Annotated in this window: 106 protein-coding genes and 3 tRNA genes (2 of these 109 running past the window's edge); 73 read left to right on the plus strand and 36 right to left on the minus strand. The window is 72.8% G+C overall.

Going from position 1 to position 112961, the window contains the following annotated elements; translation table 11 throughout:
• The 7 genes from gyrB to QPK52_RS12860 form a co-directional block, all read left to right on the plus strand.
• On the plus strand, positions 1-837 hold the end of the coding sequence (gene gyrB / locus QPK52_RS12830; protein WP_093657117.1) for a DNA topoisomerase (ATP-hydrolyzing) subunit B. It extends 1260 nt beyond the left edge of the window; 837 of the gene's 2097 nt are visible here — the last part of the coding sequence; its start codon lies beyond the left edge, outside the window; its stop codon occupies positions 835-837.
• Between the two features lie 38 nt (positions 838-875).
• The gene (gyrA, locus tag QPK52_RS12835; protein WP_410537602.1) at positions 876-3530 is read left to right on the plus strand and encodes a DNA gyrase subunit A; all 2655 of its coding nucleotides are present in this window, start codon (positions 876-878) and stop codon (positions 3528-3530) included.
• Positions 3531-3537: 7 nt separating this feature from the next.
• Entirely contained in the window at positions 3538-4215 is a 678-nt protein-coding gene (locus tag QPK52_RS12840; RefSeq protein WP_410537603.1) for a DUF3566 domain-containing protein, read from the plus strand.
• 93 nt (positions 4216-4308) lie between these two features.
• A tRNA-Ile gene (locus tag QPK52_RS12845) sits at positions 4309-4382 on the plus strand.
• 239 nt (positions 4383-4621) lie between these two features.
• Entirely contained in the window at positions 4622-4756 is a 135-nt protein-coding gene (locus QPK52_RS12850) for a DLW-39 family protein (protein ID WP_217655894.1), read from the plus strand.
• Between the two features lie 183 nt (positions 4757-4939).
• The gene (locus QPK52_RS12855; RefSeq protein WP_410537604.1) at positions 4940-6943 is read left to right on the plus strand and encodes a vWA domain-containing protein; all 2004 of its coding nucleotides are present in this window, start codon (positions 4940-4942) and stop codon (positions 6941-6943) included.
• Between the two features lie 20 nt (positions 6944-6963).
• On the plus strand, positions 6964-8256 hold the full coding sequence (locus QPK52_RS12860; protein WP_410537605.1) for a hypothetical protein: 1293 nt from the start codon (positions 6964-6966) through the stop codon (positions 8254-8256).
• A gap of 42 nt (positions 8257-8298) precedes the next feature.
• Here QPK52_RS12860 and QPK52_RS12865 read toward each other — a convergent pair whose 3' ends face one another.
• On the minus strand, positions 8299-9723 hold the full coding sequence (locus QPK52_RS12865) for a serine/threonine-protein kinase (protein WP_410537606.1): 1425 nt from the start codon (positions 9721-9723) through the stop codon (positions 8299-8301).
• 56 nt (positions 9724-9779) lie between these two features.
• Positions 9780-10331: a helix-turn-helix domain-containing protein gene (locus QPK52_RS12870; protein ID WP_410537607.1), complete on the minus strand. Its 552-nt coding sequence runs from the start codon at positions 10329-10331 to the stop codon at positions 9780-9782.
• A gap of 128 nt (positions 10332-10459) precedes the next feature.
• Between QPK52_RS12870 and QPK52_RS12875 the strand changes: the two genes are divergently transcribed.
• Positions 10460-10532, plus strand: a tRNA-Ala gene (locus QPK52_RS12875).
• Positions 10533-10660: 128 nt separating this feature from the next.
• Here the strand turns inward: QPK52_RS12875 and QPK52_RS12880 are convergent.
• On the minus strand, positions 10661-11308 hold the full coding sequence (locus QPK52_RS12880; RefSeq protein ID WP_410540316.1) for a DUF5324 family protein: 648 nt from the start codon (positions 11306-11308) through the stop codon (positions 10661-10663).
• A gap of 369 nt (positions 11309-11677) precedes the next feature.
• Here QPK52_RS12880 and QPK52_RS12885 point away from each other — a divergent pair, with 369 nt between their 5' ends.
• Together QPK52_RS12885 and QPK52_RS12890 are read left to right on the plus strand one after the other, a co-directional pair.
• A complete protein-coding gene (locus QPK52_RS12885) occupies positions 11678-12205 on the plus strand; it encodes a peptidylprolyl isomerase (protein WP_410537608.1) in 528 nt (175 codons plus the stop codon).
• 248 nt (positions 12206-12453) lie between these two features.
• Positions 12454-13344, plus strand: a complete 891-nt coding sequence (locus tag QPK52_RS12890) for a rhomboid family intramembrane serine protease (RefSeq protein WP_410537609.1) — start codon at positions 12454-12456, stop codon at positions 13342-13344.
• 340 nt (positions 13345-13684) lie between these two features.
• On the opposite strand, the gene crgA is transcribed toward QPK52_RS12890, so the two are convergent.
• On the minus strand, positions 13685-13942 hold the full coding sequence (gene crgA / locus QPK52_RS12895; protein ID WP_093657101.1) for a cell division protein CrgA: 258 nt from the start codon (positions 13940-13942) through the stop codon (positions 13685-13687).
• 164 nt (positions 13943-14106) lie between these two features.
• Here crgA and QPK52_RS12900 point away from each other — a divergent pair, with 164 nt between their 5' ends.
• The 5 genes from QPK52_RS12900 to QPK52_RS12920 all read left to right on the plus strand — a co-directional run bounded on the left by QPK52_RS12900 (position 14107) and on the right by QPK52_RS12920 (position 17826).
• Positions 14107-14859 (plus strand): DUF881 domain-containing protein, encoded by a 753-nt coding sequence (locus tag QPK52_RS12900; protein ID WP_410537610.1) that lies wholly within the window; start codon positions 14107-14109, stop codon positions 14857-14859.
• A gap of 101 nt (positions 14860-14960) precedes the next feature.
• Positions 14961-15146 carry a hypothetical protein gene (locus tag QPK52_RS12905; protein ID WP_410537611.1) on the plus strand — a complete coding sequence of 62 codons (186 nt, stop codon included), beginning with the start codon at positions 14961-14963 and terminating at the stop codon, positions 15144-15146.
• On the plus strand, positions 15143-15772 hold the full coding sequence (locus QPK52_RS12910) for an aminodeoxychorismate/anthranilate synthase component II (protein WP_410537612.1): 630 nt from the start codon (positions 15143-15145) through the stop codon (positions 15770-15772). The genes QPK52_RS12905 and QPK52_RS12910 overlap by 4 nt, the downstream gene beginning before the upstream one ends.
• Positions 15773-15924: 152 nt before the next feature.
• The gene (locus QPK52_RS12915; protein WP_410540317.1) at positions 15925-17043 is read left to right on the plus strand and encodes a class E sortase; all 1119 of its coding nucleotides are present in this window, start codon (positions 15925-15927) and stop codon (positions 17041-17043) included.
• Between the two features lie 42 nt (positions 17044-17085).
• Complete coding sequence (locus tag QPK52_RS12920) at positions 17086-17826, plus strand: class E sortase (protein ID WP_410537613.1); 741 nt, start codon at positions 17086-17088, stop codon at positions 17824-17826.
• 230 nt (positions 17827-18056) lie between these two features.
• On the opposite strand, the gene pknB is transcribed toward QPK52_RS12920, so the two are convergent.
• The 6 genes from pknB to QPK52_RS12950 all read right to left on the minus strand — a co-directional run bounded on the left by pknB (position 18057) and on the right by QPK52_RS12950 (position 26035).
• Positions 18057-20069, minus strand: coding sequence for a Stk1 family PASTA domain-containing Ser/Thr kinase (pknB, locus tag QPK52_RS12925; protein ID WP_410537614.1), 2013 nt, complete (start codon positions 20067-20069; stop codon positions 18057-18059).
• Between the two features lie 138 nt (positions 20070-20207).
• Complete coding sequence (locus QPK52_RS12930; RefSeq protein ID WP_410537615.1) at positions 20208-21665, minus strand: peptidoglycan D,D-transpeptidase FtsI family protein; 1458 nt, start codon at positions 21663-21665, stop codon at positions 20208-20210.
• Positions 21662-23074, minus strand: a complete 1413-nt coding sequence (locus QPK52_RS12935) for an FtsW/RodA/SpoVE family cell cycle protein (RefSeq protein WP_410537616.1) — start codon at positions 23072-23074, stop codon at positions 21662-21664. The genes QPK52_RS12930 and QPK52_RS12935 overlap by 4 nt, the downstream gene beginning before the upstream one ends.
• A gap of 13 nt (positions 23075-23087) precedes the next feature.
• Positions 23088-24638 carry a Stp1/IreP family PP2C-type Ser/Thr phosphatase gene (locus QPK52_RS12940; RefSeq protein ID WP_410537618.1) on the minus strand — a complete coding sequence of 517 codons (1551 nt, stop codon included), beginning with the start codon at positions 24636-24638 and terminating at the stop codon, positions 23088-23090.
• Positions 24639-24708: 70 nt separating this feature from the next.
• Complete coding sequence (locus QPK52_RS12945) at positions 24709-25209, minus strand: FHA domain-containing protein (RefSeq protein WP_093657085.1); 501 nt, start codon at positions 25207-25209, stop codon at positions 24709-24711.
• 10 nt (positions 25210-25219) lie between these two features.
• Positions 25220-26035 (minus strand): FhaA domain-containing protein, encoded by an 816-nt coding sequence (locus QPK52_RS12950; protein WP_410537619.1) that lies wholly within the window; start codon positions 26033-26035, stop codon positions 25220-25222.
• Between the two features lie 322 nt (positions 26036-26357).
• Between QPK52_RS12950 and QPK52_RS12955 the strand changes: the two genes are divergently transcribed.
• The 4 genes from QPK52_RS12955 (at position 26358) to QPK52_RS12970 (ending at position 29673) form a co-directional block, all read left to right on the plus strand.
• A tRNA-Leu gene (locus QPK52_RS12955) sits at positions 26358-26441 on the plus strand.
• Between the two features lie 230 nt (positions 26442-26671).
• Positions 26672-28072 carry a DUF2252 domain-containing protein gene (locus QPK52_RS12960; RefSeq protein WP_410537620.1) on the plus strand — a complete coding sequence of 467 codons (1401 nt, stop codon included), beginning with the start codon at positions 26672-26674 and terminating at the stop codon, positions 28070-28072.
• 255 nt (positions 28073-28327) lie between these two features.
• Positions 28328-29239 (plus strand): hypothetical protein, encoded by a 912-nt coding sequence (locus tag QPK52_RS12965; RefSeq protein ID WP_410537621.1) that lies wholly within the window; start codon positions 28328-28330, stop codon positions 29237-29239.
• A 92-nt stretch (positions 29240-29331) separates the two neighbouring features.
• Positions 29332-29673, plus strand: coding sequence for a rhodanese-like domain-containing protein (locus tag QPK52_RS12970; protein WP_410537622.1), 342 nt, complete (start codon positions 29332-29334; stop codon positions 29671-29673).
• A gap of 203 nt (positions 29674-29876) precedes the next feature.
• Here QPK52_RS12970 and QPK52_RS12975 read toward each other — a convergent pair whose 3' ends face one another.
• From QPK52_RS12975 to paaA, 5 genes are read right to left on the minus strand one after another with little or no spacing between them, the layout of a single operon-like run.
• Entirely contained in the window at positions 29877-30944 is a 1068-nt protein-coding gene (locus QPK52_RS12975) for a 2Fe-2S iron-sulfur cluster-binding protein (protein WP_410537623.1), read from the minus strand.
• On the minus strand, positions 30941-31450 hold the full coding sequence (gene paaD / locus QPK52_RS12980; protein ID WP_410540318.1) for a 1,2-phenylacetyl-CoA epoxidase subunit PaaD: 510 nt from the start codon (positions 31448-31450) through the stop codon (positions 30941-30943). The genes QPK52_RS12975 and paaD overlap by 4 nt, the downstream gene beginning before the upstream one ends.
• Before the next feature lie 38 nt (positions 31451-31488).
• On the minus strand, positions 31489-32211 hold the full coding sequence (paaC, locus tag QPK52_RS12985) for a 1,2-phenylacetyl-CoA epoxidase subunit PaaC (RefSeq protein WP_410537624.1): 723 nt from the start codon (positions 32209-32211) through the stop codon (positions 31489-31491).
• Positions 32208-32495, minus strand: coding sequence for a 1,2-phenylacetyl-CoA epoxidase subunit PaaB (paaB, locus tag QPK52_RS12990; protein ID WP_410537625.1), 288 nt, complete (start codon positions 32493-32495; stop codon positions 32208-32210). Before paaB ends, paaC begins: the two co-directional genes overlap by 4 nt.
• Positions 32492-33502, minus strand: a complete 1011-nt coding sequence (paaA, locus tag QPK52_RS12995) for a 1,2-phenylacetyl-CoA epoxidase subunit PaaA (RefSeq protein WP_410537626.1) — start codon at positions 33500-33502, stop codon at positions 32492-32494. Before paaA ends, paaB begins: the two co-directional genes overlap by 4 nt.
• A gap of 291 nt (positions 33503-33793) precedes the next feature.
• Between paaA and QPK52_RS13000 the strand changes: the two genes are divergently transcribed.
• The 3 genes from QPK52_RS13000 to QPK52_RS13010 are packed head-to-tail and all read left to right on the plus strand — an operon-like array spanning position 33794 to position 36455.
• The gene (locus tag QPK52_RS13000) at positions 33794-34417 is read left to right on the plus strand and encodes a DUF5819 family protein (RefSeq protein WP_410537627.1); all 624 of its coding nucleotides are present in this window, start codon (positions 33794-33796) and stop codon (positions 34415-34417) included.
• Entirely contained in the window at positions 34414-35787 is a 1374-nt protein-coding gene (locus tag QPK52_RS13005; protein WP_410537628.1) for an HTTM domain-containing protein, read from the plus strand. The genes QPK52_RS13000 and QPK52_RS13005 overlap by 4 nt, the downstream gene beginning before the upstream one ends.
• Positions 35784-36455, plus strand: coding sequence for a TrmH family RNA methyltransferase (locus QPK52_RS13010; protein WP_410537629.1), 672 nt, complete (start codon positions 35784-35786; stop codon positions 36453-36455). The genes QPK52_RS13005 and QPK52_RS13010 overlap by 4 nt, the downstream gene beginning before the upstream one ends.
• Positions 36456-36530: 75 nt before the next feature.
• Here QPK52_RS13010 and paaN read toward each other — a convergent pair whose 3' ends face one another.
• On the minus strand, positions 36531-38243 hold the full coding sequence (paaN, locus tag QPK52_RS13015) for a phenylacetic acid degradation protein PaaN (RefSeq protein ID WP_410537630.1): 1713 nt from the start codon (positions 38241-38243) through the stop codon (positions 36531-36533).
• A gap of 181 nt (positions 38244-38424) precedes the next feature.
• Here paaN and QPK52_RS13020 point away from each other — a divergent pair, with 181 nt between their 5' ends.
• Entirely contained in the window at positions 38425-39057 is a 633-nt protein-coding gene (locus QPK52_RS13020; protein WP_410537632.1) for a TetR/AcrR family transcriptional regulator, read from the plus strand.
• A 117-nt stretch (positions 39058-39174) separates the two neighbouring features.
• On the opposite strand, the gene QPK52_RS13025 is transcribed toward QPK52_RS13020, so the two are convergent.
• On the minus strand, positions 39175-39675 hold the full coding sequence (locus QPK52_RS13025; protein WP_177213924.1) for an Lrp/AsnC family transcriptional regulator: 501 nt from the start codon (positions 39673-39675) through the stop codon (positions 39175-39177).
• Between the two features lie 179 nt (positions 39676-39854).
• Between QPK52_RS13025 and pdhA (QPK52_RS13030) the strand changes: the two genes are divergently transcribed.
• From pdhA (QPK52_RS13030) to QPK52_RS13070, 9 genes are all read left to right on the plus strand, one after another.
• Positions 39855-41024, plus strand: coding sequence for a pyruvate dehydrogenase (acetyl-transferring) E1 component subunit alpha (pdhA, locus tag QPK52_RS13030; protein WP_410537633.1), 1170 nt, complete (start codon positions 39855-39857; stop codon positions 41022-41024).
• Positions 41021-42136 carry an alpha-ketoacid dehydrogenase subunit beta gene (locus tag QPK52_RS13035; RefSeq protein ID WP_410537634.1) on the plus strand — a complete coding sequence of 372 codons (1116 nt, stop codon included), beginning with the start codon at positions 41021-41023 and terminating at the stop codon, positions 42134-42136. Before pdhA (QPK52_RS13030) ends, QPK52_RS13035 begins: the two co-directional genes overlap by 4 nt.
• Positions 42136-43584, plus strand: coding sequence for a dihydrolipoamide acetyltransferase family protein (locus QPK52_RS13040; protein WP_410537635.1), 1449 nt, complete (start codon positions 42136-42138; stop codon positions 43582-43584). Before QPK52_RS13035 ends, QPK52_RS13040 begins: the two co-directional genes overlap by 1 nt.
• A 78-nt stretch (positions 43585-43662) precedes the next feature.
• On the plus strand, positions 43663-44598 hold the full coding sequence (locus QPK52_RS13045; protein ID WP_410537637.1) for an NTP transferase domain-containing protein: 936 nt from the start codon (positions 43663-43665) through the stop codon (positions 44596-44598).
• Positions 44595-46046, plus strand: coding sequence for a molybdopterin molybdotransferase MoeA (locus QPK52_RS13050; protein ID WP_410537638.1), 1452 nt, complete (start codon positions 44595-44597; stop codon positions 46044-46046). Before QPK52_RS13045 ends, QPK52_RS13050 begins: the two co-directional genes overlap by 4 nt.
• A 4-nt stretch (positions 46047-46050) precedes the next feature.
• Positions 46051-47112: a potassium channel family protein gene (locus tag QPK52_RS13055; protein WP_410537639.1), complete on the plus strand. Its 1062-nt coding sequence runs from the start codon at positions 46051-46053 to the stop codon at positions 47110-47112.
• Positions 47113-47121: 9 nt separating this feature from the next.
• Positions 47122-48111 (plus strand): NAD(P)H-quinone oxidoreductase, encoded by a 990-nt coding sequence (locus tag QPK52_RS13060; protein ID WP_410537640.1) that lies wholly within the window; start codon positions 47122-47124, stop codon positions 48109-48111.
• Positions 48112-48182: 71 nt separating this feature from the next.
• The gene (locus tag QPK52_RS13065) at positions 48183-48854 is read left to right on the plus strand and encodes a hypothetical protein (RefSeq protein WP_410537641.1); all 672 of its coding nucleotides are present in this window, start codon (positions 48183-48185) and stop codon (positions 48852-48854) included.
• A 127-nt stretch (positions 48855-48981) separates the two neighbouring features.
• A complete protein-coding gene (locus tag QPK52_RS13070) occupies positions 48982-49551 on the plus strand; it encodes a bacterial proteasome activator family protein (protein WP_410537642.1) in 570 nt (189 codons plus the stop codon).
• A 75-nt stretch (positions 49552-49626) separates the two neighbouring features.
• Here the strand turns inward: QPK52_RS13070 and QPK52_RS13075 are convergent, their stop codons facing one another.
• Positions 49627-51348: a protein kinase domain-containing protein gene (locus QPK52_RS13075; RefSeq protein WP_410537643.1), complete on the minus strand. Its 1722-nt coding sequence runs from the start codon at positions 51346-51348 to the stop codon at positions 49627-49629.
• Positions 51349-51785: 437 nt separating this feature from the next.
• Here QPK52_RS13075 and QPK52_RS13080 point away from each other — a divergent pair, with 437 nt between their 5' ends.
• The 7 genes from QPK52_RS13080 to QPK52_RS13110 all read left to right on the plus strand — a co-directional run bounded on the left by QPK52_RS13080 (position 51786) and on the right by QPK52_RS13110 (position 61033).
• Positions 51786-53531 (plus strand): protein kinase domain-containing protein, encoded by a 1746-nt coding sequence (locus QPK52_RS13080; protein WP_410537644.1) that lies wholly within the window; start codon positions 51786-51788, stop codon positions 53529-53531.
• Between the two features lie 161 nt (positions 53532-53692).
• Complete coding sequence (locus QPK52_RS13085) at positions 53693-54721, plus strand: phosphotransferase enzyme family protein (RefSeq protein ID WP_410537645.1); 1029 nt, start codon at positions 53693-53695, stop codon at positions 54719-54721.
• Positions 54722-55162: 441 nt separating this feature from the next.
• Positions 55163-56332, plus strand: a complete 1170-nt coding sequence (gene pdhA / locus QPK52_RS13090; RefSeq protein WP_093657037.1) for a pyruvate dehydrogenase (acetyl-transferring) E1 component subunit alpha — start codon at positions 55163-55165, stop codon at positions 56330-56332.
• Between the two features lies 1 nt (position 56333).
• A complete protein-coding gene (locus QPK52_RS13095) occupies positions 56334-57314 on the plus strand; it encodes an alpha-ketoacid dehydrogenase subunit beta (protein ID WP_410537647.1) in 981 nt (326 codons plus the stop codon).
• Positions 57315-57341: 27 nt separating this feature from the next.
• Positions 57342-58847 (plus strand): dihydrolipoamide acetyltransferase family protein, encoded by a 1506-nt coding sequence (locus tag QPK52_RS13100; protein ID WP_410537648.1) that lies wholly within the window; start codon positions 57342-57344, stop codon positions 58845-58847.
• A gap of 204 nt (positions 58848-59051) precedes the next feature.
• Positions 59052-59702, plus strand: a complete 651-nt coding sequence (locus QPK52_RS13105; RefSeq protein WP_410537649.1) for a GntR family transcriptional regulator — start codon at positions 59052-59054, stop codon at positions 59700-59702.
• Entirely contained in the window at positions 59699-61033 is a 1335-nt protein-coding gene (locus QPK52_RS13110) for an MFS transporter (protein ID WP_410537650.1), read from the plus strand. Before QPK52_RS13105 ends, QPK52_RS13110 begins: the two co-directional genes overlap by 4 nt.
• 89 nt (positions 61034-61122) lie before the next feature.
• Here the strand turns inward: QPK52_RS13110 and QPK52_RS13115 are convergent, their stop codons facing one another.
• Positions 61123-61947, minus strand: a complete 825-nt coding sequence (locus QPK52_RS13115) for a maleylpyruvate isomerase family mycothiol-dependent enzyme (protein ID WP_410537652.1) — start codon at positions 61945-61947, stop codon at positions 61123-61125.
• Positions 61948-62124: 177 nt separating this feature from the next.
• Between QPK52_RS13115 and QPK52_RS13120 the strand changes: the two genes are divergently transcribed.
• The 4 genes from QPK52_RS13120 (at position 62125) to QPK52_RS13135 (ending at position 67790) form a co-directional block, all read left to right on the plus strand.
• On the plus strand, positions 62125-62913 hold the full coding sequence (locus QPK52_RS13120) for a carbon-nitrogen family hydrolase (RefSeq protein ID WP_410540319.1): 789 nt from the start codon (positions 62125-62127) through the stop codon (positions 62911-62913).
• 121 nt (positions 62914-63034) lie between these two features.
• Complete coding sequence (locus tag QPK52_RS13125) at positions 63035-63325, plus strand: YiaA/YiaB family inner membrane protein (protein ID WP_410537653.1); 291 nt, start codon at positions 63035-63037, stop codon at positions 63323-63325.
• A 134-nt stretch (positions 63326-63459) separates the two neighbouring features.
• Positions 63460-64515: an endonuclease/exonuclease/phosphatase family protein gene (locus QPK52_RS13130; protein ID WP_410537654.1), complete on the plus strand. Its 1056-nt coding sequence runs from the start codon at positions 63460-63462 to the stop codon at positions 64513-64515.
• A 122-nt stretch (positions 64516-64637) separates the two neighbouring features.
• Positions 64638-67790 carry a BTAD domain-containing putative transcriptional regulator gene (locus tag QPK52_RS13135; RefSeq protein WP_410537655.1) on the plus strand — a complete coding sequence of 1051 codons (3153 nt, stop codon included), beginning with the start codon at positions 64638-64640 and terminating at the stop codon, positions 67788-67790.
• A gap of 49 nt (positions 67791-67839) precedes the next feature.
• Here the strand turns inward: QPK52_RS13135 and QPK52_RS13140 are convergent, their stop codons facing one another.
• Positions 67840-68031: a hypothetical protein gene (locus QPK52_RS13140; protein WP_410537657.1), complete on the minus strand. Its 192-nt coding sequence runs from the start codon at positions 68029-68031 to the stop codon at positions 67840-67842.
• A 192-nt stretch (positions 68032-68223) separates the two neighbouring features.
• On the opposite strand from QPK52_RS13140, the gene QPK52_RS13145 reads away from it, so the two are divergent.
• The 16 genes from QPK52_RS13145 to QPK52_RS13220 all read left to right on the plus strand — a co-directional run bounded on the left by QPK52_RS13145 (position 68224) and on the right by QPK52_RS13220 (position 85476).
• Positions 68224-69099: a hypothetical protein gene (locus QPK52_RS13145; RefSeq protein ID WP_410537658.1), complete on the plus strand. Its 876-nt coding sequence runs from the start codon at positions 68224-68226 to the stop codon at positions 69097-69099.
• 101 nt (positions 69100-69200) lie between these two features.
• Positions 69201-69788, plus strand: a complete 588-nt coding sequence (locus QPK52_RS13150; RefSeq protein ID WP_410537659.1) for a hypothetical protein — start codon at positions 69201-69203, stop codon at positions 69786-69788.
• Between the two features lie 598 nt (positions 69789-70386).
• The gene (locus tag QPK52_RS13155; RefSeq protein WP_410537661.1) at positions 70387-70635 is read left to right on the plus strand and encodes an acyl carrier protein; all 249 of its coding nucleotides are present in this window, start codon (positions 70387-70389) and stop codon (positions 70633-70635) included.
• 49 nt (positions 70636-70684) lie between these two features.
• Entirely contained in the window at positions 70685-71059 is a 375-nt protein-coding gene (locus QPK52_RS13160) for an ectoine synthase (protein WP_093657013.1), read from the plus strand.
• A 173-nt stretch (positions 71060-71232) separates the two neighbouring features.
• Positions 71233-72180: a pseudouridine-5'-phosphate glycosidase gene (locus tag QPK52_RS13165; RefSeq protein WP_410537662.1), complete on the plus strand. Its 948-nt coding sequence runs from the start codon at positions 71233-71235 to the stop codon at positions 72178-72180.
• Complete coding sequence (locus tag QPK52_RS13170) at positions 72177-72881, plus strand: HAD family hydrolase (RefSeq protein ID WP_093657009.1); 705 nt, start codon at positions 72177-72179, stop codon at positions 72879-72881. Before QPK52_RS13165 ends, QPK52_RS13170 begins: the two co-directional genes overlap by 4 nt.
• A 5-nt stretch (positions 72882-72886) precedes the next feature.
• Positions 72887-74344 carry an MFS transporter gene (locus QPK52_RS13175; protein ID WP_410537664.1) on the plus strand — a complete coding sequence of 486 codons (1458 nt, stop codon included), beginning with the start codon at positions 72887-72889 and terminating at the stop codon, positions 74342-74344.
• A complete protein-coding gene (locus QPK52_RS13180; protein WP_410537665.1) occupies positions 74341-75141 on the plus strand; it encodes a hypothetical protein in 801 nt (266 codons plus the stop codon). Before QPK52_RS13175 ends, QPK52_RS13180 begins: the two co-directional genes overlap by 4 nt.
• Before the next feature lie 113 nt (positions 75142-75254).
• Entirely contained in the window at positions 75255-76763 is a 1509-nt protein-coding gene (locus QPK52_RS13185) for an AMP-binding protein (RefSeq protein ID WP_410537666.1), read from the plus strand.
• An 89-nt stretch (positions 76764-76852) separates the two neighbouring features.
• A complete protein-coding gene (locus QPK52_RS13190) occupies positions 76853-77992 on the plus strand; it encodes an acyl-CoA dehydrogenase family protein (RefSeq protein WP_410537668.1) in 1140 nt (379 codons plus the stop codon).
• Positions 77993-78004: 12 nt separating this feature from the next.
• Positions 78005-78703, plus strand: a complete 699-nt coding sequence (locus QPK52_RS13195) for a transglutaminase-like domain-containing protein (RefSeq protein ID WP_410537669.1) — start codon at positions 78005-78007, stop codon at positions 78701-78703.
• A gap of 35 nt (positions 78704-78738) precedes the next feature.
• Positions 78739-80091 (plus strand): glycosyltransferase 87 family protein, encoded by a 1353-nt coding sequence (locus tag QPK52_RS13200; protein WP_410537670.1) that lies wholly within the window; start codon positions 78739-78741, stop codon positions 80089-80091.
• A 135-nt stretch (positions 80092-80226) separates the two neighbouring features.
• The gene (locus tag QPK52_RS13205; protein WP_410537671.1) at positions 80227-81666 is read left to right on the plus strand and encodes a glycosyltransferase; all 1440 of its coding nucleotides are present in this window, start codon (positions 80227-80229) and stop codon (positions 81664-81666) included.
• 225 nt (positions 81667-81891) lie between these two features.
• The gene (locus QPK52_RS13210) at positions 81892-82365 is read left to right on the plus strand and encodes a DoxX family protein (protein ID WP_410537673.1); all 474 of its coding nucleotides are present in this window, start codon (positions 81892-81894) and stop codon (positions 82363-82365) included.
• Between the two features lie 46 nt (positions 82366-82411).
• The gene (locus QPK52_RS13215; protein WP_410537674.1) at positions 82412-84268 is read left to right on the plus strand and encodes an NHL domain-containing thioredoxin family protein; all 1857 of its coding nucleotides are present in this window, start codon (positions 82412-82414) and stop codon (positions 84266-84268) included.
• Positions 84269-84591: 323 nt separating this feature from the next.
• Positions 84592-85476 carry an alpha/beta fold hydrolase gene (locus QPK52_RS13220; RefSeq protein WP_410537675.1) on the plus strand — a complete coding sequence of 295 codons (885 nt, stop codon included), beginning with the start codon at positions 84592-84594 and terminating at the stop codon, positions 85474-85476.
• A gap of 102 nt (positions 85477-85578) precedes the next feature.
• Here QPK52_RS13220 and QPK52_RS13225 read toward each other — a convergent pair whose 3' ends face one another.
• From QPK52_RS13225 to QPK52_RS13235, 3 genes are all read right to left on the minus strand, one after another.
• Complete coding sequence (locus tag QPK52_RS13225; protein WP_410537676.1) at positions 85579-85809, minus strand: DUF6458 family protein; 231 nt, start codon at positions 85807-85809, stop codon at positions 85579-85581.
• A 180-nt stretch (positions 85810-85989) separates the two neighbouring features.
• On the minus strand, positions 85990-87279 hold the full coding sequence (locus QPK52_RS13230) for a M18 family aminopeptidase (protein WP_410537677.1): 1290 nt from the start codon (positions 87277-87279) through the stop codon (positions 85990-85992).
• Between the two features lie 175 nt (positions 87280-87454).
• On the minus strand, positions 87455-89281 hold the full coding sequence (locus tag QPK52_RS13235; protein WP_410537678.1) for an acyl-CoA dehydrogenase: 1827 nt from the start codon (positions 89279-89281) through the stop codon (positions 87455-87457).
• Positions 89282-89533: 252 nt separating this feature from the next.
• Here QPK52_RS13235 and QPK52_RS13240 point away from each other — a divergent pair, with 252 nt between their 5' ends.
• Positions 89534-90091 (plus strand): SseB family protein, encoded by a 558-nt coding sequence (locus QPK52_RS13240; protein ID WP_410537679.1) that lies wholly within the window; start codon positions 89534-89536, stop codon positions 90089-90091.
• Between the two features lie 230 nt (positions 90092-90321).
• A complete protein-coding gene (locus QPK52_RS13245) occupies positions 90322-91275 on the plus strand; it encodes a pirin family protein (RefSeq protein WP_410537680.1) in 954 nt (317 codons plus the stop codon).
• A 34-nt stretch (positions 91276-91309) separates the two neighbouring features.
• Here QPK52_RS13245 and QPK52_RS13250 read toward each other — a convergent pair whose 3' ends face one another.
• Entirely contained in the window at positions 91310-93568 is a 2259-nt protein-coding gene (locus tag QPK52_RS13250) for a SpoIIE family protein phosphatase (RefSeq protein ID WP_410537681.1), read from the minus strand.
• Between the two features lie 140 nt (positions 93569-93708).
• Here QPK52_RS13250 and aspS point away from each other — a divergent pair, with 140 nt between their 5' ends.
• On the plus strand, positions 93709-95484 hold the full coding sequence (aspS, locus tag QPK52_RS13255) for an aspartate--tRNA ligase (protein WP_410540320.1): 1776 nt from the start codon (positions 93709-93711) through the stop codon (positions 95482-95484).
• A 137-nt stretch (positions 95485-95621) separates the two neighbouring features.
• Here aspS and QPK52_RS13260 read toward each other — a convergent pair whose 3' ends face one another.
• Positions 95622-96815 carry a phospholipase D-like domain-containing protein gene (locus QPK52_RS13260; protein ID WP_410537682.1) on the minus strand — a complete coding sequence of 398 codons (1194 nt, stop codon included), beginning with the start codon at positions 96813-96815 and terminating at the stop codon, positions 95622-95624.
• Between the two features lie 185 nt (positions 96816-97000).
• On the opposite strand from QPK52_RS13260, the gene QPK52_RS13265 reads away from it, so the two are divergent.
• Together QPK52_RS13265 and QPK52_RS13270 are read left to right on the plus strand one after the other, a co-directional pair.
• Complete coding sequence (locus QPK52_RS13265; protein ID WP_410537683.1) at positions 97001-97243, plus strand: DUF6411 family protein; 243 nt, start codon at positions 97001-97003, stop codon at positions 97241-97243.
• 101 nt (positions 97244-97344) lie between these two features.
• A complete protein-coding gene (locus tag QPK52_RS13270; protein WP_410537685.1) occupies positions 97345-97503 on the plus strand; it encodes a hypothetical protein in 159 nt (52 codons plus the stop codon).
• 191 nt (positions 97504-97694) lie between these two features.
• Here QPK52_RS13270 and QPK52_RS13275 read toward each other — a convergent pair whose 3' ends face one another.
• The 4 genes from QPK52_RS13275 to QPK52_RS13290 form a co-directional block, all read right to left on the minus strand.
• Complete coding sequence (locus QPK52_RS13275; RefSeq protein ID WP_410537686.1) at positions 97695-99938, minus strand: MMPL family transporter; 2244 nt, start codon at positions 99936-99938, stop codon at positions 97695-97697.
• Between the two features lie 99 nt (positions 99939-100037).
• Complete coding sequence (locus tag QPK52_RS13280) at positions 100038-100637, minus strand: TetR/AcrR family transcriptional regulator (protein ID WP_410537687.1); 600 nt, start codon at positions 100635-100637, stop codon at positions 100038-100040.
• Between the two features lie 151 nt (positions 100638-100788).
• Complete coding sequence (locus QPK52_RS13285) at positions 100789-101667, minus strand: TIGR02452 family protein (RefSeq protein WP_410537688.1); 879 nt, start codon at positions 101665-101667, stop codon at positions 100789-100791.
• Positions 101668-101890: 223 nt separating this feature from the next.
• Positions 101891-102580, minus strand: coding sequence for a hypothetical protein (locus QPK52_RS13290; protein ID WP_410537689.1), 690 nt, complete (start codon positions 102578-102580; stop codon positions 101891-101893).
• Positions 102581-102773: 193 nt separating this feature from the next.
• Here QPK52_RS13290 and QPK52_RS13295 point away from each other — a divergent pair, with 193 nt between their 5' ends.
• Genes QPK52_RS13295 through QPK52_RS13305 form a run of 3 tightly spaced genes read left to right on the plus strand, consistent with a single transcriptional unit; the run spans position 102774 to position 105849 of the window.
• Complete coding sequence (locus tag QPK52_RS13295) at positions 102774-103223, plus strand: hypothetical protein (RefSeq protein WP_410537690.1); 450 nt, start codon at positions 102774-102776, stop codon at positions 103221-103223.
• A gap of 26 nt (positions 103224-103249) precedes the next feature.
• Entirely contained in the window at positions 103250-105313 is a 2064-nt protein-coding gene (locus QPK52_RS13300; RefSeq protein WP_410537691.1) for a hypothetical protein, read from the plus strand.
• Positions 105310-105849, plus strand: coding sequence for a hypothetical protein (locus QPK52_RS13305; RefSeq protein WP_410537692.1), 540 nt, complete (start codon positions 105310-105312; stop codon positions 105847-105849). The genes QPK52_RS13300 and QPK52_RS13305 overlap by 4 nt, the downstream gene beginning before the upstream one ends.
• Positions 105850-105924: 75 nt before the next feature.
• On the opposite strand, the gene QPK52_RS13310 is transcribed toward QPK52_RS13305, so the two are convergent.
• Entirely contained in the window at positions 105925-106122 is a 198-nt protein-coding gene (locus QPK52_RS13310; RefSeq protein ID WP_410537693.1) for a hypothetical protein, read from the minus strand.
• A 248-nt stretch (positions 106123-106370) separates the two neighbouring features.
• On the opposite strand from QPK52_RS13310, the gene QPK52_RS13315 reads away from it, so the two are divergent.
• Together QPK52_RS13315 and QPK52_RS13320 are read left to right on the plus strand one after the other, a co-directional pair.
• Positions 106371-106868, plus strand: a complete 498-nt coding sequence (locus QPK52_RS13315; RefSeq protein WP_410537694.1) for an N-acetyltransferase — start codon at positions 106371-106373, stop codon at positions 106866-106868.
• 115 nt (positions 106869-106983) lie between these two features.
• Entirely contained in the window at positions 106984-107451 is a 468-nt protein-coding gene (locus QPK52_RS13320) for an NUDIX hydrolase (RefSeq protein ID WP_410537695.1), read from the plus strand.
• Between the two features lie 54 nt (positions 107452-107505).
• Here the strand turns inward: QPK52_RS13320 and QPK52_RS13325 are convergent, their stop codons facing one another.
• Positions 107506-107868, minus strand: a complete 363-nt coding sequence (locus QPK52_RS13325) for a winged helix-turn-helix transcriptional regulator (RefSeq protein WP_410537696.1) — start codon at positions 107866-107868, stop codon at positions 107506-107508.
• Positions 107869-107989: 121 nt separating this feature from the next.
• Here QPK52_RS13325 and QPK52_RS13330 point away from each other — a divergent pair, with 121 nt between their 5' ends.
• Complete coding sequence (locus QPK52_RS13330; protein WP_410537697.1) at positions 107990-108865, plus strand: NAD(P)-dependent oxidoreductase; 876 nt, start codon at positions 107990-107992, stop codon at positions 108863-108865.
• A 120-nt stretch (positions 108866-108985) separates the two neighbouring features.
• Here QPK52_RS13330 and QPK52_RS13335 read toward each other — a convergent pair whose 3' ends face one another.
• A complete protein-coding gene (locus tag QPK52_RS13335; RefSeq protein ID WP_410537699.1) occupies positions 108986-109393 on the minus strand; it encodes a RidA family protein in 408 nt (135 codons plus the stop codon).
• Between the two features lie 121 nt (positions 109394-109514).
• Here QPK52_RS13335 and QPK52_RS13340 point away from each other — a divergent pair, with 121 nt between their 5' ends.
• Complete coding sequence (locus QPK52_RS13340; RefSeq protein ID WP_410537700.1) at positions 109515-109895, plus strand: winged helix-turn-helix transcriptional regulator; 381 nt, start codon at positions 109515-109517, stop codon at positions 109893-109895.
• Between the two features lie 72 nt (positions 109896-109967).
• On the opposite strand, the gene QPK52_RS13345 is transcribed toward QPK52_RS13340, so the two are convergent.
• From QPK52_RS13345 to QPK52_RS13355, 3 genes are read right to left on the minus strand one after another with little or no spacing between them, the layout of a single operon-like run.
• Positions 109968-110168 carry a DUF397 domain-containing protein gene (locus QPK52_RS13345; protein ID WP_101253902.1) on the minus strand — a complete coding sequence of 67 codons (201 nt, stop codon included), beginning with the start codon at positions 110166-110168 and terminating at the stop codon, positions 109968-109970.
• 20 nt (positions 110169-110188) lie between these two features.
• The gene (locus QPK52_RS13350) at positions 110189-110392 is read right to left on the minus strand and encodes a DUF397 domain-containing protein (RefSeq protein ID WP_410537701.1); all 204 of its coding nucleotides are present in this window, start codon (positions 110390-110392) and stop codon (positions 110189-110191) included.
• A 7-nt stretch (positions 110393-110399) separates the two neighbouring features.
• On the minus strand, positions 110400-111254 hold the full coding sequence (locus tag QPK52_RS13355) for a helix-turn-helix domain-containing protein (protein ID WP_410537702.1): 855 nt from the start codon (positions 111252-111254) through the stop codon (positions 110400-110402).
• A 262-nt stretch (positions 111255-111516) separates the two neighbouring features.
• On the opposite strand from QPK52_RS13355, the gene QPK52_RS13360 reads away from it, so the two are divergent.
• Together QPK52_RS13360 and QPK52_RS13365 are read left to right on the plus strand one after the other, a co-directional pair.
• Positions 111517-111768 carry a hypothetical protein gene (locus QPK52_RS13360; RefSeq protein WP_410537703.1) on the plus strand — a complete coding sequence of 84 codons (252 nt, stop codon included), beginning with the start codon at positions 111517-111519 and terminating at the stop codon, positions 111766-111768.
• A 176-nt stretch (positions 111769-111944) separates the two neighbouring features.
• On the plus strand, positions 111945-112424 hold the full coding sequence (locus QPK52_RS13365; RefSeq protein ID WP_410537704.1) for a hypothetical protein: 480 nt from the start codon (positions 111945-111947) through the stop codon (positions 112422-112424).
• 99 nt (positions 112425-112523) lie between these two features.
• Here the strand turns inward: QPK52_RS13365 and QPK52_RS13370 are convergent, their stop codons facing one another.
• Positions 112524-112961, minus strand: the 3' portion of a protein-coding gene (locus tag QPK52_RS13370; protein ID WP_410537705.1) for an alpha/beta fold hydrolase. The gene runs 405 nt beyond the window's last position; only the last 438 of its 843 coding nucleotides appear in the window; its start codon lies beyond the right edge, outside the window; the stop codon is at positions 112524-112526.

Here is a 112961-nt window from a genome sequence, read left to right on the forward strand (position 1 = left end):
GACCGCAACCCCAACGAGGCCGCCGACATCATCCGCAAGGGCATCCAGGCGGCCACCGCGCGCGTGGCGGCCCGCAAGGCGAGGGACCTCACCCGCCGCAAGGGCCTGCTGGAGACGGCTTCGCTGCCGGGCAAGCTGAGCGACTGCCAGTCCAACGACCCGGCCAAGTGCGAGATCTTCATCGTAGAGGGCGACTCCGCGGGCGGCAGCGCCAAGTCCGGCCGCAATCCGCAGTACCAGGCCATCCTGCCGATCCGCGGCAAGATCCTGAACGTGGAGAAGGCGCGGATCGACAAGGTCCTGCAGAACCAGGAGGTCCAGGCGCTGATCTCGGCCTTCGGCACCGGGATCCACGAGGACTTCGACATCGCCAAGCTCCGCTACCACAAGATCATCCTGATGGCCGACGCCGACGTCGACGGCCAGCACATCAACACCCTGCTGCTGACGCTGCTGTTCCGCTTCATGCGGCCGCTGGTCGAGGCCGGCCACGTCTACCTGTCCCAGCCGCCGCTCTACAAGATCAAGTGGTCGCGCGACGAGTTCGAGTACGCGTACTCCGACCGCGAGCGCGACAGCCTGATCCGCCTGGGCCGCGAGCAGGGCAAGCGCATCAGGGACGACTCGGTCCAGCGGTTCAAGGGTCTGGGCGAGATGAACGCCGAGGAACTGCGCGTCACCACCATGGACCAGGCCCACCGGGTGCTGCGCCAGGTGACGCTGGACGACGCGGCCGCCGCCGACGACCTGTTCTCGATCCTGATGGGCGAGGACGTGGAGGCGCGGCGCTCGTTCATCCAGCGCAACGCCAAGGACGTCCGCTTCCTCGACATCTGAGTCGGCCGTACGCCGCTCAACGAAGGGATTGACCAGTAATGGCCGACGAGACCACCCCTGCCCCGATCGAGGGCGACGCCGCCCCCGGTCCCCTGGCGCCGCCTCCGGGCACCCCCGTGGTCGACGAGAGCGCCGGACTCCGGGTGGAGCCGGTCAGCCTCGAGACCGAGATGCAGCGCTCGTACCTCGACTACGCGATGAGCGTGATCGTCTCGCGTGCGCTGCCGGACGTGCGCGACGGACTCAAGCCGGTGCACCGCCGGGTGCTGTACGCCATGTACGACGGCGGCTACCGGCCCGAGAAGGGCTTCTACAAGTGCGCCCGCGTCGTCGGCGACGTGATGGGCACCTACCACCCGCACGGCGACACCTCCATCTACGACGCCCTGGTCCGGCTGGCCCAGCCGTGGTCGATGCGGATGCCGCTGGTCGACTCCAACGGCAACTTCGGCTCGCCGGGCAACGACCCGGCGGCGGCCATGCGCTACACCGAGTGCAAGATGGCGCCGCTGGCCATGGAGATGCTCCGGGACATCGACGAGGAGACCGTCGACTTCCAGGACAACTACGACGGCCGCAACCAGGAGCCGACCGTCCTGCCGTCGCGCATCCCCAACCTGCTGGTCAACGGCTCGGCGGGCATCGCGGTCGGCATGGCCACCAACATCCCCCCGCACAACCTGCGCGAGGTGGCCGCCGGTGCCCAGTGGTACCTGGAGCACCCCGAGGCCACGGGCGAGGAACTGCTCGATGCGCTGCTGGAGCGGATCAAGGGCCCGGACTTCCCCTCCGGCGCGCTGGTGGTGGGCCGCAAGGGCATCGAGGAGGCGTACCGCACCGGCCGCGGCTCGATCACGATGCGCGCGGTGGTCGAGGTGGAGGAGATCCAGGGCCGCCAGTGCCTGGTCGTCACCGAACTGCCCTACCAGGTCAACCCGGACAACCTGGCGCTGAAGATCGCCGAGCTGGTGAAGGACGGCAGGGTCGCCGGCATCGCGGACGTCCGCGACGAGACGTCCTCGCGCACCGGCCAGCGGCTGGTGATCGTCCTCAAGCGGGACGCGGTCGCCAAGGTTGTGCTGAACAACCTGTACAAGCACACCGATCTGCAGACCAACTTCGGCGCCAACATGCTGGCCCTGGTCGACGGGGTGCCGCGCACGCTGTCGCTGGACGCCTTCATCCGCAACTGGGTCACCCATCAGGTCGACGTCATCGTCCGCCGCACCCGCTACCGGCTGCGCAAGGCCGAGGAGCGCGCCCACATCCTGCGCGGCCTGCTCAAGGCGCTGGACGCGATCGACGAGGTCATCGCCCTGATCCGGCGCAGCAACACCGTCGAGGTGGCGCGCGGGGGCCTGATGGAGCTGCTGGCCATCGACGAGATCCAGGCGAACGCGATCCTGGAGATGCAGCTGCGCCGCCTGGCCGCCCTGGAGCGGCAGAAGATCACCGCCGAGCACGACGAGCTCCAGTCGAAGATCGACGAGTACAACGCGATCCTGGCCTCGCCCGAGCGGCAGCGGCGGATCATCGGCGAGGAACTGGCCGCGATCGTCGACAAGTACGGCGACGACCGGCGCAGCAAGCTGGTCCCCTTCGAGGGCGACATGTCCATCGAGGACCTGATCGCCGAGGAGGACATCGTCGTCACCATCACGCGCGGCGGCTACGTCAAGCGCACGAAGACCGACGACTACCGCTCGCAGAAGCGCGGCGGCAAGGGTGTGCGCGGCACGAAGCTCAAGGAAGACGACATCGTCGACCACTTCTTCGTCACCACCACCCACAACTGGCTGCTGTTCTTCACCAACAAGGGCCGCGTCTACCGGGCGAAGGCGTACGAGCTGCCGGACGCCGGGCGGGACGCGCGCGGCCAGCACGTGGCGAACCTGCTGGCGTTCCAGCCGGACGAGACGATCGCCCGGATCCTGGCGATCCGGGACTACGAGGCCGCGCCGTACCTGGTGCTGGCCACCAAGTCGGGCCTGGTGAAGAAGACGCCGCTGAAGGACTACGACTCACCCCGCTCCGGCGGCGTCATCGCCATCAACCTCCGGGAGCTGGAGGGCGGCGGCGAGGACGAGCTGATCGGCGCGGAGCTGGTCTCGCCCGACGACGACCTGCTGCTGATCAGCAGGAAGGCGCAGTCGATCCGGTTCACCGCCACCGACGACGCGCTGCGCCCGATGGGGCGTGCCACATCCGGTGTGAAGGGCATGAGTTTCCGCGAAGGGGACGAACTGCTCTCGATGAACGTGGTGCGAGCCGGTACGTTCGTTTTCACCGCCACCGATGGCGGGTACGCGAAGCGCACGGCCGTGGACGAGTACCGCGTGCAGGGCCGTGGCGGTCTGGGCATCAAGGCGGCCAAGATCGTGGAGGACCGCGGTTCGCTGGTGGGGGCCCTGGTGGTCGAGGAGACGGACGAGATCCTCGCCATCACCCTCGGCGGCGGCGTGATCCGTACGCGGGTCGCCGAGGTCAGGGAAACCGGACGTGACACGATGGGCGTCCAGTTGATCAACCTCGGCAAGCGCGACGCCGTGGTCGGCATCGCACGCAATGCCGAGGCCGGCCGCGAGGCCGAGGAGGTCGATGCGGAAATCGGCGCCGGGGACGGCACCGAGGAGCCCGCACAGGCGTCTTCCCCGGAGACGGCCGCCGAGGCGGCTTCGGAGAACGAGGAGTAGACAGACCGTGAGTGGAACCGCGGGCGCCGCCAGGGGCGGCGACGATGACGGCGGCGCCCGTGGACCGGCCGCTGACGACGCTCGACGACAGGGCGAATCCCACCGTGGGGGAACAACCGTGACCAGTGCCCACCCGCAACCGCAGCCGCAGGCCCAGCAGCACGCGGGCGCGCCGCAGCCGCACCAGCCACCGCAGGCGTACCCGCCGCCCCCGCCGGGCGGCACCCCGCAGCCGCGGGCCGCCCAGGACGAGCGGGGCGACCTCCGGCAGGACGTCATGCGACGTCCGCGCACCGGAGCCCGTACGGTCCCCAGGACGCGCAAGGCGCGGCTGAGGGTGGCCAAGGTCGACCCGTGGTCGGTGATGAAGGTCGGCTTCCTGCTGTCGATAGCCCTGGGCATCTGCACCGTCATCGCGGTGGCCGTGCTGTGGATGGTCATGGACGCCATGGGGGTGTTCGCGGCCGTCGGCGGGACGGTCAGCGAGGCGACCGCCACGGACGGAGGCGGGGGCTTCGACCTCCAGGGCTTCCTGTCCCTGCCCCGTGTGGTGACCTTCACGTCGATCATCGCCGTGATCGACGTGGTGCTGATGACGGCCCTGGCCACGCTGGGGGCGTTCATCTACAACATGTCGGCCGGCCTCGTCGGCGGCGTCGAGGTGACCCTCGCGGAGGACGAGTGACCCCGGGAGCATCCCGGATGCCGCACCGGAGCGGCCGCGGACCGACGCGATTTTGGCGAGCGGCTGAAGTGCGCTAATCTTTCGGTGCAGCGCGGGGCTATAGCTCAGACGGTTAGAGCGCTTCCCTGATAAGGAAGAGGCCACAGGTTCAAGTCCTGTTAGCCCCACACGGCGGATCGAACGCCCGGACCCTCCCCGAGGGGCCGGGCGTTCGGCGTTGCGGTCCCGCCGACGCGGGGAGCCGGCGGGGCGTGCCCGCCCCCGGGACCGGTGGAAACCGGTGGGACCTGCGGTGACGGCGGGCCGGCGGGTGCCGGCCGCCCGGGTCGGTCGCTCTGCCGGGACGCCCGCTTGGGTATCATCGGGCGCCAGTAGGTCCCAACGTCTAGAAGGACGAGGTAGCGCGGTGAAGAAGCTTCTCCTGATCGCACTGGCCGCCGTCGGCGGGCTCCTCGTGTACCGCCAGATCCAGGCGGACCGCGCCGAGCAGGATCTGTGGACGGAGGCGACCGACTCCGTGCCCGCAGGTTCGGGCGTCTGAGAGCAACCAGTACTTCGCGCGAAGCCCCGGCCGGTCACCGGCCGGGGCTTCGCCGTTCCCGCGCGCCCGGCCGGGGAGCGTGTTGCCGGACCGTGACGGCAACCGCCTTGATATGCGCTTTAGCAAATACATACGATGCTTCCGCAAAGCCACGGAGAGGCGCGCCCGAGGGGGACAAGGCACATGGCAGCATTCCACCGCCGTATGACCGCGGTGTTGAGCGGCGGGGCACTTCTCGCCCTGATCGCGGCACCGCTCGCCGCCGCGGCTCCCGCGGCACCGCGGACGATTGCGGAAGACAACGGATCGCTGGTGATGGTGCTGGACTCCTCCGGCTCGATGGCCGAGGACGACGGCTCGGGCAGCACCCGTATCGAGTCCGCCCGCCGCGCCGTGGGCACGGTCGTCGACGCGCTCCCCGACGGCCACCCCACCGGTCTGCGGGTCTACGGCGCCGACCGGGCGCGGGGATGCACCGACACCCGCCTGGTACGGCCGGTGGAACCGCTGGACCGCGCCGCGGTCAAACGCGCCGTCGCCGAGGTGGAGCCCAGGGGCGACACCCCCATCGGCCTGGCGCTGCGCAGAGCGGCCGAGGACCTGCCCGAGGTTCCCGAGGGCTCCTGGGGCCGCCGCACGATCCTGCTGGTCTCCGACGGCGAGGACACCTGCGGCACCCCCGACCCGTGCGAGGTCGCCGGGGAACTCGGCGGGCGGGGGTCCTCCGCGGAGTCCCCGGGAACGCTGCGGATCGACGCCATCGGCTTCCAGGTGGACGGGAAGGCCCGCGAGCAGCTGGAGTGCATCGCCCGGGCCGGTCACGGCTCGTACTACGACGCGCCCGACGCGGAGGCACTGGCCCGCCAACTCCAGCGCGCCTCGCGGCTGTCCGCCGACGGCTACCGCATGGAGGGCGAGCGGGTCACCGGCGGCCGGACGGCAGGCGACGCCCCCCTGATCGCCCCCGGCCAGTACACGGACACCATCGGCCCCGGGGAGAAGCGCTGGTACGCCGCGGAGCTGGGCGGCCCCGCCGACTCCGCCGCCGACGACCTCGCCGTGACGGCCGTGCCCCAGCCCGGGGTGCCGGCCGCCTCCATGGACGGCCTCCGGCTCACCCTGGTCCGGGACGAGAAGTACCGGCCGCAGTGCGGCAGCACCTGGCGGTACTTCGGCCGGAGCGCCGGAGCCATGCCGATCACCGCCGCCGTCAGCCGGATCCCGTCGGCCGACGGCGACCGCGCCTGCGACGGGGCCGGCCGCTACCTGCTGACGGTCGAGCGGCGCTCCCAGGCGGAGTCCGACCGGGGCCGCTGGCCCATCGAGCTGCTCCTCGCCACCGAGAAGCCCCTCGCGAAGGGCACGGTGCCGGCGCACTCCGAACCCGACTACGGCGCGGGCGGCAAGGCCGCGCCCCTGCCCACCGATCCGCCGCGCGACATCGAGGGCGGCACCGGCTTCAACGACGCACGCGGCATCGGCCCCGGCGTGTGGCGCGACGAGCTGATCCCCGCACAGACCCGCTGGTACCGGGTGAGGGTCGGCTGGGGTCAGCAGCTCCGCTACGACGTGGAGTTCGGCAACGAGCCGACCGTCGACGGCCCGGCCGGGAAGCTGACGCGCGTGAGCACCGAGGTGTACGGCCCCACCCGGGTGCCCGTCCAGTCCGCCGGCGAGTTCGGCACCGGCGCCCTCTACCGCGGCGAGCCGGCGGCGGTGTCCAACGGCACGGTGCCGGTGGCGTGGACCAACCGCTGGGAGAGCGCGACCCGTGCGGTGCCGGTGCGGCGCGCGGGCGAGTACCACATCGGCGTCGGCCTCGACCCGGACGCCGCCGAACTCGCCGAGAACGTGGCCGTCGGCTTCGTACTGCGCGTGGCGGTGATCGGCGAGGAGAAGGCCGGACCCGAGCACGGCGCACCCGCCGTGCGCGAGCGGGACGGGGAGCGGGACGGAGGGGCCGGCCGGGAGGAAGCGGGGGCCGCCCGGGACGGCTCGGGCCCCGGCGGTGCAGGATGGTCCGGTCCGGCCGTCGCCGCGGCGGCCGGGGTGGCGACGCTGCTGGCGATCGCGCTGGCGGCCGTGTACACGCGGGCGCGCGGGCGCGCGGCGGCGCGTGCGGGAGCGGCGAAGGGCGGCGGCGCCGACAGGGCGGCGGACGGCACGACGGAGGGTGGCGCGTGGTGATGGGGCGGGTGGAACGCACGATGAGGGGCTCACTGGCCGCCGCGGCGGCGCTGTGCGCGGTCGCGGCACTGCCGGGAGCCGCCGCGGCCGCACCGTCGGCCGGACCGGAGGACCTGCCCGCGTACGAGACGGCACCGGGCGCCCAGCGCGTCGAGGGCCAGGAGAGCAGCGCCCACGGGCCGGCCATCGAGCCGGGCTTCTACACGGACGACATCGGGCCGGGCGAGCGGAGGTACTACAGCGTCACGCTGGACGGCGAGTCCAACGCCTGGATCTCGGCGACCGCCCTGCCCGAACCGGGCAGCCGGGTCAAGAGCATGGACGGCATCGAGGTCGTCCTGGAGTCGGCGGACGGCGTCAACTGCGGCGACGGTGACGTGAGTTTCGGCTCCGACGACTCGGCCCGGCCGATCGCCGACCTCGCCGGGCGCATGATCAGGAAGGACGGACACTGCCAGGAGCCCGGCGTCTACCACTTCTCCGTGGAGCGGGACAGCGACGAGACGGCCGACGCCGGCCGCTGGCCCCTGGAGATCTCCTTCATGCGGGAGCCGGGGCTGCGGAAGCAGGCGTCCGGCGGCCCGTCCGAGGCCGCATCCGACGCCGCGACACCGAGCCCGCCGGGGGCGCCGAAGGGGGAGACCAGGCCCATCGAGGGCGGCACCGGCTTCAACGACGCGCCCGGCATGGGCGAGGGCAACTGGAGCGACCGGCTGCGGCCCGGCGAGACCCGCTTCTACAAGGTGCCGCTCGACTGGGGCCAGCGGCTGTACACCCGGGTGGAGTTCGGCACGGCCAGGGCCAGGGGCGACAACGCCCCGTACGTCAGCGGCGCCTTCCGGGTGGACCTCTACAACACCGCCCGCGGGCGGATCGGCACCGACGGCGTGGGCTACCGGCCCGACAAGCCCGCCGCGTACCTGCTGGACGGTCAGCGCGTCGCCTTCGCCAACCGCTTCGACGGCAGCACGGAGCTGGGCGAGACGCGCTTCGCCGGCTGGTACTACATCGCGGTGCACGCGAACGGGAAACTGGCCGAGTCCGTCGACGGCACGGTGCCGGTGGTACTGCGCACCACCGTCGTGGGAGAGCCGGAGGCCGGTCCCGAGTACGACGGGAACGCCGAGGAGGCCGGCTTCGGGGTCACCGAGGACGATCGCGAGGCCGCGGCCGAGGGGCTGAGCCGGTCGGCCGCGGAGAGCGGCGAGACCCTGCGGCTGCTGGGCTGGGCCGGGATCGGCACCGGCACCGCGCTGATCCTGGGGCTGGGCCTGTGGACGCTCCTCGCCCGGCGGAGCCCGGGCCGCGCCTGAGGGCCGGGAAGCGAGGACCGGGTGCGGTTCAGGTCGTCCGGTTCATGGCGTCTGGGTCAGGGCCCAGACGCCGACGGCGATGAGGACCAGGGCGAGCACCAGCAGCGGGGCCGCCACCTTCGGGGGCGGCCCCGGCCTGTGCGCCGCGGGGGCGCGGTGTTCCGCGCCCGCGGGCCCTGCCGCCGGTCCCGCGGGCGCCGGGCCGGCGGGGGAGGCCGGCTGGGCGGCCGTGTAGGGCCGTGTCGGCGGCGTCGGTGTCGCCGGTGTCACCGGTGTCTGCGGCATGCCGGCGAGGGGCGGTCCCGGATACGGGTGCGGCTGCGGATACGGCTGGGCGGGGGCCCCGGGGGACGTCTGCGTGGTCTCCTGCGCCAGCGCCGGTGCGTGGGCGGGCGGACGGGCCGGTGCCGGGAACGGCGGGGCCTGCGGCGGCTCCTGGGCGTACGCCCGCACGGGCGGGGGGAAGTGGAAGCTCCCGGTGTCGGACGCCGGGAACACCGGGGAGCCGTCGTCCCCCCGGCCCTCCTCGCCCGCCGGCCCCTGCCCGGGGCTCCCGGGATCCTCCGGGCTCCCGGGGTCCTCCCGGTTCTCCGGCCCCTCCGGTCCGAACCCCGGCGGCAGCGGACCGATCTGGTCGAAGACCTCCACCACCTCCTGCTCCGCCGTGGCGTCCGCCGACAGCAGCTCCGCGGCGGACGCCAGTGCCCTGCGTACGCCCGTCGCCGTACGGAAGCGGGCTTCCGGATCGGGGTGCAGCAGGGTGCCCAGCACCTGCCACAGCGGCTCGGGGAGGCCCTGCGGCGCGGGCGGCACCCCGTGCACGTACGCCTCCACCAGCGCCTGGGAGTCCGGCTTCTGACCGGTCAGCAGATACAGCGCCACCAGCCCGACCGCGTACAGGTCGGCGGGGAAGTCCGGTTCGGCGCCCATCAGCTGCTCGGGGGCGAAGTAGCCGGGCGTGCCGACCACGTAGTCGGCCTCCGTCAGCCGTGGTTCGCCCTTGCGCATCGAGATGCCGAAGTCGGACAGCCGCAGATGGGGCCGGCCGGTGCCGGTGGCCTCCAGCAGGATGTTGGCGGGCTTGATGTCGCGGTGCACCACGTCCTCGGCGTGCACCGCGGAGAGCCCCGACAGCAGCTGGTCGAGCAGCGTGCACACGTACGTCGGGGGCAGGGGGCCGTAGTCGCCGATGAGGTGCGCGAGCGACCCGCCGCGGACCAGGTCCATGGTGAACAGGACCTTGTCGTCGTCGGCGGCCCAGCTCGTCGGGGCCAGTACGTGGGGGTGGTCGATGCGCAGCGCCTGCTCGCGCACGAACCGCAGCAGGGTGTGCGCGTCGCTCTGCTGGAGGACCTTGGCGGCCACGTAGCGCCTGCGCCGGTGGTCCCAGGTGCGCCAGACCGCGCCCACGCCGCCGCGTCCGATCGGGTCGACCAGTTCGTACCGACCCGCGAAGACCTCACCCATCGCGCTGTGCCTGCCTCGTCCCTGTCCCCGCCGTTTGCCGCCGGTCGCCGCCGTCCTCAGGCCTGGTGCGCCTCGTAGTGCCGGACCGCGTCGGCGGTCTTGCCCGCGCCGTACACCCTCAGGAACTCTGCCAGCTCCGGGTGGCTTTCGGCGAGGGAGTCGGAGGCGTCGATGATGTCGGCCGCGTCCGCGACCGAGCGCAGCAGCGCCTGGATCTCGCGTACGACGCGCTTGACGGTCGTCGCCTGGCCGCCGGAGGGGGTGACATGGGTGGAGGAAGCCAGCACGTTGCCGCCCGCGGTGCGGCGGATCTCGTCCATGCGCTGGGTGGCCTCGGCCGCGGTGACGGTGCCCTTGCTGACCTCGGCGGCCAGTTCCTGCAGCGCCTGGACCCGCTGGACGACGGCGGGGTTGCCGATCTTCGCCCGCTGACCGCTCATCAGCTGGGAGAGCATGGGAGCCGAGAGGCCGAGCACCGTGGCCAGCCGCGCCTGGTTGAGGCCGAGGTCGTCGATGAGCCGGCGGAAGAGGGTGCCCAGCGGTTCGCCGTACCACTGGCTCTGAAGTTCCCTCGCCCTGGCGGTCGCCTCCTGCTGTGCTGCGTCCATCGCTCTCTCCCCTGTCTCCCCGAGCCCGCTTCGCTGGAGCGAACTTCCGAGCATCCTACGGAGGCGGCGCACGCGGAGCGATACCCGGTCGGAACCAACCCGGGGCATTGGGTACTCTGGTCCATGGCGGGGCTTTAGCTCAGTTGGTAGAGCGCTGTCTTTGCATGGCAGATGTCAGGGGTTCGACTCCCCTAAGCTCCACACCACACAGGCCCGGTGCCGCGGAATCCAAGGATTCCGCGGCACCGGGCCTGCTGCGTGCCGTGCCGCTCCGGCGGTTCGCGCGAAGGCGGCGGACGGGGCCGGCCGGAGGGCGGGCGCCGGGGCCGTCAGCGATCCTCGTCCGACGGGGCGGCCTCGGAGGAGGTGCCCTGGGTGTCGGTCTGAGCGGCCGTCGCCCCGGCCTTCGGCTCGGTGGACCCGGTGTCCTCCATGACGGACGCCTCGTCGCCGACCTCGGTGGCGGCCGGGGGCTCGACCAGCCAGTCGGGGTTGGACTGCTTCTCCCACCACTTCCAGACGGCCGCCACGCCGCCGGCGACGACACCGACCACCATCAGCCGCTTGAACGCCCGGCCCCGGCGCGCCCGGCGGGCCTTGCGCCGCGCGAGCTTGCGGATGTCCTCGGCGGTCAGCTCGCCGCGCAGCGCGGCGACGGCCGCGGTGGAGCGGGCCACCGCCGCCTCCCGGACCGGGCCGGCCGCGGCGCGGGCGGCCTCGACGCGGGGGGCCGCGTACTCGCTCGCCGTACGCGCCGCCTCGCGGGTGCGGTGGGCCGCCCGGGCGGCGGCCAGGTCGACCGCGGGGGGCAGGGTCTCGCGGGCTTGCTCCAGCCGCGGCGCGACACGGGCGGCGTACTGCCCGCGCACCGTGGACCGGGCCTGTCCGGCCGCGAGGGCCACCTTCGGCGCCACCGCTTCCGCGGCGTGCCGCACGGTCTCCCTCGCGTTGTCGGTCGCGCTGCGCACGCTGTCCATGCGGGTCACGGGATCTCCTCCTCATCGGTGGCGTGTGTCTTCCGCCTTCCACCCATGGTGGAGATCATGCCTTCACAACAGTGTCGAGGCATGTCTCAACGGGCATACGGGCTATGGCGTATTTCTGCCGTTCGCGCCCTTCACGCCGTTCGTGCCGTTTCTGCTGTTCCCGCTGTTCCCGCTGTTCGCGTCGTTTCCCGCGTCCGCTCCCTCCGCGCCGTTCCCGTCGTCCCGCGTTCCTGGGATTCCTCCGGCCCATGCGGCCCGCGGGGCCCCGCGACCCGTTCGGCCGCACCCCCGCCGCACGGCGCCGGGGGTGCGGCTGTGCGAGGATCGGGGGGTTCCGAAAGCGCAGATGGAAGGTAGACCGTGGCCGAGCAGCTCTACGCCACCCTGAAGACCAACCAGGGCGACATCACCATCCGGCTCTTCCCGGACCATGCCCCGAAGACGGTCAAGAACTTCGTCGAGCTCGCCGAGGGGAAGCGCGAGTGGACCCACCCGGCCACCGGGAAGAAGTCCACGGACCGGCTGTACGACGGCACGGTCTTCCACCGGGTGATCAGCGGCTTCATGATCCAGGGCGGCGACCCGCTGGGCAACGGCACCGGCGGCCCGGGTTACGAGTTCGGTGACGAGTTCCACCCGGACCTGGCCTTCAACAAGCCGTACCTGCTGGCGATGGCCAACGCCGGCCCGGGCACCAACGGGTCGCAGTTCTTCATCACCGTCTCCCCGACGGCATGGCTGACCGGCAAGCACACCATCTTCGGCGAGGTCGCCGACGAGGCGGGCCGGCGGGTCGTGGACGCCATCGCGACCACCCCGACCAACCAGCGCACCGACCGTCCGCTGCAGGACGTCGTGATCGAGTCGGTGATCATCGAGAAGCGCTGAGAAGCGCTGAGAAGCGCTGAGAAGCGCTGAGAAGCGCTGAGAAGCGCTGAGAGGCGCTGAGAGGTGCCGGCAGGCGCCGGGCGCCGAGAGGCCCGGCCTCGCGCACGCCGCGCGGCCGGGCCGCCCTGCGGGAACCCGCCGCCCTGTCCGTCCGTAGGACGGAGAGGGCGGTGTTCTCCGTCCGTGTGGGTATGCCAGCCCGTGGGCGGGGCGTGCCGTGTCCGTCGTGAGGGGGCGTTGAGGTGGCCATGGAGGACCAGCAGGACGGGGCGCGGCCGGCGATGCCGCGCTGCTACCGTCACCCGGACCGGGAGACCGGTATCTCCTGTGCCCGCTGCGACCGGCCGATCTGCCCCGAGTGCATGATCCCCGCCTCGGTCGGCTACCAGTGCCCCGAGTGCGTGCGCGGCGGCTCCGGTACGGGCCGCGCCGCGGGCGACGCCCGGCCGCGCACCCTGGCGGGCGGCACCGTCGCCGCCGACCAGCGCCTGGTCACCAAGGTGCTGCTGGGGATCAACGTGGTGGTGTTCTTCGCGGTGCTCGCGGCCGACGACCGCTCGCTGCTCGGCGCGCTGACGATGCTGGGCTACGCCTACGATCCGGCGGCGGCCGACTGGGTCGGAGTCGCGGACGGCGAGTGGCACCGCATGCTGACCTCAGCCTTCCTGCACCAGGAGATCTGGCACATCGGCTTCAACATGCTGGCGCTGTGGTGGCTCGGCCCGCAGCTGGAGGCGGCGCTGGGCCGCTGGCGGTTCCTGGCGCTGTACCTGCTGTCCGCGCTGGGCGGCAGCGCCCTGACGTATCTGCTCGCCGCACAGAACCAGGAGTCGCTGGGCGCCTCGGGCGCGATCTACGGGCTGTTCGGCGCAACCGCCGTGCTGGTGCGGCGGATGCGGTACGACATGCGTCCCATCCTGGTGCTGCTGGTGATCAACCTGTTCATCACCTTCAGGCTTCCGAACATCGCCTGGGAGGCCCACATCGGCGGCCTGGTGGTGGGAGCGGTCATCGCCTACGCGATGGTCTACGCCCCGCGCGCCCGGCGCGCGCTGGTGCAGTACGGGACCATGGCCGCGGTGCTGCTGGTGATCGCGGTCGTCTGCGTGGCCCGTACGGTGGAGCTGCTCGGCCGCTGATCGCCGGCCACCGACCGCTGCGCGCAGAGCTGTGGCCAGAGGTTATCCACAGCAGGTGACCGATCCTGTGCATGGTGTGGGTGGCCGTCGACGCGGGCCGTCGCGGCCGTGTGCACGCGTGTTTTCCCAGGGAGACGGGGGGCTGGGCCCTTCGTCTACCGAGGGTCACCGGTCATAACGACAGACAGGCTGGAAAAGTTATCCACAGATCTTCTGAAGTTTTCCCAGGGCTGTGGAAGACCTGTGGATAACGCTGCCGCGGGCCGTGCCCGGCAGGGTCGTGACCGGGGTGCGGCCGGGGTCCGGTGGTGTTGCGGCGGTGCCGAGGCCGTGGCTGCGGCTACTTCCACTGCGTGGAGACGACGAACCCCGCCGCGATGAAGCCGAAGCCCACCACGATGTTCCAGTTGCCGATCGACTGGACCGGCAGGTCGCCCGTCGTCACGTAGAAGACGACGATCCATGCGAGCCCGATCAGGAACAGCGCCAGCATCAGCGGTGCGACCCAGCTCCGCCCCGAGGCGAGGCTGATGTTCGTGGCCTGCTTCGCCGGCGGCGGCGTGAACTCGTCCTTCTTGCGGATCCGTGACTTCGGCACGAGGGACTCTCCTGTCGATGCGCTGCGTGACCGCGAGGGCCTGTCCGTGGTGGCCCTCCCCCCGGTCGGCGTCCGGTTCGGGATCCGGAGGGAGGCCGGGGAGGGGACGATCCCTGATTCCGTTAGCGTAGTACTTCCGCGTGCTGGAAGGAGACAAGGGTAAGGTGACCGATTCCCGCTTCCGGCCCGTGCGGCTCGCCACGGCGGGCGTCTTCGCCCTCGCGGGCTTCCTCTTCTGGGTCAGCTTCAACACCGCGCAGGGCACCGATCTGCGCACCGACGACTCGATGCTGCGCCTGTCCGACCTCATCGAGGACCGCAGCGACGACATCGAGGCGCTGAACGAGTCCGTGGGCGCCCTGCGCCGCGAGGTCGACGCCCTCGCCCGGCGCGACAGCGGCGGCACGGAGACCGAGAAGCGCGCCTTCGAGGAGCTGGAGCGGACCGCGGGGACCAGGAAGCTCTCCGGATCCGGTCTCACCGTCACACTCGACGACGCCCCGCCCGACGCCACCGCCCGCATGCCCGGCATCCCCGAGCCCCAGCCCAACGACCTCGTCGTCCACCAGCAGGACCTCCAGGCCGTGGTCAACGCGCTGTGGGCGGGTGGGGCCGAGGGCGTGAAGGTCATGGACCAGCGGCTGATCTCCACCAGCGCGGTGCGCTGCGTGGGCAACACCCTCATCCTCCAGGGCCGCCTGTACTCCCCGCCGTACACCGTCACCGCCGTCGGCGACCCCGACCGGATGCGCGAGGCGCTGGACGCCGCGCCCGCCGTCCGCAACTACCGGGAGTACGTCGACGCCTACGGTCTGGGCTGGTCGGTCGACGAACACGACGAGGTGACCCTCCCCGGCTACTCGGGCGCGGTCGACCTGTCCCGGAGCACACCGGTGGGCGAGGCGGCCGGCGGCTGAACCCGGGGTGGCCTGTGACGCATTGCGGGACTTGTGCCTCCCGTCGGGCCCGCGTACCCGTACTCTGGTTGCGCGAGTAACAGAAGGGACGGCTACACGGCATGTACGGCTGGATCTGGCGGCATCTGCCGGGCAACACGCTCGTACGGGCGCTGCTCTCGTTCGTACTGGCCCTGACGGTTGTCTACGTGCTCTTCCAGTACGTCTTCCCCTGGGCGGAGCCCCTGCTCCCGTTCAGCGACGTGACGGTCGACGAGGGCCGCGCCGGATCGGGGCAGGCACGATGAGCGCGCGCATCCTGGTCGTCGACAACTACGACAGCTTCGTCTTCAACCTCGTCCAGTACCTCTACCAGCTCGGCGCCGAGTGCGAGGTGCTCCGCAACGACGAGGTCCGCCCCGAGCACGCGCGGGACTCCTTCGACGGGGTGCTGCTCTCCCCCGGGCCGGGCACGCCCGAGGAGGCCGGGGTCTGCGTCGAGATGGTCCGGCACTGCGCCGCGACCGGTGTGCCGGTCTTCGGCGTCTGCCTGGGCATGCAGTCCATGGCCGTGGCGTACGGCGGCGTGGTGGACCGGGCGCCGGAGCTGCTGCACGGCAAGACCTCGCTGGTCAGCCACGGCGACGGCGGTGTCTTCGCCGGGCTGCCCTCCCCCTTCACCGCCACCCGGTACCACTCGCTCGCCGTCGAGCCCGCCACCGTCCCGGCGGAGCTGGAGGTCACCGCGTGGACGGAGACGGGCGTCGTCATGGGGCTGCGCCACCGCGAACTGCCGGTGGAGGGAGTGCAGTTCCACCCCGAGTCGGTGCTCACCGAGTGGGGCCACCTGATGCTCGCCAACTGGCTCGCGGAGTGCGGTGACACCGGCGCCGTGGAGCGCTCGCGGGGGTTGGCCCCCGTGGTCGGGGCGTGACGGCCCTGCGTCCGGAGGGCACCTACGGGGGTGACCCGCTCACCGGGCGCCACCGGGCCGGCCCGCCCGCCGACGCCCGTGCCGACACCCACGCCGACGCCTATGCCGACGCCTATGCGGAGCAGGCCGAGCAGCAGGCCTTCGAGGCCGCGGTGGGACGGCTCGCCGACCCGCTGAACGACCCGCTGCCGGGACAGGAGCCGGTGCGGGGGGAGGAGCGGCCGGAGGCGTACGCGCCGCGGTACGCGCCCTACGCCCAGCCGCATGCCCAGCCGCATGCCCGGCCGTACGCGGAGCCCCGTGCGGAGCCTTACGCGGAGGCGTACCGACCGGCCGCCCCGGCTCCCGCCCCCGCCCCCGCCCCCGCACCGGCATCCGCGCACGAGCCCGCCCTCGACGACCGGACCATGGCGCTCCGGCAGACGCACCTCCCGGCGGACGAGACGATGGCGCTGCGCCGGGTGGAGACCGTAGACCCGGCCCCGCGCGAGGAATCCCCCGCACCCGCCTCCGATTCCGCGCCGGCGGCCGGTGCTGCACCCCGGCCCGGTGGTCGCGTCGCGCGGCGGCGGGCCCAGCGGGCGAGCCGGGAGAGCCCGATGGTGGTCGCCAGCCGGGTCGTCGGAGAGCTGTTCATCACACTCGGCGTGGTGATGCTGCTGTTCGTGTCCTACCAGCTGTGGTGGACGAACGTGATCGCCGACCGCCACGCGGGCGACGAGGCGAAGAAGCTGGAGCAGCAGTGGGGCGAGAAGGGGGACGAGAACCGCGACCCCGGGGCGTTCTCCGCCGGCCAGGGGTTCGCGATCATGCACATCCCCAAGCTGGACGTGAAGGTGCCCGTCGCCGAGGGCGTGGACGAGGACGGCGTCCTCGACCGGGGCATGGTCGGCCACTACGGCGAGGAGCCCCTGAAGACGGCGATGCCCTGGGACGAGGAGGGCAACTTCGCGGTGGCCGGGCACCGCAACACCCACGGCGAGCCGTTCCGCTACATCAACAAGCTCGACCCGGGCGACCCGATCGTGGTGGAGACCAAGGACACCTACTACGTCTACGAGATGGCCAACCGCCTCGACTCCACCCTGCCGTCGAACGTCAGTGTCATCGACCCCGTCCCCAAGGGATCGGGGTTCACCGGGCCCGGGCGGTACATCACCCTGACCACCTGCACGCCCGAGTTCACCTCGAAGTACCGGATGATCGTCTGGGGGAAGCTGGCCGAGGAGCGCCCGCGCAGCGAGGGGAAGCCGGACGCCCTCGTCCGATAGCCTGCGCGCAGGAACTGCGGAGGGGAACGGGCGGTGCGTCGGGTGGCAGTGATCGACCAGGACAACGGTGCGCGGACGGATCCGCCTCCCGCACCCCGCCGCGGGCGCCCGCGGCTCGCCGCCGTCGTCAGCCTTCTGGGCGAGCTGCTGATCACCACCGGTGTGGTGCTGGGCCTCTTCGTCGCCTACTCGCTGTGGTGGACGAACGTGCTCGCCAACCGCGAGGCCGAGCGCGACGGCAACGAGGTGCGCGAGAGCTGGGCGAAGGACGGGCCTGCGGGCGAGGGGAAGAAGGAGTACGAGGGCGGGGACGGCGTCGGCTTCCTCCATGTGCCCTCGATGGGCGGCGAGGTGCTGATCAAGAAGGGCACCGACACCGAGAAGCTGAACAAGGGCGTCGCCGGCTACTACACCGACCCCGTGGAGGCCACCCCGCCGTGGGAGGGCAAGGGCAACTTCTCGCTGGCCGCGCACCGCGACGGCCACGGCGCCAAGTTCCACGACATCCACAAGATCGCCAAGGGCGACCCGATCGTGGTGGAGACCGAGGACACCTGGTACGTCTACAAGGTCTACGAGATGCTCCCCAAGACCTCCAAGTACAACGTCGGCGTGCTGGCGGACGTACCCGAGGAGTCCGGGAAGAAGAAGGCCGGGCGGTACATCACCCTGACGACCTGCACCCCCATCCTCACCTCCGACTACCGCTACATCGTGTGGGGCGAGCTGGTGCGCACCGAGAAGGTGGACGAGCAGCGCACCCCGCCCGAGGAGCTGCGCTGACCGGCACGCGCTGACCGGCGCACGCGACGGGCGGTACCCGGCGGCCCGCGCACGCGGGCCGCCGCGCGTACCACCGCCTGCTGCCCGCCGGTCCGCCCGGGGAACGGACACGGAACGCCCGAGGGCCCCGACCGGTCGCTTCCGGTCGGGGCCCTCGGGCGTGCGCTGTGTGCGGGGACCTGAGTACGGGGCCCCGCGTGCGGGCCACGGGCGGTGGGCGCCCGGCGGGATCAGTCGTCCCCGCCGGTCATCCCCTCGATGAAACCGCCGCCCGGCCCGCCGTTCCCGCCCCTGCCCCCGTTCCCGCCGTCTCCGCCGCCGAAGGTGCGCACGGTGACCGTGTCGCCCTTCTTGAGCTGGGTGCCGGCGGGCGGGTCGGTGGTGAGGACGACGGCGTTGCCGTCGTCGGGGCCCGACACGGCGACGTTGAAGCCGGCGTCCTGGAGCGTCTTGCGGGCGTCCTTGAGCGGTGTCCCCGCCGGGATGCCGGGGACGGCCACCTGCTCCTCCGCGGGCGCCTTGGCCACGATCAGGGTGATGGTGGAACCGGCCTCGGCCTTCTGGTTGGCGGGCAGGCTCTGCTGGAGCACGGTGTTCGGAGGCTTCTCCCCGTTCTCCTGCTCGGCCCGCTCGACGACGAAGCCCAGATTCTCCAGCTGGCTCTTCGCGGACTCGAAGTCCTGCCCCACGACGGGCGGCACGGTCGGCCGCTCGTCCTCCCGGGCCACCGTGATGGTGACGGTGGCGCCCGGCTTGGCCTTCTCGCCGCTCGCCGGATCCTGCTCGGTGACGGTGCCGGCCGGCTGCTCCGAGACCTCGGTCTCGCGCTTGACCTCGAAGCCCGCGTCCTTCAGCTCCTGCTCGGCGTCGTCCGCGGCCTCGCCGACGACGTCCGGGACCTCGACCTCGCTGGGGCCCTTGGACATGATCAGGGTGATCGTCTCACCCTCCTCGACCTCGGTGCCGGCCACCGGATCGGTCTTGCAGACGGTGCCCTTCTTCTCCTCGCAGAACTCGCTGGCGCCCTTGGCGACCTTGAGTCTGGAGTTGACCGCCTTCTGCTCGGCCTCCTCGAAGGTGCTCCCGATCAGGTTCGGCACCTCCGGGTTGTTGTCGGTGGGGCTGAAGATCACCTTTCCGATGAAGATCGCGCCGACCAGCACCAGGATGCCGCCGAGGACCAGCAGGATCGTGGACAGCCGGTTGCGGCTCCCGCCGCCGCGCCGCCGGTCGGGCCGCTCGTCGTAGCCGTAGCCGCCGTCGTCGTCGCGCGTCGGCGGCAGCATCGACGTCTGCGCGGACGCCGGGGCCGCGGCGCGCAGCGCGGTGGTGGGCTGGTCGTCGGGGTGGTAGCCGCCCGTGCCGTAGGCGGCCGCCCCCATGGCGGCCGCGGCGCCGACCGGCTGGCCGTCGAGGGCCGCCTCGATGTCGGCGCGCATCTCGTCGGCGGACTGGTACCGGTAGTCCGGATCCTTCACCAGCGCCTTGAGGACGATGGCGTCCATCTCTGGAGTGATCTCGGGATCGAAGGAGCTGGGCGGCTGCGGCTCCTCGCGCACGTGCTGGTACGCCACCGCGACGGGGGAGTCCCCGACGAACGGGGGTCTGACCGTCAGCAGCTCGTACAGCAGGCAGCCGGTGGAGTACAGGTCGGAGCGGGCGTCGACCGTCTCGCCCTTGGCCTGCTCCGGGGAGAGGTACTGGGCGGTGCCGATGACGGCGGCGGTCTGGGTCATGGTCATGCCGGAGTCGCCCATGGCGCGGGCGATGCCGAAGTCCATCACCTTGACCTGCCCGCTGCGCGTCAGCATGACGTTCGCGGGCTTGATGTCGCGGTGGACGATGCCGTTGCGGTGCGAGTACTCCAGCGCCTGGAGGATGCCGACGCACATCTCCAGGGAGCGCTCGGGCAGCAGCTTGCGCCCGGAGTGCAGCAGCTCGCGCAGGGTCGAGCCGTCCACGTACTCCATGACGATGTACGGGATGGAGATCCCGTCGACGTAGTCCTCGCCGGTGTCGTAGACGGCGACGATCGCCGGGTGGTTGAGGGAGGCGGCGGACTGTGCCTCACGGCGGAAGCGGGCCTGGAACGTGGGGTCGCGCGCGAGGTCCACCCGGAGGGTCTTCACCGCGACGGTGCGGCCCAGGCGGGTGTCGTGGGCGAGGTAGACCTCGGCCATACCACCCCGGCCGAGCACCGAGCCCAGCTCGTACCGGCCGCCGAGGCGACGCGGCTCTTCCATAGTCTCCAGCCCTCTCCGTGCGTCCTGACCGTCTCCCTGCGCGGTCCGGCGGTGCTGCTCGGCATACGGTACCCGGACCGTGTGGCAGGCCGGGACGCGACCGATGGCGTGACCGCCGGCGTGACCGGTGCTCCCCGGTCACCTCCTGCCGTCGAGAGCCGCCTCCATCATGGCCTTGGCCACCGGGGCGGCCAGCTTGCTGCCCGCGATGTCGTCCCGGAGGACGTCGGCGCTCTCGATGACGACCGCGACGGCGATCGGGGTCGAGCCGTCGGAGGTCTTGGCGTACGAGATGAACCAGGCGTACGGGTTCTCCTCGTTGTTCTCGCCGTGCTGCGCGGTACCGGTCTTGCCGCCCACTGTGACGCCGTCGATCTGCGCGGGGGTTCCCGTGCCCTTCTCGACGACCGTCTCCATCATCTGCTGGAGCTTCTGGGCGTTCTCCGCCGAGGCGACCTCGCCCAGCTCCCTGGGCTTGTGCTCCTCGACGACGTTGAGGCCCGGCGCAATGAGCTGGTCCATCATGTACGGCTCCATCATCTTGCCGTCGTTGGCGACGGCGGCGGCCACCATGGCCATCTGGAGCGGGGTGGCGCGGTTGGACGCCTGGCCGATGCCGGCCATGGCGTTCTGCGGCCGGTTGTCCTCGGGGTAAACGGACTCGGCGGCACGGACCGGGACGAAGTGCTCCTGGTTGAAGCCGAACCGCTCGGAGTACTCGATCATCTTCTCGTTGCCGAGCTCGTCGCTGATCTTGGCGAAGACGGTGTTGCAGGACCACTGCATGGCCACCCGCAGCGAGGCGTTCTCGCAGGGGTGGTTGCCGTCGTTGCCCAGGTCGGTGGTGCTCTGCGGCAGCCGGTACGGATCCGGGGTGTCGGTCTTCTCGTCGATGTCGTACATGCCGCTCTCCAGCGCCGCGGCGGCGGTGACGACCTTGAACGTCGAGCCGGGCGGGTAGGTCTGGCGCAGCGCCCGGTTGAGCATCGGCTCGTCCTCGTCCTTCAGCAGGAGGTTCCACTTCTCCGCGTCCTTGGAGGAGTTCCCCGCGAAGGAGGACGGGTCGTAGGAGGGAGTGCTGACCAGGCCCAGGATCGCGCCCGTCTCGGGGTTGATCGCGACGGCGGCGCCCTTCTTGTCGCCCATCGCCTCGAAGCCGGCCTTCTGGACCTTGGCGTCCAGCGTCGTGACGACGTTGCCGCCCTTCTGATCCTTGCCGGTGAACATGTCGATGGTGCGGTTGAAGAACAGCCGGTCGTCGTCGCCGGTGAGGATGCCGTCGTAGATGGACTCGAGCTGGGTGGCGTCGAAGGCCTGGGAGGCGTAACCGGTCACCGGGGCCCACATCTCGCCGTTCTTGTACGTCCGCTTGTACTTGAAGTCGGTGCCCTCGGTCTCCTTGGAGCCGGTGATGGCCTTGCCGTCGACGATGATGTTGCCGCGCGGCTGGCCGTAGCGCTCGATGGCGACGCGGCGGTTGTGCTTGTCGCTCTGCAACTCGTCGGCCTGGGCGAACTGGATCCAGTTGCTGCGGACCATCAGGGCGACCATCAGCAGACCGCAGAAGATGGCGACACGGCGCAGGGGCTTGTTCACGATCGGACCACCTGGGTCATCTCGACATCGGGTGAGGGCGCGGGAGTGGGGGCGGGACGCCGGGCGGTATCGCTGATCTTGAGCAGGATCGCGACCAGCGCCCAGTTGGAGATGACCGACGAGCCGCCCTGTGCCATGAAGGGCATGGTCATACCGGTCAGCGGGATCAGCGCCATCACGCCGCCGGCCACCACGAAGACCTGGATGGCGAAGGCCGCGGACAGCCCGACGGCCAGCAGCTTGCCGAACGGGTCGCGGGCGGCCAGGGCGGTGCGGATGCCCCGCTCGACCAGCAGGCCGTACAGCAGCAGTATCGCCATGACGCCGGTCAGCCCCAGTTCCTCGCCGACGGTGGCGAAGATGTAGTCGCTCTTGGCGGCGAAGCCGATCAGGTCGGAGTTGCCCTGGCCCAACCCGGTGCCGAGGATGCCCCCCGCGCCGAAGGCCCACATCGCCTCCGCGGGCTGGGTGCGCTCACCGGTCTCGCGGACGTGGGCGAACGGGTCGAGCCAGTCCTCGACGCGGCTCTGCACATGGGACTCGAAGCTGGCCACGGCCACCGCGCCGACGACGGCCAGGGTGAGGCCGAACAGGATCCAGCTGGTGCGCTCGGTGGCCACGTACAGCATCACCACGAAGAGGCCGAAGAAGAGCAGCGAGGTGCCCAGGTCGGTCTCGAAGACCAGGATGAGCACGCTCAGGGCCCAGATCACCAGGATCGGGCCGAGGTCGCGGCCGCGCGGCAGGTACAGGCCCAGGAAGCGGCGGCTGGCCAGCGCCAGGGCGTCCCGCTTGACCATCAGGTAGCCGGCGAAGAAGACCGCGATGATGATCTTGGCGAACTCGCCGGGCTGGATGGACATCCCGCCGATGGTGATCCAGATCTTCGCGCCGTAGACCGCCGGGAAGAACATCGGCAGGATCAGCAGGATCAGCGCGACGACCATGGAGATGTAGGTGTAGCGCTGCAGGATGCGGTGGTCCTTGAGGAAGACCAGCACCGCCAGGAAGAGCGCTATCCCCAGCGCGGACCACATGAGCTGGTTGGGCGCGGCGATCGCGTCCCCGCGCAGGGCGAGTCTCTCCGACTGGTCGAGCCGCCAGATCAGGACCAGGCCCAGCCCGTTGAGGAGCGTGGCGATCGGCAGCATCAGCGGATCGGCGTACGGCGCGAACCTGCGCACCACGAGGTGGGCGACACCGGCCATCAGACCGAGGCCGAGGCCGTAGCCGAGCATGCCCGCGGGCATCTCGCCGTTGACGGCCAGGCCCACGTTGGCATAGGCGAACACCGGGATCAGCACGGCGAAGACGAGCATCGCCAGCTCGGTGTTGCGGCGGCTGGGCAGACCTCCGGGGGAGATCGTCGTGTTGCTGCCGGTGTTCCCGGTGGCGTGACTGGTGCTCATGGCGTGCGGCCCCCTATGACGTGGTGCACTGCTTGGCGAGCCTCTGCTGCTCCTCCGGAAGGGTGGGGCCGGGGGTGGGAGCGGTCGGGCTCTTGGTGCTGGCGGTGGCGGCGGAGTTGGAGGAGGTGAGGGGAGACGCGGTCGCCTCGGGGGAGGCGGACGGCTCGGAGCGCTCGCCGGCCCCGGCGCCGCCGCGGGCGGAGCCGCTCTCGTCGGCCTGCGCCTCCGCGCGCTCCTTCTCCCTGCGCTGGGCGGCGACGATCTCGCAGACCTCGGCCTGCTCCGCCAGCTTCTCCAGCCGGTCCTCCGCCTGGGCGAGGCTGTCCATGGAGATGCCGGCCTCGACCTCGTTGCGCTGGTAGGTGGGAAGGTACTTGAGTTCGACGGAGGAGCTCCGCTCGACCTCGCTCAGCCGCAGCCACCCCAGCTTCTGGCTGATGCCGCGGTAGATCGCGACGCGGTCGCCGTCGGCCCCGACGTAGAACTGCGTCTGGGTCCACCTGTGGGCGCCGTACAGGCCGCCGCCGAGCAGGCCGAGGACGAGCAGGCCGAGGAAGATCCGCTTGAGCCACCTGAAACGCTTGCGGGGCTTGGCGAAGTCGCCCTCGGCGTACGCGCCGAACGCCCCGGCGGGCGGGGTGGAGCCACCGCTGCCGGGCGGGCCGAAGCTCCCCTGCGGGCCCTCGGGCGACTGCTGCTGGGGCACGCCGCCGCGGCCGAGTTCGGCGGCGCGGGCGGCGGGGGTCTGGAGGGTGCCGGGGTCGCCGAGCTGCTGCTGGTTCTCGGCGACGGCGCCGACGATGACCGGGGTGTCGTTGAGCCGGCCGGCGAGGGTGTCGTCGCCGACGTCCAGGACGTCCGCGACGATGCAGGTGATGTTGTCGGGACCGCCGCCGCGCAGGGCGAGCTGGATCAGCTCCTGCACGGTCTCGTGCGGCTCCTGGTGGGCGGCGAGGGTCTCCTCCATCGTCTGGTGGCTGACGACGCCGGACAGGCCGTCGGAGCACAGCAGGTAGCGGTCCCCGGCCCGCACCTCGCGGATGGACAGGTCGGGCTCCACGTGGTCGCCGCTGCCCAGCGCGCGCATCAGCAGGGAGCGCTGCGGGTGGGTGGTGGCCTCCTCCTCGGTGATCCGGCCCTCGTCCACCAGGCGCTGGACCCAGGTGTGGTCCTGGGTGATCTGGGTGAGCCGGCCGTCGCGCAGCAGGTACGCGCGGGAGTCGCCGACGTGCACCAGGCCGAGCCGCCGGCCCGTCCACAGCAGGGCGGTGAGCGTGGTGCCCATGCCCTCCAGCTGGGGGTCCTCCTCGACCATGACGCGCAGCTGCTCGTTGGCGCGCTGCACCGCGGTGCCGAGCGAGGTGAGCAGGTCGGAGCCGGGGACGTCGTCGTCCAGCTGCACGAGGATCGAGATCACCTCCGAGCTGGCGACCTCGCCGGCGGCCTGGCCGCCCATCCCGTCGGCGATCGCGAGCAGCCGGGGACCGGCGTAACCGGAGTCCTCGTTGCCCTCGCGGATCATGCCTCTGTGCGATCCGGCGGCGAAGCGCAGTGACAGACTCATGCGCACCTCGCCCGTCGGCTCCGGGTACATCCGCACGGTGCCCACCCTCCGGTCGTCATGGTCGCGTTCACTACTTCCGCAGCTCGATGACCGTCTTGCCGATGCGGATCGGCGCACCGGGCGGGATCGGCGTCGGCGTGGTGAGCCGGGTCCGGTCCAGGTACGTGCCGTTGGTGGAGCCCAGGTCCTCGACGATCCACTGGCCGTCGCGGTCCGGGTAGATCCTGGCGTGGCGGCTGGAGGCGTAGTCGTCGTCCAGCACGATCGTCGAGTCGTGGGCCCGGCCGAGCGTGATGGTCTGGCCCTGGAGGGCGACGGTGGTGCCGGTGAGCGACCCCTCGGTGACCACCAGTTTGGTCGGGGCGCCGCGGCGCTGCCGCCCGCCGCGGGCCGCCTGCTGCGGGGCCTGGCGCGGCTGGGGAGGACGCTGGGCCTCGGCGCGGCGGGCCGTGCGCTGGGTCACGCGGGTGCCGAAGAGGTCGCTCCTGATGACCTGCATGGTCATGATGACGAACAGCCACAGTACGGCGAGAAAACCCAACCGCATGACCGTCAGGGTCAGCTCTGACATTGCCCCCGCTTCACCCTTCGGCTTGCCGGTAAATGATCGTGGTGCTGCCCACGACGATGCGTGAGCCGTCGCGGAGCGTAGCGCGCGTGGTGTGCTGTCCGTCCACCACGATGCCGTTTGTGGAGCCCAGATCCTGGATCGTCGCAGGGTTTCCGGACCGGATCTCGCAGTGGCGCCGCGAGACGCCGGGGTCGTCGATCCGCACGTCGGTCTCGGTGGAGCGGCCCAGGACCATGGTGGGGCGGGAGATCTGGTGGCGGGTGCCGTTGATCTCGATCCAGCGGCGGGTCTGGGTGGGCGGCATCGGGGCGCCGGGGGCGTGTCCGGGGGGCGGTCCGGCCGGCATGGGCGGCGGCCCGGCCGGGCGCTGGGGCGGGTATCCGTAACCGCCGGGGGCGCCGGGGGCCTGTCCGGGAGGCGGTGCGCCGTGCGGGGACTGGTGCTGGGAGGTGCTGGAGGCGAGGGTGCGGCTGCGCACCCGGTACAGACCGGTGTCGAGGTCGTCGGCCCGCTCCAGGCCGACCTTGACCGAGCCCATGAACGTGTAGCGCTGCTGCTTGGCGTACTCGCGCACCATGCCGGCCAGCTCGTCGCCGAGCTGCCCGGCGTAGGGGCTGAGGCGCTCGAAGTCCGGGGCGCTGAGCTGGACGATGAAGTCGTTGGGGACGACCGTCCGCTCCCGGTTCCAGATGGTGGCGTTGTTGTCGCACTCGCGCTGGAGGGCGCCCGCGATCTCGACGGGCTGCACCTCGGACTTGAACACCTTGGCGAAGGTGCCGTTGACGAGACCCTCGAGACGCTGCTCGAAGCGCTTCAGAACTCCCACGGTGCACCTCCTTCCCCGATGCCCACGGCTCTAGTGCGCCGGTCGCGGTCGCACACGACGCGTTGCCTTTCGATACTGCTTACTGATCGTATCCACGCGCGGCGAGAACGGCTGGTTCCCCACCGGGGCCCGCGCGCGGGTGTCAACCCTCACACGGATCGTAGAGGTGGCACGGGACCAGTGTCCCAAACCGTGGGCGGTCGATACGGGTGTGAGACCACCCCGGACAGCGTGCTAATGTTCTGTGTGTCGCCAGGCGATCCCGCCGGACCGGACGAGAGCAGTCCGGGAGGTGTGGGAGAATCGAAGCGGCAACACCCATGCGCGGGTGGCGGAATAGGCAGACGCGCTGGATTCAGGTTCCAGTGCCCGAAAGGGCGTGGGGGTTCAACTCCCCCCTCGCGCACAGAGAGCGAGCCTCTCACGGTGACGAAGGTCACCGTGAGAGGCTCGCTTCGTTTTCGGGCCGGGGCGCGGTTCAGGGCCGGTGAGGGCCGGTACGGATCGATGCGGACTGCCGCGGGGGCTGCCCGGTGCCGGGGACGGGGGTACCTTCGAATCCGCTGATCGTCGCGGTCGGCGCGGGCCGGCCCACTCGGTGCCGGCCGGCCGCCGTCCGCTGGTAAGTCGCAGGGGGTGGGGGCCGTGGACGAGCGGCTGCCGTACGTGCCGGGTTTCGCGGACCGGCGAAGTGCGCGGGCGCCGAAGCGGGAGGGCAGGGCGCTGCGGGAGGCGGTGCCCAGGCGCGCGCACGCGGAGTTCTCCGCGAGCCCGGGGCGGCCGGACGCGGTGGCCGCCGTGGAGGAGTCCAACCGGGACCGGATCGCGGAGCTGGTGCCGATCCGGATCGGCCGGATGGTCGCATCGCCCTTCGCCTTCCTGCGCGGCTCCGCCGGGCTGATGGCGTACGACCTGGCGCACGGCACGCCCGCCACCGGTGTCGGCGCGCAGATCTGCGGTGACGCGCACGCCGCGAACTTCGGCCTCTACGGCGACGCCCGCGGCGGCCTGACCATCGACCTGAACGACTTCGACGAGACCGTGCGCGGCCCCTGGGAATGGGACCTCAAGCGGCTGGCCGCCTCCCTGGTGCTGGCCGGGCGCGAGGCGGGGGCGGACGAGGACGTGTGCCGGGCGGCCGCGTACGACGCGGCCGGCGCGTACCGGCACACCCTGCGGCTGCTGGCGGGGATGCCGGCGGCCGACGCCTGGAACGCCGTCGCCGACGAGGAGCTCGTCTCGCACGCCGACGCCCACGACCTGCTGGGCACCCTCCGGCGGGTCGCGGAGAAGGCCCGGCGCAACACCAGCGCGCGCTTCGCCGCCAAGTCCACCCGGGAGACCGCCGACGGCGGCCGGGTCTTCGTGGACGCCCCGCCGGTGCTGCGCAGGGTGTCCGACGCGGAGGCGGCGGCCGTGGCCGCCTCGCTTGAGGAGTACCTGGGGACGCTGCCGGAGGACCGGCTGCCGCTGCTGGCGCGGTACGCGATCCACGACGTGGCGTTCCGGGTCGTGGGCACCGGCAGTGTGGGCACCCGCTCGTACGTGGTGCTGCTCCTGGACCACCGGGGCAGGCCGCTGGTGCTCCAGGTGAAGGAGGCGCGGCCGTCGGTGTTGCGGCCGTACACGGCCCTGGCGGGCATCACCGGGCCGGAGCCGGGGCACGAGGGGCGCCGGGTGGTGCTGGGGCAGCAGCACATGCAGGTGGTCTCCGACACACTGCTGGGCTGGACGACGGTGGAGAGGCGGCCGTACCAGGTACGGCAGTTCCGCAACCGCAAGGGCAGCGTGGACCCGGCGGCGCTGGGCGCCGGCGAGATCGACGACTACGCGCGGATGACCGGGGCCCTGCTGGCCCGCGCGCACTCCCACAGCGCCGATCCGCGGCTGCTGGCGGGGTACTGCGGCAAGTCGGAGGAGCTGGACGAGGCGGTGGCCGCCTTCGCGGTGGCCTACGCCGACCGTACCGAGAGGGACCACGCGGAGCTGGCGGCCGCCGTGCGCGCCGGGCGGCTGCCGGCCGAGCGGGACGTCTGAGGGCCGGGGCCGCGGTTGCCGGCGGGGGCCGGGTGCGGTGACCGGGTGCGCTGACCGGGTGTGGAGGGCTGAGCGCGGGGTCGGGGCGGAGACGGGGGTGCGAGGCCCGGGCCCGGGGAGCCGTAGGCTGGCCGGGTGGCGCCGCCGTCCGGCCGGGGAGCCTTCCCGGTGGGCCGCGGCGTGAATCCCGGTCAGGGCCCCGGTGAGGGCCCGTTCAGGGCCGGGGCGCAGTGGAACGCCGTCGCGAGGAAGCCCGTGGATCCGGAAGCCCAGCAGGAAGCCCGGCAGGCCGGGCACGAGCCGCAGGACGCGTCAGAGGCCGCCCCGAGGAACGACGGGGAGGCCGTCGAGCGTCTGGAGCGGGCCGTGCGCGCGGCCGAGAGGGCGCTGATCGAGTACGAGATCGCCGTGGAGACCTTCCGGGTCGAGGTGGAGAACTTCTCCCGGCTGCACGAGCAGCGGCTCGGCCCGCTGTACGGCCGGATCGAGGAGCTGGACGTCCTGATCGCCGAGGCGGTGGCCGCGTGCACCGGCGACCCCGGGGATCTGCGCAGGGCTCGTGAGGCACGCGCCTCCTTCCTGCCGATGCCGGCCGTGGAGGAGCTGTACCAGGGGTGGATGGACTCCGCCGGGCTGCCGCCGGAGGCCGTCGCGATGCTCACCGGGCAGCGGGTGCGGCCCCCGGAGCGGGTGCGGCCCAGCGAGCGGGCCAGACGCCTGTACCGGGAGCTGGTGCGCTCGGCGCATCCGGATCTGGTGCAGGACGACGCGGAGCGCGGGCGGCGCGAGGAGTTCATGACCCGGGCGAACAAGGCGTACTCCGACGGGGACGAGGAGGCGCTCGCCGCGCTGGCCGAGGAGTGGGCCGCCGGACCTCCGACCGTGAGGGAGCGGGAGGCCGCTCGCGGCGAGGGGCTTTACGCGCGCCTGGAGTGGCTGGCGCGGCGGAAGGAGATGCTGGCCGCTGCCGCCGCGGAGCTGGAGGAGGGCGCGATCGGCTCCATGCTGAGGCTGGCGCCCGAGGACCCGGACGGCCTGCTGGAGGAGATCGCCGGGCGGCTGCGTGAGCGGATCGCCGAGAAGGAGGCGCGTCTGGCCGAGCTGACCGGCCGGATGGGCCCGGCGGGCCGGACGGGATGGACCGGGGAGGCCGGACGGGCGGGTTAGGTTCGTGGGCGGCCGGCCGGACCGGCGGCCGAGTGTGCGGAGTGTGCGAGACGGCGCCGGAGGGCCGGGGCCGGTGAGAGGGGCGTGACCTGATGCAGTACGGCCGGATTCCTTCGGTGGGGGTCGCGGAGGTGCCGCCGGAGGGCCTTCTGCTGGACGTCCGGGAGGACGACGAGTGGGCGGCCGGGCACGCCGAGGAGGCTCTGCACGTGCCGATGAGCGAGTTCGTGGAGCGGTTCGGCGAGGTGACCGAGAAGGCCGCGGACCGGCGGGTGTACGTGGTCTGCCGGGTCGGCGGCCGGTCGGCGCAGGTCACGCGGTACCTGCTGGGGCAGGGCATCGACGCGGTGAACGTCGACGGCGGCATGCTGGCCTGGGAGGCGGCCGGGAAGCCGCTGGTGAACGACGGGCAGGGGCCCGCCCACGTGGCGTGATGCGCGGCGCGGCGCGGCGGGGGGCGCTGTGGCGCACGCCGTGAGATGTGGACCGTGAGATGTGTGCCGCAAGACGTGGGATGTGCGGCGAGGAGCCCGGCGCGGGGGTCGGGAGCGCGCCGGGCTCACCGGGCCTGTAGGGGAGGGCCGTACGAGGGGCCCCAGGACCTGTCAGGGTCCGTCACAGGACCTTCCGGAGCCCGTCAGGCATCGAAGTCCACCTCGACGGCCTCGGTGACCGGCCGGGACTGACAGGCCAGTACGTACCCCGCCGAGACCTCTTCCGGCTCCAGGGCGAAGTTGCGGTCCATGCTCACCTCGCCGGAGACCAGCCGCACACGGCAGGTGCCGCACACTCCTCCCTTGCAGGCGTAGGGCGCGTCGGAGCGGTTGCGCAGCACCGTCTCCAGCAGCGTCTCGCCCTCGCCGACCGGCCAGACGCCCATCCGGCCGTCGAGCGTGGCGGTGAGCTTCGAGCCGCCGGGTGCGGTACGGGCGGCGTTCCGCTTCTCGGCGGCCGGGGAGGCGTCGTCCACGTGGAAGATCTCCTGGTGGACCGCGGGGGCGGGCACCCCCAGCGCCGCCAGCGCGCGCTCCGCCTCCCGGATCAGACCGTGCGGCCCGCACAGGAACCAGCCGTCCACCTCGGGCACCGGCAGCAGGGCGGGCAGCAGGTCGGCCAGGCGCTCGGCGTCGAGCCGCCCGGTGGGCAGGCCCGCCTGGCGCTCCTCGCGGGAGAGCGTGTGCACCAGGTGGAAGCGGTCCGGGTGGCGGTCCTTCAGCTCGGCGACCTCCTCCAGGAACATCGCCGACGCCGTGGTGCGGTCGGTGCGGATCAGGCAGAACCGGGCTTCCGGCTCCTCGGCCAGCAGCGTGGCGGCGATGGACAGCACCGGTGTGATGCCGCTTCCGCCGACGACCGCCGCGAAGCGGCCGGGACGGGGGCGCAGGGTGAAGCGGCCCGTGGGGGGCATCACATCGACCGTGTCCCCGGCGGACAGCTCCTTGACGGCATGGGTGGAGAAAGCGCCGCCCTCCACCAGGCGGATGCCGACCCGCAGCACCGGCTCGGCGGGCGCGGGGACGGCGGGGGAGCAGACGGAGTAGGTGCGGCGCACCTCCGTGCCGTCCACCTCGCGCCGCAGGGTGACGTGCTGGCCCGGGACGTGGCGGAAGGTGTCGTACAGCTCGGGCGGCACCTCGAACGCCACGGCCACCGAGTCGTCCGTGAGCCGTTCGACCTCGCGGACCCGAAGCGGATGGAACCTCACAGCAGCTCCTTGAAGTGGTCGAACGGCTCCCGGCAGGAGGCGCAGCGGCGCAGCGCCTTGCAGGCGGTGGAGGAGAAGCGGCTGAGCAGGGTGGTGTCGGTCGAGCCGCAGTGGGGGCAGCGGATGGCCAGGTCGACCGCGACCGGCCCCCCGCCGTCTCCGGATGCCCCCGCACCGGGGCGGGGCGGTGCTATCCCGAACTCGGCCAGCTTGCGGCGGCCCTCGGCGGTGATCGCGTCCGTCGTCCAGGGCGGGGAGAGGACCGTGCGGACCGTCACCTCCGCCACGCCGTGCTCGCGCAGTGCCCGTTCCACGTCGGCGGACATCGCCTCCACCGCCGGGCAGCCGGTGTAGGTGGGGGTCAGCTCGACCTCCACCCGGCCCGGTCCGAGGATGTGCAGACCGCGCAGCACCCCCAGCTCGGCCAGGGATAGCACCGGCAGCTCTGGGTCCGGGACGGAGCCGGCGATCTCGCGCAGCTCCGCCTCCAGCGCCGTCGTCTCCAGCGCCGTCGTCTCCGGCGCCGCCGTCTCCGCCGGGGGCGTCACCACGACGCTCCCGGGTGGCTGCGGTGCAGATGCTGCATCTCGGCGAGCATCCGGCCGAACGGCTCGGTGTGGACGCCCTGCCGTCCGGCGCCGGCGGCCCAGGGGCTGCTCCGCGGCCCTTCGGGGACGGCGAGGGTCGCACGCTCCAGCACGGTGGTGATGCGCCGCGCCCACTCCCCGTCCAGCCCGGCCCAGTCGACGTCCAGGCCCTCGACCGGCCGGAACAGCTCGCCGGTGTAGCGCCACAGCCCGTCCAGCGCGTCCCGCATGCGGCTGTGGCTCACCTCGGTGCCGTCGCCCAGGCGCAGCGTCCAGTGCTCGGCGTGGTCGCGGTGGTAGGCGACCTCCTTGACCGCCTTGGCGGCCAGCGCGGCGAGTTCCGCGTCGCCGGTGCCGCCGTCGGCGAGCCGCTCGTACAGCAGCTCCTGGTAGGTGGAGAAGTACAGCTGGCGGGCGATGGTGTGGGCGAAGTCGCCGTTCGGCTGCTCGACGAGCTGCACGTTGGTGAAGGCCCGCTCCTCGCGGAGGTACGCCAGCTCGTCCTCGTCGCCGGCCATCGACAGCAGGGTGCGGGCCTGACCCAGGAGGTCCAGCGCGATGTTGGCGAGGGCGACCTCCTCCTCCAGGACGGGGGCGTTCCCGGCCCACTCCCCCAGCCGGTGGGAGAGGACCAGCGCGTCGTCGCCGAGGGCCAGTACGGCCGTGCGGGGAGCGCTCACAGGTGCTGCACCCCTTCCGGGACCTCGTAGAAGGTGGGGTGGCGGTAGGGCTTGTCGGCGGCGGGCTCGAAGAACGGGTCCTTCTCGTCGGGCGAGGAGGCGGTGATCGCGGACGACGGCACCACCCAGATCGAGACGCCCTCCGACCGCCGGGTGTACAGGTCCCGTGCGTTGCGCAGGGCCATCTCGGCGTCGGGCGCGTGCAGGCTCCCGGCGTGGGTGTGGGACAGGCCGCGCCTGCTGCGGACGAAGACCTCCCACAGGGGCCATTCGCTGGTGGTCATGCCGCCGTCCTTCCGTCGCCGTCCTGCTCCCCGTGCTTGCGGGCGTACGCCGCGGCGGCCTCGCGCACCCAGGCGCCCTCCTCGTGGGCGCGGCGGCGGCGGTCCAGCCGCTGCTCGTTGCAGGGGCCGTTGCCGCGCAGCACCTCGTGGAACTCGGACCAGTCGATCGGCCCGAAGTCGTAGTGCCCGCGCTCCTCGTTCCACCGCAGAAGGGGGTCGGGCAGGGTCAGCCCGAGGGACTCGGCCTGGGGGACGCAGATGTCCACGAAGCGCTGGCGCAGCTCGTCGTTGGAGTGCCGCTTGATCTTCCAGGCCATCGACTGGGCGGAGTGCTTCGAGGCGTCGTCGGGCGGCCCGAACATCATCAGCGACGGCCACCACCAGCGGTCCACGGCGTCCTGCGCCATGGCGTGCTGGGCCTCGGTGCCCCGGCTCAGCGCGAGCAGCAGCTCGTAACCCTGGCGCTGGTGGAAGGACTCCTCCTTGCAGACGCGGACCATGGCCCGCGCGTAGGGCCCGTAGGAGCAGCGGCACAGCGGCACCTGGTTGGTGATGGCCGCGCCGTCCACCAGCCAGCCGATCGCGCCGACGTCGGCCCAGGTCAGGGTGGGGTAGTTGAAGATCGAGGAGTACTTCTGGTGCCCGGAGTGCAGTTTGTCCAGCAACTCGTCGCGGCCCACGCCGAGCGTCTCGGCGGCGCTGTAGAGGTACAGCCCGTGCCCCGCCTCGTCCTGCACCTTCGCCATCAGGATCGCCTTGCGGCGCAGCGAGGGCGCCCGTGTGATCCAGTTGGCCTCCGGCTGCATGCCGATGATCTCGGAGTGGGCGTGCTGGGCGATCTGGCGCACCAGCGTGGCGCGGTAGGCGTCGGGCATCCAGTCGCGCGGCTCGATCCGCTCGTCCGCCGCGATCGCCGCGTCGAACGCCTCCTGGTACGCCTCCTGACCCGCCTCCTCGTGCGCCCCGGGACCTCCGCCCCGGTCCTTCTCCGGCAGCAGCGTCGTCATGCAGAGCTCCCTTGCTCCTGGCGAGGAACCAACCGACCGATCGTTCGGTTCAATGGTGGTCTTCCGGTCCCCAAGGTGTCAAGGCTGTGGATAACCTCGTAGGGCCGCCGCGGACCGGGGCGGCCGCGGGGGAGCGCGACCGGTGTCGCGGGGTCGTGAGAGCGGGGCCCGGCCGGGCCCGAGATCGGGGAGGGCATGGATCCACAAGCGCAGAAGCCTCAGGGGGCGCCGCCGCCCCCTGAGGCGGACGGGGCGTCCTCCGGGACGCCTCCGGAGGACGCCCGGGGTGTGATGTCGCTCCCGCCCGCGGCGCGGATCACCGTCGCGATGGCGCTGGGCGTCGTCACCGTGCTCACCGGCGTGCACCTGGCGATGATCTTCCTGCACGTCGCGCCGGACAACACCCTCAGCAAGCAGTACGGTTCGACGGTCTCGGACTACATCAACCCCGAGTTCGAGCAGAACTGGAAGCTGTTCGCCCCCAACCCGCTCCAGCAGAACATCGCCGTCCACGCCCGCGCGGAGGTGGTCCGGCCGGACGGCGGCCGCGAGCGGACCGGCTGGGTGGACCTGACGGCGATGGACATCGACAACATCCGGGGCAACCCCTTCCCCAGCCACACCGACCAGAACGAGCTCCGCCGCGCCTGGGACTTCTTCACCGGCTCGCACGACGAGGAGAACCGGTCCAACGGGCTGCGCGGAGACCTCTCCGAGGAGTACCTGCGACGGATCGTGATGTCGCGGTTCGGGCCCGAACTGAACGGCGGCGAGATCAGGCGCGTGCAGGTGCGGTCGGCGACCACGCCGGTCGCGCCGCCGCCGTGGAGCGGTGAGAGCGCGGGCGCCGGGACCACGTACCGGGTGCTGCCCTGGTGGCCGGTCGACCGCACGGACATCCCGGAGGACCAGTGACGCAGTCCGAGAACGGCTCCCCCGCCCCGGCCGTCCCCGGCGCCAGGCGGCCCGGGGAGCGGCAGGCCGGAGCCGGGGACCGGCCGTCCGGCGAGTCGCCCGCCGCACCGCCCCGGCCGTGGTCGCGGCGCCTGCTGTCGAAGGCCGACGAGGCGGTCGTACGCGGCATCGTCCGGGTCAGCGACCGGGCGCTGGGCCCGTACCAGAGCGCGGTCGTCCGGATCGGCTTCTCCTTCACCTGGCTGGTCTTCCTGCTCTTCGAGTGGCCCCACCGGCGCGAGCTGTACGGCCCGGACGGTCCGTGGAGCTGGGAGCTGGGCGAGCGGCTGGTGGCGAGCAACCACGCCTTCACGGTGCTGCTGTGGTCCGACAGCGCCGTCTGGTTCGAGGCCGTCTACGCCCTCGCCGTCCTCTCCGCCGCCGCGCTGCTGGCCGGCTGGCGGACCAGGACCATGTCGGTGCTGTTCATGGTCGGCGTGCTGTCCCTGCAGAACCGCAGCGTCTTCATGGGCGACGGCGGCGACAACGTCATCCATCTGATGGCGATGTACCTGGTGCTCACCCGCTGCGGCCGGGTCTGGTCGCTCGACGCCCGCCGCGCCCGCCGCTCCGCTGCCGGGGGCGCCGGGGGGACCGACATGGTCGGCATCGCGCTGTGGTCGGTGCTCGGCGCCTTCCTGCTGGTGGCCACCGCCGGCGGCCGGCTGAGCTGGTTCGGCGACGACGGCCCGGTGCTCTACGTGGGCTGGGCGACTCTCCTGTGGGGCCTGTGGCTGGTGTACGGACTGTGGTGGTACGTCACCCGCCCCGCGGAAGGACGGGCCGGGCGGGAGAACGCCCGCCGGCTGATGGACGTCCTGGGCAACATCGTCCACAACGCCACCCTGCTGATCATCATGGCCGAGGTCTGCCTGATCTACGCGACCGCCGGCTGGTACAAGATCCAGGGCTCCCGATGGCAGGACGGCACCGCCGTCTACTACCCCCTGCACCTGGACTACTTCTCCCCCTGGCCCGCCCTCGCCGAGGTGCTGGGGAGCAGCGGGCTGGTGATCATGCTGCTCACCTACGGCACGGTGATCGTCCAGGTCGCCTTCCCCTTCACCCTCTTCAACCGGCGGGTGAAGAACGTGCTGCTCGCCGTGATGATGCTGGAGCACGCCTCCATCGCCGTCATCCTCGGCCTGCCCTTCTTCTCGCTCGCCATGATCGCGGCCGACGCCGTCTTCCTGCCGACGGTCTTCCTGGTCTGGCTCGGGGCAGGGGTGTCGCGGACGGCCGGACGGCTGCGCCGCGGCCGGCCGCGCGAGCCAGAGGAGGCGGCGCGGCCGTCCGGGGCCGACAGCCCCGCACGTACCCTCGTGGGGTGAGCGAAGGCGAGACGGAGGACCGGCCGGTGCGGGACGAGCCGGTGCAGTACGACGAGGGCTACGGCACGGAGGTGGGGGTCGGCCCCCACCCCGAGCCGTGGCCGGCCGGCGAGCACTACGACCCGGAGCTGCTGGCCGGCGGCGACCGGCGCAACGTCGTGGACCGCTACCGCTACTGGACCCGGGAGGCGATCGTCGCCGACCTCGACACCCGGCGGCACGACTTCCACGTCGCGGTGGAGAACTGGAACCACGACTTCAACATCGGCAGTGTCGTGCGCACCGCCAACGCCTTCCTGGCCAAGGAGGTCCACATCGTCGGGAAGCGCCGGTGGAACCGGCGCGGCGCGATGGTCACCGACCGGTACCAGCACATCACCCACCACCCGGACGTGGCCGCACTGGCCGACTGGGCACGGGCCGAGGGGCTGCCGGTCATCGGCATAGACAACCTCCCCGGCGCCGTCCCGCTGGAGACCACCGAACTGCCCCGCCGCTGTGTGCTGCTCTTCGGCCAGGAGGGCCCGGGGCTGACCGAGGAGGCGTGGAAGCACGCCGAACGCGTCTGCTCCATCGCCCAGTTCGGCTCCACCCGGTCCATCAACGCGGGCGCGGCGGCGGCCATCGCCATGCACGCCTGGATCCGCGCGCACGCCGACATCGGCTAGTGCGGCCCGCCGGGAGCCGTCCGGTCCGGAGGCGCACCGCGCGGCGCGCCTCCGGACCCTCGGCAGCGGGAGGCGTCAGGCCTGCCGGCGGACCTCCACCACACGGAAGCGGCTCGCCACGAACGCCCCGTCGCACAGCGCGGCGTTGGCCGCCGGGTTGCCGCCGGAGCCGTGGAAGTCGGAGAACGCCGCGGTCTGGTTCACGTACACCCCGCCGGTGAGGTTCAGCGAGAGCTGGGCGCACTCCTCCAGACAGGCCTCCTCCACCATGCGCTCCACCTCCGGCGAGGTGGTGTACGCGCCGACCGTCATCGCGCCCTTCTCCCGGACGGTGCGGCGCAGCAGCTCGACCGCCTCGGCCGTGGAGTCCACGGCGACGGCGAAGGAGACCGGGCCGAAGCACTCCGACATGCAGACCTCCTCCGCCTCGGGCTTCGCCCCGTCCAGCCCGACGATCGCCGGGGTGCGGACCGTGGCGCCGGGGAACTCCGGGTGCTCCACCGCGCGCGACGCCAGGATGGTCTCGCCCAGCTCCGGCGCTCCCTCCAGCCGCTCGCGCACCCCGGGGTTGACGATCGCGCCCAGCAGCGCCACGGCCCGCTGGTCGTCGCCCAGCAGCTTGTCCACCGCGCCCGCCAGGTCGGCGGTGAACTCCTCGTAGGACTTGTGGCCCGCGTCCGTGTCGATGCCGCCGCGCGGGATCAGCAGGTTCTGCGGGGTGGTGCACATCTGGCCGCTGTAGAGGGACAGGGAGAAGGCCAGATTGCCCAGCATGCCCCGGTAGTCGTCGGTGGAGTCGACGACGATCGTGTTGACGCCGGCCTTCTCGGTGAAGACCTGGGCCTGGCGGGCGTTGGCCTCCAGCCAGTCGCCGAAGGCGGTCGACCCCGTGTAGTCGATGATCCGGATCTCGGGGCGGACGGCCAGCTCCCTGGCGATGCCCTCGCCGTCCCGCTCGGCGGCCAGCGCCACCGTGTTCGGGTCGAAGCCGGCCTCGGCGAGGACCTCGCGGGCGACCCGCACCGTCATCGCCAGCGGCAGGACCGCGCGCGGGTGAGGCTTGACCAGCACAGGATTGCCCGTGGCCAGGGAGGCGAACAGGCCCGGGTAGCCGTTCCAGGTGGGGAAGGTGTTGCAGCCGATCATCAGCGAGACGCCGCGCGGCACCGGCGTGAACTCCTTGGCCAGCTCCAGCGGATCCCGCTTGCCCTGCGGCTTGGACCACCGGGCCGAGGCCGGGGTGCGGGTCTGCTCGGCGTAGGCGTACGCCACCGCCTCCAGGCCGCGGTCCTGGGCGTGCGGGCCGCCGGCCTGCATCGCCATCAGGTACGCCTGGCCGCTGGTGTGCATCACCGCGTGGGCGAACTCGTGGGTGCGCGCGTTGATCCGGGCCAGGATCTCCAGGCACACCAGCGCCCTCGCGTCCGGCCCCGCGTCCCGCCAGGCGGGCAGTGCGGCGCGCATCGCGGGCAGCAGCGCCTCGACGTCGGCGTGCGGGTACTCCACGCCCAGTTCGACGCCGTACGGCGAGACCTCGCCGCCCACCCAGCCGTCCGTGCCGGGCTGGTCCAGCTCGAAGCGGCGGCCCAGCAGGGCGTCGAACGCGGCCTTCCCCTCGGCGGGGCCAAGCGTGCCGTGCTCCTCGCCGTACGCCTTGGGGTGCTCCGGATACGGGGACCAGTACTCCCTGGTGCGGATCGCCTCCAGAGCCCTCTCGAGCGTCGGGCGGTGCTTCTCCGCGAGCCCCTCCGGGGTCAGCGGCGGGGCCTGGGTGGGTGCGGCGGCCATCGGGGACCAACTCCTCGTCGAGCTCGTCGAGCGGGCGGGCGGCGGTGCCGTACGGACGGAGCCCGGCGTGCCGTGGAGGGCGCGCGGGCCGCCGTGCGCGGACGGACGGACAGGTAGATACTGCTACCGAACGATCGGTCGGGGCAAGAGGGGCAGGCCGCCTGTGGATAACATCGGGACCATGCCAGCCAAGCCGTCGGCCGGGGCGCCGGCCAAGCCCTCAGCCAAGTCGCCGGGGCGCGACACCTACACGCCCGAGTCGCTCCTCGCGGTGGCCGTGGAGGTGTTCAACGAGCGCGGTTACGACGGCACTTCGATGGAGCACCTCTCCCGTGCGGCGGGGATCTCCAAGTCCTCCATCTACCACCATGTGCGGGGCAAGGAGGAACTGCTGCGCCGGGCGATAGCCCGCGCCCTCGACGGCCTCTTCGCCATCCTGGACGAGCCGGACGCCGGCCGGGGGCGGGCGATCGAGCGGCTGGAGCACGTCACCCGCCGCACCGCCGAGGTGCTGATGGCCGAGCTGCCCTACGTCACCCTGCTGCTGCGGGTGCGGGGCAACACCCGCACCGAGCGCTGGGCGATGGAGCGCCGCCGGGAGTTCGACCACCGGGTGGCCGGGCTGCTGAAGGCCGCCGCCGCCGAGGGCGACATCCGCTCGGACCTCGACGCCCGGCTGGCCACCCGGCTGCTCTTCGGAATGATCAACTCCATCGTGGAGTGGTACCGCCCGCAGCCCGGGGACGCCGAGGACCGCGAGCGGGTCGCCGACGCGGTGGTGCGGCTGGCCTTCGAGGGGCTGCGCAAGCAGTAGCAAGCGGTGGCGAGCAGGGGGGGGAGGGCGGAAGAGCAGGGAGGAGCGGGAGGGAAGGGGAGCGCCGGGGAGGCGGTGGGGCGGGGAACCCGGCTCCGGGCGGGCCGGCGGCCCGGCTCACGGCTCGGGTTCGAGATCGGTCTCCTCGAAGACCAGCAGGGTGCGGGTGCTCAGCACCTCCGGCATCGCCTGTATCCGGGTGAGCACCAGCTCCCGCAGTGCCCGGTTGTCGGCGGTGTGCACCAGCAGCAGCACATCGAAGTCGCCGCTGACCAGCGCGATGTGCGCGGCGCCCGGCAGCGCCTGGAGCTTCTCGCGCACCGCGCGCCAGGAGTTCTGCACGATCTTCAGGGTGATGTACGCCGACGCGCCCTGGCCGGCGCGCTCGTGGTCCACCCGGGCCGTGAAGCCGCGTATCACCCCGTCCTCGACGAGGCGGTTGATCCGGGCGTACGCGTTCGCCCGGGACACGTGCACCCGTTCGGCGACCGACCGTATCGAGGCGCGCCCGTCCAGTTGCAGCATCCGCAGGATGGACCGGTCGACGGGATCGAGCGGTCTGGCGGGCGGCCGGTGCCCGTCCTCCGGCGCCTCGGGGACCATCTGTTCTTCCGGCATGGCCTGCCGCCTCCCCTCCATGGACGTCCTGCCGACATCCCACGCCGTGCAGAACCGTTTGTCCACAGGGCGATGCCACCCGTAGCCAAAATGCGACGGCGACCGAACAATCGGTAGGGGGCCCGCCGGATCCAGCGCGGCCTCCTGCCCGCAGATGCCCCCCTACCAGGAGGTGCCGCATGACAGTCCTGGAGCAGCCAGGCGCCTACCGCCCCGCGCCGCCGCCCGCCTGGCAGCCGCGCACGGACCCCGTGCCGCTGCTGCCGGACTCCGAGCCGTACCGGTTGCTGGGCACCGGCGCCGACCTCGACCCCGGCCTGCTCAGGACGCTCTACGCGCACCTGGTGAGGGGCCGCCGCTACAACCGGCAGGCCACCGCGCTCACCAAGCAGGGCAGGCTCGCCGTCTACCCCTCCTCCACCGGGCAGGAGGCGTGCGAGGTGGCCGCGGCCCTGGTGCTCCGGGAGCGGGACTGGCTCTTCCCCAGCTACCGCGACACCCTCGCCGCCGTCGCCCGCGGCATGGACCCGGCCGAGGCGCTGGGACTGCTGCGCGGCGACTGGCACACCGGCTACGACCCGTACGAGCACCGCGTCGCCCCGCTGTCCACCCCGCTGGCCACCCATCTGCCGCACGCCGTCGGGCTCGCCCACGCCGCCCGGCTCAAGGGCGAGGACGTGGTCGCGCTGGCCATGGTCGGCGACGGCGGCACCAGCGAGGGCGACTTCCACGAGGCGCTGAACTTCGCCGCCGTCTGGCGCACCCCGACGGTCTTCCTCGTGCAGAACAACGGCTTCGCGATCTCCGTCCCCCTGGCCAAGCAGACCGCCGCGCCCTCGCTGGCCCACAAGGCCGTCGGCTACGGCGTCCCCGGCCGGCTGGTCGACGGCAACGACGCCGCGGCCGTCCACCGGGTCCTGACCGAGGCCGTCGAGCGCGCCCGGCGCGGCGAGGGCCCCACCCTCGTGGAGGCCGTGACCTACCGGATCGACGCCCACACCAACGCCGACGACGCCACCCGCTACCGGGGCGAGGACGAGGTCGGCGCATGGCTCGAACACGACCCCGTGGCGCTGCTGGAGCGCGAGCTGACCGAGCGCGGCCTGTTCGACGACGCGACGCGCGACGGGGCGCACCGGGAGGCCGAGGAGATGGCCGCGCGGCTGCGCGAGGCCATGAACGAGGACCCGGTGCTCGATCCGATGGATCTCTTCGAGCACGTCTACGCGGAGAAGACCACGCAGCTCATGGAGCAGGCCGCGCAGCTGCGTGCCGAGCTGGACGCCGAGAGCGACGGGCGGGACGAGCAGAACGGGCACGGCGAGGACGCAGCGGGAGGCGAGCGATGACGACCGCGACCACCGGGAAGAGCGCGGGCAGGACGGACGGGAAGACCCGGGCCGGGGCCGGGGCCGCCCGCAAGCCCGCCACCATGGCGCAGGCCCTCAACCGCGCGATGCGCGACGCCATGGCCGAGGACCCGTCCGTGCACGTGCTCGGCGAGGACGTCGGCACGCTCGGCGGGGTCTTCCGCATCACCGACGGCCTGACCGCGGAGTTCGGCGAGGACCGCTGCACCGACACCCCGCTGGCCGAGGCCGGCATCCTGGGCACGGCCGTCGGCATGGCGATGTACGGGCTGCGTCCGGTGGTGGAGATGCAGTTCGACGCCTTCGCCTACCCGGCCTTCGAGCAGCTCCTCAGCCATGTCGCCAAGATGCGCAACCGCACGCGCGGCGCGATGCCGCTGCCCATCACGATCCGGGTGCCCTACGGCGGCGGGATCGGTGGTGTGGAGCACCACAGCGACTCCTCCGAGGCGTACTACATGGCCACCCCCGGCCTGCACGTGGTGACCCCGGCGACGGTGGCCGACGCCTACGGGATGCTGCGGGCCGCCATCGCCTCCGACGACCCGGTGGTCTTCCTGGAGCCCAAGCGGCTGTACTGGTCGAAGGCCGACTGGTCGCCGGACGAGCCGGAGGCCGTCGAGCCCATCGGCCGCGCCCGGGTCCGCCGCACGGGGACGTCCGCCACGCTGGTCACCTACGGTCCGTCGGTGCCCGTCTGCCTGGAGGCGGCCGAGGCCGCCCGCGAGGAGGGCTGGGAGCTGGAGGTCGTCGACCTGCGCTCCCTGGTCCCCTTCGACGACGAGACGGTCTGCGCGTCGGTGCGCCGTACCGGACGGGCCGTGGTCGTCCACGAGTCCAGCGGCTTCGGCGGCCCCGGCGGCGAGATCGCCGCCCGGATCACCGAACGCTGCTTCCACCACCTGGAGGCGCCGGTGCTGCGAGTGGCCGGATTCGACGTCCCCTATCCGCCGCCGATGCTGGAGCGCCACCATCTGCCCGGAGTGGACCGGGTGCTGGACGCCGTCGCCCGGCTCCAGTGGGAGTCGGAGTGGACCGAGCGGCCCGAGGCGTTCGGCGGGGCGGGCACGCCCGGGAGGGGTGGCCGCTGATGGCCGAGGTCCGCGAGTTCGCCCTGCCCGACCTGGGCGAGGGGCTGACGGAGGCCGAGATCGTCCGCTGGCTGGTGTCCGTCGGAGACGTCGTCGCCGTCGACCAGCCGGTGGTGGAGGTCGAGACGGCCAAGGCGATGGTCGAGGTGCCGTGCCCGTACGGCGGTGTGGTCACCGCCCGGTTCGGGGAGGAGGGCGCCGAGGTCCCCGTCGGCGCGCCGCTGGTGACGGTGGCCGTCGGGGCGTCCGCCGCCACGGCCGGAGAGCCGGCCGGCGACGGCCCCGGAACCCCTGCCGCCGGGTCCGCCGCATCCGCTTCCGGGTCCGCCACCGGGTCCGGCGAGACCGCCGGCACCTCGGAGAAGTCCGGGAACGTACTGGTGGGATACGGCACGGGGGCGCCCGCCGCCCGCCGCCGGCGGGTCCGCCCGGTGAACGGTGTGCACGCCTCGATTCCCACCTCGGCCCCCGTCTCCGCGCCCGCCGCGCCCACCGTGCCCGTCGCGCCGGTCCCCGCCGCACCGGCGGCGGAGCCGTCCGCGCCCGAGGGGATCCGCCCCGCCGGCGGACCCGTCCCGGTGATCTCGCCACTGGTGCGGCGGCTCGCGCGGGAGCACGGGATCGATCTGCGGCGGGTCGCCGGCTCCGGCCCGCGGGGACTGATCCTGCGCGCCGACGTCGAGCGTGCGGTGGCGGCGACCCGGGCCGCGCCGGTGTCCGCCGCCGCGCCCGCCCCCGCTCCCGTACCCGCCGGTGCCGCCCACGGCGAGCGGATCCCGCTGCGCGGGCTGCGCGGCACGGTCGCCGACAAGCTCTCCACATCCCGGCGCGAGATCCCCGACGCCACCTGCTGGGTGGACGCCGACGCCACCGAACTGCTCGCCGCCCGGCGGGCGATGAACGCCGCGGGGCCGAAGATCTCCCTGCTCGCGCTCCTCGCCCGGATCTGTACGGCCGCCCTCGCCCGCTTCCCCGAGCTGAACGCGACGGTGGACACGGCCGCACGCGAGATCGTCCGGCTGCCCGGGGTCCACCTGGGCTTCGCCGCGCAGACCGACCGCGGGCTCGTGGTCCCCGTCGTACGCGACGCCCACACCCGCAACGCGGCCGAACTGACCGAGGAGATCGCCCGGCTGACCGAGTCCGCACGTGAGGGGAGGCTGAAGCCCGCCGAGCTGACCGGCGGCACCTTCACCCTCAACAACTACGGCGTGTTCGGGGTGGACGGCTCCACCCCGATCATCAACCACCCCGAGGCGGCGATGCTCGGAGTCGGCCGCATCACCCCCAAGCCGTGGGTGCACGAGGGCGAGCTGGCGGTGCGCCAGGTCGTACAGCTTTCCCTCACCTTCGACCACCGGGTGTGCGACGGCGGAGCGGCGGGCGGCTTCCTGCGGTACGTGGCGGACTGCGTCGAGCAGCCGGCGGTACTGCTGCGCAGCCTGTAGCGGCCGCCGCCCCGCCCGGGGCCGCGGTCCGGAGGCCCCCTTCACCCTGGCCGGGGCGGAGGGGGCCACACTCGGGGCATGACCCATGTGTACGACGCCGTCGTCATCGCCGGCGGTGCCGCCCGCCGGCTCGGCGGGACGGACAAGCCGGCCCTCACCGTCGGGGGCCGGACGCTGCTCGACCGGGTGCTGCACGCCTGCGCGGACGCGGCGCGGACGGTGGTCGTCGGCCCGCGCAGGCCGACGACCCGGCCGGTGGACTGGACGCGTGAGGAGCCGCCCGGCGGGGGGCCGCTGGCGGCCCTCGACGCCGGGCTGCGCCGCGTCGGGAGCGAGACGGTGCTGGTGCTCTCCGCCGACCTGCCGTTCCTGACGCCCGCCACCGTGCGGGCGCTGCTGGACGCCGTGCACGGCGCGTACGGCACGGACACCGGCCCCGGCGGCTCCCACGGCCCCGGCGACCCCGACGGGGCGATCGTGGACGACGGGCGGGCCCAGCCCCTCCTGGGCGCCTACCGCACCGAGTCCCTCCGCCGCGAGCTGGCCCTGCTCGCGGCCGAGCACGGACGGCCGGCGAACCTGCCCCTGCGGCTGCTCACCGACGAGCTCGTACTGCGCCGCATCGCCCCCGCCGGCCCCGAGGAGGCCCGCGACTGCGACACCTGGGAGGAACTCGCCTCGGCCCGCTCGCACATCAGGGAGCATGGACGCGTGCTGAACGAATGGATGACCGCAGCCAAGGCCGAACTCGGCATCGACCTCGACGTCGACACCGCAGCCCTCCTCGACCTCGCGCGGGACGCCGCGCACGGCGTGGCCCGGCCCGCCGCCCCGCTGACGACCTTCCTCGTCGGATACGCGGCGGCGCGTGCGGGCGGGAGCCCCGAGGACGTGGCCGAGACCGCGCGCAAGGCCGCCGAACTGGCCCGCCGCTGGGCCGAGGAGGCCGCGGAGACCGGAAGGGCCGGCGGGAACGGGGAGGCCGGCGGCGGAGAGGGAACGGACGCCGGATGAGCGGCGACGAGCTGGCCGACGCCCTCGCCCTGGCCGACGGACGCGGTGGCACACGCGGCACCGCGTCCGGTGGCGGCCGGTCCGGGGGGCGCGGACCCGGCCCGGATCCCCGGGAGGGCGGCCCGCACGGCCCGCACGGCCCGCAGGGACCACAGGGACCACGGGACGGAGCACGGCACCGCGACTGGCCCGCCGCCCGCGCCGCCGCCGCCCGTGCCGGGGCCGGGCGGCGCTCCGGGTCCACCACCGTCCCTCTGGAGGAGGCCCTCGGCCACCGTCTCGCCGCCCCCCTGACCGCGCTCACCGATCTGCCGGCGTTCGACACCTCGGCCATGGACGGCTGGGCCGTCTCCGGACCCGGCCCGTGGGAGCCGCTCGACCCCGAGGACGGCACCCGGGACGCCGGCGACACAGCCCCCGGCACGGAGAACGGCACGGCACACGGAACACGGCACGGCATCCTGGCCGGCGACGACCGCCCGGCCCCGCTCCCGGACGGCCACGCCGTCCGCATCGCCACCGGCGCCCGCATCCCGCCCGGCACCACCGCCGTACTGCGCTCCGAGTACGGCGAGGTCCGCGACCGGCGGCTGCGGGCGAACGCGGCGCCCCAGCACGGCGCGGACATCCGCCCGCGCGGCCAGGAGTGCCGGGCGGGCGACCACCTGCTGCCCGGCGGCACGCCGGTCACCCCGGCCGTGCTGGGACTGGCCGCCGCCGCGGGCTGGGACGAGCTGCCGGTCGTACGCCGCCCCCGCGCCGAGGTCCTGGTGCTGGGCGACGAGCTGCTGGCCTCCGGCCTCCCCTCCGGCGGCCGGGTCCGCGACGCGCTCGGCCCGATGGTCGGTCCCTGGCTGGCGGCCCTGGGCGCCGAGGTCACCGCCACCCGCCGTCTCGGCGACGACGCCGGGGCGCTGTACGCCGCACTGGAGGAGACCACCGCCGACCTCGTCGTCACCACCGGAGGCACGGCCTCCGGCCCGGTCGACCACGTCCATCCGGCCCTGCGCCGGCTGGGGGCGGAGCTGCTGGTCGACGGGGTACGCGTACGCCCCGGCCACCCGATGCTGCTGGCGCGGCTGCCCTCGGGGGCGCACCTGGCCGGGCTGCCCGGCAATCCGCTGGCGGCCGTGTCCGGGCTGCTCACCCTCGCCGAACCGCTGCTGCGGGCCGCCACCGCCGCGGAACCGTACGCCGAGCCGCCCGCCGGATCGCCCGCCGGAGGGGGCGCCCCGCCCACCGCCGTCCTCCTCGGCGAGGTCCAGGGCCACCCCCGTGACACACGACTGGTCCCGGTCGTGCAGGATGGCGGTGGCGTACGGCCGCTGCGGTTCAGCGGCCCCGCGATGCTCCGCGGCATCGCGGCGGCCACCGCCCTGGCGGTCGTGCCGCCCGGCGGCGCCGCCACCGGCGCCGGCGTACACCTCCTGAGACTCCCGTGGGCGTGACGGAATGAACCACACCTCGCCCGAAGAACTGCAGCACTTCGTGCAGCTGCCCGAGCCCGCGGCCGGGCCGCTGCGGCAGGTGCTGCGGCGGCTGCTGGCCGCGCTGGCCGTCCTGGTCGTGACGGCCATGCTGGTCTACCTGGAGCGCGACGGCTACACCGACGGCGCCGACGGCGAGGTCTCGCTGCTGGACTGCTTCTACTACACCACCGTCAGTCTCTCCACGACCGGCTACGGCGACATCGCCCCGGTCAGCGACAGCGCCCGGCTGGTCAACGTCCTGGTCATCACCCCGCTGCGCGTCCTGTTCCTGATCATCCTGATCGGCACCACCCTGGAGGTGCTGGCCGAACGGACCCGCCAGCAGTTCCGCCTGGCCCGCTGGAGGTCCTCCTTGCGAGACCACACCGTCATCATCGGCTTCGGCACCAAGGGCCGCTCCGCGGCCGAGACCCTCATCTCGACCGGGGTCCCCCGGGAGCGGATCGTCATAATCGACCCGAGCCGCAAGGTCGTCGAGGCGGCGAACGCCGACGGCTACACCGGCGTCGTCGGCGACGCGACCCGCAGCGACGTCCTGCTGAAGGCCGAGGTACAGCGGGCGGCCCAGGTGGTCATCTCCACCCAGCGCGACGACACCGCGGTCCTGGTGACGCTCACCGCCCGCCAGCTCAACCGCAATCTGCGCATCGTCGCGGCGGTGCGCGAGGAGGAGAACGCGCCGCTGCTGCGGCAGTCCGGCGCCGACTCCGTGATCACCAGCGCCAGTGCCGCCGGACGTCTGCTCGGAATGTCCATGCTCAGCCCCAGCGCGGGCGCGGTCATGGAGGACCTGATCCACCAGGGCACGGGACTGAACCTCACCGAGCGCCCGGTCACCAAGGCCGAGGCCGGTCGCTCCCCGCGCGAGTGCAAGGACCTCGTGGTCTCCGTGGTGCGCGGCCACCGGGTGCTGGGCTACGACGATCCGGACGCGGCCGTTCTGCAGCTCACCGACCGCCTCGTCGTCATCCGCCGTGCCACCCCCTCCACCACCGTCATGCCCTCGGAGAACCCGCGGAGGTAGCTTCACCCCATGCACGCGATCACCATCACCGAACCCGGCGGCCCCGACGTCCTCGCCTGGACGGAGGTGGACGACCCCGTGCCCGGCGAGGGGGAGGTGCTGGTCGAGGTGGCGGCCGGCGCCGTCAACCGCGCCGACGTCCTCCAGCGGCAGGGCTTCTACGACCCGCCCCCGGGCGCCTCGCCCTACCCCGGGCTGGAGTGCGCGGGCCGGATCGCCGCGCTGGGGCCGGGCGTGGGCGGTTGGAAGGTCGGCGACGGGGTGTGCGCGCTGCTCGCCGGCGGCGGGTACGCGGAGAAGGTCGCCGTACCGCACGGCCAGCTCCTGCCGCTGCCCGACACCCCCGAAGGCCCGCTCGACCCGGTCACCGCCGCCGCCCTCCCGGAGGTGGTGTGCACGGTCTGGTCGAACGTCTTCATGCACGCCGGGCTGCGCCCCGGCGAGACCCTGCTCGTCCACGGCGGGGCCAGCGGCATCGGCACCATGGCGATCCAGCTCGCCAAGGCCGTCGGCGCGCGGGTCGCGGTCACCGCGGGCAGCCGGAGGAAGCTGGAGCGCTGCGCGGAGCTGGGCGCGGACGTCCTGATCGACTACCGCGAGCAGGACTTCGCCGAGGAGGTCCGGGCGGCCACCGGCGGACGCGGCGCGGACGTGATCCTCGACATCATCGGCGCCAAGTACCTGGAGCGGAACGTCAAGGCGCTCGCCCGCGGCGGCCGGATCGTCGTCATCGGCCTCCAGGGCGGCGTGAGGGGGGAGCTGAACCTGGGCGCGCTGCTCGCCAAGTGCGGTACGGTCTCGGCCACCTCGCTGCGCGGCCGTCCCCTGGAGGAGAAGGCGGAGATCGTCGCGGCGGTGCGCGAGCACGTCTGGCCGCTTGTCGCCGCCGGGCGGGTCCGCCCGGTCGTGGACCGCACGATGCCGATGAGTAATGCCTCCCGGGCTCACCGGGTACTCGAGGAGAGCGATCACGTGGGCAAGGTCGTCCTCACCGTCTGAGATGCCGGGTCCGCGCGTTCGTGTGACGCTTGTTACACCATTGGATGCCTGGTACGGGAGGGGGCGTAGCGGTGAGGGAAGCCGCGATCACCCTGCTGGCCTGCGTGATGGTGCTCGTCCCGGCACCCGTCGCCCTGGCCTCCCAGCAGTCCGCGGTCGTGATGGCCGTTCCCGGCGGTGCGAAGGACGGGGTGGAGCCCAGATCGGAGGACCGGGGCAAGCCCTCGTCCTCCCCCACCCCCTCCCCGGACGACCCGGAGGAGAGCGAGGACCCGGACGACCCGCGGGAGCCGGACGACCCGGAGGAGACCGAGCGCCCCCCGCGGCTCACCCTGCCGCCGTGGCCGCCGGGCGGCTCCTCCCCCGGTCCGGACCCGACGCCCACGCCCACGCCCACACCGGAGCCCACCTCCGGTGAGCCCTCCGGCGAACCGTCCGGCACGGCCCCCGGCGAGGACGGTGACAGGGGCCGCGGGCCCGGCGACGCCGGCTCCGCCGAGCCGCCGGGCACGCCGCGGCAGACCCCGCAGGGCCGGACCGAGCAGGTCAGCGACCGGCGGACCGGCGCGGGCGACCACTACGACGACTACGTGTACGACGACGGCCGGAGCGGCGAGGAGTACGCCCGGAGCCGTGCGACGCCCGCCACCGGCGGCCAGCTCCTCCCGGTGCTGCCGCTCGGTGCCGGGCTGACCTTCCTGGGCCTGGGCCTGGCCTCGCTCGCCCTGCGGCTGCGGCGCTGAGGCCGGCGCCGGTTTCCGACACCGGAAACCGGCGCCGGGACGAGCGGTGCCCACGGCGGTGCTCACGGCGGTGCCCCCGGGGGGATCGCCCGCCGGCCGTTCGGACGGGCATTGCAGAATGGGGGGTATGACTCAGCCGATGAACGAACGCTCGCAGGAGAGCCAGCACGTCCTGGTCGTCGGGCCGGACGGAATGGCCCTCGGCAGCACCGCCGCTCCCAAGGGCGGGGACGGCGGCTCCGACGACGAGCCGCGCGAGATCCCCGTGACGGAGATGGTCGAGCAGCCCGCGAAGGTCATGCGGATCGGCAGCATGATCAAGCAGCTCCTGGAGGAGGTCAAGTCGGCTCCCTTGGACGAGGCCAGCCGTGCCCGGCTCAAGGAGATCCACGCCAGCTCGGTCAAGGAGCTGGAGGACGGACTGGCACCCGAGCTGATCGAGGAGCTGGAGCGGATCTCGCTGCCGTTCACCGACGACGCGGTGCCCACCGACGCCGAGCTGCGGATCGCCCAGGCCCAGCTCGTGGGCTGGCTGGAGGGGCTGTTCCACGGCATCCAGACGGCGCTGTTCGCCCAGCAGATGGCGGCCCGCGCCCAGCTCGAGCAGATGCGCCGCGCGCTTCCGTCGGGCGTGCTGCCCGACGAGGAGGGCGACGGGCGCGGCGGCCAGATCCGCTCCGGCGGCCCGTACCTCTGAGCGGCCCCGGCCCTTACGCGCGAGGGGCCCGGCACGCGATCCGCGTGCCGGGCCCCTCGCGCGTGTCCGCCGCGGTCAGTCCGCCGGGTGGCCGGTGGAGACGGTCAGCGTGATCTTGTCCTTCTTGGGGTCGAAGCCCTCGTAGGCCTTCGGGGACTGCTTGAGGACGGTGTTCTTCCCGTACAGGTTCTCGTCCTCGTACTCGACGTCGTCCAGGATCCAGCCCGCCTCGCGGACGCACTCCTTCACCGAGTCCAGGTGCTTGAACGTCAGGTCGGGCATGTTCGTCTTGCCCTTGTCGAAGATGCTCTCCGACGCGTCCGTGCACTTGGCCGGGTCGATGGTCTTCGAGGTGTCCTCGTCCTTGAAGCCGCCGCCGTCGTCGTCACCGCCGCTGTCGTCGGTGTCCGTGCCGGTGTCGGTGCCGTCGGTCTCCTGACCGCCCGTACCGCCGCCCGAGTCGCCCCCGCCGGTGCCCGCGGGCTGCTCCGCGGTCTGGACGGGCCCCGGGGACTCGCCCGCCCGCGGGCTCTCCTCGCCGCCGCCGTTGAGCGACACCGCGATGATCACGGCGGCGACGACGATGATCGCCGCGATCGCCGACCCGACGAGCACCCCGGTGCTCCTCCCGCCGCCGGAGGGCTGGGGCGAGGGCGAGATGGTGTACGGCGGCGGGGTCGGCGCGCCGCCCTGGTGGCCGTACGGGCCCGGTGCCGGTGTGGAGTACCCCTGCTGGACCGCACCCGCGGCCCCGAAGCCGGCCGTCGGCGCGTAGTGCGGCTGGTACGGCTGCTGCATGCCGGGCGGCGGCGGGGTGCCCTGGGCGTCCACCGGCGGGAAGACCGACTGGGAGACGGCCGCGCCGCTGTTGGGGCCGGGGACGCCGCCGGCGATCAGCGGGGTGGTGTTCGAGGCGACCACCGAGTTGCGGACGCGCTCGCACTCCCGGCGCATCGACTCGGCGGTCGGGAACCGCTCGTTGGGGTTCTTCTTCAGCGCCCGCGCGACCAGCGCGTCCACGGCCGGGGGCAGCGACCGGTTGATCGACGACGGTACGGGCGGCTCCTCCTGGACGTGCGCGTACGCGATGGCCAGCGGCGAGTCCGCGTCGAAGGGGAGCCGCCCGGTGAGCAGCTCGAAGAGCATGATGCCCACCGAGTACAGGTCGGAGCGGGCGTCCACGCCGCGTCCCAGCGCCTGCTCGGGGGAGAGGTACTGCGGGGTGCCGACGACCATGCCCGTCTGCGTCATCGACGTGACGCCGGACTGCATGGCGCGGGCGATGCCGAAGTCCATGACCTTGACCGTGCCGCGCTTGTTCAGCATGACGTTGCCCGGCTTGATGTCCCGGTGCACCAGGCCCATCTCGTGGCTGGTCTCCAGCGCGGCGAGCACCTCGGAGACGATGGCCAGCGCCTTGTCGCTCGGCATCGCCCCGAGCCGGGCCACGTCCTCGTCGAGGACGGTGCGCAGCGGGTTGCCCTCGACGTACTCCATGACGATGTAGGGCACCAGCGCGCCGTCGATCTCGTCCTCGCCGGAGTCGAAGACCGAGACGATGTTGGTGTGCGCCAGCTTGGCGACCGCCTGCGCCTCGCGGCGGAAGCGCTCCCGGAAGGACTGCTCGCGGCCCAGCTCGGTGTGGAGGGTCTTGACCGCCACCTGGCGGTCGAGCACCGTGTCGTAGGCCAGGTGCACCGAGGCCATGCCGCCCTGGCCCAGCAGGTCGCGCAGCTGGTAACGCCCGCCGCCGACCGTACGGCCCCGGTACGCGGCCTGCGCGCCGTCGTCGCTCATCTGACTGCTTCCCCCTCGGCGCCGCAGGACTGCCGTCTCGGGCCTGCGCGTGTACGGTTGCTCTGCCGGTGCCCGTGGTGCCGCCGGCCGGCCTTCGAACGCCGGGCGGGACACCGGTCCACCCGTGGACCCCACCCGTGGACTTCCGGGCCAAGTCTGCCCCAGCGGTCGGACACGTCAAGGCGGTTGCCCGTTCCGTGACCCGATGCGCGCATACGCCTCACACGCGCTCGCGGAGCCGCCCGACATCGTAACTTGCCAGTTGGACGCCCGAGCGGGTTGGATGGTCCGTTGCTGCCCCCAGCGCTCTCGGTACCACCTCCCGCGCCGCTCTCTTCGCCTTCGCCGAGGGGCACGGCTCCCGGACCCTGTTAGCGTGCACAAGGAGCAGAGCGTACGGATCCGCGGCTCGCGGACCTGATCTACGGCGAGGACTGATGGCACAGACACAAGCCGCCGGAGGGCCTTCGGAGCCCGACGAGACTGCTGGTGGGGTGTCCGATTCGCCCGAGTCGTGGGGCAGCGGCGGTGTGGTGGGCGACGGACGCTACCGCCTCACGCGCCGGCTCGGCCGCGGCGGCATGGCGGAGGTGTTCGCCGCCGAGGACGTGCGCCTGGGCCGCACCGTCGCCGTCAAGCTGCTGCGCGCGGACCTCGCCGAGGACCCGATCTCCAAGGCCCGCTTCACGCGCGAGGCGCAGTCCGTCGCCGGCCTCAACCACCACGCGGTGGTGGCCGTCTACGACTCCGGCGAGGACGTGGTCGGCGGCAACACCGTGCCGTACATCGTCATGGAGCTGGTCGAGGGCCGTACCATCCGCGACCTCCTCCTCAACGCCGACGCGCCGCCGCCCGAGCAGGCGCTGATCATCATCTCCGGGGTGCTGGAGGCGCTCGCCTACAGCCACCAGCACGGCATCGTGCACCGCGACATCAAGCCCGCCAACGTCATCATCACCAACAACGGCGCCGTGAAGGTGATGGACTTCGGCATCGCCCGTGCGCTGCACGGCGCGTCCACCACCATGACCCAGACGGGCATGGTCATGGGCACCCCGCAGTACCTCTCCCCCGAGCAGGCGCTCGGCAAGACGGTGGACGCCCGCTCCGACCTGTACGCCACGGGCTGCATGCTCTACGAGCTGCTGGCGCTGCGTCCGCCGTTCACCGGGGAGACCCCGCTGTCGGTGGTCTACCAGCACGTCCAGGACGAGCCGGTGCAGCCCTCGCGGGTGAACGACTCGGTGCCGCCGGAGCTGGACGGCCTGGTGATGAGGGCGCTGGCCAAGGACCCGGACGACCGCTTCCAGACCGCCGAGGAGATGCGCGGCCTGGTGCAGTACGCGCTGCGCATGCTCCAGGAGCAGGGCGGCCACACCGGCGGCCTGTGGAACACCGGCGCGGTGGTCTCCACCGGCGCCACGCCCGCCATGGGCACCCCGGGCGCCTACCAGGGCGGCGACACCCCCGCCGCCACCGCCGCGGGCGGCTACCCCGACGACGCCGCGACCCGGGTCGGCCCGCCGCTGCTCATGGGCGCCCCCGGCGGCGGCTCGTACGACGGCGGCGGCTACGACACGGGCGGCTACGACGACGGGCGCCGGGGCGGCAGCGGCCTGAAGTACGGGCTGATCGCCTTCTTCTCCGTCCTCGCCATCGCCGCTGGCATCTTCCTGGCCGTCAACGGCAGCGGGGACGGCCAGGAGCAGAAGGGGCCGCAGAAGACCACCTCCACGCCCTCCCAGGAGGAGAGCTCGGCCGATCCCTCGCCCGAGGAGGAGGAGACGCGGGAGCCCGGCCAGGACGGCGACACCGAGCCCGGCGGCACGGGCGGCTGGCAGAACGGCGGCGGGAGTACCGGCTGGACCGGCGGCGGGGAGCCCAGTCCCGAGCCCTCGCCCAGCGGCGAGCCCAGCGAGCCCGGCGGCGGCACCGACGGCGGTACGACCAACGGCGGTACGACCAACGGCGGTACCGACACCGGGGGCACCGCCGAAGGCGGCACGGACACCGGCGGCACGGACACCGGCGGCACGGAGACCGGCGGCACGGCCGAAGGCGGTTCCGGCGGCGACACCGGCACCACCGGCGGCACCGACCCCGCCACCGGCGGCACCACCGCCGGCGACGGGGCGGCCACGGCAGGGGGAGCGCCGGGCGGGGCCGGCGGCACCGGCGGCTGACCCGGACGCGGGCCCGTCCCGCCTCCGCCCTCCGCCCTCCGCCCCGGATCCGTCCTGCCCCTGTCCCGCGTCCGCCCGTCCGCGCCGCCCCAATACCACCTCCGCGCCCCCGGTGCACAACGCGCCCGGGTGGTCGCTCTCGGTGACCTACGATTCCCGGCGTGCAGTCTCCCCACCTCCCCCGCGCCACCCTCGCCACGCTGGTGCGGCGCTTCGGCGCCGGGGAGCCGATCTCCTGCGAGCCGGTGGCCCAGGGGCTGCTGAACCGCGGCTACCGGCTGTCCACCACGCGGGGCCGGTTCTTCCTCAAGCACCACCTCGACGGGGATCCGCGCGATCCGGCCCGCATCGAGCACCAGCACCGCGTCACCGTCCGCCTCGGCGACCTCGGTGTCCCGGTCGTACCGCCCGTCGAGGACGCCTCCGGACGGACCGTCGCCGTGGTGGAGGACCGCTGCTACGCCCTCCACCCGTGGGTGGACGGCAGGCACCGGGACGGCGGGGAGCTGTCGTGCGGGCAGTCGCGCCGGCTGGGCGCGCTGCTGGGCCTGGTGCACGTACGGCTGGGCCAGGTCGCGCCCGTGCCCGCCGCCGAGTGCGCCGCCGAGCCCAGCGCCGATCCGGAGGTGACCTTCGGCCTCATCGACGAGCTGCTGGCCCGGGTGCGCGCCCGGGCCCGGCGAGACTGCTTCGACGAGCTGGCGGACCACCGGCTGCGCGAGCGCCGCACCCTGCTGGAGCGCCACGCCCACCGCCGTCCGCCCGCCGGGGCCGAGCCGGTCGCCGGGTGGGTGCACGGCGACTTCCACCCCCTCAACCTGCTCTACCGGGACCGGGCCCCCTGGGAGCCCGTCGCGATCGTGGACTGGGACCGGCTCGCCGTGCAGCCGCGCGCCGAGGAGGCCGTACGGGCCGCCGCCATCTTCTTCCTGCGGCCCGGCGGCACCCTGGACCTGGCCAAGATCCGGGCCTACGCCCGCGCCTACCGCGCCGCCACCGGGGCCGGGGCGGACGAGATGGCCGCGGCCGTCCACCGGGTGTGGTGGGAGCGGCTCAACGACTTCTGGATGCTGCGCTGGCGCTACCAGCTGCGCGACCGCCGCACCGACCCGCAGTTCCCGGCGGCCTCCGCGCTGGTGGTGTGGTGGACCGGCCGGTACGAGGCGGTGTGCGACGCCTTCTGCGCGTAGTTCCGCCCGTAGGCGGTGTATGCGCGGTACGCGGCTCCTGTGGGGCCGTACGCCCCTTCACCCTCCGTGTCCGTCTCACATACCGATCACGCGCCATCTCCGCGTCACTCTTCCACAGCTCTTCCCGTCACTTCGGTACCGGGATAACGTGCGCTTGTCCCAGGCGCTTGCGAGGCTGTGACCAGTGACGTTCCAGGCTTTTGCGATTTACTTGGAAACCCAAGCAAAATTGCAGGTCAGGGACCCTTCGCGCATGTGCGGAGGTACTGGGTAACGTGCTGACAGCGGGCCGTCGAACGGGACACCTGTCACCGCTCGGTTCCGTCCGCGCCGCACCTACCCCGTGGGCCGTACGGATCCGGGCGAGCCTCTCCCTGCCACCGGCGGGGAATCCCCAGGCTTCCCGGCGACCCCGGGAGCCGGACAGACGGAGGAGCACAAGTGACCGTGGAGAGCACTGCCGCGCGCAGCAAGCCGCGCCGCAGCAGCGGAAAGCGCACCACGACGAGCGGGGCGAGGAAGCGCTCGCAGTCGGCCGCGCGCCCCGAGCTCGTACAACTGCTGACGCCGGAGGGCGAGCGGGTCGAGCACCCGGACTACTCGCTGGACCTGACCCCCGACGAGTTGCGCGGTCTGTACCGCGACATGGTCCTCACCCGCCGGTTCGACGCCGAGGCCACCGCGCTGCAGCGCCAGGGCGAGCTGGGCCTGTGGGCGTCGCTGCTGGGCCAGGAGGCCGCGCAGATCGGCTCGGGCCGGGCGCTGCGGGACGACGACTACGTCTTCCCGACCTACCGGGAGCACGGTGTGGCCTGGTGCCGCGGGGTGGACCCGACCAACCTGCTGGGCATGTTCCGCGGTGTGAACAACGGCGGCTGGGATCCCAACAGCAACAACTTCCACCTCTACACCATCGTCATCGGCTCGCAGGCGCTGCACGCCACGGGCTACGCGATGGGCGTGGCCAAGGACGGCGCGGACAGCGCGGTGATCGCCTACTTCGGCGACGGCGCGTCCAGCCAGGGCGACGTCGCCGAGGCGTTCACCTTCTCCGCGGTCTACAACGCGCCGGTGGTGTTCTTCTGCCAGAACAACCAGTGGGCCATCTCCGAGCCCACCGAGCGCCAGTCGCGGGTGCCGATCTACCAGCGCGCCGCGGGCTTCGGCTTCCCCGGCGTCCGGGTGGATGGCAACGACGTGCTGGCGGTGCTGGCCGTGACCCGGGCCGCCCTGGAGCGCGCCCGCGCCGGCGAGGGCCCCACCCTGGTCGAGGCGTTCACCTACCGGATGGGCGCCCACACCACCTCCGACGACCCCACCCGCTACCGCAAGGACGCCGAGCGCGAGGAGTGGGAGGCCAAGGACCCGATCCTGCGGCTGCGCACCTACCTGGAGAAGGAGGGCCTGATCGACGCCGACTGGCTCGCCGGGCTCGACCAGGAGAGCGACGCGCTGGCGCTGCGGGTGCGCGAGGCCATCCGGACCATGCCGGATCCGGACACCATGGCCATCTTCGAGAACGTCTACGCCGACGGGCACGCGCTGGTGGACGAGGAGCGCGCCCAGTTCGCCGAGTACCTGGCGTCCTTCGCCGACGAGGAGGGCCGCTGAGATGGCCAACACCAAGATGCCCATGGCCAAGGCGCTCAACGAGTCGCTGCGCAAGGCCCTGGAGACCGACCCCAAGGTCCTGATCATGGGTGAGGACGTCGGCAAGCTCGGCGGCGTCTTCCGCATCACCGACGGCCTGCAGAAGGACTTCGGCGAGGACCGGGTCATCGACACCCCGCTGGCCGAGTCCGGCATCGTCGGCACCGCGATCGGCATGGCCCTGCGCGGTTACCGGCCGGTGGTGGAGATCCAGTTCGACGGGTTCGTCTTCCCCGCCTACGACCAGATCGTCACCCAGCTCGCGAAGATGCACGCCCGCGCGCTGGGCAAGGTCAAGCTGCCGGTCGTCGTCCGCATCCCCTACGGCGGCGGCATCGGCGCGGTGGAGCACCACAGCGAGTCGCCCGAGGCGCTGTTCGCGCACGTGGCGGGCCTGAAGTGCGTCTCGCCGTCCAACGCCTCGGACGCGTACTGGATGATGCAGCAGGCGATCGCCTGCGACGACCCGGTGATCTTCTTCGAGCCCAAGCGCCGCTACTGGGACAAGGGCGAGGTCGACACCGAGGCCATCCCCGGCCCGCTGCACAGGGCGGTCGTCGCACGCGAGGGCGCCGACCTGACGCTGGCGGCCTACGGGCCGATGGTGAAGACCTGCCTGGAGGCCGCCGCGGCGGCCGAGGAGGAGGGCAGGTCGCTGGAGGTGCTGGACCTGCGGTCGATGTCCCCGGTCGACTTCGACGCGATCCAGGCGTCGGTGGAGAAGACCCGCCGCCTGGTGGTCGTCCACGAGGCGCCGGTCTTCCTGGGCACGGGCTCGGAGATCGCCGCCCGGATCACCGAGCGGTGCTTCTACCACCTGGAGGCGCCGGTGCTGCGGGTGGGCGGGTTCCACGCGCCGTATCCGCCGGCCAGGCTGGAGGACGAGTACCTGCCGAACCTGGACCGGGTGCTCGATGCCGTCGACCGCGCGCTGGCGTACTGAGAGTAGGGGCTGAGGAGAGTCGTGACGATGACTGATACGGCTGCCGCCGGGGCCGCTGCCCAGCGCATCCGCGAGTTCAGGATGCCGGACGTGGGGGAGGGCCTGACCGAGGCCGAGATCCTCAAGTGGTACGTGGGGCCCGGTGACACGGTGACCGACGGCCAGGTGGTGTGCGAGGTGGAGACGGCCAAGGCGGCCGTCGAGCTGCCCATCCCGTACAACGGCGTGGTGCACGAGCTGCGCTTCGAAGAGGGCGTCACCGTGGACGTGGGCACCCCGATCATCACGGTGGACACCGACCCGTCGGCCGGGCCCGTCGGATCCGCCGGACCCGCCGGGACCGACGCGGCGCCGGCCGCCGCGCCCGCCGCCGAGGCGGCGCCCGCCGGGACCGCCCCGGCCGAGCCGGAGGCGGAGGAGGGCGCCAAGCGCCAGCCGGTGCTGGTGGGCTACGGCGTCGGCACCGCCTCGACCAAGCGGCGCCCGCGCAAGCAGCAGAACCACGTGCGGGACGCGCAGGCCGCCGTCCAGGCCGAGATGGACGCCACCACCACGCCCCCGGCCGCGGCGCCCGCCGTCCCGGAGGCCGAGCGCTCCCCGCAGCGCCCGCTGGCCAAGCCGCCGGTGCGCAAGCTCGCCAAGGACCTGGGCGTGGACCTGGCCGCGATCGTGCCGACCGGTCCGAACGGGATCATCACCCGCGAGGACGTCCACGCCGCCGCGGCCCCCGCGCCCTCGAACGAGGCCGCCGCCGCGCCCGCCGCGCCCGCCGCCCCCCAGGCGGCACCGGCCCGGACCGAGGCGGCGGCTCCGCCGGTGTGGAGCACCGGTGAGCGCGAGCGCCGGGTGCCGATCAAGGGTGTGCGCAGGGCGACCGCCCAGGCGGTGTCCTCCAGCGCCTTCACCGCGCCGCACGTCACGGAGTTCATCACCGTCGACGTGACCCGCACGATGAAGCTGGTGCAGGAACTCAAGCAGGACCCGGACATGGCCGGTCTGCGGGTCAACCCGCTGCTGCTGGTGGCCAGGGCCTTCCTGGTCGCCATCCGCCGCAACCCGGAGATCAACGCCGCCTGGGACGAGGCCAGCCAGGAGATCGTCCACAAGGACTACGTGAACCTGGGCATCGCCGCGGCCACCCCGCGCGGTCTGATCGTGCCGAACATCAAGGACGCGCACGCCAAGACCCTGCCGGAGCTGGCACGGGCGCTGGGCGAGCTGGTCGCCACCGCCAAGGAGGGGAAGACCCCTCCGGCGGACATGCAGGGCGGCACGGCCACGATCACCAACGTCGGCGTCTTCGGCGTCGACACCGGCACCCCGATCCTCAACCCCGGGGAGTCGGCGATCCTGGCCTTCGGAGCGGTCAAGCTCCAGCCGTGGGTCCACAAGGGCAAGGTCAAGCCGCGCCAGGTCACCACCCTGGGGCTCTCCTTCGACCACCGTCTGGTCGACGGCGAGCTGGGCTCCAAGGTGCTGGCCGACACCGCGGCCGTCCTGGAGCACCCCAAGCGCCTTATCACCTGGGCCTGATCACCCGGGCCTGATCACCCGGGCCCGAGCGGCCCGGCGGACCACGGCGGGGCCCGCCGCACGCACCGTGCGGCGGGCCCCGCCGCGTGTCCGGCCCCGTCCGGCCCCGTCCGTTCCTGTCCGGGCCGCCTGCGCCCCGCTCCGCCCCGTCCCGCATGGCGGACGGGGATGGGCACGCATACCTGTTGTATCTATGGTGTGTCCATGCCCTCCCAGTCCTCCGCGCCCCCCGCCGCCGAACGCGTCTACGCCCACGTCAAACAGGCCGTACTGGAGCGCCACTACGAGGGCGGCGACCTGCTCACCGAGGGCGAGCTGGCCGGGGCGGTCGGGGTCTCCCGCACCCCCGTGCGGGAGGCGCTGCTGCGCCTGGAGGCCGAGGGCCTGATCAGGCTCTACCCCAAGAAGGGCGCGCTCGTCCTGCCCGTCTCCGCCCAGGAGATCGGTGACGTCGTCGAGACCAGGCTGCTGGTCGAGGAGCACGCCGTGCGCAAGGTCGTCCCCGCGTCGCGCGACCTGCTGGACCGGCTCGGCGAACTCCTGGAGCAGCAGCGCCGCCAGGCCGGGACCGGCGACCTGGCGGCGGTGGCCGCCACCGACCGCCTCTTCCACGCCACCGTGGTCAGGGCGGCCGGCAACCAGATCCTGGAGCGTCTGTACGACCAGCTCCGCGACCGCCAGCTCCGTATGGGCGTCGCCGTGATGCACTCCCACCCCGACCGGATCGCCAAGAACATCACCGAGCACACGGAGATCCTGCGCGCGCTGGGCACGGGGGACGCGGAGGCCGCCGCCGAGGCGGTGCGCGGCCACGTCGGCTCCGTGCGGCACCTGCTGCGCGGTGAGGTCCGGTGAGCGGCGGGAACCTGCCCGGAACCCCGGTTTCCGGAGTGCGGCTCGGCGGCCCGCGGGCCGCCTTCGTGTGGGGGCTGGGCGTCGCCGTCTACTTCACCGCCATCACCTACCGCACCAGCCTGGGCGTCGCGGGCATCGACGCCGCCGACCGCTTCCACATCAACGCCTCGGCCCTGTCGACCTTCTCCATCCTCCAGCTCCTGGTCTACGCCGGGATGCAGATACCCGTCGGCCTGCTGGTGGACCGCTGGGGCACCAAGAAGGTCCTGACCCTGGGCATAGTGCTGTTCACCACCGGCCAGTTCGCCTTCGCGCTCTCCGGCTCGTACGTCATGGCGCTGGCCGCCCGCGCGCTGCTGGGCTGCGGCGACGCCATGACGTTCATCAGCGTGCTGCGGCTGGGCTCCAACTGGTTCCCGCCCCGCCGCGGTCCGCTGATCGCCCAGGTCGCGGCGCTGTTCGGGATGGCGGGCAACCTGCTGACCACACTGGTCCTGGCGCGCCTGCTGGCCGCCTTCGGCTGGACGCCGACCTTCGCGGGCAGCGCCGCGCTGGGCGTGCTGGTCCTGGTGCTCGTCCTGGTCTTCCTCAAGGACCGGCCCGAGGCCCCCGCCCCCTCCGCACCCGCACCCGCCGCCGCACCCGGGCCGGAGCCGGTGCGCGAACGCGGCTACGTACGCCGCCAGCTCGCCGAGGCGTGGCGCGAGCCGGGCACCCGGCTGGGCATGTGGGTGCACTTCACCACCCAGTTCCCCGGCATGGTCTTCCTGCTGCTGTGGGGGATGCCGTTCCTCGTCGAGGCGCAGGGCCGCACCCGCGCCGAGGCCGGCACCCTGCTGACCGTGGTGGTGCTCTCCAACATGGCCATCGGCCTGGTCTACGGCCAGGTCATCGCCCGGCACCACAGCGCACGGGCGCCGATCGCGCTGGGCACGGTGCTGGCCACGGCCGCCGTCTGGGCGATGGTGCTGTGCTGGCCGGGGCGGGCACCGCTGTGGGCGCTGGTCCTGATGTGCGTGGTGCTCGGCGCCTGCGGTCCGGGCTCGATGATCGGCTTCGACTTCGCCCGCCCCGCCAATCCGCCCGAGCGGCAGGGCACGGCGTCGGGCATCGTCAACATCGGCGGCTTCACGGCCTCCATGACCACCCTGCTGGCGGTGGGCGTCCTGCTGGACGCGACCGGCGACGAATACCGGATCGCGTTCGCCTCCGTCTTCGTCCTCCAGGCGCTGGGCACCGCCCAGATCCTCCGGCTGCGCGGCCGGGCGCACCGCCGCGAGCGCGAGCGGGTGGTGGCCAGCCGCGTCGAGGCGGTGCACGTGCCGGTGTGAGGACGTGCCGGTGTGAGGGCGCACCGGTCCGGGACCGCGGGGCGCGGGACCGCGGGGCGCGGGACCGCGGGGCCCGCGGTCCCGGACGCTCAGGGCGTGACGGCGAAGTGCGCGAGGATCGCGTCCGCGAGGGCCTGGTCGCCCTCGATCTTGAGGTTCCCGCGCACCGCCGCGGGCCGCACCCGCCCGCAGGCCAGCCGCAGATACGTCTCCCAGTCCGTCGCCAGCGTGACCGCCGGCCCCAGCGAGACGCTGCCGTCCACCGTGCCCCGGCCCTCGGCGTCCACGCGCACGGTCCGCATGAACTCCAGCGGCCCGCTCACATCGAGGACGACCGCCGAGTTCGGCGGCGCCCCGGCGTCCTTGGCGACCACCTTGGGCAGCCCCTCCAGCAGCACGTCCCGCGCGACGTGCGCGCCGGGGGAGTCCAGGTTGCCCGGCCTGCCCAGCGCCCGCCGCAGATCCTGCTCGTGCACCCACACGTCGAACGCCCGCAGCCGCAGCGCCCGTTCCAGCGTCATCTCCCGGCCGAGCGGAGTCATCACCATCGTCGACGGGTCGCGCTTCTCGTTCCGCAACTGGCGCGACCTGCGGATGATCGTGTACTCCAGCTCGCTGGTCATCTCCGGCGCGGTGTGGCAGCGCCGCACGTCCACCTGGACCTCGACGCGGCGGCTGACCTCGTCCTTCACATGGAACAGGTCCCGCGGCAGGGAGTGGATGGGACGGGGGTCGCCCAGCATCTCGCACTCCGACCCGATGACGTGGGAGACGATGTCGCGGACCGACCATCCGGGGCACTCGGTCGCGCGGTTCCACTCGCCCTCGACCAGCGGGGAGACCAGCTCGGATATCGCCTCGATGGAGTGGGCCCAGGCGTCGGCGTAGGGCTGAAGGCTAGGGTGGTCGGTCAACAGGACCCCTCGGATACGTGCTGAATACGTGTGGATGGTGTGGGTTCGCGGACTGGGTGCTCTCAAGTTACGCTGCGGGCGGGCAGCCTGACAGGCCTTTCGGGTGACGATCGTAGGCTGCTTTCGACCGGCTTTCGACCGGCGTTTGGCCCCCTCGAATCCATGGACGGTGGTACGGTGCGCGCCTCCCTCATCCAGATCGATGTGAACCCGGACGAAACGGTCGAAGCGCGCCGCGCGCGGGCCGCATCGCTCGTACGCGGGCAGGCGGGCTCGGACCTGGTCGTCCTGCCCGAGCTGTGGACGGTCGGGGCCTTCGCCTTCGACTCCTTCGAGACCGGCGCCGAGCCGCTGGACGGACCCACCGCGCGGGCCATGTCCGAGGCGGCCCGCGAGGCGCGCGTCTGGCTGCACGCCGGGTCCGTCGTGGAACGGGCCGAGCACGCCGGCGGCACGGCTCTGTACAACACCTCCCTGGTCTTCTCCCCCGACGGCGAGCGGGCCGCCGTGTACCGCAAGATCCACCGCTTCGGCTTCGACCGCGGCGAGGCGACCCTGATGTCCGCCGGCGCCGAGCCCGTCACCGTCGCCCTGCCCGGCATCACCCTGGGCCTGGCCACCTGCTACGACCTGCGCTTCCCCGAGCTGTTCCGCGCGCTGACCGACGCGGACGCCCGCGCGCTGGTGGTCCCGGCGGGCTGGCCCGCCCGCCGCGCCTCCCACTGGTCCCTGCTGGCCCGCGCCCGCGCCGTGGAGAACCAGGCGTACGTACTGGCCTGCGGCACCGCGGGCACCCACGCGGGCGTCCCCCAGGCGGGCCGCAGCGCGATCATCGACCCCTGGGGCGAGACGCTGGCCGAGGCGCCGGACGCCGAGGAGCGGGTGGTCACCGCCGAGCTGGATCCGGCGTACGTCGCCGAGGTCCGCGAGGACTTCCCCGTCCTGCGGGACCGGGTGCTGCGCTGAGCGCCCCCGCTCCGGGCATCCGCCCCCGCCGCTCCCGCCGTCCCGCCCCCGCGCGCGTCCCCGGGGATGCTGAGTAGCCGTACTCATGCGGACGCCGCCGGGCCGCGCCACCGTGGTGGCCATGACCACACCAGTCCAGCGGCCCACCACGGCCGCGTTCTTCGTGCAGGCCGTCGCCTCCTTCGCGCTCTCGCTGCTCGCCGTGGGCCTCGGTGTCGCCTACATGCCGATGGGGCCGTGGGAGCGCGGCTTCCTGGCGATCGGCGTCCTCTTCCTGGTCTCCTCCACCTTCACGCTGGCCAAGTGCGTGCGGGACCGGCAGGAGATGCAGGAGGTGACCACCCGCGTGGACAAGGCCCGGCTGGACAAACTGATCACCGAGCACGACCCGTTCGACCCCAAGAACCTGTGAGCCACGCCCCGCCCGGGCCACTGCCCGACCCCGTCTGCCCGATCCCGACTGCCCCACCCCGCCGCCCGGCCGCGCCGCCGCGGCGTGCCATGCTTCCGGGAGGCCGGTAGGCCGGTAGGCCGGGAGGGGCGCGAGTGGCACGGACGGCGGGGGCACGGCGGTGGCGGGGCGCGGACGCCACGGGCCGCACCGCCTGGTCACGGGGCCGCGTCCCCGCCGCGCTCGCCGTGCTCACGGCCGGGTTGACGGCGTTCCACTCGCTGGTGCCGGGCGCCGTACTCGGTCTGGGCAGTCTGCTGGAGGCCTTCCTGCCGTGGCTCGGTCTCGCCGTCCCAGTGCTGCTGGCCGCGGCGCTGGTACGCCGCTCGGCTCTCGCCCTGGTGGCACTGGCGCTGCCGTCGGCGGTCTGGCTCGCCCTCTTCCACGGTGCCCTGGCGCCCCGGGGCGGGGACACGGCCGGCACCGCCGCCCGTACCGCCCTCCTCACGGCCGTCCAGCACAACGCGAGCGACGAGAACCGCGACCCGGCCGCCACCGCGCGGGCCCTGGCCGCCGCCGGCCCCGACCTTGTCGCGCTGCAGGAGCTGACCCCCGCCGCCCTGCCCGCCTACGGCGATGCGCTGGCGCGGGAGTACCCCCACCACGTGGTGGTGGGGACCGTCGGCCTGTGGTCCAGGCACCCGCTGACCGGCACCCGCCCGCTGGACATCCGCCCCGCGGACCTCGGCCCCGACTGGAACCGCGGGCTGCGTACCGCCGTACGCAGCCCGCACGGCGACATCGCCGTGCACGTGGCCCATCTACCCTCGGTGCGCATCCGCGCGAGCGGCTTCGACACGAGGCGGCGGGACGAGAGCGCCGCTCTGCTGGGGGAGGCGCTGCGGGCGGAGGAACTGCCCCGCGTGATCGTGCTGGGCGACTTCAACGGCACTCTGGACGACCGCGGGCTCGCCCCCGTCCTGAACGGCGTGGACTCCACCGGCCGGGAGGCGGCGGACGGCTTCTCCTTCAGCTGGCCCACGACCTTCCCCGTCGCCCGGATCGACCACGTCATGGCCCGCGGCGCCGCCGTCACCCGCCTGTGGACCCTCCCCGCCACCGGCAGCGACCACCTCCCGGTCGCGGCCCGGATCGAACTCCTCCCGGAGCGCGTCCCCCCGGGCCGGGGGCGTGACCGGCGGGGGCGCTGACGGGCGGGAAGGGCCCCGTCCGGTGCCCGGAGGCGTCGTTGACAGGGACCGGAAGATGGGGCACCGTCAAAGCCCGTCAAGGTGGTCTCGACCACGGATTCGCCATGCACGGGGGGTGCTGAATGGGTCTGAGGCTCCTCGGCCCGGTCGATCTTGTGGTGGACGGTCGGTCGGTCGACCTCGGAGGCCCCAGGCAACGGGCCGTACTGGCCGTGCTCGGCCTCAACGCGAACCGCGTCGTCCCCGTCGAGCAGCTCATCGACGCCGTCTGGGACACCGCTCCCCCCTCCACGGCACGCGGGCAGATCCAGACCTGCATCTCCGCGCTGCGCAGGATCCTCGGCGACGCCGGACACCCCGGCGCCATCGCCACGCGCCAGCCGGGGTACATGCTGGTGATCGGCTCCGAGGAGCTCGACGTACTGCGCTTCTCCGCGCTGGTGGCCGAGGCCCGGTCGCACGCGGACGAGGGGGGTGAGGAGCGGGCGGCCGCGGTGCTGCGCGAGGCCCTGGCCCTCTGGCGGGGGACCGCGCTCGCCGGCGTCCCCAGCGGGATGGTGCGGCGCGAGGCCACTGTCCTGGAGGACCGGCGGCTGGCCGCCGTCGAGGAACTCGTGCGGCTCGACCTCGCGTTGGGCAGGCACGAGGAGATCTGTCATGAATTACGCGCATTGGTGGCGGAGCACCCTTTACGTGAACGGCTCCACTGCTTCCTGATGCTGGCGCTGTACCGCGCGGGCCGCCAGGCCGAGGCGCTGGAGGCGGGGCGCCTGGCACGCGCCGTGATGGTGGAGGAGATAGGTGTCGAGCCCAGCCAGGAGCTCCAGGAGCTGACCCGGGCGATCCTGAACCGCGATCCGTCGCTCGACCTGCCCGCGGACCTCCGCCCGCCCCCGCCCCGTTCCTCCGGTTCCGGCGCACGTGAACAGCGCTCCACCGAGCCGCGTGCGGGAGGGAACGCGCTCGTGCCCCAGCAGCTTCCGCCCAGCGTCGCCGACTTCACCGGGCGCGAGGACCTCCTGGAGGAGATCAAGCGGCTGCTGACGGAGGGCGGGGAGGAGGGAGGGGCGCGCTGGAGCGTGCCGATCGTCGCGATCTCCGGTAAGGGCGGAGTGGGGAAGTCCAGCCTCGCGGTGCGGGCCGCACACGAACTGAGCGCCCGTTTCCCCGACGGCCAGCTCTACGCGGACATGCGCACCCCCGGCGGCGAGGACCGCACCGCCCGCCTCCTGGCCCGCTTCCTGCGCGCGCTGGGCGTTCCGGGCACCGCGGTGCCGGAGGACACGGACGAGCGCGTCGAGCTCTTCCGCAGCAAGCTGTCGGGCAGACGGCTGCTGCTGGTGCTCGACGACGCCACCTCGGAGGAGCAGGTGCGGCCCCTGCTGCCCGGCAGTCCCACGTGCGCGGTGATCGTCACCAGTCGCAAGCGTCTGGGCGGCCTGACCGGCGCCCACCGGCTCGACATCGATGTTTTCGACACCGACAAGTCCATCGAGCTCCTCACCAGGATCGTCGGCGAGGACCGTGTGGAGGCCGAGCGCGAGGCGGCCGTGGAGCTGGTGACGTCCTGCGGCGGCCTGCCGCTGGCGCTGCGGATCGCCGGGGCGCGGCTGGCCTCGCGGCCCCACTGGCAGATGGAGGGCCTGGTGCGGCGGCTGCGCGACGAGGCGCGCAGGCTGGACGAACTGGCCCACCACGGGCTGGAGTTGAGGTCCAACATGGAGCTGGCCTACCGCGGCCTCGGCGAGTCCGCGGCCCGGCTGTTCCGGCGTCTGTCGATGGTCAGGGTCCTCGACTTCCCGGACTGGACCGCGGCGGCGCTGCTGGACGTCTCGCCGGCCGAGGGCAGGGAGCTCCTGGACACGCTGGTGGACGCGCAGCTTCTGGACGTCGTGGTGTACCCGGGGTCCCGTTCGCCCCGCTACCGCTTCCACGACCTCATCCGGATCTACGCCAAAGAACGGCTGTCGGCGGAGGAGGACGGGCACGAGCGCGCGGCGGCCCTGTCCCGCCTGCTGGGCGGCTGGCTGGCCCTGGCGGAGGAGGCGCACCGCAGCGAGTACGGCGGGGACTACACGATCCTGCACGGCAGCGCTCCGCGCTGGCGCCCGGCGGGGGGCTGGGACCCGGACGGCATGGCCGATCCGGCGTACTGGTGGGAGGCCGAGCGGCGTGCCCTGACGGCCGCCGTGCGGCAGGCGGCGCAGGCCGGGCTGGACGAGCTGTGCTGGGACCTGGCGCTGACCGCGGTCACCCTGTTCGAGGCGAAGGGCTACTTCGACGACTGGCGCGAGTGCGCCACGGTCGCCAGGGAGGCCGCCGAGCGGGCCGGCAACCGCACGGGCACGGCGGCGATGCTGTACTCGTTGGGGACCCTGCACATGTTCCAGACCCAGATGGCCGAGGCGCGGTACTGCTTCGAGGCCGCGCTCGCCGCCTTCCGGGCGGAGGGCGACGCGCACGGCTGCGCCCTGGTGCTGCGCAACGCCGCGCACGTCGACGGCCTGTACGGCGACATCCCCAGGATGCTCGACAGGTACGACGAGTCGCTGCGGACGATGCGCGCCGTGGGCGACCGCGTGGGGGAGGCGCACATCCTGCGCAGCCTGGCCAAGTTCCACCTGGGCGAGGGGGACCCGCAGACCGCGGGCGAGCTGCTGGACGAGGCCCTGGCCATCTGCCGGGAGGTGTCGTGCCCGAGGATGGAGGTGCAGGTCGTGCACCGCTTCGCCGAGGTCTACATGGCCACCGGCCGGATCGATCTCGCCCGCCAGGCGCTGCACCGGGTGCTTCGCATGGTCCGCGACACCGGTGACCGCATCGGGGAGGTCCACGTGGTCTACGGCCTGGGGCTGCTGCGGCACCGGGAGGGCCGGCTGGACACCGCCGAGACCACCCTCGCGCACGCCCTCGGGCTGGCCCGCCGGGTGGGGGAGCAGCTCATCGAGGCGAAGGCGCTGTACGCGCTCGGCGAGATCGCGCTGGCGCGGGGAGGCGAGGCGAGCGCCGCCCGCCATCTGCGGGCGGCCCACGAGATCTTCGGGAAGCTGGGCTCGGTGCTGTGGCAGGCGAAGGCCCTCGTGCTGCTGTCGGAGGTCCGTGCCGGACAGGACTCCGCCCGGGGCGATCTGGAGCGTGCCGTACGGCTGCTGTCGTCGGTCGACTCGCGCGAGTCCGCGAAGCTGCTGGCGGAGCTCCGGGCCGCCCACCCCGATCTGCCGGCGGGGGAGCTGCTCGGCTCGGGCGCGGAGGTCGGCGGCCCCGCCTCCGTGTGAGCCGGGCCGGTGCGGGCACGCGCGGCGCGTGCCCGCACCGGCCCGGGGATCACCAGTGGGTGTCCTCCGTGCAGCCGCCCGGGAGCGGGTTCCCCAGGGTGTCCGAGGGGCAGCCGTGCACCGATCCCCCGGCCGCCGCCGTCTGCGGACCTGCCTGGGACGCCGTTCCTGCTGCGGTCGGCCCGAGGACGGCCGTGAGCGCGACGAGGAGCGTGGCGGTGAAACGGCCTCTGGCGGACATGTTTTTCCCTCCATGGTGCCGGTCGGTGGTGGTGCGGTTCGGTGATAAGAGTGGAGCGCAGGATTCCATCGAATCGCCATCCCCTTGCTCCCGGCGGGCACTCAGCGCACCGGGAGCGGATCGACAGAGCATCGGGAGCCCTGCTCCCCATTGTCGTGTGCACGATCTCCGGATGCGAGGAGGCCACGACTGATGGACAGCCGCTTTCTCAGGTTGGACACGGAGGACCTGTGCGCCCTCGTCCCCGATTTCGACTCCGCGCAGGCGGCCGCCGAGGAACTGCTGGCGCACCCGGACGGCGGCCCCGGGCGGCACGCCGGACCCGGCGGGCGATTACTGGAACTGCGCGGTGACACGGCGGTGTTACGGGACCCCGGCGGCGGCGACCTGTGCGCGCTGCCGGCATCGGGCCTGTACGCCTGCCGGGTCGCGGCCCTGACCGCGCTGGCGGCGAACCAGCTCCTGGACCCCGGGGTGGTGACCGCCTCGCTGATCGGCTCGGGCACCGCCGGGCGCATACAGCTGCTGGTGATCGCGCGCAGCGTGCCGGACGTCAGCCATGTCGCCGTCCACTCGCCGGGAGGCCCGCACGCCTCACCGGTCGACAGCGGGATCGCCGGCGTCCTGGAGGCGACGGGCATCGGGCTGACCGTCGCGGCGAGCCCGGAGGAGGCCACGTTCGGCGCCAGCCTGGTCGTCGTCACCGAGCCGGTGGTGAGCAGGCCGTGCCTGGGGCATCTGGCCCCGGGGTCCGTGCTGGTCAACGCCACCGGCCGCAGTCTGAGGGAAGAGACGACGGGCTGTGTCAGCGCCGTCTACGTCGATGATCTCGGCCTGCTGGACGCGGCCGGGCGCGTTCCCGTTCCGGCGGGAGGCCGCCTCGGGGTCGAGGCCGACCTGCGGCAGGTCTTCACGGGCGAACACCCCGGCCGCGCCTGTGCCGACCACGTCCTGCTGGTGGAGCTCCTGAGCGGCGCCGCCCCGGAGACGAGGCTGGACGTGGTGCTGGCGGAACGGATCCACCGGGCCGCGCTGTGCCACGGCCTCGGCGCCCTCTCGCCCGGCTGACGGCCGCGGCGCCCCGCTCCTCCCGTGTGTTCCACCCGGGCGCGGACGCGTCCCACGGCCGCGCCCCATCCCCCCAACCGCTCCGTCGTGAGGACACGCGTATGTCGAACACTCCGCTCCGGGCACCGGCCGGCCGTGACACGGTCCGAGGTGACCTGCTGCGCCTGCGGGACCTGTACGAGGAGAGCATCGCCGCGCAGGCGTCCGCCGCCCGCCCGCCGGCGGAGCGCGTGGCCGGCCGGCGCCGTACCCACCGGCACCGCGGCATCGCCCTGGACGACCGGGCCGTGTCCGTGCGGTCGGACGTGCTGGCCGTCCTCACCTCCTGGGCGGGGATGGTCGCCGACGAACGGGCGGTGCCGGCGCCCCCGGACGCGCGGGTGCCGTCGCTGGTGGGGTTCCTGGAGGCGAACCTGGACTGGCTGCTCGGGCACCCCGCCGGAGCCGACTTCGCCGGGGAGACGGCGGAGTTGAACGCGGCCCTGTGCGCGGTCCTGGACCGCGAGGTGGTCCCGCGGGACCGCGAGGTGGGGACGTGTGCGGTGCCCGGCTGCGGGCGGGTGGTGCGCGCGACGGCCGCCGGCCGCCGGCCCGATGTGCGCTGCGAGGCCGGGCACATGTGGCAGGCCCGGCACTGGCTCCTGCTGGGACGACCGCCTGTCGCCGCGTCCGCGAGCGGCGCGCCGTGACGTCCGTGACGCCCGGGGGATCCGGGAGGCCGCGGTGCACGGTGCCCACGGAGCTGGCCGCGCTCGCGGCCGGCGTGTCCCGGTCCACCGTGCGCAAGTGGGCCAGCCGCGGAAAACTGACCAGATACGGCCGCCCGGGACGCGCGGAGTACGACCTGGAGGAAATCCGGGAGATCCTGGAGGGAAATCGCTGAGGCGGCTCGGATAGCACCCCGCGAAAAGGATCCGGCATGGGTTGTTTCCCGGCACGGATTCCTTGGGCATGCCCGGATAATCGCCAGAGAATTGGACTGGAGAATATTTGGAACGTTGTTGACGGACGCCCGGGCCAGGTGTCACGCTTTTCCCACGGCACACCTGTGCCCCGGGGGCCTCGAACGCCCGGGAGTTTGGCGGCGCTTTTCCCGGATCCCCTCGCCCCCGGCTTCTCCGCCCGGAGCGACGTCCCTTCCCGCTCCCGGCCCCGCGTCCGCACCGTCCGGTGCCGGCGATCGCTACACCTCCCTGAACGGCGGGTTTCCTTCCCGCACCGGCCGTGAACCGCCCCCCCACGGCCACGGCACCCGCCCGGCTCCGCGAAAACCACGAGAGGAGAACCGTGTCCACAGAAGGTGAGATAAAGCGGTTCGTCATCAGCAACTTCATCCCCGATGTCCCCGCCGACCAGCTCTCCTCCGATCTCGATCTGCTGGAGAACGGAGTGGTGGACAGCCTCGGTCTGCTGCGCCTCATCACCTGGGTCGGTGACGAGTACGGGATTCCGGTCGCCGACCTCGATATCGCGCCGCACCAGTTCAGCTCGGTCGAAGCCATTGCGGATTTCGTCCGGAGTGCGCGCGTCGGATGACTCGGCGCGGCGGTCCGTCGCGTCCGGAACCATGAAGAGGAGAAGAAGGATGATTGTCCGCGGGAAAGAAGAGGTCGAGGGCGTCGACTGGGGCAACGGCCTGAGCTACCGGTTCCTCGTCGAGAAGGACCGGATGGGCTTCACGGTGGCCCACACCGTCGTGAAGGCCGGCTCGAAGTCGCCCCTGCACTACAGGAGGCACCTGGAGGCCTGCTACTGCATCGCCGGCCACGGCCAGGTGGTCACCGAGGACGGCACGGTCCACGAGATCGGGCCCGGGACCCTCTACGCGCTCGACGAGCACGACAAGCACTACCTGATCGCCGCGCCCGACCGGGACCTGGAACTGGTCAGCGTCTTCAACCCGCCGCTGCGGGGCGACGAGCGGCACAACTTCGACGCCGCCGAGTACTCCCACTACTGATCCGGTGACGGACCCGCCCCCGGCAGGCACGGGGGCGCCGTGAGGCGGGCCGGTGCGCCCGATCCCTCCCCGGGCGCACCGGCCACCCACCGCAACAGCCATCCACCGCAACAGCCACCAGCGCTTCCCATCCCAGGGCCCGACGGAGGGCCGGAGCAAGGAGGTAAGGACCGATGTCCGCACACGACCGGACCGAACTGTTCTCGATATCGGACGAGGTGGCCGACGCGGTGGCGTCGGGACTGCCGGTGGTCGCGATGGAGTCCTCGGGCGTGGCCCACGGCCTGCCGTACCCGATGAACCTGGAGACCGCGCTCGACATGCACAAGGCCATCCGGGCGGGCGGCGCGGTACCCGCCCGGATCGGCCTCTTCGGCGGGCGGTTCGTGATCGGCATGTCCGACGCGATGGTGGAGCGGTTCGCCACCACGCCGGACCTGCCCAAGGTCAGCACCCGGGACATCGGCCCCGTCCTCGCCTCCAAGGGGCCCGGAGGCACGACCGTCTCCGCCGCACTGGTGGCCGCCGCCCGGGCGGGCATCGAGGTCTTCGCGGTCGCCGGCATCGGCGGGGTGCACTTCGGCGCCCAGCACAGCTTCGACGTGTCGGCGGACCTGATCGAGTTCACCCGGCACCGGGTCGTCACCGTGTGCGCGGGGGCGAAGACCGTGCTGGACCCGGCGCTGACGCTGGAGTACCTGGAGACCCAGGGCGTCCCGGTGGTCGGCTACCGCTGCGACGACTTCCCCGCCTACTACTGCGTCTCCAGCGGACGGCCCAACCCGCGCCGCACGGACGACATGGAGGAGCTCGCGGCCTCCGTCCGCCTGCACTGGGAGGCCGGCAACCGCGGCGGGTTCCTCGTCACCCACCCGATCGCCGAGCAGGACGCGCTGCCCTCGGAGCGCATCTACGCACTGATCCGGGAGAAGCAGGCCGAGGCCGAGCGCGAGGGCGTCAGCGGCCCGGCGATGACACCGCGCATCCTGAGCGCGGTCTCGGCCGCGACCCAGGGCCGCACCGCCGAGGCGAACCGCTCCGTGCTGCTGTCCACCAGCGCGCTCGCGGCCGAGGTGGCCGTCGCCATGAGCCGGTACGGCGCGCCGGTGGGTGCCGCGTGAGCGGCCCGTACCGAGCGGTGCTCTTCGACGTCGACGGCACCCTGGTGGACACCCCCGGCGGCATGACGAAGGTGCTGGACGCGGTGGTGCGCGAGACGGGCCGGGAGGTGGACCGGGAGCGGCTGCGCGCCACGGTCGGCCGCCCCCTGGCGGCCTCGTTCGCCACCCTCCTCGGGCTTCCCGAGGAGCACGCGGAGGTGGCGCACGCCGTGGAGCGCGCCCGGCGGCTGTTCACCGAGACGGTCATCCCGGCCGCGGCCGACCTGGTCTTCCCGGAAGTGCCGCCGATGCTCGCCGAACTGCGCGAGCGCGGCCTGCCGCTGGCCGTCGTCACCAGCAAGATCCGGCGCAGCGCGGTCGAACTGCTGGAGGCCGCCGGGCTGCTGGACTCGTTCGACACCCTCTCGTGCCACGGCATGGCCCCCAGGGGCAAACCCGCCCCGGACCTCGCGCTGCTCGCCTGCGGCGAGCTGGGCGTGGCCGCCGGACACTGCCTCGTCGTCGGCGACGCGGTGGACGACATGCGCATGGCACGCGGCGCGGGCATGGCGGCCCTCGGCGTCGGGTTCGGCGTCGCCACCCCCCGCGAACTGCTGGACGCCGGCGCGCTGTCGGTGTCCGGCTCGGTCGGCGAGCTGCGCGCGGCGCTCTCGGCCGCCACCGCGCCCGCCCCCCTTCCACTCGGCTCCGACCAGGGATGATCCACATGACTTCACCGGGTACCACCGGCGCCGCGGCATCCCGCGGCGCCACCCGCGCCGCACTGGCGATCCTCGCCGTGGCGCAGTTCCTGCTCGCCCTCGACTACTCCATCGTCTACATCGCGCTGCCCAGTGTCGGTGACGAGTTCGGCCTGACCGAGAGCTCGGTCCAGTGGGTCGTCAGCGGCTACGCGGTGTTCTTCGCCGGGTTCCTCATCGTCGGCGGACGGGCGTCGGACCGCTTCGGCCCCCGGAACCTCTACGTCGCCGCGATGCTGCTGTTCGGCGTCGCCTCGCTGGCCGGGGGGCTGGCCTCGGACACCGCCGTCCTGCTGATCGCCCGCGGAGCCCAGGGCATCGCCGCGGCCATGCTCCAGCCGGCCGTCATCGCCCTGATCAACACCTCGTTCGAGGCGGGCCCGGCGCGCAACCGGGCGCTGTCGGTCTGGGGGACCGTCGGCGCCTCCGGCCTGGCGGCCGGTGTGATGGCGGGCGGTCTGCTGACCACCGTCTCCTGGCGCTGGGTCTTCCTGATCAACCTGCCCATCGCGGTGCTGTGCGTCCTGGGCGCGCCCCGGCTGCTGCCGAAGTCGACGGCGGTGCCCCGCCGCGGCACCACCCTCAACGTGCCCAACGGGGTGCTGTGCACCGGCACGGTCCTCACCGCGGCCCTCGGGCTCACCCAGGCGTCCGGCCAGGGCTGGTCCCACTGGAGCACGCTCGCCGGACTCGGGACGGCCGCCGTCCTGCTGGCCGTGTTCGTGGTGCGGGAGCGGGCCAGCCGGCGGCCGCTGGTGGACCCGGCGATCCGGCGCACCCGGTCCCTGCTGGTGGGCTGCGGCTCGACCGCGCTCTACATGGCCAGCGTCGGGAACATGTTCTTCGTGGTGACGCTGCTGCTGCAGGAGCTGCGCGGCTACGGCCCGCTCTCCGCGGGGCTGGCGTTCCTCCCGATGGCCGTGGCCATCACCGTGGCGAACTCGGTGGCGGCGCGTCTGGTCGACGCGCTGGGAGTGCGGCTGACCCTCACCCTGGCCTTCCTCGCCGACGCCGCCGGTCTGCTGCTGATCGCGGTCCAGGTGGGCGGGGACGGCTATGTGACGCACCTGCTGCCCGGTCTGCTGGTCACCGGCTTCGCGCACGGCGTCACGTACGTGGTGATGTTCATCGCGGGCACGGCCGACGTGGAGGACCGCAACCAGGGCGTGGCGGGCGCGATGATGACGACCGCCCAGTACATGAGCGGTGCGCTCGGCATCGCCGTCCTGGTCCTGGTGCTCGGGACCGATCCCGGGCAGGACGACTTCGGCCGGGCGTTCGTCGCCACGGCGGTGGCCGCCCTCCTCGGCGCCGCGCTGGCGTGGTTCGGCCTGGCGCGCACCTCCGCGGCCCGGACCGGGCGGGACGCCGCCGAGGAGGCGGACGCGGTCGCCGCCTCCCCCGAGGGAGGGAGGCTGTCATGAGGCGGCACTCCTGGGTGGCGCAGCTCGGGGTCCTGGTGATCCACAACGACCCCGTGGTCGAGGCCGAGCTGTGGGCCATGGCGCCGGACGGCGTCACCGTCCACGCGGCCCGGTTCGAGAGCCCGACCAGCAGCGGCGCCGAGTACACCGGCACCCCCTGGAAGGAGATGGTGGAGTCGCCGGACGTCCGGCGGGGGCTGGGCCAGCTCGGCCGGATGGACCTGTCCGCGATCTGCCTGTGCTTCGGCTCCGCCAGCTTCTTCGGCGGCCCGGAGTTCGACGAGGGCTTCACCGCCGCGGCCCGCGAGCTGGCGGGCGGCACCGAGGTCTACACGGCCGGCCAGGCGATCCTGGGCGCCCTCGCCGCCACCGGCGTGGAACGGCCCCTTGTCGTGGTGCCGCCGTGGTTCACCGCGCCGACCTTCGCCGCCGCGCGCGGCTACCTGGAGGCGGCCGGCAGGGGCGCCGCGGACCTGCTCCAGTACCAGCTCGACGAGGAGTGGCGGGAGGTCCGCCGCCACCAGATCTTCGACCGCGGGGGCCGCTGGGAGGTGCGCCCCGACGAGGTGTGCCGCCAGGTCGCCGGGGGGTTCCCCAAGGACGCCGACGGCGTGCTGATACCGGGCAGCGGGTTCCGCTCCTTCGAGGCCGTCGAGCCGCTGGAGGACGAGCTGGGCGTACCGGTGGTGACCTCCAACCAGGCGTGCCTGTGGAAGCTGCTCGACCTGACCGGGCTGGACGCCGCCGTGCCGGGGGGCGGCCGGCTCCTGGGCCGCCGGCCGGCCGCCGCGGTGTGAGCCGGCGTGTGAGCCGGCGTCCCGCACCCCCGGCCGAGCCCGCCCGGACGGCCCGCCCCGCCGGTCCGTCCGGGCCGCTCCGCCACGCCCGTCCGACGTGAAGGGAAGACCCCATGCCGTCCCGATCGTTCGTGGAACTCTTCGCCGAACAGGCGCGGACCCGGCCGGACGCCCCGGCCCTGTCCTGGCACGGCCGCGTACTGCGGTACGCGGAGCTGGCCGCGTGGGCCGACGCCGCCCACGCGGAGCTGGTGTCCCTGCGGATCGCCGACGGCGCGCCGGTGTGCGTGCCCGCGCGGAAGTCACCGGAGACCGTCGCGCTCCTCATCGCCTGCTTCCGGGCCGGACGGCGGGTCCTGCTGCCGTCCGCCGGCCTGGGCGCGCAGGCACTCGCCTCCCTGTGCGCGCAGGCGGGCTGCACACACGTCCTGAGCGCCGGCGAGGCCGGTCCGGGAGGCCCTCCCGCCGTCGTGTCGCGCCCGTCCGGCGCCGCGCCGGACGGCGGTGTGGACCTTCCGCCCGGCGCCGGCCTGCTGCTGACCACCTCCGGTTCGACCGGCACGCCCAAGACGGTGGTGCTCGACTCCCAGGGCGCCGACCGCTTCATGTCCTGGGCGGCGGGCCGCTTCGGCATCGGCCCCGGAACACGGGTGCTCAACTACGCCCCGCTCAACTTCGACCTCTGCCTGCTGGACGTGTGGGCCACGCTCGCGGCGGGCGGCTGCGCCGAACTCGTCGACCCCGACCACGGGGTGGACGGGGTGCGCCTGGCCGACCTGTGCGTCTCCCGCACGCCGCACGTGCTCCAGGCGGTGCCGCTGTTCTTCCGGCTCGTCACCGAGGTGGCGGCCGTGCGCGGCCTGGTCTTCCCCGAGGCGAGGGACGTACTGCTCACCGGGGACGCAGCCCCGCCCGGCCTGCTGGAGCGGATCGCCGCGACGTTCCCGGGCGCCCGGCTGTGGAACGTCTACGGCTGCACCGAGACCAACGACAGCTTCCTGCACCGCATCACCCCCGAGGAGATCGGTTCGGGCGCGGCGGTGCCGATCGGCGGGCCCATCGACGGCGTCGGCGCGCGCATCGTGGACGCCGAGGGCCGGACGGTGACCGGCGCGGGCTCCGGGGAGCTGGTGGTGGCGACCCCCTTCCAGGCGCACGGCTACCTCGGCCGGACGCCTGACGGGGAGCGGTGGCGCGACGGCTGGTTCCGCACCGGCGACCTGGTGCGCCGCGACGAGCGGGGGCTGGTGTTCCTGACCGGCCGGGGCGACCACCAGGTGAAGGTCCGCGGGGTGCGCACCAACCTCGCCGAGGTGGAGAGGGTCGTCATGGACCACCCCCAGGTCGGCGAGGCGGCCGTGCTGGCGGTGCCGGACGCCGCCGGGGACAACGTCCTGCACGCCGTGGTGCGCCGCGCGCCCGGCTCGGGGCTGAACAGCCTCGGGCTGCGCGTCCACTGCGCGGCCGCGCTGCCCAGGACCGCGATCCCCGCGGTCTTCGAGATCACGGACGAGCCGCTGCCCGTGACCTCCACCGGAAAGGTGGACCGCAACGCGCTGCGCCGGGCCCGGAGTCCTGAACCGGCCCCGGAACCGGCCCCGGGGGCGGCCGCCACCGCGTGAGCGCGGGACCGCCCCGCCGGCGCCGCCCGGCCGGCACCACGGAGCCGGCGCACCGACGGAACCGACGGAACCGACGAAGGAGATGCGGAGTGACAGCGTGGAACGATGAGCAGCGCGAGTTGCGCGCGGCGGCCGAGCGGCTGGGCCCGGTGCTCGGCGAGGGGCACGTCGAGCGGGACGCCGGCGGCGAGTTCTCCGCCGGCGCGTGGAAACTGCTGCGGGAGACGGGCCTGCTGGGGCTGCCCTTCGGCACGGAGTGGGGCGGTCTCGGCCAGTCCCTGCCCACCACGATGTACGTGCTGGAAGGGCTGGGGAACGCCTGCCGGGACGGCGGCCTGAGCTTCTCCGCCTCGACGCACATGGTGAGCACTGGCATCCCGCTCCAGCGATTCGGCTCGGAGGAACTGAAGCGGCGCTTCCTGCCGCGCGTCTGCGACGGCTCGCTGATCGGCGCCCACGCCATCACCGAGCCGGAGGGCGGATCGGACGTCATGTCGATGCGCACCACGGCGGTGCGCGACGGCGACGAGTACGTACTGAACGGCGGCAAGGCGTTCGTGACCAACGGCCCGGTGGCCGACGTGTTCGTCGTCTACGCCCGCACCGGGCGGAAGGGCAGCCCGGCGGCGCTCACCGCGTTCCTGGTGGAACGCGGCACACCGGGCCTGTCGGTGGGCCGCCCCATCGCCAAGATGGGGCTGCGCACCTCCCCGCTGAGCGAGCTGTTCCTCGACGACTGCCGGGTCCCCGCGGCCAACGTCGTGGGGTCCCCCGGCGCCGGGTTCCTGATCCTGGACCACGTGATGAAGTGGGAGATCCTGTGCTCCTTCGTCATCAACCTCGGCGAGATGCAGCACCGGCTGGAGCGCTGTGTGGAGTACGCCCGCACGCGCACCCAGTTCGGGCAGCCGATCGGCTCCTACCAGTCGGTCGCCAACAAGATCGTCGAGATGAAGATGGCCGTCGAGACGTCCCGCAAGTGGCTCTACGACACGGCGCACAAGCTCCACTCCGGCAAGAACGCCACCGTCGACATCGCCATCAGCAAGCTGGTGGTCAGCGAGAGCAACGTCAGCACCGCGCTCGCCGCCGTCCAGATCTTCGGCGGCTACGGCTACACGGCCGAGTACGGCCTGGAGAAGGACCTGCGCAACGCGGTCGCCGGAACCATCTACTCCGGTACCTCCGAGATCCAGCGCCAGCGCATCGCGACCATGATCGGACTGTGAGGAGACATCGCCATGACCGCACCGACCGCCGGTGACCGCCTGCTGCGGGCCACCGAGTTCCTCGACCACGACAGCGACGCCGTACAGGACCTCGTCCACCGGGTGCTGCCGGACGGCGGCAGGGGGATGAGCGACATCGAGCGTGCCCGCGCCCTCTACTACGAGGTACGCGACGGCATCCACTACGAGGTCTACGGGGCCGACCTCTCCCGCGAAGGCCTGAAGGCCAGCTCCGTCATCGAACGCGGAATGGGCTTCTGCGTCCACAAGTCCATCGTGTACGCGGCGGCCATGCGGGCGGTCGGCGTACCCAGCCGCCTCTACTACGGCGACGTCCGCAACCATCTGGCCTCCCCGAAGCTGGAGGAGCTGATGGGCGGCCGGGTCTTCACCTTCCACAGCCTCACCACCCTCCTGCTGGACGGGAAGTGGGTGAAGGTGACGCCCGTGTTCAACGCGCTGCTGTGCCGCCTCTACAAGATCAAGCCGCTGGAGTTCGACGGCCGCGGCGACAGCATGTACCACCCCTACGACGAGGAGGGGCGCAGGCACATGGAGTTCATCCGCTCGCACGGCGAGTTCGACGACTTCCCCTACGACCTGGTCGTGGGCGGCATACGCCGGGCGCACCCGCGCCTGTTCGAGAGCCGTGACACCACGGCCAGGGGCTCGCTCGTCGCCGACGCCACCGGCCAGGACGTCCCCGCCTGAGCGCGGCGGACCCGGAACCCCGAAGAGGCGGCACGATGACCCCGACCCCCGTGTCCCCGAAGCGCCGCAGGGACCGCCGCACGCTGCTCACCTGGTCCGCCGTCGTCGCGGTCTCGGTGGCGCTGGCCCTGGCCGCGTCCTGGATCTACACCCGCGACGACTACTGGAGCCGGCGGTGGACGGTCGACCTGACCGTCTACCTGGCCAGCGGCGAGACCGTCCGCGAGGGCGCCTCCCTCTACGACCTCGTCATCATCTCCCCCCTGTACGGGGAGATGCCCTACCTGTACCCGCCCCTGACCGCACTGCTCTTCTTCGTCCCCCTGTCCTTCCTGCCCGTGGGCGCCGCCTCCCTGGTCTGGAACAGCGCCTCGCTGGTGGCCCTCGGCGCCGTGGTGTGGCTGTCGCTGGGCATCGCCGGCGTGCGCGACGACCGGACCCGGTCGGTGCTGACCGTCGTCGGCCTCGTCCTCGCGGCCTGCCTGCTCCCCGTACGGATCCAGCTCATAGCGGGCCAGATCAACATGTTCCTGCTGCTGCTCGTGCTGCTGGACTTCAGCCGCCGCTCCGACCGCCTGCGGGGGGTGGGCATCGGCATCGCGGCGGGACTGAAGATCACCCCGCTGATCTTCATCGTCTACCTCCTCGTCACCCGGCGCTGGGCCGCCGCCCGCAACGCGCTGGCCGCCTTCCTGGTCACCGTGGCCGTCGGCTTCCTGGTCCTGCCGGGGGACGCGGCACGGTACTGGGGCGGCCTGGTGTTCCACTCCTCCCGCGCGGGCGGCGTCTTCGACACCCCCAACCAGTCCCTGGCAGGCGCGATGGCGCGGGCGCTGTCCAGCGAGCAGTTCGCGAGCTGGTGGCTGCTGGTCATGGCGGTGGTCGGGCTGTGGGGGACGGCCGTGGCGCTCTTCGCGTTCCGCCGCGGCTCCGACCTCCTGGGGTTCTCGGCGATCGCGGTCACCGGCCTGCTGGTCTCGCCCGTGAGCTGGGAGCACCACTGGGTCTACGTGATCCCGCTGCTCGTCTGGCTGGCCGTCCGGGTCCACCGGACCCGTTCCCTGCCGCTGGCCGCGGTCACGGCGGTACTGGTGGCCGTCTTCACCGTCCGGGTCTTCATGCTCGTGGGCATCCAGGAGTCCCCGCCGGCCCCGATGGCCCTGGCGGCGTGGGAGCAGGCGGTGGCCGCGGCGTACCCGCTCACCGGTCTCGCGCTGCTCGCCCTCGGGCCCCTGTGGATCAGGAGGAACCTGCCGGACGCGGACGGCGCCGCGCCCCCCGCATCCTCCACGTCCTCCGCGGACGGCACCGGGCGCGGCCGCACCCCGGAGGGGGCCGGGAAGGGCGGGGACACCGTCCACGAGCGTGCCGGAGCCGGCACCACCTGACAGAGCGGGCACGGAGCCGGGCACCGATCCCGCGCTCCTCCGCGGAGGCGACGGAAGGGCGGGGGCCGGACGGCCCCCGCCCTTCCGGCTTCGACGCGGCAGACCCGCACGTCCACCGCACCCACACGAGGAGTCATGGTGAACACGTCCCACGGCACCGCCGCCGCCGGAGCCGCCGGCCGGCCGGCCACCGCGTCCGGGCCCGCCCCCTCCCGGCCCACCCCCTCCGAGTCCGTCCCCTCCCGGCCCGCCCCCTCCGAGTCCGTCCCCTCCCAGCCCGTCGTCTCCGAGTCCGCCTCCCCCGAGCCGGCCGCCTTACGGACGGGGCCGTTCCAGAGCTCCGTCCGCTTCCCCCGCGCCGCCCGGGGCACCGCCACCGTCGAGATCGTCGTCCCGGTGTACAACGAGGAGCGGGCCCTGCCCGGCTGCCTGCGCACCCTGCACGCACGGCTCCGCGACGAGCTGCCCTACCCGTGGCGCATCACCGTCGCGGACAACGCCAGCACCGACCGCACCCTGGAGGTGGCCCGCGAACTGGCCGCCGAGCTGCCGGGCGTGGGGGTGGTCCACCTCGACCGCAAGGGGAAGGGGGTGGCGCTGCGCACCGTCTGGGGCGCCAGCGACGCGGACATCGTCGCGTACATGGACGTGGACCTGTCGACCGGCCTGGACGGTCTGCTGCCCCTCATAGCCCCGCTGGCCAACGGCCACTCCGACCTGGCGATCGGCAGCAGGCTGGCCCCGGGCGCCCGCACCCTGCGCGGGCTGCGCCGCGAGTTCGTCTCCCGCTCGTACAACGCCCTCATACGCCTCACCCACGGTGTCCGGTTCAGCGACGGCCAGTGCGGCTTCAAGGCGGCCCGGACCGAGGTGCTGCGGCCGCTGCTGGAGCTGACCCGGGACGACGGCTTCTTCTTCGACACCGAGCTGCTGCTGCTGGCCGACCACAACGGCCTGCGGGTGCACGAGGTGCCGGTCGACTGGGTCGAGGACCTCGACACCCGGGTCGACCTGGTGGGCACCGCGGTCAAGGACCTGCGGGGCCTGTGGCGCGTGGCACGGATGAAGTCCGCGGGGGACGCGGTCGCGGAGCTGCCGCCCCGCCCCGGACCGGTGGCCGAGCACCCCGACGCGGTGGTCGCGGACCGGGGCGGCCGCGGCGCCCTGACCTGGGAGCTGAGCTGCTTCATCGCCATCGGGATCGCCTCGACGGTCGGGCACGCCCTGCTCTACTGGCTGCTGCGGACCTGGTGGCCGCCGCTGGTGGCCAATCTGGTGGCGCAGACGGTACTCACCCTCGCCAACACCGAGGCGAACCGGCGGCTGACCTTCCGCGGGTCCGCCACGGGCCCGGTCCGCGCCCACGTCGGCGCCGGGCTGCTCTTCGTGTTCGGCTATCTGCTGACGGGGGCCGCGGTCCTGGGCTACCGGCAGATCGCGGACGACCCCACCCCCGCCGCGGAGGCCCTGGTGCTGGCCGCCGCGTACGTCACGGTCACCGTGGTGCGGTTCCTGGTGCTGCGGCTGGCCGTGTTCGCCCGCCGGACACCGAAGGCCGCCGGGCCGCCGAGCTGAGGCGCCCGCGGGCCGCGGCCGCGCCGGGACTCCGGTACGGCCGCGGCCCGCGGGGGGCGGACGGAGACGGCCGGGAAGGACGTACGCGCGAGTGGTCTAGACAACCGGTCGGCGCGGGTCTACGGTGCGCTAGGTCTAGACCAATGCCCGTCGGTCTGGCACCGTCCAGTCACACCTCGTCGCATGTCCGGAAAGCTCGCGGACCCCCCACCCCAGGAGCACACCATGCGAAGGAAGACCACCACCGTCCCGGCCGCCGCCCCCCTGGCCCTGCTGGACGGAGGCCGCGACCACGTCATCGGACTCTTCCGCGTCGTCGTCGGCTTCCTCTTCGCCTGCCACGGCGCGGCCACCCTCTTCGACGTGCTCGGCGGCCCGCACGGCGGCCGCGTCCCGGACGCCGGCCAGTGGCCCTCCTGGTGGGCCGCGGTCATCCAGCTCGCCGGCGGCCTCCTGGTGGCGGCCGGCCTCGGGACCCGGACCGCGGCCGTGGTCTGCTCCGGCTCGATGGCCTACGCGTACTTCGTCGTGCACCAGCCCGAGGGCCTGTTCCCCATCGAGAACGGCGGCGAGCCCTCCGCGCTGTTCTGCTGGGCCTTCCTGCTGATAGCCGCCCTCGGCCCCGGCCGCTGGTCGCTGGACGCCCTCCGTACGGGCACCCGCGGGAACGGGAAGCCGCACGACGCCCTGACGCCCTGACGCCCCGGCGTCCCTGGGCCCGCCGGTCATCAGGCACGATGGACGGATGGCAAAGCGAGCGCGTGTCCGTGCCCCGGAACTGGTGGGCAAGGGCGGATGGATCAACACGGGTGGCAAGGACCTGACCCTGGCGGATCTCCGGGGTCGTGTCCTGATCCTCGACTTCTGGACCTTCTGCTGCATCAACTGCCTGCACGTCATCGACGAGCTGCGCGAGCTGGAGGAGAGGCACCGGGACACCGTGGTGGTCGTCGGCGTCCACTCGCCCAAGTTCGTCCACGAGGCCGAGCACCGGGCCGTCGTCGACGCCGTCGAGCGATACGAGGTCCACCACCCCGTCCTGGACGACCCCGAGCTGGCGACCTGGAAGCAGTACGCGGTGCGCGCCTGGCCCACCCTCGTCGTCATCGACCCCGAGGGGTACGTCGTCGCCCAGCACGCGGGCGAGGGCCACGTCCACGCCATCGAGAAGCTGGTGGCGGAGCTGGAGGCCGAGCACGAGGCCAAGGGCACCCTGCGGCGCGGCGACGGCCCCTACGTGCCGCCGGAGCCGGAGCCGACCGATCTGCGCTTCCCCGGCAAGGCGCTCGTCCTGCCCTCGGGCAACCTGCTGGTCACCGACACCACCCGGCACCGGCTGGTGGAGCTGGAGCCGGACGGCGAGACGGTGGTGCGGCGGATCGGCGACGGGGAGCGCGGGCTGGCGGACGGGCCGGGGGAGAGGGCCCGCTTCAACGAGCCGCAGGGCCTGGCGCTGCTGCCGGACGGCCGGGTGGCCGTCGCCGACACCGTCAACCACGCGCTGCGGGCGTGGGACCCGGACGGCGGCGAGGTCACCACGCTCGCCGGCACGGGCCGCCAGTGGTGGCAGGGCTCGCCCGTCTCCGGCCCGGCGCGCGAGGTGGACCTGTCCTCGCCGTGGGACGTCGCCTGGTGGGAGGGGCGGCTGTGGATCGCGATGGCGGGTGTCCACCAGCTCTGGACGTACGACCCCGCGGCGGGCAGGGTCTCGGTCGCGGCGGGCACCACCAACGAGGGCCTGGTGGACGGTCCGGCGGACCAGGCGTGGTTCGCGCAGCCGTCCGGGCTCGCGGCGGCCGGGGACCGGCTGTGGATCGCCGACTCCGAGACCTCGGCACTGCGCTGGATCGAGCGCGACGGCGGCGACGGCGGCGGTGACGGCGGCGGTGACGGCGGAGGCACGGGCTTCACCGTGCGCACGGCGGTCGGCACCGGCCTGTTCGACTTCGGCCACCGCGACGGAGCGGCCGGCCAGGCCCTGCTCCAGCATCCGCTGGGCGTCACCGCGCTGCCCGACGGCTCGGTGGCGGTCTGCGACACCTACAACCACGCCCTGCGCCGCTACGACCCGGCCGCCGGCGAGGTCACCACGCTCGCCACGGATCTGCGCGAGCCGTCGGACGCCGTCCTGGTGGAGGACGACATCGTGGTAGTGGAGTCCGCCCGCCACCGGCTGACCCGGCTGCGACTGCCCGAGGAGGCGGTGCGGGTGGAGTCCGTCGCCCACCGCACCCGGCGCGAGGCGACCGAGGTGGCGCCGGGCACGCTCCGGCTGGACGTGGTCTTCCAGGCCCCGCCCGGCCAGAAGCTGGACACGCGCTACGGTCCCGCCACCCGGCTGCTGGTCGGCTCCACGCCGCCGGAGCTGCTGGCGGACGGCGCGGGCCAGGGCACCGGCCTGAGCCGGGAGCTGGTGCTCGCCGACGGCGTCGCCGAGGGCGTGCTGCACGTCTCGGCGATGGCCGCCTCCTGCGACGACGACCCGGCGACGGAGTACCCGGCCTGCCACGTCCACCAGCAGGACTGGGGGGTGCCCGTACGCGTCACGGCCGACGGCGTCTCCCGGCTGCCGCTGGTGCTGGCGGGGCTGGACGGCGAGTAGCGCCCGGCCGTGGGCCGTCCCCGGAGAGGGGCGGCGCGGAAGGCGCCCGGCGGGAGGACCCCGCCGGGCGCCTGATCCGCGCGCCGGCTTCCCGGCCACGGGGAATAATGCCTGGTACCTGTGATCTTCCGCGGAGTAGGGTCCCCGCCGGAGACCGGGCGTCTTCCGCGCCGCCCCTCGACCAGGACCAGGACTCCGCGCCCGGGAGTGCGGTGCCCGCCGCGCACGGCCGCGTCCCCGCGGCGGAGCAGTGCGGGGGCGGCGACCCGCTCCCCGGCCGCGCGCACAGCCGACGCCGCGGAGACCGGAAAGCGAGCAGCCACATGCAGGCGAGCACCCATGCGCGACCGACGTTCGTACTGGTGCACGGAGCCTTCGCGAACTCCTTCTCCTTCGCGCCGCTCCAGGCCGAACTCGCCCTCCTCGGGCACCGTTCGGCCGCCGTCGACCTCCCGGGCCACGGGTTCGCGGCGACCTACACCCGCGCCTACCAGGCGCCGCAGGACCTCGAAGGGCTCGCCACCGCGCCCGGTTCGATCAAGGGGGTCACGCTGGCCGACAACGCCGCGCACCTGATCGGGGTCCTGGAACGGGCCAGGCGGAACGGCTCGGTGATCCTCGTGGCCCACAGCCGCGGCGGCGTCACGGCCACGGCCGCGGCCAACGCGCGGCCGGACCTGATCGACCGCATCGTCTACGTCTCGGCCTGGTGCCCGGTCGCCCTCGACGTGGGCGACTACTACGCCGAACCGGAGATGGCCGGGATCGACGCCGCCTCACTGGCCCTGGCGATGGCCGGGAACCCCGCCGAACTCGGTCTGCTCCGCGTCAACTTCCGCACCGCGGACCCGGACGCCCTCGCGGCGTTCAAGGCGGCGTTCCTCGCCGACGGCACCGACGAGGAGCTCCTGGCCTTCCTGAGCACCTTCCAGCCCGACGAGAACCTGGACGCCGGCACCTCCGCCGACCGGGCGCGGGCCGCGACCTGGGGGCGGATCCCGAAGACCTTCGTACGCCTGGCCGACGACGCGAGCATGCCGCCGGCCATGCAGGACCGGCTGATCCGCGAGGGCGACGAGCTGACGCCGGACAACCCCTACGACGTCCGCACGCTCGAAGGCAGCCATCTGAAGTGGCTGGTCGACCCGGCGCCGGCGGCCCGGGTCCTGGACGAGATCGCCGAGCTCACGGTCCGGGCCGCCGGCTGAGCGTCCGGACCTCGCGCGCTTCGGCCCATGGCGGAGACGTGGCGCGGCCCGGTCCGGCGACGCCGGACCGGGCCGCACGGACGCCTCCCCGCCGGCGCCGCGTCAGGCGCGCCACTCGTGGCGGTGCGTCTCCTCGACGACCGGGGCCGCGGGGCTCGGCGGCTGCACACGGCGGCGCTTGAAGATGCTCACGTACGACGCCAGCCCGATGAAACCGACGGCCATGAGGATCAGGCCGATCACATCGAGGTTGACCCCGGAGATCTCCCAGCTCACCCCGAAGGTCAGGATCGCGCCCACCGCGATCAGTACGATGGTCAGTGCCATGCCCATGAAAAACCGCCTCCGTCCGGCTGGTTGAGGGCTCGTTCAACCAACCGGGTACCCCTGGGCGGGACTTGCATTCGGGACACCGCGCGTGCCCCTCCCCGTGGTCCGTCCCGTCCGTCCCGCCCGGGCGCCTCCGGCGGGCCGCCGGAGAACGCCGCGAGCGGGGACGGCCGACCGCTCCCGTCAGCCCTCCAGAAAGGCCGTCAGGGCGTTCGCCAGCAGGAACGGGTCGTCGGCGCCGCACAGTTCGCGGGCGGAGTGCATCGACAGGATCGCCACGCCGATGTCCACGGTGGCGATGCCGTGCCGCGCGGCGGTGATGGGGCCGATCGTCGTGCCGCAGGGGACGGCGTTGTTGGAGACGAACGACTGCCACGGCACCCCGGCCCGCTCGCAGGCGGCGGCGAAGACGGCGCGGCCGGTGCCGTCGGTGGCGTAGCGCTGGTTGACGTTGACCTTGAGGATCGGGCCGCCGTTGGGCATCGGGTGGTGGCCCGGCTCGTGGCGCTCGGGGTAGTTGGGGTGCACGGCGTGGCCGGTGTCGGAGGAGAGGCAGACGGTGCCCGCGTACGCCCGCGCCCGGTCCTCGGGGCCTCCGCCGCGCGCGAGGACGGAGCGCTCCAGCACGTTGCCCAGCAGCGGGCCGTCGGCGCCGGTGTCGGACTGGCTGCCGTTCTCCTCGTGGTCGAAGGCGGCCAGCACCGGGACGTACGGCAGGTCCCCCGCCTCGGCGGCCGCGATCAGGGCGGCGGTCCCGGCGTGGACGGACAGCAGGTTGTCCATGCGCGGCCCGGCGAGCAGTTCGCGGTCGCGGCCCAGGTAGGCGGGCGGCTCGACGCTGTGGACCATCAGGTCCCAGCCGGCGATGTCGGCGGCGTCCAGGCCGGCCTCGGCGGCGAGGAAGTCCACCAGATCGCCCTCGCGGGGCTCGCCCAGGCCCCAGATCGGCGTCATGTGGCGCTGGCGGTCCAGCTTCAGGCCCTCGTTGGCCTGCCGGTCGAGGTGGATGGCGAGCTGGGGGACGCGCAGCAGCGGGCGGTCGGCGTTCACCAGGCGGGTGGAGCCGTCGCGCAGGGCCAGCCGTCCGGCCAGGCCCAGATCGCGGTCGAGCCAGGTGTTGAGCAGGGTGCCGCCGTAGATCTCGACGGCGATCTGCCGCCAGCCGGCCGCGCCGGTGTCCGGCACGGGCTTGACGCGCAGGTTCGGGGAGTCGGTGTGGGCGCCGACGATCCGGAAGGGGGTGGCGGGCGCGGCGCCCTCGGGCACGTACCAGGCGATGATCGCGCCGCCGCGCAGCACGTACCTGCCGCCGACGCCGCCGTCCCAGGCGTCGGTCTCGGCCAGCCGCCGGAAGCCCGCCTTCTCCAGCCGCTCGGCGGCGGTCGCGACCGCGTGGTACGGGGTGGGCGAGGCCGTGAGGAAGGAGGCCAGGTCGTCGGTGTGGCCACGGTCGAAGCGGCGGGAAGTGCTCATGCGCCCCAGCATACGAACGGCGGGGGTCCCGCTCCCCCCTGACCTGGGAACGGAACCCCCGCCCGCCCGGCGTCCGCCCGCCCCCGAGGGCGGGCGGACGCCGGGTGCCGTGCGGAGCGGCGGGCCGGCCGGATCCCCGGCCGGCCCGCCGCTCACAGGTCCGGCCGGGACTCGCTCAGAAGGCGGCCTCGTCCAGCTCCATCACCGACAGGTCGGTGGCCTCGGCGATCTGACGCTCGACGCCGACGCCCGGCAGGATGTTCGCGGCGAAGAACTTCGCGGCGGCGATCTTGCCCTCGTAGAACGCCTTGTCCTTGGCGGAGGCGCCCGGCAGCTTGTCGGCGGCCACGGCGGCGCCCTTGAGGAGCAGGTAGCCGACGACGACGTCGCCGGAGGCCATCAGCAGGCGGGTGGTGTTCAGGCCGACCTTGTAGATGGACTTGACGTCCTTCTCGGTGGCGGCCAGGTCGGTCAGCATGGTGCCGACGATGGCCTCCAGGTCGCCCGCGGCCTTGGCGAGCTGGTCGCGGGCGCCGGCCAGGTCCTCGCCGCCGGCGGCCTCGGCCAGGAACTTCTTGATCTCCTCCGACAGGGCGGTCAGCGCCTGGCCCTGGTCGCGGACGATCTTGCGGAAGAAGTAGTCCTGGCCCTGGATCGCGGTGGTGCCCTCGTAGAGGGTGTCGATCTTGGCGTCCCGGATGTACTGCTCGACCGGGTACTCCTGCAGGTAGCCGGAGCCGCCGAAGGTCTGCAGCGACTGGGCGAGCTGCTCGTAGGACTTCTCCGAGCCGTAGCCCTTGACGATCGGCAGCAGCAGGTCGTTCAGGCGCTTGGCGGCGGAGGCGTCCTCGCCGGCGGCCTCCTTGGCCAGGACCTCGTCCTGGACGGCGGCGGTGTAGAGCACCAGCGAGCGCATGCCCTCGGCGTACGCCTTCTGCGTCATCAGCGAGCGGCGCACGTCGGGGTGGTGGGTGATGGTGACGCGCGGGGCGGTCTTGTCCGTGAACTGGGCCAGGTCGGCGCCCTGGACGCGCTCCTTGGCGTACTCCAGCGCGTTGAGGTAGCCGGTGGACAGGGTGGCGATGGCCTTCGTGCCGACCATCATCCGCGCGAACTCGATGATCTTGAACATCTGGCGGATGCCGTCGTGCTTCTCGCCCATCAGCCAGCCCTTGGCCGGGTGGTTGGCGCCGAAGGTCATCTCGCAGGTGTTGGAGGCCTTCAGGCCCATCTTGTGCTCGACGTTGGTGGCGTAGACGCCGTTGCGCTCGCCGAGCTCGCCGGTCTCCCAGTCGAAGTCGTACTTGGGCACGATGAACAGCGACAGGCCCTTGGTGCCCGGGCCGTGGCCCTCGGGGCGGGCGAGGACGAAGTGCACGATGTTCTCGGACATGTCGTGCTCACCGGAGGTGATGAAGCGCTTGACGCCCTCGATGTGCCAGGAGCCGTCCTCCTGCCTGATCGCCTTGGTGCGGCCGGCGCCCACGTCCGAGCCCGCGTCGGGCTCGGTGAGGACCATGGTGGAGCCCCACTGCTTCTCGGCCATGAGCTTGGCTATGTTCTTCTGCTCCTCGGTGCCCTCCTCGTGGAGGACGCCGGCGAAGGCCGGGCCGGACGCGTACATCCACACGGCCGGGTTGGAGCCGAGGATGGTCTCGGCGAAGGCCCACAGCAGGGAGCGCGGGACGGTGGTGCCGCCGATCTCCTCCGGGATGCCCAGCCGCCACCACTCGGCGTCCATGTACGCCTGGTAGCTCTTCTTGAAGGACTCGGGGACCGGCGCGGTGTTGGTCTCGGGGTCGAACACCGGCGGGTTGCGGTCGGCGTCCTCGTAGGAGGCGGCCAGCTCGTTCTCCGACAGGCGGGCGACCTCCGCCAGCACGCTCTTGGCGGTCTCGACGTCCATCTCCGCGAACGGGCCGGTGCCGTACACCGTGTCGCGGCCGAGTACCTCGAAGAGGTTGAACTCGATGTCGCGGAGATTCGACTTGTAGTGCCCCATGGCGACGGCTCCGTAGTGGATAGGGGGAGGAGACTCCTCCCTACGCGTACCAGAAAGTAGCTCTCATCATGCTACCCGCCGGTAATAAGAAGCAACCCGATCCGCGCGACTGTGACGGAACTCCCCGGAGCGCGCCTTGGCGTCCGGCCGTCCCGCCCGGCCCGGCGGGGCCCCGGCCGTCCCCGGCCGTCCCCGGCCGGGAACCGCCCACCGGGGACGGGAAGGGGGCTCGGAATCGATACGCTTGCGCCCATGTACGGCTACGACCAGACCGGAAATGCGGGGCACGCGGGGCAGCACGCCGGTCACGGCGGCCACGCCGGCCATCCGGGACACACCGGCCATCCCGGGCACGGCGCGCACGCCGGGCAGCACGCCGGACAGCACTACGGGCACCAGCCGCCGCCGCAGGCCGGCTACGGCCAGCAGCAGCCGCTCTACCCGGAGCCGTCGCCGCCGTCGCTGGCCGAGGCCGTACGGGCCTTCACCACCGGGGCGATGACCCCCGAGGACTTCCAGGCGGTCTTCGCCACGTCGAAGGTGTACTGCCCGCGCGGCGACACCCCGGGCTTCCTGGCGCTGCACAACACCCAGCAGCCGGTGATCCCGATGTTCACCACGCTCAAGGAGCTGCGCGCCTACGCGGGCAAGGAGTCGAAGTACTTCGTGATCACCGGTGCGGAGGTGCTCGACCTGCTGCCGTCGGGCTACGGCTTCGTGCTGGACATGGAGGGCGACCACCGGATCGTCTTCGACGCCAAGGCGGTCGAGGAGATGGTCGACTTCGCGATGCGCCGGATGTACGGCTGATCCGTCCGCGGCGCGTCCGGACGCGGCCGGGCACCGTGCCCGGGTGCCGCACGCCGCCGCCGTGCCCGGGCGCTCCGGAGCGCGGGGTGCCGCCGGGGCTGCCGGTTGCCACCGGTTGCCGCCGGGGGCGCGCGGGGAGTGGAAGGCCGCACCGCCCGCACCGTGCGGCCCTGGCATTCTGTTGAATATTGAAATACCCTGGTCCTCCCAGGCTTCCCGAGGAGGTCCAGATGCCGGCGATCACCGCTGACAACCCGCTCGTACTCCCCCGCGTCACCGCTCCCGCGGACGCCCGTCCGCGCCGCGTCCTGCACGTGGCCACGGCCCCCTCCGGCTTCGAGGGCGAGGGCTTCCCGGTGCGCCGGGCGTTCGCCGGGATCGACTACAGGTACCTGGACCCGTTCATCATGATGGACCAGATGGGCGAGGTGGACTACGAGGCCGGCGAGCCCAAGGGGACCCCCTGGCACCCGCACCGGGGCTTCGAGACCGTCACCTACATCATCGACGGCACCTTCATCCACCGGGACTCCCACGGCGGCGGCGGCACCATCGCCGACGGCGACACCCAGTGGATGACCGCGGGCTCCGGCCTCCTGCACATCGAGACCCCGCCCGAGGAGCTGGTCGTCTCCGGCGGCCTCTTCCACGGCCTGCAGCTGTGGGTCAACCTGCCGGCCAGGGACAAGATGACCGATCCCCGGTACCAGGACATCCGGGGCGGCAGCGTCAGGCTGCTGACGTCGGGCGACGGCGGTGCGCTCCTGCGCGTCATCGCGGGGGAGCTGGACGGCCACGAGGGCCCGGGCGTCACGCACACGCCGATCACGATGATCCACGCATCGGTCAGCCCCGGCGCCGAGATCACGCTCCCCTGGCGGCCGGACTTCAACGCCCTCGCCTACGGACTCGCGGGCCAGGGCTTCGCGGGCGCGGAGAGGCGGCCCTTCGGCATGGGCCAGTCGGTCGTTTTCGGCGACGGCGGCACGCTCACCGTCCGCGCCGCCGAGGAGCAGGACTCCCGCAGCGCGAACTTCGAGGTGGTCCTGCTCGGCGGCCTGCCGATCCGCGAGCCGATGGCCCACTACGGCCCGTTCGTGATGAACAGCCACGCCGAACTGGTCCAGGCGTTCGACGACTTCAAGGCGGGGCGGCTGGGGGCGATCCCGGCCGACGCCCACTGACGCGGCGCGGCCGGGTCCTCACGCGGCCGCGCCCTCACGCGCCCGCCCCCTCGTCGGCCTCGTGGAGCTCGAACCAGATGCTCTTCCCCACGCCCCGGGGCTCCACCCCCCACGATTGCGCCAGCAACTCCAGCAGCAGCAGACCGCGCCCGCGGGAGGCCAGCTCGCCGGGGTGGCGCAGGTGGGGCAGCTCGTCGCTGGAGTCCGCGACCTCCACGCGCAGCCGCCGCGAGCCGGGCTCGCCCTCCAGCTCGGCGGAGAGCGTGGCGTCCCACTCGGTGTGGACCAGGGCGTTGGTCAGCAGCTCCGACAGCAGCAGGACGGCGCCCTCCACCTGGTCCTCCACCGCCCAGTCGAACAGCAGCTCGCGAAGCTGGTGGCGGGCGTCGGCGATCCGGACCTGCTCGGACTGGGACACCGACATCACCAGGCGGCGCGCCAGGGGGCGCGGGCGCGCCTCGGGCGCGCCGTCCTCGCGGCTCAGCAGCAGCAGCGCGATGTCGTCCTCGCGCCCGCCCGCGCGCGGTTCCATGCCGTGTCCGGTGCCGGTCATGTGGCGGGCCGGAGCGCCGTGCATCGCGCGGATCAGCGTGTCGGCGAGGTCCTCCGGCGGCCCCTCGTACTCCCCCAGGACCTTGCGCAGCCGCTCCCATCCGGCGTCGTAGTCCAGGCCGCCGGCCTCGACGAGCCCGTCGGTGCACATCAGCAGCGTCTCGCCCCGGCCCAGCGCCACCCGGGTGATGGGGTAGTCGGCGTCCGTGACGATGCCCAGCGGCGGCCCGGCCGTCACCGAGCAGGTCAGCACCGCGCCGTCGGCCAGGCGGATCGCCGGGTCGGGGTGGCCGGCGCGGGCGAGGTCGAGCGCGCCGTCCGGATCGGCCTCCACGTACAGGCAGGTGGCGAAGCGGTGGTCGTCTTCGGCGTCCGCCCCCTCGTGGCCGCCGCCGGGCTCGGGCAGGTCGCCGGTCTCCATCCCGGCCAGGAAGCGGTTGGCGCGGGTGAGCACCGCGTCGGGCCGGTGCCCCTCCGCGGCGTAGGCGCGCAGCGCGATCCGCAGCTGCGTCATGATCCCCGCGGCCCGCACGTCGTGCCCCTGCACGTCTCCGATCACCAGGGCGGTGCGGCCGGACGGCAGCGGGATCACGTCGTACCAGTCGCCCCCGACCTGGAGGCCGCCGCCGACCGGCAGGTACCGGCTGACCACCGTCATGCCCGGGACGGCGGTGCGGTGGGCGGGCCGCATGGTGCGCTGGAGGCTGTCGGCCAGCTCCCGCTTGGACTCCTGGACGTACACCCGCGACAGGGCCTGCGCCAGCATCCGCGCCACCGACACCAGCAGGTGGCGCTCGTCGGGGGTGAACGCGACGGGGGTGCCGAAGGCGAGCAGCCAGGCGCCGATCGTCCGGCCGCCCACGATCAGCGGCAGGTAGGCCCAGGCCCGGTGGTCGTGGCCCTCGACCAGGGGCCAGACGGCCGGGAAGCGGCGGCGGTAGTCGTCGGGGGAGGGCAGGTAGACGGCCCGGCCGGTGCGGACGGCCACGCTGCCGGGGTAGTCGCTCTCCAGCGTCGTCTCGCCGAAGGCCTGCTGCCGGTCCACGTCCGGCCCGTAGTAGCCGATCGGGGTCAGCCGGTCGCCCTTGACGCCGTAGATGACCAGGGAGGAGGGCGTGAGGCCGGGCAGCGACATCTGGGCCACCACCCGCAGCACCTCCTGCGTGGTCTGGGCCTCGGCCAGTGCCCGTCCCACGTCCAGCAGGAACGCCTCGCGCGAGTGCCGCCACTCGGCGGCGGCCGGGAGCTGGGTGGCGGGGGACTGCACCGCGGGGGTGGACGCGCCCGGGGGCCCCTCGGAGGTGATCTCCACCGGGTACGCCTCCAGGGGGATCTCCGCGACGTCCTGGCCGGCGTCGGCGGAGCGGGCCGGCCAGGGGGCCTCGGTCAGCAGGCCGTACAGCACGAAGTTCGACTGGCCCGGGTCCGGTCCCATCAGGGTCTGCCCGGCCAGGGCCAGCCGGTTGCGCACGATCCGCAGGACGGTGCCGTCCGGCGCCACCACCCGCTGCAGCGCCTCCGCGATCGTGCCCTCGGCGATGGCGAGGGCGGCGACGTTGGCCAGTTCGGCGTAGTCGAGCGCGTGGAAGCGGGAGCGCAGGGCGCTCTCGGTCAGGACGGTCTCCTCGGGGGGCAGGCCCAGCAGCCGGGCGGCGGTGGCGTCCACTGTGATGACGCCGGCCGTGTTGTCCCAGCGCCACAGGCCGACTCCGTTGGCCGCGAGAATGTCCTCGGTGTGCACTTTTCCACCTTATGTGGTCATTCCCGGGGGCACCCGGCGGAAGGCGGGCCGGACGGTAGTCTGTGGGGCGTGTGAGCCCCCTCGCCGACGAGCGGCCGGCGGCCCGACACCACCCGACAACCTGACGACTTGGACGAATGATGCATCGGTACCGGTCCCACACCTGCGGCGAGCTCCGTGCCGCGGACATCGACACGGATGTCCGCCTCTCCGGCTGGCTGCACAATCGGCGGAACCTGGGCGGCATCCTCTTCATCGATCTCCGCGACCACTACGGGATCGTCCAGCTCGTCGTCCGCCCCGACACCGCCCCCTACGAGGCGCTGAGCTCGATCTCCAAGGAGTCCGTCGTCCGCGTCGACGGCCGGGTCGTCGCCCGCGGCGAGGAGAACGTCAACCCCGAGCTGCCCACCGGCGAGATCGAGGTCGAGGTCGCCGAGGTCGAGGTGCTGGGCGGCGCCGACCCGCTGCCGTTCACCATCAACACCGAGGACGGCGTCAACGAGGAGCGGCGCCTGGAGTACCGCTTCCTCGACCTGCGCAAGGAGCGCATGCACCGCAACATCATGCTGCGCTCGGCCGTCATCTCCACCATCCGGCAGGAGATGACGGCGCTCGGCTTCAACGAGCTGGCCACCCCGATCCTGTCGGCCACCTCCCCCGAGGGCGCGCGCGACTTCCTGGTGCCCTCCCGGCTGCACGCGGGGAAGTTCTACGCGCTGCCGCAGGCCCCTCAGCAGTTCAAGCAGCTGCTGATGATCGCGGGCTTCGACCGCTACTTCCAGATCGCGCCCTGCTTCCGCGACGAGGACGCCCGCGCCGACCGCTCGCCGGGCGAGTTCTACCAGCTCGACGTGGAGATGAGCTTCGTCGAGCAGGAGGACGTCTTCGGCGTCATCGAGAAGGTCATGACCGACCTCTTCGAGAAGTTCGGCAACGGGCGCCACGTCACCTCGCCCTTCCCGCGCATCCCCTTCCGCGAGGCGATGCTCAAGTACGGCAGCGACAAGCCGGACCTGCGCGTGGGGCTCGAACTGACCGACGTCTCGGACGTCTTCGCCGGCTCGGAGTTCAAGGCGTTCGCGGGTAAGCACGTACGCGCCCTGGCCGTGCCCGGCACCGCCGACCAGCCGCGCAAGTTCTTCGACCAGATGGGCGAGTTCGCCGTCTCGCAGGGCGCCAAGGGCCTGGCCTGGGTGCGCGTGGGGGACGACGGGAAGCTGACCGGCCCGATCGCCAAGTTCCTCACCGAGGAGAACGTCTCCGCGCTGCTGTCCCGCCTGGAGGCCGGACCGGGCACGGCCGTCTTCTTCGGCGCGGGGGAGTTCGACGAGGTCTCCAAGATCATGGGGGCGGTCCGCGTCGAGGCCGGGCGCCGTACCGGCCACTTCGAGGAGAACGTCTTCCGCTTCTGCTGGATCGTCGACTTCCCGATGTTCGAGAGGAACGAGGACACCGGGCGGATCGAGTTCTCCCACAACCCCTTCTCCATGCCGCAGGGCGGCCTGGAGACGCTGGAGACCAAGGACCCGCTGGACGTCCTGGCATGGCAGTACGACATCGTCTGCAACGGCGTCGAGCTGTCCTCCGGCGCGATCCGGAACCACGAGCCGGAGATCATGTACAAGGCCTTCGAGATCGCCGGCTACGGCCGCGAGGAGGTCGAGCGCGAGTTCGGCGGCATGCTGCGCGCCTTCCACTTCGGCGCCCCGCCGCACGGCGGCATCGCCCCGGGCATCGACCGCATCGTGATGCTGCTGGCCGACGAGCCCAACATCCGCGAGACCATCGCCTTCCCGCTCAACGGCAACGCCCAGGACCTGCTCATGGGCGCCCCGAGCGAGGTCGACGAGGCCCGGCTGAGGGAACTGCACCTGTCGCTGCGCAAGCCGCCGCAGGTCAAGCAGGCCGACTGACGGGCAGGCAGGCACAGGCCGACGGACGCGGACGGCGGGCCGGGACCGCACCGCGGTCCCGGCCCGCCGTCCGCGTCCGTCCGTCTGCCCGCCGTCCGGGTCCGTCCGCCGGGTCCGTCCGCCACCGCCGGGCGTCCTCACAGGAAGCGGCGGATCGGCATGACGGCGGCCTCCCGCACCCGCTGCACGACCGGCCGCCTGCGCCAGCGGGCGCCCACGATGCGTACGCTCCGGCGCAGGTCCGCGTCGTAGTCCCGGTCCAGTCCCGCGGTGAACTCCTCGTCCAGGACGACGAGCATGACCTCCTCGTCGTGGTCCATCGAGCGCCGGTTGAGGTTGGTGGAGCCCACCAGCGAGGCGATCCCGTCCACCGTCACGATCTTGGCGTGCATCATCGTCGGCTGGAAGTGCCAGATCCGCACCCCGCACGCCAGCAGCTCCTCGTAGTGGTTCTGCCCGGAGAGCTGGGAGGCCCGCTGGTCCGTGTGCGGACCGGGCAGCAGCAGCTCCACCTCCACCCCGCGGCGCGCGGTGGCGCACAGCATCTCGACGAAGTACGGGTCGGGCGCGAAGTACGCCGTGGCCAGCCGTACGCGCTCCTGGGCCGTCTCCAGCACCACCCGCAGCAGCGTCTGCATGTCCTGCCAGCCGAAGCTGGCCGAACCGCGCACCACCTGCACCACGGAGTCCCCCCGCGGCTCGTGCTCGACGAAGCGGTCCCGCTCGTCGAACAGCACCTCCGCGCACTCCGCCCAGTTCTGGGCGAACGCGGCGGCGACGCCGTCCACGGCCGGGCCGCGCACCCGCACATGGGTGTCGCGCCACTCCGTGGAGTCACGGGCGTCGCCGCACCACTCCTCGGCGATCCCCACCCCGCCGGTGAAGGCCGTACGCTCGTCCACCACCAGCACCTTGCGGTGGCAGCGGTGGTTCTGCTTCAGCGGGGAGAGCCACAGCGGCTTGCGGAACCAGGCCACCTGGACCCCGGCCCCGCCCATCATCTCCAGCAGGTCCTTCTCGATCAGCCGGCTGCCGAAGCCGTCCAGCAGCAGCCGCACCCGCACCCCGGCGCGGGCGCGCTCGGCCATGGCGTGGGCGAACTCGCGGGCGATCTCGCCGCGCCAGTACACGAACGTCATCATGTCGACGGTGTGCTCGGCGGCCCGGATGCTCTCCAGCATCGCGGGGAAGATCTCGTCCCCGTTGCGCAGCGCCGTCACCTCGTTCCCCTCGGTGGCGGCGATCCCGATCAGTCTCTCCAGCCGCCGCCGCAGCCGCCGCTTGCGCCTGTCCGCCTCGTCGTTCACGGCCTCGTCGTTCACGGCGCCCATGGTCCTTCCCTCCCCGGCTCCCGGACTTCCGCCGAATCGAAAACCCTCTCGTCCGCTTATGCCCACCGGGCCGCTTCTCAGGGATGCCGGGCGCGGGCCGGGGCAGACGGACCGAACACACGGCTTCGGTGGTCAAGACGACACGGAGCGATACGACCGGATGAGAACCGACGTGAGGAGTGACCGTGGTGGTCGCCGGCGTGACAGCCGCCCGCGTGGTGCTGGCCGTTCCGGCCTTCGTGGTGCCGCGCCCGTCCCGACACCCCGAGCGCGGCACACAGCGATCCCTGGGACTGGGCGCCCGCGCGGGGGGCAAGGCGCCCGGCCCCCTGGGGCGCTGGCTGAGCAAGCCGTTCCGCAGGAGCTCCCGCGCGGTGGGCCGCAGCGGCTCCGCGGGCCGCCGCGCCCGCGGCCGGCTGCCGTTCTGACTCCTCGTTCCCTCCCGTCGTGGTCCGGCCTCCCGGGCGCGCACGCGCCCCGCCCGGCCACCGCAGCCCCCCATGTGGATTCCTCCGGAAGGGAGACCCCGATGAGTTGGTACACCGACACCGCGCAGGGCGGCGAGTTCGCGCTCCTGGCCAAGGGGGCGAGCCTGCCCGGCGGGCTGACCATCGCCCTGGTGTTCCTCGCCATCGCGACCGCCTGCCTGACCGCCGCGTATCTGGTCAAGCGCAGCGCGCAGCGGTAGCGCGGGGGACCCGCCCCCGTACGCGACCGGGGCCCGGCAGCGGTCCTCCCGCGAGGGAGGCACCGCTGCCGGGCCCCGGATGCCGCACCGCTCCCCGTCCCCACGGGCCGGTGCGGCCGGGGACGCCGCGCCTTCCGCTCACGCGACGGCGGCCCCGGGTCTCGGCGGGGCCCGGCGGGCCCCGGCCCGGCTCAGTCGCGCACGGCGACCGGCTCGCGCTCGCCGGCCCTCGCGGCGGAGCCGTTCAGCTCGCGCTGGAGCTTCTCGCCCTCGACGTCGACGTTGGGCAGGACCTTGTCCAGCCAGCGCGGCAGCCACCAGGCGGACTTGCCCAGCAGCGCGAGGACGGCCGGGACGACGGCCATGCGGATCACGAAGGCGTCGAAGAGGACGGCGACGGCCAGACCGAAGCCGATCATCTTGATCATCGACTCGGAGGAGCCGATGAACCCGGCGAAGACGCTGATCATGATCAGCGCGGCCGCGGTCACCACGCGCGCTCCCAGCTTGAAGCCGGTGACGACCGACTCGTGCGGGGTCTCGCCGTGGACGTGGGCCTCGCGCATCCGGGTCACGAGGAAGACCTCGTAGTCCATGGCCAGGCCGAAGACCAGGCCGACCATGAGGATCGGCATCAGGCTCATGACCGGGCCGGTCTGCTCCACGCCGAAGACGTCGGCCAGCCAGCCCCACTGGAAGACCGCCACGACGGCGCCGAGCGCGGCGACCACCGAGAGCAGGAAGCCGAGCGCCGCCTTCAGCGGGACCAGGATCGAGCGGAAGACCACCGTCAGCAGCAGGAAGGCCAGTCCGACCACGAGGATCAGGTAGGGCGCCAGGGCGTCGTCCATCTTCTGCGATACGTCGATGGCCATGGCGGTCTGCCCGGTGACCAGGACGCTCGCGCCGGTGGCCTCGGCGATCCCGGGCGCCTGCCCGCGGATGTCGTGGACCAGGTCCTCGGTCGCGGCGCTGCTGGGCGCGGACTTCGGGACGACGGTGATCATCGCGGTGTCGCCGGCCTTGTTGAACGTGGCGGGCATGACGGCGGCGGCCCCGTCCAGGCCCTGGAGCCTTTCGGCGGTGGCCTTGGCGGCGCCCTGGGGGTCGTCGCTGTCCTCGGCGTCCACGGTCACGATCAGCGGGCCGTTGGTGCCGGGGCCGAAGCCCTCGGCGATCAGGTCGTAGGCGCGGCGCTGGGTGGTGCTGGTGGGCTGGGAACCGTCGTCGGGCAGGTTGAGCTGGAGGTCCTTGGCGGGGACGGCCAGCAGGCCGAGCCCGACGACGCTCACCAGCAGCACCGCGATCGGGCGGCGCAGCACGAAGCGGGCCCAGCGGGTGCCCGCGCCGTCCCTGGTCTCGACGGCCGCGCTCGCCTCGCCGTCCTTCGCACCGTCCTTCGCGTCGTCCTTCTTCGCGCGGTGCTTGCGCGGCAGGACCCTCTGCCCGGCGAAGCCGAGCAGGGCGGGTATCAGCGTCAGCGCGACCAGCACGGCCAGGACGACCGAGCCGCCGGCGGCCAGACCCATCTTGGTCAGGATCGGGATGTTGACCACCGACAGGCCGACCAGGGCGATGACGACGGTCAGACCGGCGAAGACCACCGCCGAGCCCGCCGTCCCCGTGGCGCGGCCGACCGCCTCCAGGGGCTCGCGGCCCTCGGCGAGTTCGGCGCGGTAGCGGGAGACGATGAACAGCGCGTAGTCGATGCCGACGGCCAGGCCGATCATCGTCGCCAGGATCGGGGTGGTGGTGTTGAGGTCCAGGGGCACGGTCACGGCGGTGATGACCGCGACGGTGACGCCGACGCCGACCAGGGCGGTGAGCAGCGGCAGCCCGGCGGCGACCAGGGAGCCGAAGGTGATCAGCAGCACGATCGCGGCGATGGCCACGCCGATGACCTCGGCGGCGCCGGTGTGCGGGATCGCCGCCATCGCGTCACCGCCGGTCTCGACCGTCAGCCCGGCCTCCCGGCCGTCCTCGGCTGCGGCCTTGAGCTCGTCGCGCGACTCCTCGGTCAGCTCGAAGCCGGAGACCTCGTAGCTGACCTGGGAGTAGGCGATGGTCTGGTCGGGGCTTACGGCCTGCGCCCGGAAGGGGTCGACGGCCTGCTGGACCTGCTCGCCCTTCGCCAGCTCGGCGACGACCTCGCCGACGGCCGCCTTGTTCTCCGGATCGGTGATCTTCTCGCCGCCGGGGGCCTTGAAGACGACCCGGGCGGTGGCGCCGTCGGGACTGCTGCCGGGGAAACGATCCTCCAGCAGCTCGAACGCCTTCTGCGCCTCGGTGCCGGGAATGGTGATGTTGCTGGAGGCCGCCGATGAGGCGGAGGCGGCGAAGCCGCCCGTGACCGCCAGCACCACCACCCACAACAGGGCGACCAGCCCGCGCCGCCGGAAGGCGAGGCGGCCGAGCCGGTACAGGAACGTGGCCATGAGAGTGAGGACTCCTGAGTCGGAGGAAGTGGTCGGAAGGAGGTGTTGGGTCTCGGAGGTGCTCGTGAGCGCTCGCAAGCGCCCGTGGGGCGGCGCCGGTCAGGAGATGCCGAGTGCCGGGAAGACCACCGCCCGCAGGTAGCGCTCCATGTAGTCGGCGTCCGAGTCCCGGTTCTCGATCAGCTTGCGGGTGCTCAGCGCCCCGATGACCAGGTGCGGGACGAACTCGATCGCCGGGTTGTCCGGATCCAGCTCCCCGCGCTCGGCGGCTCTGCGCACCACGGCGTCGAGCGCGTCCAGGCCGGGCCGGATGTGCAGCTCGTACAGCGCCTGCCACAGCTCGGGGTCCTTGGAGACGGCGTGCGCCAGACCGTTCAGCAGGGCGGTGTCCTCGCTGGCGTGGGAGATGAAGTCGCTCACCATCTGCCGGAGGTCGCCGGCCAGGGAGCCGGTGTCGATGTCCTCCGGGTGGCTCTTGCCCAGGTGTCGCAGGGCGGTGGCGACCAGCTTGGGCTTGCTCTCCCACTGCCGGTAGAGGGTGGCCTTGCTGGACTTGGTGCGCGCCGCGACCGCGTCCATGGTCAGCGCCTCGTAGCCGTGTTCGCGCACCAGGTCGACGACTGCGGTGAACAGCTCCAGCTCCCGCTCGGGGGTCAGCCGGGTGCGGCGGCCGGGTGCTGTGGCCGACTGGTCGGTCATCCTGGTTCCCCAACGCAAACGAAACGGTTTCGTACACCAGGAGTGTAAGGACCGGTCGGGTGAAACGCAAAAGTATCGAAACGATCCCGTTCTCCCCGGCCGGACCGTCCCGTCCGGCCGTCCTGCCCCGGACGTCCCGTTCCGCCGGGGACTACCCGGCGAGCCCGGCGAAGGCGCGGCGGAAGGCCGCCCGCGTCGGGGAGCCGGCGCGGCGGTCGAGGACGGCGAAGACGACATGCGCGAAGCGCCCGGCGAACCGGCCGCCGTCCGCCAGGTGCGAGCGGAACGCGCCCGCGACGACCGCCGGGTCGTTGCGGAACACCCCGCAGCCCCACGCCCCCAGCACGAGCCGCCGGTAACCCTGCGCCGCGGCCACCTCCAGCACCCGCTCGGCGCGTACGAGCAGCGCGCCGGGGACGCGCCCGGCCTCCTCGGGGGCGCGCCGCGCGATGACGCCCGCGTTGGGCGCGGGCGAGGTGAGGAAACCGGCCTCGAACGGCTCCTCCAGCAGCACCCCGCGGTCGTCGCGGAAGACCGGCACACCGGGCGAGTGGATGACGCGGTCGCTGTAGAAGGCGCTGCGCTCGGCCCGGTGGTGCTCGTAGTACCCGGGGGCGCGCAGCAGGCAGACGTACAGCGCGGAGGCGCGGCACAGCGCCTCCTCCTGCGCCTGGGCCCCGTTGAGGTAGCCGCCGCCCGGGTTGCGCGCGGAGGCGAAGTTGAGGACGGCGACCGGGCCGCCGGAATCCGGGCCGCCGCCGGAAACGCCGGTGACCAGCCGCCGGGCGGCCTCCAGGCTGCTCTCCCCCGTCACCTCGAAGACGGTGGGCAGCCGTCCCCCGGCCCCGGGCTCGGCTCCGGGCACGGCCCCGGGCACGGGCACCGGCTCGGGGCCGAAGAGGGCGGTCCCCTCCATCGCCGCGGCGACGGCCCCGGCGATGGACACCTCCCGGCCGCCGGGAGTGGTGTACCGGCCCCGCTCGACGATCTCCTCGGTCTGCTTCGCGATGCCGCGCAGCCGTGCGCTCATATCCGCTCCCCGCGTCCCCCGTGTCGTACGACGGACCGATGGTCGGCGACCGGGGCCCCGGCGCGCAAAGGAATTCCGCGCGCCGGCCCCCGCACGTCCCCGCGCCCCCCTCAAATGCCGAACAGCTCCCGGCACGGCTCCAGCCCCTCGACCTCGACCGGGACGGTGCGGTGCGCCTCTCCCTCCCGGCGTTCCGCCGACCTGGAGCCTCCCGGGAGACGGGCTACACGGACGCCACCGGGACCCTCCCCTGCGGGGCGGAGTCCGGCCCGGTCCGCGGCCTCGATCCATGGGCGGCCAACACGGCGAACACCCCCATGAGCAGATACGCGGGCGCCGCGAGCCACGCCCCGGCGTGCAGCGCCGCGCCGGGGTCGAGCGTGGTGGAGAGGGTGAGGAGCGCGAAGAGGTGGAGCGCGCACAGGGCGAGCGGGAAGACGACGGTGATGCCGTGGTGGACGGCGTACGCGCGCCGCAGCAGGGCGACCGCCCCCGCCAGCACCACCACCGCCAGCACGGCGAACACCGCCGCGTACACCTGCTGGCGCGGCGCCTGGTACGGCTCCCAGTAGCCCCCGGGCTCGGGGAGGCTGTCGACGGCCGCGAGCACGAGGAGGGCGGCGGCCAGCACCGCCGCGCCGCAGGCCGCGAAGCGGGCCCGCGGCCCGCGTACGCCCGCCGTCGCCGCCAGCAGGAGGGCGGCCACGGCGAACGCGGTCGTGTAGTTCACGTAGAACTGCGCGACGGGATGGGCGAGGCCGGGGAGGTAGTCCTCCAGGTATGCGGCGTCGGCTCCCACGATCCGGTAACCGTCGGGCCCCGTCGCCCAGGTCAGCGTCATGCCGACCATCACCGCCAGAGCCGATACGACCGCCCCGGCCAACCCCGCCCACCGCACTGCCCGCCCCGTCATGGCCCGCGACCCTAGCGCACCGGCCGGCGGCCCGCGGCGCCAATGTCGCATCATGAAGAGCGAGGTGACGCCGTGCCGGGAAGGGTCGTGCGGAATGTACGCAGAGCGGCCCCGCGTTGGTCCCGGCCGACTCGCCCACGTAGCGTAAGCGACCGGCTGGACGCGGACACCCGGAGTGGAGGGGGAGAGACGCATGTCGTTCGACGACGAGTGGGCGCAACTGGTGGCGAAGGCCTCGCAGGACAGGGCTGCGCAGACGCGGCTGAACCAGCTCGACGGCGGCGGTGGCGGCGGCCAGGGCGGTCTCACCGTCAAGCAGGACGACTTGGGCCTGGTCGGCCGCGCCGCGCACGGACTCCACACCGGTCTGAAGGCCGACGGCAAGCTCCCGGTCACGGCCAGCAAGGCCGCCGGCACCGAGCTGACCGGGGACAACTTCACCTCCGGTGCCGCCCTGACCAAGGTCGCGGAGACCTGGGAGACGCAGGTCGGCACGCTGATGGAGTCGTGTGCCCACATCTCCAACCACCTGGACTTCTCCTCCAGGAGCTATGGGGCGGAGGAGGAGAAGATCGAGACCGCGATGCGCGACCAGCAGGGCCGGCTGATGAACACGTCCCGCATCAGCGAGTACTACCGCTGACGGAACCGGGGGAGGAGCAGGCGGAAGTGGCCGTGAAGTTCGAGGACGTCCTGCACGCGCGTCTGGGCAAGCTCAGCGAGGCGGTCGGCGACTGGACATCGACGATCACCAAGCTGAAGACCCTGTCCGATGACGCCAGGAACGACATGAAGGCGAAGTCGGATAAGGCGGAGTGGGAGGGTGAGAACGCCACCGTCACCCGTACGTTCGTCGACAAGACCGTCAAGGAGTTCCAGGACGCCGTCACCCAGGCGACCAGCGTCCGCGACATCCTGCGGGACGGCCACGACACCATCAAGGCGGCCAAGGACGAGCTGAAGCGGATCGTCGACAACCCCCCGGAGGGCGTGACCATCTGGCCCAACGGGGTCGTGGCCCGCTCCGTGCACCCCGACCGGCGCGGCGAGGGCAACACCGACCCCGGCCCGACGCAGGAGACACTGGACTCCGTACGCGACCGGATCAGCGCGGCGGTCGAGAAGGCGAGCGGGGCGGACGACACGATGGCCGCCGCACTGCGGGCCGTCATCGCCGGGCACCCGTACGACTTCGGTGGCGACAAGTACTCCTCCCTGCAGGACTACCGGGACCAGCAGGGTGTCAAGGAGGCGGACAAGGCCATCGAGCTGGCCGCCAAGGGCCCGTCCATGACGGACGAGGAGCTCGAGCGCTTCAACGACATCATGGAGGCGAACAAGGACAATCGGGCCTTCGCCGAACGCTTCGCGACCGGTATGGGGCCGGAGGGCACCCTGGAGTTCTACGCGAACCTCAACGACCCCCGGCAGAACGGCACCCGCTTCGGTGAGGACCGGATCGAGGAGCTGGACAGGACCCAGGAGAACCTCAGCCTCGTCCTCGCCGAAGCGTCGCACAGCGACAGTCCCGCCATGCGGGCGTGGAAGAAGGAGATGATCGAGCTCGGGCCGAAGCCGCTTGACGTCCCCACCCAGGGCAATCCGTACGGCTTCCAGGTCATGAGCAACCTGATGCGCCACGGCGTGTACGAGAAGGACTTCCTCAACGACTACGGTGACGCCCTGGTCAGGGAGGAGAAGGAGATGCGCCTTCCGGACCGCTACTGGAAGGGCCTCACCTCCGGGCACACCACCCTCAACCCGGGCAGCGCCGAAAACGATCTGGGCCTGGACCCGATGACCGGCTTCATGACGGCGCTCAGCCGCAACCCCGAGGCGTCCACCGACTTCTTCAATTCCACCCACCCGCAGGACAACGCCGAGTACGTCCTCAAGGACCGGAAGCACTTTCCCGACGGCATCGGCGACGACCCGCCCTTCGCCGCCCGCGAGGCAACCGGCAACGCGCTCTTCGCGGCGGCCACCGGCATCGATCCCCACGACGACAGAGCGGCCTTCGTGCCACACACGGATCAGCACCGCGCGGTCCTGGAACGCTCACTGGGGTACCTGTCGGAGGCGGGTGACGACTTTCCGCCGGAGATGCGCGACGACATGGCCAAGGTGCTCGCCAACCACGGGGGGACCGTCCACGAGGCGTCCAGCAGCCTCTCGGAGAGCAGCAGCCCGCTGGACAGGAAGCAGCTGCTGGAGGTCTCCAAGCAGGTCTCCCGCGACCAGGAGGCCTACGGAATCCTCAACGAGGGGATCAACGTGGCGATCGTCCAGGACATCCACGCCAACGACGTCGGCGATCCGGAGGAGACCCTGGTGCGTGCCGGCCACACGGTCGGCTTCCTGGAGGAGGCCCGCTACCAGGCACTGGAGACCGACAAGGACGATCCGTCCTGGGAGGCCAAGTGGGGCTACCACCTCGTCGGCGGTGCGGCGAACTTCATCCCCGTCGTCGGCGACGCCGCACAGCGCGGTGTGGATGCCGCGGCGTACGCCTGGCAGCTGGAGGAGCAGGCGCGCATCGACGAGGAGACCAGCGGCAAGAACAGCGAGAACTTCGACGTGCGCGAGAACCAGCTGGCGGCCATCGCCGCCGAGTGGGCCAGGGTCAATCCGGACCACGAGCAGGCGGACAGCACCTACCTGCTGCAGGACCGGATCGGCGGGGCCGCCTACGACGGCAACAACCGCGCCAAGGGCCTGGCGGGCGACCAGTGAGGTACGGGAAGGGCCGCGGGCCGGCCACCGCCGTGCTGCTCGCCGTCCTGGCCGCGCCGCTGACCGCGTGCGGCGGGGCGGAGGGCTACACGGTGCCGGAGGAGATCTGCGGCAGGAAGATCGATCCGGAGCTGGTCGAACCACTGCTGCCGGAGGGCGGGAAGTTCGGGGCGGAGGCCGGAAACGTCGGCGAGGACACCACGAGGTGCCTGCTGTCCGTGGACGGGCGGACAGAACTGGGCATCCGCGAGTACCGGGACGGCGGTGAGGTCGACGCCATGGAGTTCGCGGTGGACAACCCCGGGCGCTTCAGAAACCCCGAGAAGGCCGCGTTCGGCGCCGACACGGTCGTCTCGGACGGCACGGTGCTCTCGGTCAACCCGTGCACGTACCAGGGGGAGAAGGTCCACTACGTCCTGGAAATCTCCGTCGAGCGCTTCGACGTGTCCGAGCCCGACGGCTGGCGGGCGGAGCTCGAACGCTTCGCCGAGGCGTACCTGCTGGTGGGCATGGCGGAGACGGGCTGCGAGGAGTGACCGCGCGGCGGGCCGAGCCCGCCGCGCACCGAAGAACCGGCCGCCGCCCGCTCCGGCGCGGAGGAGAGCGGCGGTTCAGGAAGCCTCGGCGGAGACGATGCCCCACCGGCCGACCTCGCGGTAGCCGGAGTCGTGGACGACCGAGCCGTCGCCGGGCCGCAGGGCGTAGTGGTGGAGGTTGCCTCCCCAGTACCGCAGGATCCGGCCCAGCTCGCGGGCGGATTCCTCGGCGGACGCCGCGTCGTCCATGTCGACCTCAAGACGGAACTTCATTTCGTGCCTCCTTCTCGTGGTGCGTGTATTGAATTGTTTCATTGAACTTCCCTGTGAAGCTTTTCGAAGGAAGCTCCCGGATACTTCCTGCTGGCCATCCGAGAAGCTTCAAAGGCGGCCGAAGGCGAGAGCGTCGGCGCACCGGGCGCGGGAAGGAGCGGGTGGCGGGCGAGCCGACGCCCGGGCCGGTACCGGGGTGCGGAAAATGCCGGGGCGTCCCGCGCCGGCCGGCTGTAGCTTCGGCTCTCATGAGCTGGCTGCCCGACGACTTCGTCCACCCCGTCCACGTGCCCGTGCCCGGCACCGCACTTCATCTGCGGCCGATCCGGGAGGCGGACACCCCCATCGACTACCCGGCCGTGATGGGCTCCCGGGAGCGACTGTGGGAGATCTTCGGCCCGGCCTGGGGCTGGCCCGCCGAGACGATGACCTACGAGGAGGACCGCGCCGACCTGCTGCGGCACGAGAAGGAGATCGCCGCGCACCAGTCGTTCAACTACGCGCTGCTGAACGAGGAGGAGACGGCGCTCTACGGCTGCGTCTACATCGACCCGCCCGAGCGCACCGGCTCCGACGCGGACATCTCCTGGTGGGTGGTGGACGACCTCGTCGGCGGCGAGGAGGAGCGCGCGCTCGACGCGCTGGTGCCGCGGTGGATCGACGCCGACTGGCCCTTCCGCCGGCCCCGTTGCATCGGCCGCGACATCACCTGGCAGGACTGGCTCGCGCTGCCGCCCGTCGCGTGACCCGTCCCCGGCACGGCACGGTGCCGTCTGGTGGCGCTCGCGCTCGTCTGGTTCTGTTCCGTGTGGTGATGCGCGAACCATGGATGCCGGACAAGGTCCGGCGGGGGGAGTGGGGATGAGTTTCCGGCTGGCGGCGTATGCCGTGTGCATCGAGGACGGACGGGTGCTGCTCGCCCGTCACCTACTGCCGGACGGCGGGAGCAACTGGACTCTTCCGGGCGGCGGGGTCGAGCACGCGGAGGACCCGTTCGACGCGGTGATCCGGGAGGTCGCGGAGGAGACCGGCTGCTCGGCGGTGGTGGACCGCCTGCTGGGAGTGGACTCGCGGGTGATTCCCGCGACCGCCACGCGTGAGGGAGTCGTGCACCAGAACGTCGGTGTCTTCTACCGAGTCCGCATCACCGGCGGCCGGCTCCGGCCCGAGCCGGACGGCGACATCGTCGAGTCGGTCTGGACCCCGGTCCCCGAGGTCACAGGCCTGCACCGGTCATCGCTGGTCGACGTCGGCCTCGCGCTGGCACGGGACCTTCCGCCGACCGGCCACGTCGCCCCCGTCCCGGTCGGCGGCCTGATCCAGCACTGAGGCACCGCCGGTACCCGCCTGTCCCGGCGACTGTGGGGCCTCGGTGCCGTGTGCTCACCGGACGTCGACGGAGACCTTCTCGGCCCCGATGCGCCGTATGCGCTCGACGCCCCATTCCCCCAGGGAGGCCAGGGCGGCGTTGAGCGAGACCCCGTGCTCGGCCAGGGAGTACTCGACCTTCGGCGGCACCTCGGGGTAAACCTCACGGTGGACGAGTCCGTCCTCCTCCATTTCCCTCAGATGCTGGGTCAGCATTTTCTCGCTGACACCAGGCAGGCCGCGCCGGAGTTCGGCGAACCGGCGGGTGCCGTAGTGGTGGAGTTCCCAGAGAATCAGAGACTTCCATTTTCCGGACACCACATCCATCGCCGCGTCGATGCCGCAGAAATAAGGGCCGCGCCGTGCCGGTTTCGCCATCCGTCCCCCAAGACGCACTTACCCGAAGGTGAGTACCCGACTGATTAGTCCGTACTGGTCAACCATACCGGCGGGAGAGAGGATCCATCCGGACGACGGGAAAAGAGAGGGAGACCCGGAAATGACGACGGACAGCAGTATCCAGGTGAGTGTCCTCGGGCTGGGCGCGATGGGCAGTGCCCTCGCAGGCGCCCTGGTGAGGGCCGGACACGCGACAACGGTCTGGAACCGCTCGCCGGGGAAGGCGGACGACCTCGTGGCGCAGGGCGCGCGGGCCGCCGCCACGGCCGGCGACGCGGTCCGGTCCGAACGACTGGTGGTCGTGTGCCTGCTGGACCACGGGTCGGTCCGCGAGGTGCTCGATCCGCTCGCCGGCGAGCTGGCCGGGCGGACCCTGGTCAACGTGACCACGACGACACCGGACCAGTCACGGGAGATGGCCGCCTGGGCCGCCCGCGCCGGAGTCGCGTACTTGGACGGCGGCATCATGGCCGTACCGCAGATGATCGGCCGGCCCGGGGCGTCGGTCCTCTACAGCGGATCGGCGGAGGCCTTCGACCGGTGCGGGCCACTGCTCGACGTGTGGGGGACCAGCACCTACTTCGGCGAGGATGCCGGGCTGGCGTCCCTGTACGACCTCGCCCTGCTCGCGGGCATGTACGTCATGATCGCCGGGTTCATGCACGGTGCTGCCATGGTCGCACCGGCCGGGGCGACGGCGGGGGAGTTCGCGGCCATGGCGGCGCCGTGGCTGTCCGCGATGACCGGTGCCTTCCAGGAGTTCGCGGCGGTCATCGACGGCGGGGACTACACCGTCGAAGGGCAGCAGAGCCTCGTGTTCTCCGACCTCGGAGACATCCTGGCCGCCAGTTCCGGCCAGGGGATCAGCACCGAGGTGGTCGACATGGTCCAGCGGCTCATCCGGCGTCAGATCGACGCGGGCCACGGGGAGGAGGGCTTCGCCCGGATCATCGAGAGCATCAGGCAGCCGGGCTGAGAGTCCGCGTGGACGGGCGGGAGGCCACGGCAGCCCGTGAAGCGTCCGCGCGGGGCGAGACGGTGGCCGGGGCTTCGTCCCCGCCCGGCTCCGCCCCCGGCCCCGGCCGGGGGCGGGCGCTCAGTCCAGGACGGCGGTGGCCTCGACCTCGACCATGTGCTCGGGTACATCCAGCGCCGCCACGCCCAGCAGTGTGGCCGGCGGGACCGGGGTGGTCCCCAGCTTCGCAGCGGCCCGGGAGATCCCCTCCAGGAGCAGGGGCATCTTGTCGGGGGTCCAGTCGACGACGTGGACGTTCAGTTTCACCAGGTCGTCGAAGGACCCGCCGACCCCGGCCAGGGCGGTGGCGACGTTGAGGTAGCACTGCTCGACCTGGGCGGCCAGATCGCCCGCGCCGACCGTGTTGCCCTCGGCGTCCCAGGCGACCTGCCCGGCGACGAAGACCAGCTTCGAGCCCGACGCGACCGACACCTGCCGGTAGACGTCGATGGCGGGCAGTCCGTCGGGGTTCACCAGAGTGATGGCCATGTCAGTCCGTCTCCTCATCCGGGCGCCCATGGGCGCCCGTGGTCTCTTGCGGTTACTCGGAAACCGTAGGAGAGTCTGTGCTGACCTGGAAGAACGCACTTTTGAGTGACTGGGGAACCTCATGGTGACCAAGCAGTTCGGGGGCTCCCCCGAGGAAGCGGACCTGCGGCGCGCTGACTCCCTGGCGCGGGAGATCTTCTCGGATGTCGCCAACAAGTGGGCCCTGCTGATCATCGAGGCCCTGGGGGAGCGCACCCTGCGGTTCAGCGAGTTGCGGGACGAGGTCGAGGGCGTCAGTCACAAGATGCTCACCCAGAACCTGCGGATGCTGGAGCGCAACGGCATGGTCGAGCGGACGGTGCACCCCACCGTGCCGCCACGCGTCGAGTACACCCTCACCGAGCCGGGCCGGGACCTGCGCGAGGCGGTCGACGTGATGTGCGACTGGACCCACCGCTACCTCGGCCACATCGAGACCGCCCGCAGCCGCTTCGATTCCTGACGGTGCGGTACGGGCGCCGCCGGGAGCGGCGGGGCTGACGCGGGTGAGCCCCGCGTCAGCCCGTTTCGGGGCTCAGTCGACGAAGTGGTCGAACTCGCCGGCCTTGATGCCCTTGAGGAAGGCGTCGAGCTTGGCGGGCGTGGTGACGACGATCTCGTCGGGCTTGCTGCTCTCGCGCATGAGGACGCGATCGCCGTCCCGGGCGATCTCGATGCAGTTGGGGCCTTCGCCTTCGGAGAAGGTCGCCTTGTGCCACTCGATGGGTGCGGACATGTCGGCTCGCCCTCCGGGGGTCAGCGTGTGAGGTGGTCGAACTCGCCCGCCTTGGCGCTGAGTATCAGTGCCCGCAGTGCTGCGGGGGTAGTGGCGATGGTCTGCCCGGGCCGCTCGCTCTCCCGGAGCCGGATCGCTCCGGCGTCGGAGCGAAGCTCCACGCAGTTGTTCCCGCCGCCCTGGCCGCAGAAGGAAGACCTCTGCCAATCGTTTCTGGGCATCATCGACCTCTCACATCTCCCGCATGATCTCGTGGATGAAGTCTCGCGATTTCTTGATGGCCAAAGCGCGTTTTTCCATCGCGGACAGAAGGCTTCGGTAAGAACCCAACTGGGCTTCCGCGTAGAGGAAGATGGGGCCGTGCGTGGAGTCGAGGTGGACGGTGTCGAGTTGCGGGACGACGCCGCCTGCGTAGAGAACGGCCGACCCTGATCCTGCGAAACCGTCGGCTTCGAACGGAACCACTCGCACGGTGAACTGAGGGTGCTCAGATAGGCCCAGCAGATGTTCAAGCTGTGCTCGGGCCACGTCTCGGCCTCCGAAGCGCATGCGTAGCGCGGCTTCGTGGATGAGTGCGGTGACCTCCGGAGGGTTCTCCCGATCCAGGATCTTCACGCGCTGCGTTCGATGCGCTGTTCTCGCCTCGATCTCCTCTTTGTAGAGCGAGGGTCTGATGCCGAAGTTGAAAACGGCTCGCGCATAGTCCTCGGTCTGGGCGAGCCCGGGGATGTGTGCGATCTGGAAGGAGTGCAGGTAAGTGGCCTTGTCCTCCAGTTCGGTCACGTCCAGATATCCGGCTGGGAGCACACCCCTGTACTCCTCCCACCAGCCCTTGCCGCGCTCCGTTGCCATGTCGATGAGGGCGTTGACGTACGCCTCGTCGTCGCAACGGTATGCATGGGCAAGGAGGCGCACCCGATCCGCGCTGACGCCGAAGCGGGCGGTCTCCATGTGGCTGATCTTGGTGTGGTCTATGCCGAGGACCGCTGCCGCCTCGCGGGCGTTGTAGCCCGCGGCCTCCCTCATCTTGCGCAGCTCTGTGCCAAGTCGCCGCTGCCGAGCGGTCGTCGCTGTCCTCGGTGGCATGCCGTAAGTGTGCCCCTTGCGGGTGACGCTGGTCCAAAAGTATCTACGTTGTTCCTCTCGGAGTGGTAGCTACATAGATACCGGACCTCCGCAGGGCCGGTGATGCGCCGCGAACACCAGTGAACCCGCAGTGCAGTTGACCTCCCCTGCCCGCGTACCGGCGCGGGCGGGGGAGGGCGGCCGAGCCACGGTGGTGGGCGCGCGTGCTCCGCAGGCGAAACGCAAGAGCACCGCAGACGAACCGCGTTGGGAGAAGACGCAGATGACCGCGACCGCACCCGGCAGATCCGCCACCGCCGTCTACCGGCTGACCGCGCCCGCCCTGCCCACCACCCCGAGAGTCGCCCGCGACGCGGTCGCGGCGTGGCTGTGCGCCGCCGGGCACCACGGGCTGCTGGACACCGCCCGCACGCTGGTCAGCGACGTGGTGACGAACGTCGTCGTGCACACCCGCGTGCCCCACCTGTGGGTGGGGGCCGCCGTCACGCGGCTGGGCGCGGTCGTCTCCGTGTAGGACGGCGACCAGCGCGGCGTACCCCGCCCGCGCCACGCGGCCGAGGACGACACCGGCGGGCGCGGGCTGTTCCTGGTGGAAGCGCTCAGCCACGCCTGGGGCGTGAGCTGGACCGGTGGGGCGGAACCGGCCGGGAAACGGGTCTGGTTCGAGCTGCGCGCCTCGCGCGAGGGGACGTGAGCGCGATGGATTTCACCGCCCTGTGCCTGGGCGCGCTGATCATGACCGTCAGCGCGGCCCTGACCGGCTTCGCCGTGGCCGCCGCCCGCACCTGCGGCGACGGCACCGGCGTGTGGTGCGAGGCCACCGTCCTGGACGCGGACACCCACCGGGAGTGGCTGCTCGACTGCCACCGGGCCCGCAACCCCCGCCACGCCCTGCGCTGGATACGCGCCCAGGCCCCGCGCCTGGCCGACCGCATCGACCCGCCCCCGGACGTGCCCTGGGCCGCGCCCGGCACCATCCGTCCGTACGATCCCGGCGGGCCGTACGGCCCGGGCGGACCGGACCCCGCCGCCGTGCTGCGGCGCCGGCCGCTGGACGGGATCGCGGACCGCGAGGCCCTGCGGGTCCTGGAGGACGGCGGCCTCCACGTCCTCACCGCGCCGGACGGGGACGGCCTGCGCTACCGGCTCTCCGCCCGCGCCCTGCGCTGACGCCGTACGCCGAAGCCCGTGCACCGACGCCCGGAGGCCGGGCCCGCCTCATGGCGGGCCCGGCCCCTGAACCTCGTACCCGAACCGTTCGCCGGGCGGTCACCTGCCGACGAAGGCCAGCAGGGCCTGGTTGACCTCGGTGGCGTGCGTCCGCAGCAGGCCGTGCGGCGCGCCGTCCACCTCGACGTACTCCGCCTCCGGGAAGGCCTTGTGGAAGGGGCGGCCGGTGGAGTCGACGGGCAGGATGTTGTCGGCGGTGCCGTGCAGGATCAGCGAGGGCTTGCCGGCGGCGCGGACGGCGGCCACGTCCTCGCGGAAGTCCTCGATCCAGGCGGGGACCACCGCGTAGGCGGCGACGGGCGCGGAGGAGGTGGCGGTGTTCCAGTCGGCGGTGACGGCCTCCTGGCTGATCCGGCTGCCGAGGTTGTCGTCCAGGTTGTAGAAGTCCTTGAAGAACTGGGTGTACCAGGCGTAGCGGTCGGCCCGGGCGGCCTCCTCGATGCCCTCGAACACCGAGCGCGGCACCCCGGCGGGGTT

It is taken from the genome of Streptomyces sp. KL2 (assembly GCF_046529545.1).
GTDB classification, from domain to species: Bacteria; Actinomycetota; Actinomycetes; order Streptomycetales; family Streptomycetaceae; genus Streptomyces; species Streptomyces radiopugnans.

Excerpts from the sequence above, each read along its gene's own strand:
- gyrA (WP_410537602.1), top strand. The coding sequence starts at position 876 with ATGGCCGACGAGACCACCCCTGCCCCGATCGAGGGCGACGCCGCCCCC.
- QPK52_RS12855 (WP_410537604.1), top strand. The coding sequence starts at position 4,940 with ATGGCAGCATTCCACCGCCGTATGACCGCGGTGTTGAGCGGCGGGGCA.
- QPK52_RS12860 (WP_410537605.1), top strand. The coding sequence starts at position 6,964 with ATGAGGGGCTCACTGGCCGCCGCGGCGGCGCTGTGCGCGGTCGCGGCA.
- QPK52_RS12865 (WP_410537606.1), bottom strand. The coding sequence starts at position 9,723 with ATGGGTGAGGTCTTCGCGGGTCGGTACGAACTGGTCGACCCGATCGGA.
- QPK52_RS12870 (WP_410537607.1), bottom strand. The coding sequence starts at position 10,331 with ATGGACGCAGCACAGCAGGAGGCGACCGCCAGGGCGAGGGAACTTCAG.
- QPK52_RS12880 (WP_410540316.1), bottom strand. The coding sequence starts at position 11,308 with ATGGACAGCGTGCGCAGCGCGACCGACAACGCGAGGGAGACCGTGCGG.
- QPK52_RS12890 (WP_410537609.1), top strand. The coding sequence starts at position 12,454 with ATGGAGGACCAGCAGGACGGGGCGCGGCCGGCGATGCCGCGCTGCTAC.
- QPK52_RS12905 (WP_410537611.1), top strand. The coding sequence starts at position 14,961 with ATGTACGGCTGGATCTGGCGGCATCTGCCGGGCAACACGCTCGTACGG.
- QPK52_RS12910 (WP_410537612.1), top strand. The coding sequence starts at position 15,143 with ATGAGCGCGCGCATCCTGGTCGTCGACAACTACGACAGCTTCGTCTTC.
- pknB (WP_410537614.1), bottom strand. The coding sequence starts at position 20,069 with ATGGAAGAGCCGCGTCGCCTCGGCGGCCGGTACGAGCTGGGCTCGGTG.
- QPK52_RS12935 (WP_410537616.1), bottom strand. The coding sequence starts at position 23,074 with ATGAGCACCAGTCACGCCACCGGGAACACCGGCAGCAACACGACGATC.
- QPK52_RS12940 (WP_410537618.1), bottom strand. The coding sequence starts at position 24,638 with ATGAGTCTGTCACTGCGCTTCGCCGCCGGATCGCACAGAGGCATGATC.
- QPK52_RS12945 (WP_093657085.1), bottom strand. The coding sequence starts at position 25,209 with ATGTCAGAGCTGACCCTGACGGTCATGCGGTTGGGTTTTCTCGCCGTA.
- QPK52_RS12970 (WP_410537622.1), top strand. The coding sequence starts at position 29,332 with ATGCAGTACGGCCGGATTCCTTCGGTGGGGGTCGCGGAGGTGCCGCCG.
- paaB (WP_410537625.1), bottom strand. The coding sequence starts at position 32,495 with ATGACCACCAGCGAATGGCCCCTGTGGGAGGTCTTCGTCCGCAGCAGG.
- paaA (WP_410537626.1), bottom strand. The coding sequence starts at position 33,502 with ATGACGACGCTGCTGCCGGAGAAGGACCGGGGCGGAGGTCCCGGGGCG.
- QPK52_RS13000 (WP_410537627.1), top strand. The coding sequence starts at position 33,794 with ATGTCGCTCCCGCCCGCGGCGCGGATCACCGTCGCGATGGCGCTGGGC.
- paaN (WP_410537630.1), bottom strand. The coding sequence starts at position 38,243 with ATGGCCGCCGCACCCACCCAGGCCCCGCCGCTGACCCCGGAGGGGCTC.
- QPK52_RS13020 (WP_410537632.1), top strand. The coding sequence starts at position 38,425 with ATGCCAGCCAAGCCGTCGGCCGGGGCGCCGGCCAAGCCCTCAGCCAAG.
- QPK52_RS13025 (WP_177213924.1), bottom strand. The coding sequence starts at position 39,675 with ATGCCGGAAGAACAGATGGTCCCCGAGGCGCCGGAGGACGGGCACCGG.
- pdhA (WP_410537633.1), top strand. The coding sequence starts at position 39,855 with ATGACAGTCCTGGAGCAGCCAGGCGCCTACCGCCCCGCGCCGCCGCCC.
- QPK52_RS13035 (WP_410537634.1), top strand. The coding sequence starts at position 41,021 with ATGACGACCGCGACCACCGGGAAGAGCGCGGGCAGGACGGACGGGAAG.
- QPK52_RS13040 (WP_410537635.1), top strand. The coding sequence starts at position 42,136 with ATGGCCGAGGTCCGCGAGTTCGCCCTGCCCGACCTGGGCGAGGGGCTG.
- QPK52_RS13045 (WP_410537637.1), top strand. The coding sequence starts at position 43,663 with ATGACCCATGTGTACGACGCCGTCGTCATCGCCGGCGGTGCCGCCCGC.
- QPK52_RS13050 (WP_410537638.1), top strand. The coding sequence starts at position 44,595 with ATGAGCGGCGACGAGCTGGCCGACGCCCTCGCCCTGGCCGACGGACGC.
- QPK52_RS13055 (WP_410537639.1), top strand. The coding sequence starts at position 46,051 with ATGAACCACACCTCGCCCGAAGAACTGCAGCACTTCGTGCAGCTGCCC.
- QPK52_RS13060 (WP_410537640.1), top strand. The coding sequence starts at position 47,122 with ATGCACGCGATCACCATCACCGAACCCGGCGGCCCCGACGTCCTCGCC.
- QPK52_RS13070 (WP_410537642.1), top strand. The coding sequence starts at position 48,982 with ATGACTCAGCCGATGAACGAACGCTCGCAGGAGAGCCAGCACGTCCTG.
- QPK52_RS13075 (WP_410537643.1), bottom strand. The coding sequence starts at position 51,348 with ATGAGCGACGACGGCGCGCAGGCCGCGTACCGGGGCCGTACGGTCGGC.
- QPK52_RS13080 (WP_410537644.1), top strand. The coding sequence starts at position 51,786 with ATGGCACAGACACAAGCCGCCGGAGGGCCTTCGGAGCCCGACGAGACT.
- QPK52_RS13095 (WP_410537647.1), top strand. The coding sequence starts at position 56,334 with ATGGCCAACACCAAGATGCCCATGGCCAAGGCGCTCAACGAGTCGCTG.
- QPK52_RS13100 (WP_410537648.1), top strand. The coding sequence starts at position 57,342 with ATGACTGATACGGCTGCCGCCGGGGCCGCTGCCCAGCGCATCCGCGAG.
- QPK52_RS13105 (WP_410537649.1), top strand. The coding sequence starts at position 59,052 with ATGCCCTCCCAGTCCTCCGCGCCCCCCGCCGCCGAACGCGTCTACGCC.
- QPK52_RS13125 (WP_410537653.1), top strand. The coding sequence starts at position 63,035 with ATGACCACACCAGTCCAGCGGCCCACCACGGCCGCGTTCTTCGTGCAG.
- QPK52_RS13135 (WP_410537655.1), top strand. The coding sequence starts at position 64,638 with ATGGGTCTGAGGCTCCTCGGCCCGGTCGATCTTGTGGTGGACGGTCGG.
- QPK52_RS13140 (WP_410537657.1), bottom strand. The coding sequence starts at position 68,031 with ATGTCCGCCAGAGGCCGTTTCACCGCCACGCTCCTCGTCGCGCTCACG.
- QPK52_RS13145 (WP_410537658.1), top strand. The coding sequence starts at position 68,224 with ATGGACAGCCGCTTTCTCAGGTTGGACACGGAGGACCTGTGCGCCCTC.
- QPK52_RS13150 (WP_410537659.1), top strand. The coding sequence starts at position 69,201 with ATGTCGAACACTCCGCTCCGGGCACCGGCCGGCCGTGACACGGTCCGA.
- QPK52_RS13160 (WP_093657013.1), top strand. The coding sequence starts at position 70,685 with ATGATTGTCCGCGGGAAAGAAGAGGTCGAGGGCGTCGACTGGGGCAAC.
- QPK52_RS13165 (WP_410537662.1), top strand. The coding sequence starts at position 71,233 with ATGTCCGCACACGACCGGACCGAACTGTTCTCGATATCGGACGAGGTG.
- QPK52_RS13175 (WP_410537664.1), top strand. The coding sequence starts at position 72,887 with ATGACTTCACCGGGTACCACCGGCGCCGCGGCATCCCGCGGCGCCACC.
- QPK52_RS13180 (WP_410537665.1), top strand. The coding sequence starts at position 74,341 with ATGAGGCGGCACTCCTGGGTGGCGCAGCTCGGGGTCCTGGTGATCCAC.
- QPK52_RS13185 (WP_410537666.1), top strand. The coding sequence starts at position 75,255 with ATGCCGTCCCGATCGTTCGTGGAACTCTTCGCCGAACAGGCGCGGACC.
- QPK52_RS13195 (WP_410537669.1), top strand. The coding sequence starts at position 78,005 with ATGACCGCACCGACCGCCGGTGACCGCCTGCTGCGGGCCACCGAGTTC.
- QPK52_RS13200 (WP_410537670.1), top strand. The coding sequence starts at position 78,739 with ATGACCCCGACCCCCGTGTCCCCGAAGCGCCGCAGGGACCGCCGCACG.
- QPK52_RS13205 (WP_410537671.1), top strand. The coding sequence starts at position 80,227 with ATGGTGAACACGTCCCACGGCACCGCCGCCGCCGGAGCCGCCGGCCGG.
- QPK52_RS13210 (WP_410537673.1), top strand. The coding sequence starts at position 81,892 with ATGCGAAGGAAGACCACCACCGTCCCGGCCGCCGCCCCCCTGGCCCTG.
- QPK52_RS13215 (WP_410537674.1), top strand. The coding sequence starts at position 82,412 with ATGGCAAAGCGAGCGCGTGTCCGTGCCCCGGAACTGGTGGGCAAGGGC.
- QPK52_RS13220 (WP_410537675.1), top strand. The coding sequence starts at position 84,592 with ATGCAGGCGAGCACCCATGCGCGACCGACGTTCGTACTGGTGCACGGA.
- QPK52_RS13225 (WP_410537676.1), bottom strand. The coding sequence starts at position 85,809 with ATGGGCATGGCACTGACCATCGTACTGATCGCGGTGGGCGCGATCCTG.
- QPK52_RS13230 (WP_410537677.1), bottom strand. The coding sequence starts at position 87,279 with ATGAGCACTTCCCGCCGCTTCGACCGTGGCCACACCGACGACCTGGCC.
- QPK52_RS13235 (WP_410537678.1), bottom strand. The coding sequence starts at position 89,281 with ATGGGGCACTACAAGTCGAATCTCCGCGACATCGAGTTCAACCTCTTC.
- QPK52_RS13240 (WP_410537679.1), top strand. The coding sequence starts at position 89,534 with ATGTACGGCTACGACCAGACCGGAAATGCGGGGCACGCGGGGCAGCAC.
- QPK52_RS13245 (WP_410537680.1), top strand. The coding sequence starts at position 90,322 with ATGCCGGCGATCACCGCTGACAACCCGCTCGTACTCCCCCGCGTCACC.
- aspS (WP_410540320.1), top strand. The coding sequence starts at position 93,709 with ATGCATCGGTACCGGTCCCACACCTGCGGCGAGCTCCGTGCCGCGGAC.
- QPK52_RS13260 (WP_410537682.1), bottom strand. The coding sequence starts at position 96,815 with ATGGGCGCCGTGAACGACGAGGCCGTGAACGACGAGGCGGACAGGCGC.
- QPK52_RS13270 (WP_410537685.1), top strand. The coding sequence starts at position 97,345 with ATGAGTTGGTACACCGACACCGCGCAGGGCGGCGAGTTCGCGCTCCTG.
- QPK52_RS13275 (WP_410537686.1), bottom strand. The coding sequence starts at position 99,938 with ATGGCCACGTTCCTGTACCGGCTCGGCCGCCTCGCCTTCCGGCGGCGC.
- QPK52_RS13280 (WP_410537687.1), bottom strand. The coding sequence starts at position 100,637 with ATGACCGACCAGTCGGCCACAGCACCCGGCCGCCGCACCCGGCTGACC.
- QPK52_RS13285 (WP_410537688.1), bottom strand. The coding sequence starts at position 101,667 with ATGAGCGCACGGCTGCGCGGCATCGCGAAGCAGACCGAGGAGATCGTC.
- QPK52_RS13290 (WP_410537689.1), bottom strand. The coding sequence starts at position 102,580 with ATGACGGGGCGGGCAGTGCGGTGGGCGGGGTTGGCCGGGGCGGTCGTA.
- QPK52_RS13295 (WP_410537690.1), top strand. The coding sequence starts at position 102,774 with ATGTCGTTCGACGACGAGTGGGCGCAACTGGTGGCGAAGGCCTCGCAG.
- QPK52_RS13310 (WP_410537693.1), bottom strand. The coding sequence starts at position 106,122 with ATGAAGTTCCGTCTTGAGGTCGACATGGACGACGCGGCGTCCGCCGAG.
- QPK52_RS13315 (WP_410537694.1), top strand. The coding sequence starts at position 106,371 with ATGAGCTGGCTGCCCGACGACTTCGTCCACCCCGTCCACGTGCCCGTG.
- QPK52_RS13320 (WP_410537695.1), top strand. The coding sequence starts at position 106,984 with ATGAGTTTCCGGCTGGCGGCGTATGCCGTGTGCATCGAGGACGGACGG.
- QPK52_RS13325 (WP_410537696.1), bottom strand. The coding sequence starts at position 107,868 with ATGGCGAAACCGGCACGGCGCGGCCCTTATTTCTGCGGCATCGACGCG.
- QPK52_RS13330 (WP_410537697.1), top strand. The coding sequence starts at position 107,990 with ATGACGACGGACAGCAGTATCCAGGTGAGTGTCCTCGGGCTGGGCGCG.
- QPK52_RS13335 (WP_410537699.1), bottom strand. The coding sequence starts at position 109,393 with ATGGCCATCACTCTGGTGAACCCCGACGGACTGCCCGCCATCGACGTC.
- QPK52_RS13340 (WP_410537700.1), top strand. The coding sequence starts at position 109,515 with ATGGTGACCAAGCAGTTCGGGGGCTCCCCCGAGGAAGCGGACCTGCGG.
- QPK52_RS13345 (WP_101253902.1), bottom strand. The coding sequence starts at position 110,168 with ATGTCCGCACCCATCGAGTGGCACAAGGCGACCTTCTCCGAAGGCGAA.
- QPK52_RS13350 (WP_410537701.1), bottom strand. The coding sequence starts at position 110,392 with ATGATGCCCAGAAACGATTGGCAGAGGTCTTCCTTCTGCGGCCAGGGC.
- QPK52_RS13355 (WP_410537702.1), bottom strand. The coding sequence starts at position 111,254 with ATGCCACCGAGGACAGCGACGACCGCTCGGCAGCGGCGACTTGGCACA.
- QPK52_RS13360 (WP_410537703.1), top strand. The coding sequence starts at position 111,517 with ATGACCGCGACCGCACCCGGCAGATCCGCCACCGCCGTCTACCGGCTG.